This window comes from Geobacillus sp. GHH01 (assembly GCF_000336445.1).
GTDB lineage: Bacteria > Bacillota > Bacilli > Bacillales > Anoxybacillaceae > Geobacillus > Geobacillus zalihae.
In genome coordinates this window covers 1,887,738-2,003,080 of sequence record NC_020210.1, presented here as the reverse complement: position 1 = coordinate 2,003,080, position 115,343 = coordinate 1,887,738, and the positions used below count along the sequence as shown (strand labels likewise).

Sequence of the window (115,343 nt, the reverse complement as noted above, 5' to 3'; positions counted from 1 at the left end):
AGGCGATAATGTCCGCGTCAAACGGTACGTAGCCAAATATACGATCAACCCGGCTATCACTCATGGCATCGCGGAGTATGTCGGGTCAGTCGAAGTCGGAAAATTCGCAGATTTGGTCGTTTGGCATCCCGCTTTTTTCGGGGTCAAGCCTGAGCTCGTCATCAAAGGCGGGATGATCGCCTACAGCGTGATGGGCGACCCGAACGCTAGCATTCCGACGCCGCAGCCCGCTCTGTACCGCCCGATGTTCGCCAACTATGGCGCCGCCGTCGCGAAAACGTCCATTACGTTTTTGTCCAAAGCGGCGTTCGAACGCGGCGTCCCTGACAAACTGCGATTGCACAAAATCGTCAAACCGGTTGGAAACATTCGTTCGTTAACGAAACACGATATGGTGTTCAACAACGCCATGCCTCAAATCGATGTCGATCCGCAAACGTATGAAGTGAAGGTCGATGGGCGGCTCATCACGTGCGAACCGGCTGAAGTTGTGGCCATGGCGCAACGATATTTTCTGTTTTGAGGTGATGATGATGATTGTAGAAACGGTTATCGGCAACATTCGAGCTCTTTCTTCTCTCCCCCCGCACATCGAACGGGTGTACATGCCAAGCGATGATTTAGTAAAACGAATTCAGCGGGTGGTGACCGACCATGGGAGGGAGATTGGCATTCGCTTGAAAGAAGCGAAAGAATTGGTAGACGGAGATGTGTTATGGATGGATGAGCATAATGCCATTGTCGTATCCGTTCTTCCCGATGATTTGCTTGTCATCCAGCCTGTTTCCATGAAACAAATGGGGGAGATTGCTCATCAGCTCGGCAACCGCCACTTGCCCGCCCAATTCGAGGAAGGGGAAATGCTCGTCCAATACGACTATTTAGTCGAAGAGCTGCTCCAGCAACTCGGCATCCCGTACAAGAGGGAAAAACGGAAAGTAAAACAAGCGTTCCGCCATATCGGGCATCGCCATGACTGACCAACAGCTGCTGTGGCTGCTGCAGCTCTCCGATTCCAATTTTCCATCAGGAGCGTTTTCCCATTCCTTTGGGTTTGAAACTTATATGTACCATGAACAAATTCGTGATGCCAAAACGTTTGGCGACGCGCTCGTCGTGTATATCCAAACCCAGCTGACGTATACGGAGGGATTGGCGTGCCGGATCGCCTATGAGCAGTTGGAAGTCGACCGTATGGAAGGACTGCGGCGGCTGAACGACACGCTGTTTGCTCTCTGCTTGGCGAAGGAAACGCGAGAAGGAACGAGAATGATTGGGGGGCGCTTATGGAAACTGTGCCGCGACATTTACGGAGTCGATGAATTGGATGAGATCGTGCAAACGACGCGGTCCATTCATCCGGCCATTGTGTTTGCGGCGGTTGGCCGCAAAATCGGAGCAGCCAAACAAACGACGGTGCTGACGTATTTGTTTGCTTCCGTACAAACGATGGTGCAAAACGCGGTTCGCGGCATTCCCCTCGGCCAGACGGACGGGCAAAAGCTGCTCGTCATGGCGCAGCCATATTTGATTCATGCCGCGAGCATCATCGAGACACTCGACGAAGAGGAGCTCGGGGCGGCAGCCGTCGGCTTGGAAATCGCGCAAATGCAGCATGAACGTCTTCCTGTTCGATTGTTTATGTCGTAAATCTTGTTTGACGTGGAACGAAAGAAGGACAGAGAAGGGAGAATCCAGAATGGAACCGGTACGAATCGGCATCGGCGGCCCGGTCGGCGCCGGCAAAACGATGCTTGTCGAGAAGCTGACGCGGGCGATGCATCGCCGCTTTAGCATCGCGGTCATTACGAACGATATTTATACAAAAGAAGACGCTCAGTTTTTAATCAAACATAGCGTCTTGCCGGAAGATCGGATTATCGGCGTCGAAACGGGCGGGTGCCCGCATACGGCCATTCGCGAAGACGCATCAATGAATTTTGCGGCCATTGATGAACTGAAACGGCGCCATCCAGATGTGGAACTCATTTTGATCGAGAGCGGCGGCGATAACTTGGCGGCGACCTTCAGCCCGGAGTTGGTCGATTTCTCCATTTATGTCATCGACGTCGCCCAAGGGGAGAAAATTCCGCGCAAAGGCGGACAGGGGATGATTAAGTCGGATTTGCTCGTGATCAACAAAATCGATCTTGCCCCTTACGTCGGCGCCAGTCTGGAAGTGATGGAACGGGACGCCAAAGCAGCGCGAGGGGCGAAGCCGGTCATTTTTACGAATTTAAAAGAAGAGATTGGTCTTTTTGACGTTGTGGATTGGATCGAAAAACAGGTGCTGCTGGCAGGGCTGGAAGAATGAGCTGGACGGGGCGTTTGCGATGTACAGCGGTCGTGAAAAACGGCCGCACCGTCATTTTGGACAACTATAGTGAAGGGGCGCTGAAACTGATGCGTCCTGTTTACCTCGACCCGGCTCATCCGACGTTATATCTTGTCCACGTGGGCGGCGGGTATGTCGATGGGGATTCATATGATATGGAAATCTTCCTCGAGCCCAGCGCCCGGTTGATGGTGACGACCCAGTCGGCGGCGAAAATCTACAAAACTCCTTCAACGCCTGTAAGGCAGTATACACGATTGTCACTTGGGGAGCAAAGCGTACTTGAATATTTCCCCGACCCGACGATCGCCTATGAGCATGCGCGCTTTTATCAAGAAACGACGGTGTACATCACGCCAAGCTCCACGTTTGTTTATGGCGAAATCATCACGCCTGGATGGTCGGAAAGCGGCGAGCTGTTCCGCTATGATTGGATTCGCTCGAAACTGAAGGTGTATCAAGACGAGGCGCTCGTTCTGTTTGATCATCTGTACTTGGACTCGCGGCAGCACTTAACGAGCATGCTGCAGCTCGGCGGCTATACGCATGTCGGATCATTCGTGGCTCTTTCTCCGTTCATCACAAAGGAAGTGTTAGAACAGTTCAACCAATTCATGGAAGAGATGCCGAAAGAGGTTCGCTGCGGTTTTTCAGCGGCAGCCGTTCCAGGCTTTTCTGTACGTATATTGGCGTATGAAACATCGGCCATCGAAGCGATATTCCAACGCGTCCAACAGTTTATTCGCCAACAATGCGGTGAGAAAGCGCCAGTCTGTTGGAGGAAATATTGACAAGGGAAAGGAAGAAGACAATGGGAACGATATGGCCTGTGCTCTTGTTTGGATTGCTGCTTGGAATGAAACATGCGACGGAACCGGATCATGTCATTGCCGTTTCGACCATTGCCAGCCGGACGAAAAAACTGTCCCTTTCATCGCTGGCCGGCATGTTTTGGGGAATTGGCCATACGTTGACGCTGCTCGTTGTTGGGATGGCGATGATCGCCTTTGAGCGGCAAATTCCTGAACAGATTGCTTCTTATCTCGAAATGGGCGTCGGCATCATGATCGTTATTCTAGGAATTGCTAGTTTCCGTTCGACAATGAGGCTGGATCATCATCACCAGGGCGATATTCATCATTTACATGTGAAATCGACATTGATTGGCATCGTCCACGGTTTAGCCGGCAGCGCCGGAATGGTGTTGTTGACGATGACGACGGTCAAAGGAACTTGGATGGCGCTTGCTTTTATTTTGATTTTTGGCCTAGGAACGGTCATCGGCATGATGCTGTTCACGACGTTTCTCGGGATTCCGTTTGTTTGGATGAAAGCGAAACAGCAAGTCATGAATCAATGGATCGTGAAAACCGTCTCCCTCATCAGCATCGCCTATGGGGTCTATTACATGTATCATATCGCCGCCGAAATTTGACGCTCCTCGCGGCTGGCGTCATAGGTGGAGGGTTGTTCAAAACAAAGAAGCACCGGTCTTGGGAGAAGGCCGGTGCTTCTTTTTCGATGCGGCGTCATCATCACCTCGTGTCACACCAGTGGTTTGACCAGCAACAACTCATCTCGAATAGGAATGCCGTCAGGACTTGTTTTCGGAATGTTTGGCTTGATTTGTCGCGCCTTGTCGACAGCGTTGGGAAAGACGTTCACAATTTGATAGCCGCGCTTTTGATAGAAACGAAGGGCATGCAAGTTGTCGTTGGTAGTGATCAGTTGAACAGCCGTGCACCTTTGTTGTCTCGCCCATGCCTCTGCCTCATGCAAAAGGGCGCTGCCGATGCCGCGGTTTTCCATTATGCTGTCTAGCGAGATGATCTCGCATTCGCTGCCACGGATGATGAATGTAATCAGTCCGATGATCCGCTGACCGTTCTCAACAGCCGCAAATCCATCCAGCTCGCTGCAGGTATAGATGCCGGTTGAAACAACCATTTGCGGACTTCCCCAATGGTCGTTGAAAAATTGGTTGACGATGGCACGGTCCAACTGTTTGGTTGGAACGATGTTCAAGGCGCTCCTCCTCCTTTGTGCAGATGATGATGTTTGATCACCCCAATGCATAAGACGTTCACTTCCGTGCGTGATTTTGACACTCCGCACGCCTAAAGGCGTGGGATTCTTGGGTCGTTCGCGTCCTCATCCATTTCTGGTTCGGACAACGCCCAAATTCAGGGGTGTGTCATCACCCCGTCCCATCGGGTTAGGATGTACCCCAATGGGCGGCGCACCTGTGACCAGTGCGCTAGGTTAGACGGGGCTCGCTTTCATCCCACCCCTCAAGGAGTGGGCTTTTTCGCTCGCTGATCTGTAACAGGGGATGTCCACATCCGTCCTCCTCTTGTGTCAAAGGGCCGAGTCTTTTTGCATCATGGCTCGTTGAAACGATTGAAAAACAGCGAAGGAAATGAATGTTAGCACAATCCCTGACATATATGGCAAACTGGACTTTAAGGTGAACAACCAGCCGGCGATCGCCGGACCGCCGATGCGGCCGAGCGAATCGAACGATGATAAGACGCCTGTTGCGCTTCCTTGGCCGTCCGCCGTATATTTCGTCAACAACGCGGAGACGCACGGGCGGATGATGCCGTTTCCAATGCCGAAAATCGTTAAATAGAGCGCGGCTGTCCAAAAGCTGTGAACGAATAAAATGAGAAAAAAGCCAACTGCTGACAGGAACAGCCCGAAACGAATGACAGCGCCTTCCCCGAATGAGCGGATCAGTTTTCCAAGCAGCCCTCCTTGAACGACGGCTCCTGCAAGCCCCATGATCATAAAGATGTAGCCAAGTTCCGTCGACGAAAGTCCCGCTCGTTCAGCGGCAAAGTAGGCGAACGTCGCCTCAAGTCCGGCGAGGGAAAACGTTGTGATCAGCTGCAGTAGGTATAGGCGCGCTACAGGCCCTTGGAGGGCGGCCGCAAGCGATGGCCGCTTTGTTCGTATATTCATTCGTTTTTCTCTCGGAAGCGACTCATGCAAGAAAACGAAAACGAATAGAGCGGTCAAGAGCGCCAAGCAGCCTGCCATCCAAAACGGAGCGGTTAAGCTCGTTTTCGAGAACACGCCGCCGATCCCCGGTCCGAAAATGAATCCAAGCCCAACGGCCGCTCCGATCATCCCCATTCCTTTGCCCCGGTCTTCTTCCGTTGTCACATCTGCGACGTACGCCATAGCGGCCGGCATCGTGGCCGCCGATAGACATCCGCCGATGATGCGAGCGGCAAACAACATCCAAAGTTTTGTCGCGACGGCGAGCAAGAAAAACGAAAGGGCCAAACCGAAAATGCCGACAAGCAGCATCGGCTTTCGTCCATAGCGGTCCGATAAATTCCCCCACATCGGCGCAAATAAAAATTGCATGAGCGAATACACGGCCATCAACCAGCCGAGCTGCGTTGGCGTCGCGCCGATTTTTTCTGCGTAAAACGGAAGGACGGGAATGATGATGCCAAACCCGGCCATGACCAAAAACATCACGAGAAACAAAAGCGATAAATCGCGACGATTGCTCATGATCATCATCTCCACGATATGGTTTGCCTCTTTCATCATAATGGAAAGACAGGCGTTTTTCAAAGCAGATCGCACCTTGCTTGGCCGTTCCGACGAGGCTGGGATCACTCCCGAATGTCATCCACAACCCATTTTCCTTCCTCCCCATTGACAATGGAAGCGGTTTTCGCGAGACTGGAGGTAAACGGTTCGACAAACAATGAAGCGGACTTTGGACCGGCATCCGCCCAGGGTGCGAAACGACAAACACGCATGGGAGAGAATGGTGCATGATGACCAAAAACGAAATCCAAAAGTGGGTAAAGGAATTCCCGCTGCTTGAAATGATCATGGCGGCCGAAGAGGTGTTTTGGCGCAATCCAAAATATCACGCGTTTGCGCAAGCTATTCAAACGATTCCTTTACGCGAGCGCGATGTTAAGGAGGCGGAAGAACGATTGCGCCGCTTTGCCCCCTACATCGCGAAAGTTTTTCCCGAGACGCGGCCGGCCTATGGCATCATCGAATCCCCTTTAGTCCGGATTCCGAACATGCAACGGCGTTTGGAAAAGATGTTTCAGACCAACATCGAGGGGGAGCTGTTGCTAAAATGCGACAGCCATCTCCCGATTTCCGGGTCGATCAAGGCGCGTGGGGGCATTTACGAAGTGTTGAAACACGCGGAAGATCTTGCGCTCGCAAACGGTATGATCGCCATAGGAGAGGACTATGCGGTCATGGCCAGCGAAGAATTCCGGCAGTTCTTTTCCCGCTATTCGCTTGTCGTCGGTTCGACAGGAAATTTAGGCTTGAGCATCGGCATCATCGGGGCGCAGCTTGGGTTCCGCGTCACCGTTCATATGTCAGCCGATGCGAAACAATGGAAAAAAGACTTATTGCGAAGCAAAGGGGTCACCGTCATCGAACATCTCACTGATTACAACAAAGTGGTGGAAGAGGCGCGAAGACAGTCCGCCGAGGATCCAACGTCGTATTTTATCGATGATGAGAACTCGATCCATCTGTTTTTAGGCTATGCGGTGGCGGCGTTTCGGCTGAAAAAGCAATTAGAGGACATGAACATCACGGTTGATGAAACCCATCCGCTCTTTGTGTATCTTCCTTGCGGCGTCGGCGGCGGTCCGGGCGGGGTGACGTTTGGGCTGAAGCTCGTGTACGGCGATCATGTGCATTGCTTTTTCGCTGAGCCGACGCATTCGCCTTGCATGCTGCTTGGGTTGATGACAGGAGAGCACGACCGCGTGTCGGTGCAAGATTTTGGCCTCGACAATAAGACCGAAGCGGACGGGCTAGCGGTGGGGCGGCCGTCGCGGCTGGTGGGAAACATGCTTGAGAACGTCATCAGCGGCGTCTATACGGTGGACGATTCGACGCTTTACCGCTTGCTCGCGGCGATGGTGGAAACGGAGGAAATCTATTTAGAGCCGTCCGCCTTGGCGGGGGTGGCGGGGCCTGTTCGGCTGTTTCGTGATTTGGCGGGGCAAACGTACGTAGAGGCAAACGGTTTGAAAGAAAAGATGAAAAACGCCGTCCATATTGGCTGGGCGACGGGTGGAAGCATGGTGCCAAAGGATGTGATGGAGGCCTATTATCGGGAAGGCGTGCGCATCGAAACGATGACAGGGAACGGTTTTTCTGAAGGACGATAAGATCATTCCATGGAGTTTTGAAACGAATGCATGAAATGTTGGAGGGGTTCGATGAAAACCGAAAAAGAAAAGATGGTAGCGGGACACTTGTACAATCCCGCTGATCCGGAGCTCGTCAAGGAGCGGGAGCGGGCGCGGCGGCTCGTTCGTTTGTATAACGAAACGTTGGAAACGGAATATGAAAAGCGAACCGCTCTGCTCAAAGAACTGTTCGGTTCAACGGGAGAACGGCTGTTTATCGAGCCGAACTTCCGCTGCGACTACGGCTACAACATTCACGTCGGTGAAGACTTTTTTATGAACTTTGATGGCGTGATTTTGGATGTATGCGAAGTGCGAATCGGCGACCATTGTTTTATTGGTCCTGGTGTGCACATTTATACGGCGACTCACCCGCTCGATCCGCACGAACGAAATTCCGGGTTGGAGTACGGAAAGCCGGTTGTGATCGGCCATAACGTCTGGATCGGCGGGCGGGCCGTCATCAACCCGGGCGTCACGATCGGCGACAACGCTGTCATCGCCTCAGGGGCGGTTGTGACAAAAGATGTCCCCGCCAACGCGGTCGTTGGCGGAAACCCGGTGAAAGTGATCAAATGGCTCAAATAGCCCAAGGCCGCGCCCCGCGCAAAGCATGTGCGGGGCGTTTGGTTGCATCATCCTTCTTTGTTACGCCCACTGCACCGCCACCGCCCGAACAGGCGAACCGTCGCAGCCAGGCAAGGAAAGAGGGAGGGCAATAATATACGGGTCATCAAAATCGATTCGCTCGAAGTTCACGAAATTTTCTCCGATCACCCCGTTGGCGCCAAGAATAAGTTCGTGGGCGCGGAACGACGAGCCGTCCGGCGGGTCGATGTTGAGCGCGTCAATGAAAAACGTGCGAACCCCTCGCCCAAGCATCGCTTCAATCACATCCGGCGCGACGTACGGATGGCGGAAATACCGCTTTGTTCCGGCGTATTGCGACCAGCCGGTATGAAACAACACAATGGTTCCCGGTGACAGCTTCGGGATATACGGAGCGGCATCGGCCATCGTCACCGCTTCGCCTTCCGCTTTCCCCGTGGCATCGATCACGATGCCGCGGCCAAGAAAATACGTGAGCGGCACGTCATCGAGCCGCCAACCGTGTTCGCAAAAGTGAAACGGCGCATCCACATGCGTGCCGCTATGCGACCCAAGCACAAGGCGGCTGACGTGATAGCCGTCTTGGGCGAACGTCGCCGCCGGTTCGATTTTCGGCTTCGGATCCCCCGGGTACACCGGAGTTTGGGCCGTGATCGGCATGGTGAGGTCGATGAGTTTTTGGATGATCATGTTCTCGTCATTCCCTCCAAATCCATTGTCGGTAAAGGTCGATTCGTCGTTCGTCCATCATGGTGTAAAAGTGTTTCTTTAACGCTTGGCGTTGGTTTTGATCGATCATAGCGTGTACGAGCTCTTCCCGTCCATTCATGTTGGCTGCGGCTATTTTCCTTCCATCCGGCCCATAAATAGAGGATAAACCAAAGAAATGGAAAGAAGAAGACGATCCAATTTGATTGCATGCCGCCACATAAACCGTGTTATCGATCGCTCGTGCCATGGCGAATTTTTGAAACGGTGCATGAAAGGGAGATTCCCAAGCGCATGGAACGAGAAGAAGCTCGGCTCCATGAACCGCTAAGTATCTTGCTAGTTCCGGAAAAGCCAAGTCCCAGCAAATCATTAGACCAATGCGGCCGAGTTCTGTATCCACCAGCACCGGCTCGGCTCCTTTAGAAAACCAGGCTTTTTCAAAAGGAGTCAAATGGATTTTCCGGTAATTTCCGATACATTGTCCATTAGGATCGATCAACATAAGAGAGTTGTATAGATTTCCTGTATGGTCTTTTTCAACGTACCCGTAGGCAATATACAATTGAAATGTTTGGGCAAGTTGGCTCATGTGTTGGAACGTAGAGCCGTCCCATGTCTGGGCCGCCTCTTTTAGCATTTCTGACAGTACGTAACCAGTGGTGCAAAGTTCCGGGAACAGAAGAAGGCGAACATTAGGGAACTTTTGTTTGCACTCATGGATGATCGTTTCCATTTTGGCCAAGTTGGCGCCAATGTCGCCGTCGGCCGGCGTCATCTGCGCCAATGCGATGTCAAATGGTCTGTTCATATCATCCCTCCAAGCGAGTGGGAGATTCAAGCTCGACCGTATTCGTGCTCGCAGATATTTGTTTTGTCCATTTCATCAACCCCCAATAAACAGCTCCCGATAAAAGAAACGTCAGCATGGTGGAGCCGACGGCAAGCGGATGAATGTACGTAAAATAATAGGCGAAGACAGCTCCAACGATATAGGTGATGTAGGCGGCGATGTTGACTCCTTTTTGATAACGATATTGACCTTTTGTGTCGTACAAAATATCTTCTGCGTCGTATACCCCTTTTTTGATCAAAAAGTAATCAACGAGCACAATCGCAAACACAGGAATGAACAACGTGGCAATCAGCATAATGAAGTTAAAGAAATGGGACATCAGCACTTCTTTCAGCAAGGCGCCAAGCGTGCAAATCACTCCCATGATCAACGTCGGTTTCCAAAAGCCTGCGCGCGGGAAGACATTCATGAACGACATCGTGGCGCTGTATAATGCCATGACATTGGTCGAGAGTACAGAAAAGAACACAACGATGGATGCGATCAATCCAAACCCGTAAGCCGCAAGGAGAATCGTTGGATCATACGTCCGTTCCATGTTCGAGGCGATGCTGAAGCCGCTGACGACAGCGCCGAGCCCCATTGCAACAATGGAAGCGACCAGATAGCCAAAATACGTTCCCCAAAAACCGCTTGTTTCGGAGCGGCAGTTGCGGTTGAAATCGCAAACCGTCGACATCCAAGAAAAAGCGGTGGCGATGACGATGTCAAAGGCGATAATCGTGGTGATGGATGGATGTTCGCTCAATTTCATTTCGACTAGTGTCGAAATGTCATAAGTCGTAAAAATTTTATAAAAAACAAGGAAAGATAAAATCAACATGGCAATCGATATATATTTTTCGATTCGTTCCACCCCTCGGTGGCCAAAAATCGTAATGATCACAACAAGAAGTTCCGTCAAGATGACAAATAGGTTGATATTGCTGTATCCAGTGGCGTAATGGACGGCATAATTCAGACTAAGGCCAGCCATATAGGCTTGAATCCAGCTCCAGCCGATTAAAATGATCGTGTTGACAAGGGCGGGAAGGATGGCGCCTTTTTGTCCAAAGGCCGCTCTTGTGATCACCATTGTAGGGAGACCGGTGCGGATGCCGATGTTTCCAGTAAGGGCGAGCGGAATGGCGCCGATCGCCGAACCGACAATAATCGCCAGCATGGCGTTGGAGAAGGAAATGTCAGGAACAAACATCATCCCCGTCATGACCGTCGTAATCACCACATTCGCCGCAATCCAAAGAGTAAACGTGCTAAAAAAATTCATGCTCCGTTCGTTCATCGGGGTCGGCCGAATATCATCATGACCAAATCGTTCTGTCCACTTCATAAGGATTCTCCCTTCTTGATTTTCTATTTTAAATATTCAGAATAATAAACTTGCACCGATTTCGTCCTTAGGACGAAATCAGGAGTGCGATGAATACCATCCGAGTGGTTTGCCATGTTGGCTGATGTTCACATGCTTTGTTTCCGTAAAAGCAGCGAATCCTTGCGGTCCAAGCTCTCGGCCGATTCCGCTTTGTTTCAATCCTCCCCAAGGGGCATCGACATAGGGAGTGTGATAGCTGTTAATCCAAATCGTTCCTGCTCTCAATTTCCCGGCGATTTGTTCCGCCCGTTCGAGATCGCGGCTGAATAGGCCGGCTGCCAGACCGTATATGGTGTCATTCGCCAACTTGATCGCCTCTTCATCATGTTCAAACGGTTGTACGGTTATGACCGGTCCAAAGATTTCTTCTTGGACGATGCGCATATCTTGACGGACATGGGCGAAAACGGCAGGAGTGAGATAATACCCCAGTTCTTTAATTCGTTTTCCTCCCTGCAGCAGTACTCCTCCTTCCTGCAAGCCGATCTGGATATACGTTTCCACTTTTTCTAAATGTGAGGAGCTGATTAACGGCCCCATCTCCGTATGTTCCGCGAAAGGATCGCCAATGCGGAGGGAAGCTAGTCTTTGGGTCAGCTGATCAAGAAACGAATCATAAACGCGTCGTTGAACAAGAATTCGCGAAGCAGCCACACACACTTCTCCTTGATTGAAGAAGGAGGCAAACAACGCCCACTCGATGGTGCTGGCAAGATCCGCATCGTCAAAAATGAGCAGCGGGGATTTTCCGCCAAGTTCCAAAGATACTCGCTTCAAACGGCGAGCGCCTTGTTCGTAAATCCATCGTCCGGTTTTCGTTCCGCCGGTAAACGATATTTTTTCCACATCAGGGTGTGTCACCAATGTTTCTCCAACCGGCGAACCGCCTCCAGGAACAAGATTAAACACGCCTGGCGGGAGACCGATGGAATCGATCAGCTTTGTCAGTTCGATGAACGATAACGGAGTCAGTTCTGATGGTTTAAATACCACTGTATTTCCCGCCGCAAGCGCTGGAGCCAGTTTCCATATTCCTAACAAGAGAGGAAAATTCCAAGGAACAATCAACGCGCATACCCCGATTGGCTCCTCAATGATTTTGCTTGTCGTGCCATCGGTTCTTTTTATTTCCTCGATGGCCCGTTGTTCAACAAAATCGGCGTAGTAACGAAGGCATTGGATTGAATCGCTGACATCGAGGCGCGACTCGCGAATCGGTTTTCCTGTATTCAACGTCTCGATCGAAGCGAATGTTTCTGCGTTTTGTTCCAACAGGTCCGCTAATTGGCGAAGCGCAGCGATCCGTTTTGCTGGATTGAATGGCCAATCGGTATATTGAAAAGCATGACGAGCTGCTTGGATCGCTTCTACGGCTTGTTGTTGGGATGCTTCATTGATTTCTATAATGATTTCCTCATTCGCGGGATTGATGACCGGTCTTTTTTTTCCTTCTCCTTTACTCCATTTTCCGTTGACGTATATCATGGAAGATTGCTCCTTTTCGGCAAGATGGTTTTATGGCGTTGTCGCCGTGGATAGACGGTTAGCCTGCGCCCGCCTTTTCTTTAGCGCCACAAGCGTGATCATTTCATATATAATGGCAGACGCCAATACGGCTGTCATTTCCCCGCTGTCATAAGCAGGCAATACCTCGACGAGATCAAACCCGACAATATTTAACCCGTCAAGCCCTCTTACGTATTCTAATGCCTCATAGCTTGTCGGTCCGCCTACTTCCGGCGTGCCTGTTCCAGGAGCGAATGCCGGATCAACAAAGTCAATGTCATAAGAAACGAAAACCGGTCTGTTTCCGACACGTTGATGGATGCGGCGCATGACTTCCGAAAAGCCGATTTGCCGGACTTCTTTCATCGGAATGACTTCAAAGCCAAGCCGTCGTGCGTCCTCGAGATCATCCGCGCTGTAAAGCGGTCCGCGCATTCCGACTTGAATGGAATGATTGACATCGAGCAGCCCTTCCTCGACCGCGCGGCGGAACGGCGTGCCATGCATATATTTTTCTCCATAGTAATGGTCCCATGTGTCGCTGTGTGAGTCAAAATGAACGAGGGCGACGGGACCAAAGCGTTCGCAAAAAGCCCGCAAGTGCCCCAATGTAATGGAATGGTCGCCGCCCATCAGAATCGGAACGATGTTTTTCTTTAACAATGGCCGCAGCTCTTCGACGATGCGATCATATGTGCGGAGCGCATTGCCCGGGATGACATCAACGTCCCCGTAATCGACGCCAGAACAATAGGCAAAAATATCGATATCCATGTCGGGGTTGTAAGGGCGCAACAGGACGGAAAAATTGCGAATGTGTTGCGGACCATACCGTTGTCCCGTCCGATTCGAGGCTGCCGTATCAAACGGGACGCCGAGCACGACAAAATCAACGTTATCTGTCGTTTTGATTGGTTCTAACCGCATAAAGGTTCGAACGCCGCAAAAGCGGGGCGATTGGGAAGAATCTTTCGGTTTATACATGTCAAGACCTCCTTGGGCAGTGAAAAATAGTTTGTGATATTTAGAAGCAAAAAGTATGCCAAAAAGGGGAAGTAGACAAGAAATACGCAAGCAGGGCTGTTTTGACTGCCATCCTTGCTTGCGTATGTTCAAAAATGAGTGAACACTTGATTCAAAAATGAATCTTAATTCGTTTTTGAATCAATACCATACTTTTTCAGCTTTCGTACGACCGTTGGCTGGCTGATGCCAAGATAATCAGCCATCTCGTATGTTGTTTTGCACTGTTTGACGGCGCGCAGGAGCCATTGCCGTTCCACTTGTTCCATGGCTTCTTTTAATGTCGACGGTTCGTTCCGTTTTTCCAACGATTGATGGATCACCTCTTGATGTTTCTGGATCGAAAAAGGGAGATATTCCGGATAAATGGCCCTCGTTTCAGAAGTAATGACTAACCGTTCGATCATATTTTCCAGCTCACGCACGTTGCCCGGCCAGTCGTACTGAACGAGATGGTCGACGATGGACGGATGGAAATATTTATCCATCTGGTATTTTTCGTTGAATTTTTTCAAAAAGTATTGCGCCAGCATGAAAATATCTTCTTTTCTCTCGCGCAAAGAAGGAACATAAATCGGAATCACATGCAAACGATAAAATAAATCTTGGCGGAACTTCCCTTGCTTCACCATCTGTTCTAGGTTCTGATTCGTCGAGGCGATCAGACGAAAATCGACCGTTCGTTCTTTAATGCCTCCAACGCGTATGACTTTTTTCTCTTGAAGCACTTTCAGCAGTTTCGCTTGCATCGAAAGGGGAAGCTCACCAATTTCATCAAGGAAGAGAGTCCCTTTGTCGGCCAATTCGATCAGCCCCGGTTTTCCTGTTTTTTGCGCACCGGTAAAGGACCCTTTTTCATAGCCGAACATTTCCGATTCAAACAACGATTCAGGAATGGCGCTGCAATTGACCTCAATAAACGGTTCGTTTCGCCTTGGGCTATGGAGATGAAGGGAACGGGCGAATACGTTTTTTCCGACTCCAGACTCGCCGAGGAAAAGAACCGTCGCATCCGATTGGGCCACGCGGTGCACGAGCTTCCAAATTCGTTCCATCGCCTTGCTTTGGATGACGATATGGTCCGGTTTCAACTCCTCGATTTCCATTTGATAATGTTCCATCTGCTTTCTCAGTTTTTCATAGTCTTCTTTTAAACGCTCCAGTTCTGTTAAATCGTGGGAGAAACTGATCACCCGGACAAGGCGGTTTTGTTGGTCAAATACCGGCACTCCTGTCGCCATGACAACCCGGCCGGTGGCGGTTTGCTGCATCAATTGAACCTCTTTTTTCTCCCGCAATACTCTGGCTGTAACGGAAGGGCAAAAGACGTTTTCTTTTTCTAATTGATAGACCGATTTTCCGACTAAATAAGAGGCGTCCTTTCCGTATATGGACAAGCAATTCGGGCTGGCGCGAAGAACGATCCCGTTTTCGTCTGCGATGACAATATTGTCGTTCGATGATCTCAATATCGCATCCAACTCGAATTCCAACACATCGGCTGTACGTTGCATACTTTCCCTCCTAGCAGTCTGTCAGCGCTTCTATTACTAACTTTATCTAAAGAAGAGAAAAAATCCTCTTTCTTTGTCATATGATTTTCCGTGAAGTTTTTGGCATGTTGTTTGCATGTATGAAAAAGTGAATCATGACATAAGGAACGGAGGAAAAAAGATGAAGGCAAAAACAAAAAAATATATCCAAGTCAAAACAGCGATTCCGGGACCAAAAGCAAAGGAGCTATTAAGAAAAAAAGAAGAGAATGTTCCGCGGGGGCCGTTTCACACCGTACCGACATTTGGGGTAAAAGGAGAGGGGGCTCTCTTAACCGATGTGGATGGAAATACGTTTATCGACTTGGCTGGGGCGATTGGAAGCCTCAATGTCGGCCATTGCCCCCCGAAAGTGGTGGAAGCGATCCAAAAACAAGCGGAGCAGTATATTCATCCATGTTTTCACGTTATGATGTATGAACCGTATGTCGAATTGGCAGAGACATTGAACCGCATCACGCCAGGGAATCATTCGAAAAAGACCTTCTTCTTGAACAGCGGGGCAGAAGCGGTCGAAAATGCCGTCAAAATTGCCCGAAAGTATACTGGGAGAAGAGCCATTCTCTCCTTTGAAAGAGGATTTCACGGACGGACGCTGCTGGCGATGTCGCTCACGAGCAAAGTCAAACCCTATAAATTCGGATTCGGCCCCTTTGCGCCCGATACGTACAAACTGCCTTATCCATATTATTACCGAAAGCCAGCGGGCATGACCAACGAGGAATTGGACGCCGAGCTTTTGCGGCGGCTTGAGGATTTTTTCCTCTCCGACGTTCCGGCAGAAGAGGTAGCCGCAATCATTATGGAGCCTGTACAAGGGGAGGGCGGGTTTATTGTTCCGTCGAAAACATTTGTTCAAGGGGTCAAACGAATTTGTGAAAAATACGGGATTTTGTTTATCGCCGATGAGATCCAGACGGGATTTGGACGAACGGGGAAGATGTTTGCCATTGAACATTTTGATGTGATCCCTGATTTAATCACCATGTCCAAGTCGATCGGGGCAGGAGTGCCGATTAGTGCGGTGACGGGAAGAGCGGAAGTCATGGATGCACCCAACCCGGGAGAAATCGGCGGGACGTACGGAGGCAGCCCGCTCGGCTGCGTGGCCGCTTTGGAAGTGATTCGCATGTTGCAACAAGAACAGTTGGTTGAACGGGCCAATGTCATTGGACAAATCGCCATTGATCGGTTCAGACGGCTGCAGGAGAAATACGAGACGGTCGGGGATGTTCGGGGGCTCGGCGCCATGGTGGCCGTTGAATTTGTCACTGACGCTAAGACGAAAACACCGAATAAGGAGTTGACGGCCGCCATTTTGCGAGAATGCCATCAACGGGGGGTCATCGTCATGGGTGCGGGCCTATACAGCAATGTCATTCGTCTGTTAACGCCGCTTGTCATCACAGATGAACAGCTGGAGGAAGCATTGGATGTCATCGAAGAGGTTATTGCCGAATTGGCATGATTAGTGTCCTGACCAAACTACTCATGAAAACTTCGCTATGCAGTCGAATTTTGGACCGTGCCACCTTTTTGTGGCGCGGTTTTTTATTGAGATTGACCACTTTTACCACGAGAGAATGTTTTTGAAGGGAGAACAATCCGTATTGATGCAAAAATGAATTTTTAATTCAAAAAAGAATTAGAACAGTTGGGGGGTCGCAGGAAATGAGATGATAGAAACCAGTGCGGATAGCTGACAAAAAATATCGAATAGTCAAAATGGTGGCACAAAACTTGCGAACTACTTTCAATGAACAAATGGTTTGGTCAAAGGGGGATGTACATGACACAGAGCAACTGGATGCCTCTCTTTCACAAAATGCCCGACCTGCTCGCGCCAACGATGGCGAAAGACCATCCGAATCTGCCGGTTGTCAAGGAAGAGGGGTGCTACTATTACGGATTAGATGGAAGGAAATATCTTGATTTTACTTCTGGTATCGCCGTGGCGAATACGGGGCATCGTCATCCAAAGGTCGTGCAGGCCATCAAAGAGGCCGCAGACCGCCTAATGCACGGGCCGAGCGGTGTGATCATGTATGAGTCCATTTTGCGCTTGGCCGAAGAGCTGACGAAAATTTTGCCAGAAGGACTTGACTGCTTCTTTTTTGCCAACAGTGGAACAGAAGCGATCGAAGGTGCGATCAAATTAGCGAAACATGTGACACGGCGGCCATACGTCATTTCATTTACCGGATGTTTTCATGGCCGTTCGTTAGGGGCGCTCAGCGTCAGCACATCGAAAAGCAAATATCGGAAATACTTGCAGCCAAATGGGTTGACGTATCAACTTCCATATGCCAATCCAAAGGATTGTCCAGTTGGGGAGGATCCAGATGTGTATTTTGCCAATAGGCTTGAAAACGACGTGGCTTCTTTGTTTGCCCATCAAGTGACTCCGGAAGAAGTGGCATGCATGATTGTCGAGCCGGTGTTGGGAGAAGGAGGATATATTGTGCCTCCCAAAGGGTGGCTTCACAAGATGAGGGAAATTTGTGATCGCTATGAAATTTTACTTATTTTCGATGAAGTACAGACAGGTTTTGGTCGTACTGGCGAGTGGTTTGCTGCTCAAACATTCGGTGTCACTCCAGACATTATGGCCATTGCCAAGGGCATCGCTTCCGGTCTTCCATTAAGTGCAACAGTGGCTTCGAAAGAATTAATGAAACAGTGGCCGCTCGGCAGCCATGGGACAACCTTTGGAGGCAACCCCATCGCATGCGAGGCGGCGCTGGCGACTTTAGAAGTATTTAGGGAAGAAAAATTGTTAGAAAATTGCAGGGAAGTTGGGGAATACGCGCGAAAAAAACTGGAAGTTTTAAAAAGGAAGCATCCCGTCATTGGAGACGTGCGTTCGATCGGTCTGATGATCGGCATTGAGATCGTCCAGCCGCATACTGGCGAACCGAATGGGGAGGGAGTGATGAATATTTTGAATCGTTGCCTGCAAAAAGGCGTTCTTTTCTATCTATGCGGCAATCAAGGAGAAGTGATTCGCATGATCCCACCGCTGATCGTGACAAAAGAACAGATTGACGAAGGATTAAGCATGCTCGACGAGGCGTTGACCGAATATGAAGCGGAAATCGGTGTGCATTCGTTCGCTTCTGGAAAATGAAAAAAGAGGGGGCACATGTCGATTGCAATTTGGAAATTGGGTGTATTCAGGAACCGATGTCGTGTCTCGTTGAAGGAATGTCTGCCTTTATGAAAGGACCTCGAAGGAGATCGATTTCTGAATTATAAGAGGATGGGGGAATGGTTATGAACGCACTGGATAGTGGGGTTCTCTTATGTTATTTTCTCGTATTGATCGTCGCAGGGATTTTGGGGGCGAAGCGGGCGAAAACCGCCGAAGATTTTGCGTTGGCAGGCCGAAATCTCGGACTATTTGTCTATCTTGGATGTCTGTCTGCTGTGATTTTGGGCGGCGCTTCAACGATTGGGACGGCGAAGTTAGGGTATCAATTTGGGATTTCGGGTATGTGGTTTGTTTTTATGATTGGCTTGGGCATTGCTGTGCTCGGTCTGTTTTTTACAAACCAAATTTACGGCGCCCATGTGACCACGATCAGCGAACTGCTTGGCCGCCGTTACAATCAGGAAACGCGTTTGATCAGCGCGTTGGTTGCCGCGATTTATACGCTGATGGTTTCGGTGACACAAGTCATTGGGATGGGCACCATCATTCATGCTGTTTTAGGTTGGAGCATGACCGTTTCGATGTTAGTCGGCGGGGGGATCGTGCTGTTTTACACGATTCTCGGGGGCATGTGGAGCGTTACGATGACGGACATCATTCAGTTTATCGTCATGACAGTCGGCATTTTCTTCGTAATGCTGCCAATGAGTTTGTCCCATGTCGGCGGATGGACATCGCTTTTGGAGCGATTGCCAGCGTCGCATTTTGATCTGACGTCCATGGGATGGGCAAATATTTTCCAATACTTCTTGCTCTATACGTTAGGAATGGTGGTATCACAAGACATTTGGCAACGGGTGTTTACGGCCAGAACACCGAACATTGCTCGAGGCGGCGCAATATATGCTGGTCTCTACAGCGTTGCTTATGCCGTAGCGTTAAGCGTCATTGGTATGTGCGGGGTGATTGTTTTTCCGAATATGAACGATCCGCAAAACGTATTTGCCAACATGTCATTAGAGATTTTGCCACACGGCTTGTTAGGGCTCATTTTGGCCAGCGTATGTTCTGCTCTCATGTCAACGGCCTCCGGAACATTGCTTGCCTCGTCTACTCTGTTATCGCATGATATTTTGAAGCAATATTGGCTTAAAAATATGAGCGATCGACAGTTTGTCCTTTTGTCCAGAATGATGACGCTAGCGGTTGGGATTGTCGCCATTGTCTTTGCTATTTGGATTCAGGATGTGCTTGTCGCATTGGATGTAGCCTATGCCATTTTGTCAGGCGCCATTTTCGTGCCAGTGGTTCTCGGTTTCTTTTGGAAGCGAGCAACAGCGAAAGCCGGCTTCTATTCGATTGTGATCAGCTCATTGGTCGTTCTCATTGGTTTGGTCGTGGAGGGATTGAGTTCCACCAACCCGATCATGTATGGAATTGGGGTGAGTATCGTTTCGATTGTGGTTTTTTCTTACCTCTTTCCATCCTCCAATCTGAAAGAAGGGAATAAAATGATAGAGGAGCAACAACATGTCCTATAAACGGATCAGAAAAGAGGATTCTAGCAAATTTGCGGCGAAATAAAAAAATGGATTGACACAGGCAATGTTTGGGTTGCGAATACTAGTTTAGGGAAAGGATGGGAACATGGCGGAAAGAAAACAGCTATACATCAACGGTGAATGGCGGGAAGCCAAGTCGTACACTGAGCTGAAATCGCCATACTCACGCGAGACGATTGCCGAAATCCCTGTGGCCACCGAACAAGAAGTCGACGAAGCGATCGCGGCGGCGTACGCCGCGCGGCAAACGATGGCGGCCATGCCAGCGCATGAACGAGCCGCCATTTTAGAGCGGGTCGTCGAGCAGCTGAAAGAGCGGCAGGAAGAAGCGGCGAGGTTGATCGCCTTGGAAGCAGCCAAACCGATCACCACGGCGAAAGGGGAAGTCGCCCGCACGATCCAAACGTACAAATTCGCCGCCGAAGAAGCCAAACGCATTCATGGGGAAACACTGCCGCTCGACGCGGCGCCGGGCGGGGAAAATCGCATCGCCTTGACGGTCCGCGAGCCGATCGGCGTCATCGGGGCGATTACGCCGTTTAACTTCCCGATGAACTTGGTCGCCCATAAACTTGGCCCGGCCATCGCCTCGGGCAACACAGTTGTGTTAAAACCAGCCAGCCAAACGCCGCTGTCCGCCTATTTTATCGCCGAATTGTTCGAAAAAGCCGGTTTGCCGAAAGGGGCGCTCAACGTCGTCACCGGAAGCGGCCGCACGGTCGGCGACAAAATCGTCACCGACCCGCGCATCAGCATGATCACCTTCACCGGCAGCCCGGAAGTCGGCATCGCGATCCGCAATAAAGCAGGCTTAAAGCGGGTGACGCTCGAGCTCGGCTCCAACTCGGCCGTGATCGTCGACGAGCAGGTCGATATTGACCGCATCATCCCGCGCTGCGTATTTGGCGCGTTCACGTTCCAAGGACAAGTATGTATTTCGCTCCAGCGCGTCTATGTCCATGAAAAGCGCTATGACGAGTTCGTCGAAAAATTTGTCGCCGCCGCGAAACAGTTGAAAACAGGCGACCCGTTGGATCCAACCACCGATGTATCCGCCTTGATTACGCCAAACGATGTCGACCGGGCGCTCTCTTGGATCGAAGAGGCAAAACAAGGCGGCGCCAACGTCGTCCTCGGCGGCGAGCGCGACGGCAATATCTTGCTTCCGACGGTCATTGTGGACGCCGAACCGACGATGAAAGTGTCTTGCCAAGAAGTGTTCGCCCCGATCGTCTTGATCAACCGCGTCCGTTCGATCGATGAAGCCATTGAACTTGTCAATGACTCGCGCTACGGCTTGCAGGCGGGCATCTACACCGACAACGTCCATACCGCGTGGAAAGCGGCGAAACAACTGCACGTTGGCGGCGTGTTGATTAACGACATCCCAACGTTCCGCGTTGACCATATGCCGTACGGCGGCGTGAAAGAAAGCGGGTTTGGCCGCGAAGGGATTCGCTATGCGATCGAGGAAATGACGGAGTTGAAATTGATTATTTTTAACCAGAATTAAGCGGGATGAGAAGAGGTTGGAGTAAAGTTTATTCCTAAAATTCTAGAAGAATGGTTGCGCAGCCTTGGAGAGAGTGGCACTCCAAGGCTGTATGTTTAAGCGTGCTTTTCCAAAATATATCCCCAACGGTTCGAGGCGAGAACAGACAGGTGGTATTTATGCTCGAGCTGTTTGCTGAACCATGCTTTTTTCACGAGAAGCAGGCTTCGGCTTGTATGCAAGAACGTTTTCAGCCCTCCGTGCCGAGGTTTGAGGTCATTCGCAAGCTCTGCTGTCAAGACCGCATTTTGCGGCCAGCGACCCTTCTCGTGCAACGGATGGTACATAAACAGTTCGTATCCATGAACAGGCATTTGGGCGGTCTGCTGAAGCAATGCCAGTTCGAAATTTGGCTTGGGATGATGGATATAATGTTGAATATTCGTTTCGTAAAACGATGTGACGAACAACAGTCCAGTCAGCAACACTCCCCGCGCTCCCCACGTTCCTTTTCTCCATAATTGACTTGCGCAAATGCCAATCAATATGCAAAGCGGCGGATAGACAGGGAGGATGTACCATCTGATTTTCGTCTTAGCTATGGTAAACATGAGAAGCGGGACGCAAATCCAAAGCAAAATCCCGATCACATCTTCTTTCAATCGATGGTCTGTTCCTTCAAACGCTAAAAGACGAACGCCTTGCATGTAACTGATGACCATGATTCCGACCAAGAGCGCCAGCCACCAAAAGAAAAAATGAACAAGAATGATGCCGTAGTAGGTTTCATCGCCGATATGACCTTCAATGGGCCGAGTGGAGCGCAACAACAAGTCATATCCGATCATTTGTTTAAAAAAACTGAATCCATCATAGTGATAGCGGGCAAAAGCCCAAGCGAGCACAGGAACAACGAAGGTGAGCGCTGCCCTCCACCATGCGCGCCAGCGTCCTGACTCCCACTGCCTAGTGATGAGAAAATATAAGACCATGATCAACAGAATGTTCCCCGCATGCCAACTTTTCGTTAAAAAAGCAAGTGAACAGGCAAGGCCCGCTGCATACAACCATCGCGTCTGCCGTCTGGCGGCCAGCAAAGAAAGGATGGATAACGTAAAGAAGAATACAAAGAGCGAATCCGCATCTCCTGTGCGAGCGCAATGGTTGAGAAGATATTGGGTGCTAGTAGACAAGGCAAGCAATGAGACGATCGCGGCCATGCTTCCAAACCGTTTTTTCACAAATAGCGCAATGGCAACGGCCGTGAGCGTAGCGCAAATGCCAGACATCAGCCGCAAACCAAGCGCGTTCATCCCAACGAGTTTATAGCCAATCATGATCGCCCAGTAGCTAACAGGAGGCTTTAAATTCCAGTAATCAGGATGCCCAAGGTATGTGTTGACGATCAAGTTTCCATGCCTCAGCATTTCGTATGCATTGACGCCATGACGCGCTTCGTCCCAGCTTGAAATCGGGAATGTTCCTAGATGATAAAAGACGTTGTAGACCATCATCGAGAAGATCAACGCCGCCGCTAGATAAAACGAGATGTTTCGTACACTTGGATTTCTCATGCGATCCACTCCTTTATCGGCACGCTGTGCTTCGAAAAAAAGCAACACCGACATAGAAGCTATTACAAGTAGATGAAGATGTCAAGCATGGATGTGTTGGAGAACATGATATTTTTGCCGCCAACAAGGAAAAAACCATCTTCATGGCGAATGAAAAGAAATGAATCATCATTCAGAGGAGGAGAGCCATGGAAACGGTTGTGCTGACATTTGACCAAAACAAAGCGATATTGGAACTGAACCGCCCGCAGGCGTTAAATGCTATGGATGTGCAAATGCTAACGGAACTCGTCGACGCGCTGCGGAAAATCAAGGAAAGTGATGCTTCCGTTGTCGTCATCCGCGGCAAAGGGAGAGGATTTTCTGCGGGCGGCGACATTAAGACAATGCTGGCGGTTGATGACCCGAGCCAATTTCAAACCGTGATGAAAACGATTCAGGAGATGATCATGCTCTTGTATACGATGCCGAAAATCACCGTTTCGCTCATCCATGGCCCAGCGGCCGGCCTTGGGTTCAGCTTTGCCTTGGCGAGCGATTGCCTCATCGCCACGAAAGAAGCACGCTTGGCGATGAATTTCATCGGCATCGGTCTCGTCCCTGACGGCGGCGGGCATTTCTTCCTGGCCCAGCGGGTCGGCACGGCGAAAGCCAAACAGATCATTTGGGAAGGAAAACCGATGAGCGCGGACGAAGCGCAGCAGCTCGGGCTGATTGACTTCATCGTCGAAGATGAACAACAGGCGGAACAAGCAATCGCTTCCTTGCAAGAAAAACCGCTTCAAGCCATGATCGCCACGAAAATGTTGTACGTCGAACAAACAAAAGAAGAGTTGCTTCGCGTGCTCGAACTCGAAACCGACGCCCAACAGCGCATGCGGCAAACCGAAGACCACCGCGAAGGCGTCCGCGCCTTTTTAGAAAAGCGGAAGCCGGTGTTTCGGGGGAGGTAGGGAAGAGAACGGCTTCTGCCAGGGGGTAGAAGCCGTTTTAAGCAAGGTTGATGGTTACTTAAGAGTCAGTTACGTTGAAATACGATTTCCCCGTTGATCATGGTCAGTTCCACGCTTTCGCGCAAGTCAAAGGGGTCGCCGCTCCAAATGACGATATCGGCGTCTTTTCCAACTTCGATCGAGCCTACACGGTCTTCGATGCCTAAATGTTTTGCCGCGTTTAATGTAATGGCTTGAAGAGCTAAAGACTCCTCCAACCCATGCTTCACAGCGAGAATGGCGCTCGTCATCAAATGTTCAATGCCGACAACCGGGTGGTCGGTCGTAATCGAGAAAGAGACGCCGGCGTCCCGCAAAGCAAGGAGCGTATGCCATCCTTTATCCGCGAGCTCCACTTTTGATCGGGATGACATGGTTGGGCCGACAGAGACACGGACCCCATTCTCGGCAATATAATTGGCGATATGATGCCCCTCGGTGCAATGTTCGATCGTATAGCGGAAACCAAACTCCTTCGCTAAGCGAATCACTGTCATGATGTCATCGGCGCGATGTGCATGAGCGCGCAGTGGAATTTCTCTTTTCAATACTTTCGCTAAATTTTCCAGTTTCAAATCCCGCTCGACTTCTTTGCCGCTTTCGATTTTTTGCAAGTACGTTTGCGCTTGAATGAACTGCTCGCGGAATAAAGCGGCAATCCCCATTCTTGTTGTCGGTAGTTTTCCTTTTTCCCCATACACCCGTTTCGGGTTTTCTCCAAAAGCGGCTTTCATTCCTGAAGGATGTCGGACCACCATTTCATCAACGGTTTGCCCAGCGGTTTTGATGACTGCCATTTCTCCGCCAATTACGTTGGCGCTTCCGGGCATGACTTGCACCGTTGTTACTCCTGCTTTTCTCGCATCCTCAAATCCTTTATCTTTTGGGTTAATTCCATCGATTGCCCGAACGTGTGGGGTCGTTGGGTTGCTCGTTTCATTGAAATCGTGTCCCTCTTTACCAATCCCTTCCTCGTGTATACCAAGGTGAGTATGAACGTCAATCAACCCAGGTGTAATGAATTTGCCTGAGGCATCGATCATGTTCACTTGATCGGAGGAGACATCCGGCAGCTCGGTTGCCACAGTTTTGATTTTTCCGTTCTTAATGACAATGTGCGCCGATTCCATTCTTTGTCCGTTTCCTACTAGTACTGTTCCTCCGGAAATGACAGTCACCATATGGATTTCCTCCCCCTCTGGAAATATTTCTTCTTAAAATATTTTGGAAAATACAAACGGGCTATTGAATATTTTGTTAATTGTGATTATAATAAAAAATCAAATAGTCCTAATTAAGATATTAAAACAAGTTTTTTGTGCTGTAAATAACCAATTTTATTTCTTATTTGTATCTATTTTCGTTATTAAAATTCCATAACGGTATAGAAAAGGGGAAATTATGAAGTACGAAATCGATGATCTGGATCGACAAATCATTAAACTGTTATCTCGGGATGGTAGGATGTCTTTTACAGAAATTTCCAATAATTTGAATGTTACGGAAAAAACAGTGCGGATGAGGTACAAAAATTTAATCGATCATGGGATTCTCGAAGTGGTGGGAGTCGTGAATCCAATAGCTCTTGGGATTCGCGCAGGGGCGATCATTCGTTTAAAAACGGAAGCGAACAAGTTAATGGATGTGATTGAACAGCTGAAGAAAATAAAAGAAGTTCGCTATATTACGTTAACTTCTGGAAGCTACCAACTTTTAATCCAAATTGCAGTGCCCAGTCAAGATGAAATCACTGAAGTAGTAAAAATGCTAAATGGTGTACACGGGATTCTTGAAATGGATACGATCGTACAGCTCGAAGTATATAAAAACACGTTTGATTATATTTAAAATCGTTAGCTGTTTATAAATTGAAAAAGAAGGGGTGTTGTTGCTATGAAAATTTTTATTTCAGCCGATATGGAAGGGATCTCTGGTGTGGCAACCAACCAACAATTAAAAACGAACAGTGAATACCAGCGGTTCCGTAAGCTCATGACTCAGGACGTCAATGCAGCGATTGAGGGTGCTTTTTTAGGAGGAGCGACGGAAGTAGTGGTTGCTGATGGCCATGGCAATATGTCCAACATCCTGATCGAGGAATTGGATCCGCGGGCGCGCCTTGTCTCTGGGAACAATCGCGTGATGTGTCAGCTCGAGGGGCTTGATGATAGCTTTGACGGGATTATGTTTGTTGGCCATCATGGACGCGAAGGTGGATCGGAAAGGACCGTAATCAGTCATAGTTTGGCCGGCATCTGTGTGAATGAGATCAAGATTAATGGCCGTGTTGTTGGGGAAACAGAGATGAATGCGTTTGTTGCAGGTTATTACAACGTACCGGCCATTTTTATCTCGGGTGATGATGCTTATGTGAAAGAAGTGCTTGAAACGTTGCCTCACGTTGAAGCGGCTGTAGTCAAGCGCGGGATTGACCGCTTTGCGGCGGAGTTGCTTCACCCGACAAAAGCGCATGAGTTAATTAGAGAAAAAGCGAAACAGGCCGTACAGAAAGCGAAACAATGCCCTCCGTTGAAACTAGAAGGGCCGGTTACCTTTGAAATTGAATTTAAAGGACCAAACCAAGCGATGATGACAACGACATTACCGACAGTGACATTAATCGGCCCGAAAACGATCACGTTTACATGCAATGATATCGTCACTGCCTATAAACATATGTGGGGATGTGTCATTATCGCCATGACGGCGACGAACGGCGTGCTAGGGCATGTGAATGCTTAGAACAAGGGAGGGGAATGACCGTGTACGTCATGAAACGTCTGGTGACAATGGTTGTCACCGTTTGGCTCATCGCCACATTAACTTTTATCATCATGAAATCGATTCCCGGTGATCCATTTGCTTCCGACGCTAATGTGTTGCCTGAAGAAGTATTGCAAAACATTCGGGCGAAATACAACTTGGACAAGCCACTGCCAGTCCAGTATGCATTGTATATGAAAAATTTAATAACGTTTGATTTAGGACCATCGATTCAGTCTGAAACAAGGGACGTAAATACCCTTATCGCAGACGGATTCCCTGTTTCCGCGCTTCTTGGATTGCAAGCGTTGGTGATTGCCGTTGTGTTTGGATTGTTGCTTGGCATTATCGCTGCGCTAAACCATAATAAGCTGCTTGATCATATAGCGATGTTTATTGCCATTGTAGGCATTTCTGTACCAAGTTTTATTTTAGCGCCATTGTTAATCAAATATTTTGCTGTTGAGTGGGGAGTTTTGCCTGTAGCGTCTTGGGGAACATGGGCCCATTCCATCTTGCCGTCGATCGCGTTGGCTGCCACCCCGATGGCAGTGATCGCCCGTTTTATGCGTTCTAGCATGTTGGAAGTGATGCAACAAAACTATATCAAAATGGCAGAGGCAAAAGGGCTATCCCCGATCGCTATTGTCATCAAGCATGGCATACGAAATGCTATTTTACCAGTCATCACATTTATCGGCCCGTTATTTGCTGTTTTAATTACAGGAACATTCGTTATTGAGAAAATTTTCGCTATACCAGGGTTGGGAAAATATTTTGTCGACAGCATCTTTAACCGCGACTATCCAGTTATTTTAGGCACGACGGTTTTCTTCAGCACGATTCTTGTCATTACGTTATTTCTTGTCGATCTATCATATCGCCTAATTGATCCAAGAATTAAGCTGACGAGCGAGGGGGAATGAGCGTGATTTCAGTGAAAGAAGAGGCCGACTTATTTCGTCCCATCGACCGTAGCAAGCTTCAGTCAGATGCCATTCAAAGACCGAGTCTCAGTTTTTGGAAGGAAGCCGGTTTGAAAATCATCAAAAATAAAATGGCGATGTTCGGGGCGTTGCTCTTATTATGCATCGTTATTATGGCCATTATTGGACCTCACTTAGTTCCATATAGTTACGATGATCAAAGTTTAACGAACGGAAATCAACCGCCTTCCAGCAAACATTGGTTTGGAACAGATGATTTAGGGCGAGATATGTGGTCGCGCACATGGTATGGCGCTCGCATATCGTTGACGGTTGGTTTTGTGGCCGCTCTCATCGATTTGGTTATCGGGGTGTTGATTGGTGGCGTCTCAGGATATATGGCAGGAAGAGGAAAACTAGGAGATCGAATCGACAACATTTTAATGAGAATTGTCGAGGTATTGTATGGCATTCCTTACCTATTAGTTGTGATCTTGCTCATGGTTGTGATGGAGCCGGGGTTATGGACGATCATTGTCGCGCTCTCGATCACTGGATGGGTAGGGATGGCCCGAATTATTCGCGGCCAAATTCTTCAGTTAAAGCAACAAGAATACGTTATGGCGGCCCAGAAACTGGGAACGTCTCATGCAAAAATTATTTTCCGACACTTGCTGCCCAACACGTTAGGAATCATTATTGTAAATTTAACGTTTACGATTCCTCAGGCCATTTTTGCTGAATCATTTTTAAGTTTTTTAGGATTAGGCGTACAAGCCCCATTTGCCAGCTGGGGGACGATGGCGAATGATGCTTTGGGGGTCATCTTAAGCGGCCAATGGTGGAGACTGTTTTTTCCGGGTCTCATGATCTCGTTAACCATGTTCGCTTTTAACGTATTTGGAGATGGCTTGCAAGATGCATTAGATCCGAGAAGAAAGTAGGGGGTGATCATTTCAATGGGCCATCTATTGGAAGTAGAACATTTAAAAGTGATATTCCCGATCTACGGTGGGGAAGTGCAAGCCGTTCGAGATGTTTCGTTTTACATTGATCAAGGAGAAGTGGTTGCTATTGTCGGGGAGAGCGGGAGCGGCAAGACCGTGACCGTGCAAACTATTATGGGGTTAATTCCAAGAAAAAATATTAAAGAAGGAAAAATTCTCTTCAACGGAAGAGATCTCACTCATTTATCCAAAAAAGACATGCGAAAATTAAAAGGTTCAGAAATTGGGATGGTTTTCCAAGATCCAATGACTTCATTAAACCCAACGATGAAGATCGGCAAACAGATTGCAGAAGGGATGCGGAAGCATCAAAAACTATCAAAGATCGAGGCGAAACAAAAGGCAGTCGATCTGTTGAGGCTAGTAGGGATTCCGAACGCGGAAGAAAGATATCACCAATATCCCCATGAGTTCAGCGGCGGAATGAGGCAGAGAGTAGTGATTGCGATCGCTTTAGCCTGCAATCCCAAACTACTTATTGCTGATGAACCGACGACGGCATTGGACGTAACGATCCAAGCGCAAATTCTCCATTTAATGAAAGAGCTGCAGCAAAAGATGGGCACGTCGATCATTTTAATTACCCATGATTTAGGAGTAGTGGCCGAAATGGCGCAACGGGTGATCGTTATGTATGGCGGGACGGTCGTGGAAACGGGGGATGTTTTCGATATATTTGAAAACCCCAAACATCCGTATACATGGGGGCTGTTGCAATCGATTCCGAATTTGCACGAAAAGGAAAAAAGACGTTTAGTGCCGATCGAAGGGGCACCTCCCGACCTTTTTTCACCGCCAAAAGGCTGTCCGTTTGCTCCGCGTTGCCAATATGCAATGGAAATTTGTGTTAAAAAAAGCCCTCAGGAGTTCGTTATTTCCGAAGGACATACAGCGAGATGCTGGCTGAATGATCCGAGAGCTCCAAAGGTGGAACCACTGGTTGCAACGGGGAGGGAGCAGTGAATGTCCGAAGAGATTTTGCAGGTGGAGAACGTAAAAAAATATTTTCGGATTGGCCCGAATCAAACGGTAAAATCGGTCGATGACATTTCGTTTTCGATTCGCAAAGGGGAAACATTTGGATTAGTGGGAGAAAGTGGAAGTGGAAAATCGACGTTAGGGAAGATGATTGTAGGCCTCCATGCTCCGACTTCTGGCACGATTCGTTTTGACGGCCATGAGTTGGCGGGTGATTTGGACCGATCGACAAGGAAAAGGTTGAACCGGGAAATGCAGATGATTTTCCAAGATCCTCATGCGTCGTTGAATCCGCGGATGAGGGTTGGCGATATTATTGCGGAAGGTATTGATGCCCATCAGTTAGCGAAAGGAAAAGAACGGCAGGAGATGGTGTACGCTCTTCTTGAAAAAGTAGGATTACATCCGGAACATGCACAGCGGTTCCCCCATGAGTTTAGCGGGGGGCAGAGGCAAAGAATTGGCATTGCCCGTGCGTTGGCGGTTAAACCGAAATTTATTGTTGCCGATGAGCCAATCTCGGCTTTGGACGTGTCGATTCAAGCGCAAGTCGTGAACTTGCTGGATGATTTAAAGCAAGAGGGAAATTTAACCTATTTGTTTATTGCCCATGATTTAGGGATGGTCAAACATATTAGCGATCGGATAGGGGTGATGTACCTTGGCAAGATGATGGAAATTGCAACGAGTTCCGAGCTGTTTGAAGAACCGTTGCATCCTTACACGCAGGCGCTTTTGTCAGCTATACCGATCCCTAGCCCAAGATTGGCGAGAAAAAGGGAAAGAATTGTTCTATCCGGGGATCCGCCGAGTCCCGTCAACCCGCCAAGTGGCTGCAGATTTCGGACGCGATGCCCATATGCCATGGATATTTGCAAGGAAGAGGAGCCAGCTTGGAAGGAAGTCAGAAAAAACCATTGGACAGCTTGTCATTTATATCATCAGTAAAAATATTCAAGGGAGGATCAATCAAGGATGAAAAGAAGTCTTCTAACTGTATTGGTGTTGTTGCTATTCGTTTCAACGGCGCTTGTCGCTTGCAGCAATGAAACGCCGTCAAATGAAGGAAGTGAGGCGGCCAAGAATATTAAGCAGGAAATTACGTTGAATGCAAAGACTGAGCCGCCTAGCTTAGACCCTGCAATCGCATCGGATACGACGTCGGGATGGGTGATCGACCACCTATTTGAAGGATTGTATACGAAAAATCAAAAAGGAGAGCCTGTATTAGGAGCCGCAAGTGATGTAAAAATATCAGAAGATGGAAAAACGTATACGTTTACGATTCGTGAGGATGCAAAATGGTCTGACGGTGATCCAGTCACGGCCTATGACTTTGAATACGCTTGGAAACGTGTGCTTGATCCGAAGACAGGGAGCCCGTTCGCTTTTTATATGTATTACATCAAGGGGGCCGAAGAATATAACAAAGGAAAGGGAAGCGCGGATCAGGTAGGGATTAAGGCGTTGGATGACAAAACATTCCAAGTGGAATTAAAAGCACCGTTGGGATATTTTGATAAATTGCTGACCATGTGGACATTTTATCCAGTGAAAAAATCTCTCGTTGAATCGAACCCGAAATGGGCAGCGGACGCAAAAGGATATGTAAGCAACGGGGCTTATCGTTTGACAGAATGGAAGCATAATAGTGAAGTTGTCATCGAAAAGAATGAACATTATTGGAACAAAGATCAAATTAATATGCAAAAGGTAACATGGAAGATGGTCAATGATGCGACGACATACTATCAAATGTATAAAACAGGGGAGCTTGACTTAATTGACACCTTGCCGACTGACGTCATTGACCAAGAAAAAAATAATAAGGAGTTTAAAATCACTCCATACTTTGGTACGTATATGTTTATGCTGAATGTAGACAAACCACCGTTTACGAACGCAAAAATTCGCCGCGCTTTTGCCATGGCCATTGATCGGGAGGCAATTGTCAAAAATATTACCAAATCTGGTGAAAAACCGGCTTATGCCTTCGTACCATACGGTGTCAATACTCCGAAAGGCGATTTCCGAGAAGTGGGCGGTTCTTATTTTGAAGAGAACGTCAAAGAAGCGAAACAGTTATTGGAAGAAGGTATGAAGGAAGAAGGATGGACAAAGCTTCCAGAAGTCACGCTAATGTATAATACCGCCGAGAACCATAAAAAAATTGCTGAAGCTGTTCAAGAAATGTTGAAAACGAACCTTGGCGTGAAAGTGAAACTGGCCAACCAAGAATGGAAAACATACTTGGAAACGACACAGCAATCCAATTTCCAAATGGCCCGCATGGGTTGGATCGGTGTGTTTGTTGATCCGACAGTGATTTTGGATTACTACTTAGGCGACAGCCCGAACAACCGCACGAACTGGGTAAACAAGCGATTTGATGATTTGATGGCGAAAGCGAAAGTGGAACAAGATGACCAAAAACGATATGAACTCCTCCATGAAGCGGAAAAAGTACTAATGACGGATCTGCCGTTTATCCCTGTTTATTTCTATTCGCAAAATTATTTAACATCGCCGAATTTTAAAGATATTGTCTATCCCGTCAACCGTTATCCGGACGTGCGCTGGGCGAAAAAAGTAGCAGAGTAGGATAAAGAAGGGGAAGAATTATCCTGATTATGGATAATTCTTCCCTTTTACTCCATGAGGAGGGGGATCATGACGCCGTACTTTATGGCTAGTTTTTGTACGGTCATTGTTTTGTTATGCGTGAAACAGTTTTATGATGAGACGAGCATGCTTGTTTTCGTTAACGATTGCTTTTTGTTGGGCCTTGTTTTATTGGTGGCAGGAGCGGCTTTGTTTATCTATCAGACCGGCTTTTTCCGTCCGTTTTTCGAAGGTTTCCAGCGATTGTATCGATGGATCGTGCCGAAACCAAAGATGTTGATTCGCGAAGAAGAGAAGTTGACAAACGATATTTGGCTGAACGATTGGAAAAGTCGAATAACAACTCGCATCAAAACGGTTTTGCTTGGCACAGGCACGGGTTGTCTATTCATATCTTTGACTTATTTGTTTTTCTACTATTTAAACAGCAACGTTTAGCGTTGGGAGGAAAATTCAATGAAAAAGCTTTTATTGACGGGCTTTGAACCTTTTTTGGAATTTCCCATTAATCCAACGGAACGAATTGTAAGGGAATTGGACGGAAAGGGAATAGGAAAATATTGGGTTTATGGCCGTGTTCTTCCGGTCGACTTTTCACAGTCATCCTTGTGTTGCTTAGAGTACTTAGAACAAATCCAACCCGATGTCGTCATGTCTCTCGGCCTCGCCGCCGAGCGTACAAAAATCACCCCAGAACGAGTGGCGATCAATTGTCAAGACGGAGGGCCGGATAATCGCGGCATGCGGGTGCAAGATGATCTGATTGTCGAAGATGGGCCTGCGGCCTATTTCTCGACCTTGCCGATCCGCCGACTTGTCAACGTCTTGAATGAGCGGGGTTATCCTGCGCAAATCTCTAATACAGCGGGAACGTATTTGTGCAACCATGTCATGTATTCTGTCTTGCATAAAGTAAGTACTGAAAATTTATCCGTGCAGGCTGGCTTTGTCCACCTTCCCGCCTCGCACGAGCTTGCTGTTCAGCGGCCGACTTTCCCGAGTTGGTCGTACAAGGATTTGCGGGATGCGGTGATGTTGATGATTGAAGAGTTAGAGTAGTTCGTTGTTTGTCTCCGTCCCTTTTTCATTAGGGGAGTTCTCTCTAATCCCCGATGAAGAAGGGATTTTTTGTGCAAAAAAGCCCCTAATTATTTTAGCTAATTCCTTTGATACATTTTAGAAGAAAGTAAGAGAATAGGGTTGTCCTGCTGTCTAATCCAGTGAATTTTGTGGATGAAATGTTGTTGAAATTGGAGAAATAGATACGGACAAATAAAAACTGCTATAATAAAATTAATTTGTATCTCATTATTTTATCATTGAGGTGGACTATGAAGGAGAAAACGCTGCCGAAATATCTGCAATTAAAACAAGAAATTTTATCTTGGATCATTTCCGGACAAATGAAGCCGGATGAGAAAATTCCGACCGAGCATGAGATCGCCAACCAGTTTCAACTAAGCCGACATACCGTTCGGCAAGCGCTCGGGGAACTCGAGAAGGAAGGATGGCTGTACAAAATCCAAGGGAGCGGCACATTTGTGTCCCGACCGAAGCCGAAAGAACAGGTGGATACGAAAACGATCGGAATCGTAACGACCTATATTTCCGATTATATTTTTCCCCATATCGTCCGAGGAGCGGAGGAGACGCTACGGGAAAAAGGATACCGTCTTTTGCTTGCCAGCACGAATAACGACAAACAGAGAGAGAAAGAACAGCTTGAGGAGATGATCCGGGAGCCGTTGAGCGGGCTGATCATCGAGCCGACCAAAAGTGCGCAAGGGAATCCGAACCTTGGCTATTACTTGTCGCTCAACAACCTTCACATCCCGTACGTTATGATTAACGCCCGTTATTTGGAAGTGAGCTGTCCATGCGTGAAAATGGACGATGAGCAGGGAGGATTTTTATTGACCGATCATCTCATTCGTTTAGGGCATCGCCGAATTGCTGGTTTCTTTAAAACTGACGATTTGCAAGGGGTGGATCGTTTGCGCGGCTTTATTCGCGCCCATCAGCAACACGAGGTGCCTGTGGCCACGGAGTATCTTCTTTCCTACGCAACAGAGGAGAAATGGACAAAGCCGCTTGAGGTGGCGCGGGAGTTTTTGCAGCGGCCGAAAGAGGAGCGCCCGACAGCCTTTGTGTGCTACAACGATGAGCTGGCGATTTTGCTTCTTGAAGTCATTCGCCAACAAGGGCTGTCAGTCCCCGATGATCTTTCGATTGTAGGGTTTGATGACTCGACGTTTGCGACAGCGACAGAAGTAAAACTGACAACGATCCGCCACCCGAAAACAGAGATGGGCGTCCAAGCGGCTGAAATGCTTGTTCAAATGATTGAGCAACCAGCTGTTGAAAAAGTCAACGATATTGTGTATAAGCCGGAGTTGATTGTCCGGAACTCTACAAGAGAAATTTAAAAATATGTTTGAATTTATTCAAAAACTATAGAAAAATTGTACGTACAATAATATAATGGAGGTGAGGAGTTTTTTTATAGAGGGAGTGGAGGCTGATGCTTGAGAAATTGAAACAAGCCGTATTAGAGGCCAATCTGCAGCTCCCACAATACCGCCTCGTGACATTTACGTGGGGAAATGTGAGCGGGATTGATCGGGAGCGCGGATTGGTTGTCATTAAGCCAAGCGGAGTGGCGTATGACAAGTTGACCATTGATGACATGGTGGTCGTGGATTTGAACGGAAATGTGGTGGAAGGGGGCTTAAAACCGTCGTCGGACACCCCCACCCATCTTTGGTTGTATAAAAAATTTCCGGAAATCGGAGGAATTGTTCATACCCATTCGACTTGGGCGACTGTTTGGGCGCAGGCCGGAAAAGGAATTCCGGCATTAGGGACGACACACGCAGACTATTTCTATGGAGAAATTCCGTGCACCCGGCCGATGACCAATGAAGAAATTCAAGGAGCCTATGAACTAGAAACTGGAAAGGTCATTACGGAAACGTTCCGCTTTCTCGACCCGTTGCAAATGCCAGGTGTTTTGGTGCACGGCCATGGCCCGTTTGCTTGGGGGAAAGATCCAGCGAACGCGGTTCATAATGCCGTTGTCTTGGAAGAAGTGGCGAAAATGGCGGCAAGAACATTCATGCTCAATCCAGATGCACAGCCGATCAGCCAAACGCTGCTTGATCGCCATTATTTGCGCAAGCATGGTGCAAACGCTTACTATGGGCAGTAAAGGGAGGGAGACCGAGATGGGGAAAAAGTACGTCATTGGCATTGACTATGGCACCGAATCGGGACGAGCTGTTCTCGTTGATCTAGAAGGAAACGAAATTGCGGACCATGTCACTCCGTATCCTCACGGAGTCATTGATGAAGTCCTGCCGGAATCGAACGTACAACTCGAGCCAGACTGGGCGCTGCAACACCCTGGTGATTATATCGAAGTGTTGGCGACTGCAGTCCCGGCCGTTTTGCAAAAGTCTGGAGTGAGTCCGTCTGATGTCATCGGGGTGGGGATCGATTTCACGGCTTGCACGATGCTGCCGGTTGATGCTTCTGGCGAGCCGCTTTGTCTAAAGCCAGAATTCAAGAGCCGTCCGCACAGTTGGGTGAAATTGTGGAAGCACCATGCCGCTCAGGATGAGGCGAACTTGCTCAATGAAATTGCGGCCAAACGAGGCGAAGCATTTTTGCCGAGATACGGCGGAAAAATTTCATCCGAATGGATGATTGCGAAAATTTGGCAGATTCTAAACGAAGATCCGGAGATTTACGAACAGACCGACCTTTTTCTTGAGGCGACTGATTGGGTCATTTTCAAAATGACCGGCAATATCGTCCGGAATAGCTGCACGGCGGGCTATAAGTCGATTTGGCATAAACAAGACGGCTATCCAAGCAAGGAGTTTTTCCGGGCGCTCGATCCGCGGCTGGAACACTTGACAGACACGAAACTGCGCGGTCCGATCGTTCCGCTCGGCACGAGAGCAGGCGTGCTGACGAATGAAATGGCGGCCATGATGGGTCTTCTTCCGGGAACAGCCGTCGCCGTCGGAAATGTCGATGCCCATGCGGCCGTACCCGGTGTCGGGGTTGTCGAACCAGGGAAGCTGGTGATGGCGATGGGAACCTCGATTTGCCATATGCTGCTGGGCACAGAAGAAAAATACGTCGAAGGCATGTGCGGCGTTGTGGAAGACGGCATCATTCCAGGATATTTCGGTTACGAAGCCGGCCAGTCGGCGGTGGGGGACATTTTTGCTTGGTATGTGGAGCAAGGCGTTCCGGCTTATGTGAAAGAAGCGGCAGAAAAAGAAGGAGTCAGCGTCCATGAATGGCTTGAGAAGCGTGCCGCTGCCTATCGGCCGGGGGAAACCGGGCTGTTGGCGTTGGACTGGTGGAACGGCAACCGCTCCGTATTGGTCGATACTGATTTAACCGGGCTCATCATTGGCTATACGTTGCTAACGAAACCAGAAGAGATTTACCGTGCGCTGCTTGAGGCAACGGCCTTTGGCACACGCAAAATTATCGATGCTTTCGTTGAAAACGGTGTCAACGTTGACGAATTGTACGCGTGTGGCGGGCTGCCACAAAAAAACAAGCTGCTCATGCAAATTTACGCCGATGTGACGAACCGTGAGATTAAGATCGCGGCATCCAAACATACCCCGGCGGTGGGAGCGGCAATGTTTGCGGCGGTGGCGGCCGGCAAAGAGAACGGCGGTTATGAATCAATCGTTGAGGCGGCGCGAAACATGGGAAAAGTGCGTGAAGAGACGTTCAAACCGATTCCGGAGAATGTGGCAATGTACGAGCAGTTGTATCAAGAATATACGAAATTGCATGACTACTTCGGCCGTGGGGAAAACGATGTCATGAAACGGCTTAAACATTGGAAAGAAACCGCACGGGCAGCAAAAGAATCGGTGACTTTATCGTAAATGGGGAGGGGCAATCATGCTATCATTACGTCCTTATGAATTTTGGTTTGTAACAGGAAGCCAGCATTTATACGGGGAAGAGGCGTTACAACAAGTTGAAGAACACTCAAGAACGATCGTCAACGAATTCAATCGCGATTCGGTGTTCCCGTTCCCGCTCGTTTTTAAATCGGTTGTCACAACGCCAGAAGAAATTCGGACCGTTTGCCTTGAGGCGAATGCGAGCGAGCAATGCGCCGGAGTCATTACCTGGATGCATACGTTCTCGCCAGCGAAGATGTGGATTGGCGGCCTTTTGGAGTTGCGAAAACCGTTATTGCATCTTCACACCCAGTTTAACCGTGATATTCCGTGGGACAGCATCGATATGGACTTTATGAACTTGAACCAATCGGCTCACGGTGATCGGGAATACGGATTTATCGGCGCGAGAATGGGAGTGGCCCGGAAAGTGGTCGTTGGTCATTGGGAAGACCCGGAAGTCCGCGAGCGGCTGGCGAAATGGATGCGGACGGCCGTCGCCTTTGCGGAAAGCCGCAACCTAAAAGTGGCTCGTTTTGGCGACAACATGCGTGAAGTGGCTGTGACGGAAGGGGACAAAGTCGGAGCGCAAATTCAATTCGGCTGGTCGGTCAACGGCTATGGCATCGGGGATTTGGTGCAATACATCCGCGATGTTTCCGAACAAAAAGTGAACGAGTTGCTCGATGAATACGAGGAGCTGTATGACATTGTACCCGCCGGCCGTCAAGATGGACCGGTTCGCGAGTCCATCCGCGAACAGGCTCGGATTGAGCTTGGCTTAAAAGCCTTTTTGCAAGATGGCAACTTCACCGCCTTTACGACGACGTTCGAGGATTTGCATGGCATGAAGCAACTCCCAGGACTCGCCGTTCAGCGGCTCATGGCGGAAGGATACGGCTTCGGCGGCGAGGGCGATTGGAAAACGGCCGCCCTCGTCCGGTTGATGAAAGTGATGGCCGATGGTAAAGGAACATCGTTCATGGAAGACTACACGTACCACTTTGAGCCGGGCAACGAACTGATTCTCGGCGCTCATATGCTCGAAGTATGTCCGACGATCGCGGCAACGCGGCCGCGCATCGAAGTTCATCCGCTTTCGATTGGCGGAAAAGAAGATCCAGCCCGCCTGGTGTTTGATGGCGGCGAGGGCGCAGCGGTCAATGCATCGTTGATTGATTTAGGACACCGCTTCCGTCTCATTGTCAATGAAGTCGATGCGGTGAAACCGGAACACGACATGCCGAAATTGCCGGTCGCCCGTATTTTATGGAAACCACGCCCATCGTTGCGCGATTCGGCTGAAGCATGGATTTTAGCCGGCGGCGCGCATCATACGTGCTTCTCATTTGCGGTTACAACAGAACAATTGCAAGACTTTGCAGAAATGACCGGCATTGAATGCGTCGTGATCAATGAACAGACGTCTGTCTCATCGTTCAAAAATGAATTGAGATGGAATGAAGTGTTTTGGCGGGGGAGATAAGAATTTAGAAAATCGAATGATTTGGCATCCTAGGGCACGGGCTGAGAGCTCGTGTCCCTTCTTGAACCTACACATAACTATATGTTCGTACAATTGTTAAAAATAAATGAATTAAAATTCAAAAAAATATTGACATGTACGAACAAAAAGCGATAATATAAAAACTAGAATACGCTTTCAAGAATAGTTTAATTTCCAAAGCAATCATTATGGGGGTGGTTTTGTACGTACATATAAATTGTTAGTTAGAATTTTTTGTTGTTACTACTGATCTCTGTAATAACTCATGGAAAGGGAGGTTTATTCGTGAGAAAAAAACAGTCAATCATAATGATAATATTACTCACAACATTTTTAATAGTATTAGGAGGATGCAGTTCTAATAATAAAACTGCCCAGGGGGAAGGTGAATCAAAAACTGTAACTCTAAAGTTCATGGGATGGGAGGCTAGCCCATTAGAGACTGAAGCTGTTAAGAAAGGACTCCAAAAGTTTATGGAGGAAAACCCTAACATAAGAGTTCAGTACACACCAATTCCTCAATCTCAATATAGCTCAAAATTATTAACCATGTTGGCAGGCAACGCTGCTCCTGATGTATTTTTTCTAGGCTCTGAGGATTACCGGACCTTTCAGAAAAAAGGAGTTCTTCTAGACCTAACCCCTTACTTTAAAGAAGAGTATTCTATTGATGACTTTATACCTTCAGCGGCAAGTATTATGCAGATTGACGGGAAGATTTTTGGTGTAAGTAGCTGTACAGTATCACCCGTCCTTTTTTACAATAAGAAGTTATTCGACGAAGCAGGAATTCCTTATCCTTCTAGCGATCCCCAAAAGGCTTGGACATGGAAGCAATTTGTAGAGGTTGCTAAAAAACTTACTAAAAAGAACGGAGATAAGGTTGAACAGTTTGGAGTGTTTGGACTCGAAAATAACTACATGACGGTGGCTGAATATTTCTCCAATGGTGGGAGTCCATACAATAACAGTTTTACGAAATCAACCTTTAATACCCCGGAGGTAAAACAAGTTTTACAATCTGTTTTAGATTTAAGAGTTAAGTATGGAGTAGCTCCAGAAACGAGTGTATTAGAAAAAATAGGAATGAGACCAACACAAATGTTACAAACAGGTAAAATTGGTATGCTTATTGATGGTTCTTGGTCATTACAGGAACTGGCGTCCATGAAGTTTCCTGTCGGGGTGGCTCCATTACCAAAATTTAAGGAGGCAGTTACTCACGGTCAAGCTCACGTACATGCTGTTTCAGCTAAAACTAAGTATCCTAAAGAAGCCTGGAAGTTGGTTAGTTTTCTTTCCTCTGAAGAGTATCAAATCCAGCTAGTCAAGGAAGGTCTATGGATGCCTAATCGCAAAGCCCTGTATACAAATGAAGGGATCAAAAAATGGTATAATAAGGAAGTGCATCCAGAAGGCTTTGAAAAGATGGTGACATATTTTGAGAATGCTAAGCCTTATCCTAATGCCTTCCTCTCTAATAACAAGATTACCTCCATTATTACTGAGGAATTAGACAAATTCTATTACAACGGTGAGTCGCTAGACAAGGTGGTTGAGAGGATCGATAATCGTTCAAACGAAGAGCTTAGAAAACAAAGAGATTGAATACGAGCGATAGGGCCCTAGTTTTCTCCTAGGGCCTTTCTAAGAAGAGGGGGGTCAAAATGGATACGCAAAATGATATTCAATTATCTATAAAATTAAGGGCATGGAGTAAAAAAAGTATAATTCTGGGGTTATTTCGCAAAGATATTACATGGGCAATTGTTTTATTGTTTCCTAATTTACTTGGTTTTCTATTATTTACATTTTGGCCTATCATAGCTTCCTTTCTACTCAGCTTTACTGAATGGGATTTACTACAGCCGATCAAGTTTGTGGGCTTACAGAACTATATTAACCTATTTCACGATGAAACTTTTAAAAAAGTTTTTTGGAATACACTTTATTTCACCATTGTATCTGTGCCAGTAGGCATTGTTCTATCTTTATTATTAGCAGTAGCTCTCAATCAAGGACTTAGAGGGATAAAATTTTATAGAACTGCTTATTTTCTCCCTGTTATTTCGTCTATGGTGGCCGTAGCCGTAATATGGCAGTGGATCTATAATCCAGAATATGGTGTTTTAAATTATTTTTTGGGTCTATTCGGTATAGAAGGACCAAGTTGGTTAACAAGTACAAAGTGGGCAATGCCTGCAGTTATCATGACTAGTGTATGGAAAAATTTGGGGTTCAATATGTTAGTTTTTTTGGCTGGATTACAGTCTATTCCGGAGAGTTATTATGAAGCTGCGGATATCGATGGAGCAACTTGGTTTAAGAAGTTTTGGAATATAACAGTCCCCCTCCTTTCTCCAACTACTTTCTTTGTATCAGTGATGTCTGTTATAGGGTCTTTTCAGGTGTTCGATTCAGTATTCCTTATGACCCAGGGAGGGCCTGCAAGGTCAACATCCGTTATGGTTCACTATATTTATGAAAATGCATTTCAATTCTTCAAAATGGGTTATGCTAGTGCAATGTCGTATGTTTTATTCTTTATGATCTCAATTGTTACGCTAGTGCAGTTTTGGCATCAGAAGAAGAAATCTGAAATTTATTAAAAAGGTGCGAGAGTTATGAGAAAAAGTATAACTCAAAGGGTATTGGCACATGTGTGTCTTAGTTTAGGGGCAATTTTTATGATCTTCCCGTTTTTGTGGATGTTGAGTACTTCATTTAAGGATATGAGTGAGGTATTTATATTTCCCCCTAAACCATTTGGGAAAGAAATACATTGGGAAAACTATCTTAGAATTTTTGATCGCTTTCCTTTTGATCTATTTTTTCTAAACAGTCTTAAGATAACAGTTATTGTAGTTATCGGTCAACTGATTACGAGTTCAATGGCTGGGTATGTATTTGCACGTCTTAAGTTTCGTTATCGCGATATAATATTTGGGTTATATCTTGCAACTATGATGGTTCCAAGTCAAGTTACTATGATTCCCACGTTCATCTTGATGCGCTACTATGGATTGGTCGATACTCATGCCTCATTGATTTTACCGGGGCTTGTTTCGGCTTTTGGAACTTTTCTAATGCGCCAATTTTTCCTTACTATTCCATCAGCCTTGGAAGATGCTGCTAAGATAGACGGTTGCACACCATTTGGGATATATTGGAGGATATTCTTGCCGCTATCTAAACCTGCTCTTGCTACTTTAGGAGTCTTTGTCTTTATGGGAACATGGAATGATTTTCTTGGGCCTCTTGTTTTTATTAATTCTTTGGAGAAAATGACATTACCGTTAGGCTTGGCATCTATGCAAGGGATGTATTCTACTGACTGGCCTGTATTAATGGCTGGGACTGTGCTTAGTTTATTACCCGTTATAGTGATTTTTCTATTGGCCCAAGACTTCTTTATTCGCGGTATAACGTTATCAGGATTGAAAGACTAATTTGATTTTAATAATAAAAAATGGAGGATGAGGGGCATGAAACAAAAGGTGAATAATAACATTAACATTAAAATTACTGAAGGGTTTTGGAGTAGATATGTAGATGTTGTTAGAAAAGAAGTTGTACCGTATCAGTGGGAGGCATTGAATGATCTTATCCCTAGTGCTGAACCAAGCCATGCGATTGAGAACTTTCGCATTGCCGCAGGGGAATCGGATGGAGAGTTTTACGGGATGGTTTTTCAAGACAGCGATGTAGGGAAATGGCTCGAAGCGGTCGCGTATTTACTCGAGGAAAAGCGTGACCCGGAATTGGAAGCACTCGCCGATGACGTGATTGAGCTGCTCAGCCGCGCCCAGCAGCCGGACGGTTATCTCAACACGTATTATACGGTTAAGGAGCCTGGAAAGCGATGGACAAACTTGCGGGACAATCATGAACTGTATTGTGCCGGTCATTTGATTGAAGCAGCGGTCGCTTATTTCCGGGCCACAGGCAAACGGCGCTTTTTGGATATCATGTGCAAGTATGCCGATTATATCGGCACGGTATTCGGCCGGGGAGAGGGTCAAATTCCGGGATATGACGGACATCAGGAGATTGAGTTGGCGCTGTTGAAACTGTATGAAGTGACGGGAAATGAGAGCTATCTTAAACTGAGTCAATATTTTATTGACCAGCGCGGACAGCAGCCTCACTACTTTGATTGGGAGAAAAAAGCAAGAGGAGAAACCAAACCGTTTTGGTTTCATGATGATTACCGCTACCACCAAGCTCACATTCCAGTCAGGGAACAAAAACAAGCCGTTGGGCATGCGGTGCGGGCGCTCTATATGTATACCGCCATGGCGGGACTGGCGGCGAAAACGGGAGACGAATCGTTGAAGCAAGCATGCCAAACGTTGTGGGAAAACGTAACGAAACGGCAAATGTATATCACGGGCGGCGTCGGCTCGAGCGCGTTTGGTGAATCGTTCACATTTGATTTTGACTTGCCGAATGACACGGCCTATGCGGAGACGTGCGCATCGATCGCCTTAGTATTTTGGGCGCGCCGCATGCTCGAGTTGGAGACGGATGGGAAATACGCGGATGTAATGGAACGGGCATTATACAATGGAACCATTAGCGGCATGGATTTGGACGGCAAGAAGTTTTTTTACGTCAATCCACTCGAAGTGTGGCCGAAGGCATGCGAACGCCATGACAAGCGCCATGTGAAACCGGTGCGGCAAAAATGGTTCAGTTGTGCGTGCTGCCCGCCGAACTTGGCCCGTCTCATCGCGTCGATTGGCCATTATATTTATTCGCAAACATCAGACGCCTTGTTCGTCCACCTTTATGTCGGCAGCGACATTCGGACGGAACTCGGTGGACGGTCGGTCGAAATCGTGCAAGAGACGAACTATCCTTGGGATGGAACGGTTCGATTGACGGTTTTGCCGGAATCCGCTGGGGAATTTACGATTGGCTTGCGCATTCCAGGATGGTGTCGGGGAGCAACATTAACGATCAATGGAGAAAAAGTAGACATGGTTCCACTGATCCAAAAAGGGTATGCTTATATCAAACGGATATGGAAAAAAGGGGATCAAGTGGAGCTTGTTTTCCCGATGCCAGTTGAACGGATCAAGGCTCATCCTCAAGTGCGCGCCAATGCCGGGAAAGTCGCGTTGCAGCGCGGGCCGATTGTGTATTGCCTGGAAGAAGTTGATAATGGGCCAAATTTAGCGAATCTGTTCCTCCCGCGCGATGCCCATCTGGAAGCGCACTTTGAGCCGGACTTGCTAGAAGGGGTTGTAGTGATCACCGGAACCGCCGAGCGAATGGATGAATCAGCATGGAATGATGAGTTGTATCGGCCGATTGACCCCCAAACCTATCAAGTTCCGTTCCGTGCGATTCCTTATTATGCCTGGTGCAACCGAGGAGAAGGGGAGATGACGGTGTGGGTGAATGAGAAGTAAATTCCGTTGATGAAAGAGGGCTGGCTCAAAACGTGAGTGTGTTTTGACTCAGCCCTTGATCCGCTACAAATGATAGGCGTCCTAGTACATGGACGTGGGCTGTTTTTTGAGAGAAATCCAACTTTTGGGGGAGTTGACCAAAATGGCGGCAATAACATTCATGCCCAGTCCGGATGCAAAGATGATCGGTCGGTCGTTGCTTGATAGTCGCTATTTACGTAAGCGTGGGGCCAATGTTTATTGTTAGGTAATAAAGGGGACAGAGAATGTAGATGGGGAAAAGCCACGAGTGTTGATTATCTAAAACTTAGACATGGTCCTTCCATACATTTGAGCATACTCAAATAAAGCAATGGTGCCCTTGGATATTTCCAATCGAGCGGAATTTGCTTGAAGGAAAATGGAAAATGGAAGAAGTGGAGGAAAGATGGTGCTTCGTTCGTTTGCTTGTTTGACCATAAAGCCGTCTCAACAACAGATATGTGATGAAAATGTCAAACAATTGATTATATACTACGTTTTCGGTTGTACCAAATAATGTTGGGACATTGAGATATTGCTTCATACAACGAAAAAAACACCTCAACGATCCAACTCCCTTGATCCGTATCGGTAATGATTTCGGCAGATAAGTTCAAAATGTTCATCACAACACGAATGTCATGACCACTTGCATCTTGAAAGATCACGTACCCGATGACGCTTGACAGAACGGCATTGTTTCGTTCCTAGCTAACAAGTGAAATCATCTTGAATCGGTAATGATATGCATGGAAGGTGTTTCAGGCTTTTCTTTAACGGATCTCTACATTGTCCTTCACACGAATGAAAAACAGTTGGCGCCGCCCGATAAATTCGCCGATGCATTCTGAAATACGTCCGGCCTTCTACTAGTACCTGTTGGGGGTTCGTCAGTTGTTCCCCCATAGGAACATCGTGGCATAACTCAATCGTTTCCACAACGTCCGTCGGAGATGATGATTCTGGTGAATAAGCCACGTACAGCTTTGTTCCGGTGCGTTCATCGTGATACAGGGTTTATGGAAGGAGTCTTTCCCCAGCCATCATTTCGGGCGAATCCGCCACACACAGCGGCTAGGGAAACAAAGTGAACGGCGGGTTTGGCAGATATACTTGGAAACAATCAGAGCGAATAAAAGTTCGTGATGCCTTAGGGGACTTCTTTGGTTTTTTGGGTACGGCCCATACTTGATGAAAATGAAACAGTTTTGTTTTAGCCAATCTACGGTGAGGATCAAGGCAGCTAAAAACATGAAAAAACGGTGCCGGGGCTGCGAAGGGAGTACGGTTGTTACACAGAAAATGATGGCTAAACTTGTTGAACAAATTGATCCTTCAGCTTTTCGTTCCTGATGATGTTTATGAGAAAAGGGTCAGTATATGCATAAATTGTCCTTCTCTTCAGTACGGCACGACATGTGCTCATAGCGGGTATCTTGTCCACTATCAGGCAAAGTGGAAACAAGGAGTGTTGCCCGTTTCCGGCAAAGCCGAAATGGGGAAGAGAAAAATAGATTGGGAGTATAATAAAAAACAGAAAGGAAGAATCGCAGATGACCGCAAAAAAAGCAACCATGATCATCGAAAAAGACTTCAAAATCGCTGAAATCGACAAACGCATTTATGGCTCATTTATCGAGCACCTCGGCCGCGCGGTGTATGGAGGGATTTATGAGCCAGGCCATCCGCAGGCCGATGAAAACGGCTTTCGGCAAGATGTCATTGAAATGGTCAAAGAGTTACAAGTGCCCATTATACGATATCCGGGCGGGAATTTTGTGTCCGGTTACAACTGGGAAGATGGCGTTGGACCTAAAGAAAAGCGGCCGCGGCGGTTGGATTTGGCATGGCGGTCGGTGGAAACGAATGAAATCGGGTTGAATGAATTTATGGACTGGGCCAAGATGGTCGGAGCCGAAGTAAATATGGCTGTCAACTTAGGGACACGCGGCATTGATGCAGCACGCAACTTAGTCGAATACTGCAACCACCCATCGGGCTCGTATTACAGCGATTTGCGTATTTCCCATGGCTATAAAGAGCCCCATAAAATTAAAACGTGGTGCTTAGGCAATGAGATGGACGGCCCGTGGCAAATCGGCCACAAGACGGCGGTGGAGTATGGGCGGATTGCGTGTGAAGCCGCAAAAGTGATGAAGTGGGTCGATCCGACGATTGAACTCGTTGCCTGCGGCAGTTCGAATCGGAATATGCCGACGTTTGCGGAATGGGAAGCGACGGTTCTTGATCATACGTATGAGCATGTCGATTATATTTCTCTCCATCAATACTACGGGAACCGAGACAATGATACGGCCAATTATTTGGCGCTATCGCTGGAAATGGATGATTTTATCCGTTCGGTTGTGGCGATTGCCGATTATGTGAAGGCGAAAAAACGAAGCAAGAAGACGATCCATCTTTCGTTTGATGAGTGGAATGTATGGTACCACTCAAATGAGGCGGATAAGCAAATTGAGCCGTGGACTGTTGCGCCGCCTCTGTTGGAAGATATTTATAACCTTGAAGATGCGCTTCTTGTCGGCTGCATGCTCATTACGCTCATGAAACATGCGGACCGGGTGAAAATCGCTTGTTTGGCCCAACTAGTCAACGTCATTGCACCGATTATGACGGAAAAGAACGGTCCGGCTTGGAAACAAACGATTTATTATCCGTTTATGCACGCCTCTGTGTATGGAAGAGGAGTGGCGTTGCATCCGGTGGTTTCCAGCCCGAAATACGACAGCAAAGACTTCACCGATGTGCCATACTTAGAATCGATTGCGGTTTACAATGAAGAAAAAGAAGAAGTGACGATTTTTGCCGTCAACCGTGATATGGACGATGCGTTGCTGCTCGAATGCGATGTTCGCAGTTTTGAAGACTATCGCGTCATTGAGCATATCGTTTTGGAGCATGAAAACGTGAAACAAACGAATTCGGCGCAGTCGTCCCCGGTTGTTCCGCATCGCAACGGCGACGCTCAGATGTCCGATGGAAAAGTATCGGCGACGTTGCCGAAGTTGTCGTGGAACGTCATCCGTTTAGGAAAATGATAAGGAAATGAAGGCTGGTCTGATGGCCAGCCTCTCCCTTTGAAAACGGGAAGGAGAGACGAAACATGGGGCGTAAAGTTCGCTTTGGTATTATGAGTACAGCGGCCATTGCCAAATACGTGATGATTCCCGCCATTCGTCGGGCGGATTACGCTGAAGTCGTGGCCATTGCGAGTGAGAGCGGGAAAGCTAAACAAGCGGCGAAGGAGCTCGGTATTCCGAAAGCGTATGACAGCTATGACCAGCTGCTTGATGACCCGGACGTCGACGCAGTGTACATCCCGCTTCCAAACAGCCTGCACGCTGAATGGACGATCAAAGCGGCGAAGAAGAAAAAGCACGTGCTTTGTGAAAAACCTGCCGCTTTATGCGCAGAAGATGTCCGGCGCATGATCGAGGTGTGCGAGGAAAATGGCGTTTTATTTATGGAAGCGTTCATGTACCAATTCCACCCGCAGCACGAGCGGGTGAAGCAACTTCTAGCTGCTGGCGAGATCGGCGATGTCAAGTACATGCGCACCCATTTCTCGTTTTACCTGGAAGACCGGGAGACGAATATTCGCATGAACGATGAGCTTGGCGGGGGAAGTCTGTTCGATGTCGGCTGTTATTGTGTGCACTCGACAAGACACATCCTTGGCGCCGAACCTATTGAACTATTTGTTCAGTCCCATTTTGATTCACACCATTCGGTCGATTTGACGACGAACGGTTGGATGAGGATGGAAAACGGTGTTCTTGCGCAGTTCACGTGCAGCTTCGATATGTTCTTCAAAAATGAGTACGAAATCATCGGCACGAAAGGAAACATTGTTGTTTCTCGGGCGTATCGACCGGATGTGGATGATGGAGAGGGACGGATTACGGTCGCAACGGCTGATGGGAACGTACGCGAGGAAACGGTGTCAGGCGATCAATACGCGCTGCAAATCGAGCACTTTTCACGCGCCGTTCTCGAAGGAACGCCGCTGTTGTATTCCCCGGAGCGCATGATCCAACAAGCACGGGCGCTTGATGCTTGCCGCACATCGATGAAAACGGGAGCGATTGTACGGTTATGAAGGAAGGAGAATCGAGATGAACATTACATACGAAAAGTGGTCCGAATGGAATGGAAACGACGTGTTCTTATTCACCTTGACAAACGACCGCGGCATGGGACTGTCGGCGACAAACTACGGCTGCATCGTGACGGACCTCCGCGTTCCCGACCGGAACGGCAACATCGAAAACGTCGTGCTCGGGTTTGGACGATTTGAACCGTATGTTGAGAACGCCCCTTATTTCGGCGCCGTGATCGGCCGGGTGGCGGGGCGCATTCGTGGAGCGAGCTTCGAACTTGATGGAATCACATATCAACTGGCGAAAAACGAACACAACAACCATCTGCACGGCGGTTCGAACGGATTCCACCGCGTGCTGTGGCAGGCCGAGCCCGTCCAGCGCGACGATGCAGTGGGCGTCGTCTTTTCGTACACGAGCCCGGACGGGGAGGAAGGGTACCCGGGAACGGTTCATGTTCAAGTGGAATATTGGCTCAACAATGACAACGAATGGACCGTCACGTACCGGGCTCGTTCGGACAAAACAACTTTGCTCAATTTGACGAACCATACGTATTTTAACCTAAGCGGCAACGGCAAGCGCGATATATTGGACCACACGCTGACAATCCAAAGCTCGCGTGTGCTGGAATTGAATGAGGAGCTGATTCCGACAGGCCGCGTCTTGGATGTCGCCGGCACGCCGTTTGACTTGCGGCAAGGAAAGGCGATCTGGGAGGCGGTCGAATCCGGGCATCCGCAAATTGAACTCGTTGGCGGGGGTTATGACCATCCGTTTTGGCTCGATCGGCATCATGACAAAGAGATTGTGCTTTCCGACCCGAAGAGCGGGCGAGTGTTGACGGTGGAGACGGACGAAGTCGGCGTGGTGGTGTATACATCGAACCAGTTGCCGGAAGGGTTGGATCTAGGCGGCGTGCCGTCGCGGAAATATTTAGGCATCTGCCTGGAAACACAAGGACTGCCGGATGCGGTTCATCATCCGCAGTTTCCGTCGATCGTATTGCCGGCTGGCAAAGAGCGAGCATCAACGACGGTCTACCGGTTTGGTGTGCGGACGTCATAGACGGATAGGAGGCGGATGACTCTTGATGGAGGAAATCGAAGGGGTGTTGATCGATCTTGACGGGACGATATGGAGAGGAAATGAACTAATTCCCCATGCGAATGAGGCGGTTGCCTACCTCCGTTCTCTTGGAAAACGAATCGTGTTCGTCAGTAACCGGGGCAATTGGTCGCGGCGCATGTGCCATGAACGGCTTGGACGGTTTGGAATTGCGGCCGGGGAGGAAGACATCATTTTATCCTCAACGGTAACAGCCCAATTTTTGCGGAAACATTATCCGCTTTGCCAAGTTTGGACGTTAGGCGACGAAGGATTGCGTGAAGAGCTGCAGCATCACCAGGTGCCGTTGGCACCGGCTCCGGAAGACGCGGATTTTCTCATCATCACGCTGCATGAAACGATGACGTATCGCGATTTGGATTTGGCATTTCGTGCTGTCCATCATGGGGCGCGAATCATTGCGACCAACATCGATAAAACATTTCCGAGTGAACATGGAAATGCCATTGATGTCGCCGGGATGGTCGGGGCGATTGAAGCGGCGGCGAGCCGAAAAGTGGAACTTGTGTTAGGGAAGCCTTCTTGCTTTATGGTCGAAACCGCTTTGCGCCAGCTGAAGGTGCCTCCTAACCGCTGTCTCGTCATTGGTGACAGCGTGGAATCGGATATTCGCATGGGGAGAATGTACGGTATGAAAACCGCTCTTGTGCTGACAGGAAATACGAAGCGCAACGAATTAGAGGCATGGAGGGAAAAAGAACGGCCGGATTATGTGATGGATTCCATTTATGATATCGTGGGGCTCGGAAAGGAGATCGTGCAGTGAATTCAATAGAAGAAATCGTGCCATTGGTGAAACAATGCGATTGTGGCCACCGTCATTATGACATCCCGATCGAACAGATGGCGGTGGGATGTGACGCGTTTGAGCAGCTCGTTGCTTATTTGCGTCATAAGCGGTATGAGAAGGTGGCCGTGGTGGCCGATGAGCGGACGTTTGCCGCAGCAGGGGAGTCATTGTGTGATGAACTGGAAAACAAATCGATCCGCTATACAATATGCCTCGTGCAACCCGATCAAAATGGGGATGTCATCGCCGATGAACGTTCGATTGTGCAAGTGCTTCTGGAAACGCCCGACGATGTCGATGTTCTCATTGCGGCAGGAGCAGGGACGATTCATGACATTACCCGTTTTAGCAGCTATAAAATGAAGATTCCGTTCATTTCTGTCCCCACTGCCCCATCGGTGGACGGATTTACGTCAATGGGAGCTCCGCTCATCATTCGTGGGGTGAAAAAAACCATTCAAGCACAGGCGCCGGTCGCTGTGTTTGCTCATACGGATGTGTTATCCCGGGCTCCAAAAGAGATGATCGCCGCTGGATTTGGCGATATGGTGGCGAAGTATACGTCATTGGTCGACTGGCAGTTTGCCCACTGGATGGCCGATGAGCCCTATTGTCCATTTGTTCACCAGCTTACCGAACAATCTCTCAAAGCATGTGTCGACCATATTGATGACATTGCCGATGGCGGTGAACAAGGGATTCGTGTATTAATGAATGCGTTGCTGCAGTCGGGCATTGCGATGTTGCTCATGGGGCAATCGTACTCGGCATCGGGAGCGGAACACCATCTGTCCCACTACTGGGAAATGGAATTTTTGCGTCGGAACAAACGGCAAGTGCTGCACGGGGCGAAGGTTGGCGTAGCGACTCCGATGATCATTGAACACTATCAACGCGTCTTTTTGCCGTTATGGAACAAACTAGAAGAACGGCCGAAATCAATAGACGAAACTGCAAGGAAACGACTCAAAGCCAATGCGGCTTCTATTCAGAAACTGCTTGAATCCTTGCCCTCTCCAGGGCGCGTTCGAACTATGTTAGAGAAAGTAGGAGGGGCCGCTCTCCCGGAACAACTCGGCATCGATCTTCCGTTGGTTGAACGGAGTCTGCGGGAGGCTCATCGATTGCGTCCGAACCGCTTTACGATTCTCTACTTTTTAAATGAATGGGTTTTAGGAACATGATAGGGGGAATCAAAGTGGAAAAAGCTACAATAAGGGCAAATGTCAAGGATCGGTTTTGGAAACGATATATCGATGTCGTCCGGAACGAAGTCGTTCCTTACCAGTGGGAAGCGCTTAATGACCGCATCCTAGGCGCTGAACCAAGCCATGCAATCGAAAATTTCCGCATCGCCGCTGGCGAATCAGATGGAGAATTTTATGGGATGGTCTTTCAAGACAGCGATGTAGCGAAATGGCTCGAAGCGGTGGCGTATTTACTCGAGGAAAAGCGCGACTCGGAATTGGAAGCACTCGCGGATGACGTGATTGAGCTGCTTGGCCGCGCCCAGCAGCCGGACGGCTATCTCAACACGTATTATACGGTCAAGGAACCCGGTAAACGTTGGACCAACCTGCGGGACAACCATGAATTGTATTGCGCCGGCCATTTGATCGAAGCGGCAGTTGCTTATTTCCAGGCTACAGGCAAACGGCGCTTTTTAGACATTATGTGCAAATATGCCGACTATATCGGTACGGTATTCGGCCGCGGGGAAGGCCAAATTCCTGGATACGACGGACATCAGGAAATTGAGTTGGCGCTGTTGAAATTGTATGAGGCGACTGGAAACGAGAACTATTTAAAACTGAGCCAATATTTTATTGATCAGCGCGGGCAGCAACCTCATTACTTTGATCAGGAAAAAGAAGCAAGAGGGGAAACGAAGCCATTTTGGTATGACGGCGGGTATCGTTACCATCAGGCGCACATTCCGGTCAGGGAACAAAAACAAGCTGTTGGGCATGCGGTGCGGGCGCTCTATATGTATACCGCCATGGCTGGACTGGCGGCGAAAACGGGAGACGAATCGTTGAAACAAGCATGCCAAACGTTATGGGAAAACGTGACGAAACGGCAAATGTATATCACGGGCGGCGTCGGCTCGAGCGCTTTTGGCGAATCGTTTACGTTTGATTTTGATTTGCCGAATGATACGGTCTATGCCGAGACGTGCGCGTCAATTGCGTTAGTGTTTTGGGCCCGCCGCATGCTGGAACTGGAGATGGATGGGAAGTACGCGGATGTGATGGAACGGGCGCTATACAACGGAACGATCAGCGGCATGGATTTGGACGGCAAGAGATTCTTTTATGTCAACCCGCTCGAAGTGTGGCCGAAGGCATGTGAACGCCATGACAAACGCCATGTGAAACCGGTGCGGCAAAAATGGTTCAGCTGTGCGTGCTGCCCGCCGAACTTGGCCCGTCTCATCGCCTCGATCGGCCATTACATTTATTCACAAACATCGGATGCGTTGTTCGTCCACCTTTATGTCGGCAGCAACATTCAAACGGAAATAGGCGGTCGGTCAGTCGAGATCGTGCAGGAGACGAATTATCCTTGGGATGGAACGGTTCGATTGACGATTTCGCCGGAATCAGCCCAGGAATTTACACTTGGATTGCGCATTCCTGGATGGTGCCGGGGAGCGGAGGTAACGATCAATGGGGAAAACGTAGACATTGCGCCGCTGACCAAAAAAGGGTACGCTTATATCCGTCGAGTGTGGCGGCAAGGGGATGAAATGGTCCTTCACTTCTCGATGCCGGTCGAGCGGATTAAGGCTCATCCCCAAGTGCGTGCCAACGCTGGCAAGGTTGCGTTGCAGCGCGGGCCGATTGTGTATTGTTTGGAAGAAGTCGATAACGGACCGAATTTGGCAAATTTGTTCCTCCCGCGCGATGCCCAGTTGGAAGCGCACTTTGAGCCGGACTTACTGGAAGGGGTCGTGGTAATCACAGGCACCGCCGAGCGGGTCGATGAGTCGGCATGGAATGATGAGTTGTATCGGCCGATTGAACCCCGAACCTATCAAGTTCCGTTCCGTGCGATTCCTTATTATGCCTGGTGCAACCGTGGGGAAGGGGAGATGACGGTGTGGGTGAATGAGAAATAGACCTATCGATGTTGCTGGTCACCACATAGAATGCTGTGGAAATCAAGACGAATATGAAGTTGAATGAGCTGGTCGGATGGTTGATGAACCGTGCACGACCAGCTTTTTTGTTTTGACAATCTTTGTTTGTGTTCTATACAAATTATTTGGAAGCCACTATACTAGTAATTAAAGAGATTGGCTCTTCACCACAAAGTGTACTTGACAAAGAAAGACGATTATGATAAAGAAAATCAAAACAGCATTTTTCCTTTTTATACCACACATCTCTTTGAGCAACATTGCTATCATGTTTGTCTTTAAAAGTCAAGTACATCTTTTGGTGATGAACCAAGAGATTTGTCTTTCACATACTCTTTTCCGTTAGGAAGGGACATCGCCATGCTTAGCTACCTAAAAAAATGGAACACGTTGCGAAATCAGATATTGGTCGTATTCCTATTTGTCATGGTGATTGTGCTGTCTCTCGTCAGCATGATCACGCTCAAGCAAGTGTCCCTGTTGATTCGGAACAACGCTGAAAACCAAATCAAGCAGACAGCTATTGAAGCGAGCGGTCGGATTGATTCATTGTTTGAACAGTTGAATACAGCGACAAAGTTTGTGATGACCAATCAAGAAGTTCAACGATTATTTGAACGAATCCATGCGGGAGAGAAAGTGACGTTTCCAGAATTGCAAAAGTTAAAAAGTGTGGTTAATAATATCCAAGCCAACTCTGAGGGCATTTACTCTGTCGAGCTCTATACAGAAGATTTAAAGCAAGTGTTTCCCCTAGACAGTTCTATGAAGATGTTTCAGCGCCTCAGCGTCAAGTGGATTTATGAAGCAGATCGGGCGAAAGGCAGACTTGTATGGATCGGAGAAGATCCGCGAAACCCGCAATTTTATTTAGCGATACGGCGCATTACGTTGATGGAGCGTCATTTTGCCAACGGGGGATACTTGCTTGTGCGAATTTACAAGCCGTATTTCGCGATTACTGAGGTGAACACGGGGCAATACGTATTGGTTTCCGATCCGGAAGGAAAGGTTATTTTTTCAAATAATTCCAGCTTAACTGATGTATCTTCATTAAATCAACGGTCAGCAACGGTAATAAATCAAACCGAATACATGGTAACAAAGCAGTCTTCCAACAAAGGGTTCACCGTTTTCATATTAACGCCTGTCAGTGCCCTGACCAAGGGAGTGAACAGCATTCGGTTTGGGATCATTTTCGCTGGCATTATCGGGATGCTTGTTTACTTTTTATGTTCGCTGCTTCTCTCGACCATTATTACGCGGCCGATCGTTCAATTAACCAAAACGATGAGACTGGCGAATGAGCGGTTATTAACAGTTGATCCGAAAATGGTTACGGTCAATGAGATCAGGGAGCTGAATAGCACCTATAACCAATTGGTGAGAGAAACGAATCATTTGATCAAAATGGTGTATCAAAAAGAGATTGTTCGCAGCCAAAGTGAATTGAAAGCGCTTCAAGCGCAAATCAACCCTCATTTCTTGTACAACACGTTGGAGTCGCTGCGGTGGTCGTTAGAAGAGAAAGGGGAAGAAGAGTTGGCAGATGTCGTTGTGTCCATGTCAGAGCTGTTTCGCTACACCATCAGCCGAAATGTGAACGATGATTGGGTTACATTGAAAGAGGAATTTCGCCATATCGAAAATTATATGGACATTATCAAATTTCGGTTTGGCGATCGCATCAAGTGGCATTTGTCGCTGCCTGAGGAATGGGAAAATGTCAAAATCCCAAAACTGTTGATTCAACCGTTAGTCGAAAACGCGGTCGTGCATGGTTCGGAAAACCGGACAGCCCCTTGTACCATTACCGTGGCTGTCAAACCGGTTTCGGATCGTCATCTTGAGATCATGGTGGAAGATGATGGAGTTGGAATGGATGAAGAAAGGCTCGAGGCGGTGAAACAGGCTATGCATACAGGAGAAGCGAAAGGAAAAGGAATGGCATTGTATAATGTGAAAAAACGTCTCCAACTTTATTACAAGAAAGAAACGAGCGATGGCATAACGATTGACAGCCATAAAAACAAAGGCACAAAAGTCACGATTCGAATTCCCGTTAACGGAGGTGAAAAATGATGCATGAGAAGACCATTTTAGTTGTGGATGATGAGCCGAGGGCGAGGGAAGGGATGAAGCGGTTGTTGGAAAAATGGGCCTCCGGCAAACACCGAATCATAACGGCTGCCAACGGCCAAGAAGCGCTTGACATTTTGCGGCAAGAGCGGGTGCACGTGTTATTGACAGATATTCGGATGCCGGAAATTACCGGGCTTGATGTGTTAGAGGAAATGAGAGAAAAAGACGATTCTCCGGCAGTGATCCTCATTTCTGCTTACCCTGATTTCGATTATGCGCAAAAAGCCATCAGCCTTGGTGTATTAAACTATTTGTTGAAGCCGGTGAAAAAAAGCGAATTATTCGAAGCGGTAGAAAAAGCGATCCACGTTTCCGAACAAAGGGAACGGGAACGGGTAATGAAACAATTGGTTGACGATAAACTCATCGATGCCCTTGACCGTCACCCCCAAACTCGTGAACCGATTCGCGAGGCCATCCAATTTATTGATCGGCATCTAAAAGATGATATATCACTAAAAGAAGTGGCGGAGCACGTCCATTTGAATCCAAGCTATTTTAGCACGCTGTTTAAAGAACAAATGAAACTCACATTCAGCGAATATCTCACAAGAAGAAGAATGCAGCGAGCTAAAGAACTGTTGATGACGACTGATATGGCTGTATCAGAGATTGCGGAAGAGTGCGGTTACAAAACAGCGAAATATTTTATTCATTTGTTTAAGGAAATGGAGGGAAAGACTCCGAGCAGCTATCGAAAAAGTCAAAAAGAAAAGTAATCTAAAAATACTGGTACTTTTCCTAATGGTTGTTGCCTTTTTCCCCCTTCATGATGATGGTAGACTGTATTTGCAAGCAAAGAATAGAAAAGGGGGTACAGTTTATGAAAAAGAAAGCGTTCACATGGTTGGTTTTGCTAATGTTGATGGCGGGGATTGTGCTGTCTGGTTGTTCTTCTTCGTCGAGCGATTCTGCGAGCGAGGGGAAATCCGGAGACGGGAAAATTCATTTGAAGTTTATGCACGACTGGCCAAAAGGCAGTTCAACCGCTTACTACAATCTTGTAGAGGAGATTATTAAAGACTATGAAGCGAAGCATCCGAATGTTCAGATTGATGTAGAGGTATTAAATCCGGATCAATATCGGGATAAATTAAAAGTGTTGGCCGCTTCGAATGAATTGCCTGACGTAGGGTTGACGTGGTCGAACGGTTTTGCCGAACCATACGCCACTGGAGGACAATTTGCGCCGCTAAATGATATTATCGAAAAAGAATTTAAAGACCAGTTTGTACCTGGAACGGTAGAAGCGTATACCTTTAACGGCAAATCGTATGCGCTTCCAATGGAGATGAACATCACGTATATTTTCTACAACAAAGAGATTTTCAAAAAATATGGTCTTCAGGAACCGAAAACCTTTGAAGATTTGAAAAACATTGGGAAAACGTTGATCAAGCATGGGGTGATTCCAGCCACAGTCGGTTCAAAAGACGGATGGCCGGCATCGATGTGGTTTATGTACCTCGCTGACCGGATTGGCGGCCCGACGATTTTGACCGATGTCATTCAAGGAAAAGTGAAAATGTCTGACCCAGCTATTGTCAAAGCGGCAAAAGAAGTTCAAAATCTTGTGGATATGGGGTTCTTTGTCAAAGGGAACACTGCCTTCTCGAATGATGATGCTAAAGGTTATTTCCTAAACGAAAAGGCAGCCATGTTCTTAACGGCCACATGGGAGTTGCCGAACTTTACAACCAGCCCGGATGTGCCGCAAGAGTTTAAAGAGAAGGTTGGTTACTTTAAATTCCCACTGTATGAAGGCGGCAAAGGAACGGACATCAACAGTTATGTTGGCGGTCCTGGGTTAGGTGCATTCGTTGCAGAAAACTCAAAACATAAAGAACAAGCGAAAGATTTTGCGGCTTATCTCGTAAAAGAGTGGGGAAAACGTTCTGTTGAAGGCGCGGGCATTCTTCCGGCTATGAAAGTTGATACAGAAGGACTGGACGTACCACAAATGTATCTTGATGTCCTGAATGATATTAACAATGCAACAAACATTACGACTTGGTTTGACACCCAAGCAAGCCCGAATGTTTCTGAGCTGCACCATGACTTAATGACGGCCCTGTTTGGCAAACAAATCACGCCAGAAGAATTTGCGAAACAACATGATGACGCGTTGGCGGAGGAAGCCAACAAATAAGAATTTTGGGGGCATCTGGAACAACACATGCCCCCTTATTTGTAAAGAAGGAGTTATCAGCGATGAAAAACGTTATGTCCAATAAAACAGCCATCATTCTTTATGTCCTGCCGTCGCTTCTCCTTGTCTTGTTTTTAATTTATATCCCGATTGCGCTGACGGGATATTATGGATTGATGGATTGGAGCGGGGTAGGCCAGATGAAGTTCATCGGCTTGGAGAATTATAAAAAGCTTATTCATGACAAGCTGTTTTGGGAGAGCACCTGGCACTCCGTCTTGTTGGCGTTGTTTTCCGTTCTCAGTTTGATCGGCTATTTAATCGTTTCTTTAATATTAGCGAGCAAAATTAAGGGAGGGAATTTGTTTAGAAAAATTTACATTATTCCCATGCTTATGTCGTCTGTCGCCATCGCTCAACTTTGGATTAAGATTTTTGATCCGATGAATGGGCTGATTAACAGTTTATTGTCTATGTTTGGGATAAAAGAGACTCCACTTTGGTTGGCGGATCCGGATATGGCGCTATATTCGGTTTTCATCCCGATCGTTTGGCAGTATGCGGGGTTTTACATCATTATTATGTATGCGGCTTTGATCAATGTACCCCAAGAATTGATTGAAGCTGCAAGAATCGATGGTGCCAATGCCTTTCAAATTGCCTACAAAATTAAGGTGCCCCTTATTTCTGGGGTGTTAAAAGTATTGGTGATTCTAGCCGTTGTCGGGTCTTTGAAATATTTTGATTTGATTTACGTCATGACCGGAGGCGGCCCGGGGCATGCCACGGAAGTGATTGCTTCTTATATGTATAAAGAAGCGTTTGGGAAATTCAACTTCGGGTATGGAAGTGCGATTGGTTTTGGGTTGCTCATCCTTAGCATGGGAGCGACCTGGATGATTCAAAAAATGTTGAGAGTCAATCAAGAATAAAAGGAGAATTGACCATGAAAGAAAAGAAAATCTTAGATTCCAAGCCTCGTTCTCCTTTACGACAAATCGCAATGGGAATTCTTTACTTTATCTTGGTTGTCGTAGCGCTTCTTCAATTATATCCGTTAGTATGGTTATTCTTATTGTCGTTGAAGACGAATCAGGAAGTATTTGGAATGTCTCCGTTCGCTTTGCCGAAATCTCCGCGATGGGAAAATTATATAAATGCTTGGTTTGATGGAGGGATCAACCAATACTTTTTCAATAGTGTCTGGTATACGATCGTCGCTGTTGTATTGACTTTGATTTTAGCCAGTTTTGTCACGTTCGCCTTGACAAGAATGGAGTGGAAATTCAAAGGTGTTGTATTGGCTTTGTTTATGATCGCTTACATGATCCCGCTTCATTCGACGCTCATTCCGTTGTTTAATATTTATAATAAAATGAACTTAATTGATAACCCCGTTTCGATCATCCTTTCGTATACGACCTTTAACTTGCCGATTACGATTATGATTTTGCTAGGATTTTATCAGTCGTTGCCGCGCGAAATCGAAGAAGCGGCGGTAATGGACGGGTGCTCTGTTCATCGCATTTTTTTCCGCATCACATTGCCGATGACAGCGCCTGTTCTTGCGACTACAGCTATTATCAACATGATTTACAATTGGAATGAGTTTGTGTTTGTCAACACGTTCATTAGTTCGGAAAAATGGAAAACGATCACAGTCGGAGTCAATAATTTTGTCGGCCAATATCTCACCGACTGGGGGGCGATCGGCGCGACTTTGGTGATCAGCATTTTGCCGATTTTGATTGTGTACTTATTCTTGAGCGATCGAATTATTGAAGGATTGGTTGCCGGTTCGGTAAAAGGATGATGTCATATGTGATTGTGGTTAAGTTTGTTTGTGTTATATACAAACTAAACAAAATATAGTATGATGAAAATGATCAAATCGTTGCTTTTTCCATCGTTGGAGAGGGGGAGAGAGGTTGCGGATTAGGAAAGAAACATGGTCTTGTTTCAACGAAAAAGATGTTCTTTTATTTACGTTGACAAATGAACACGGCATGGAACTGTCCACGACAAACTACGGTTGCATCGTGACGGACCTCCGCGTTCCCGACCGGAACGGCAACATCGAAAACGTCGTGCTCGGGTTTGGACGATTTGAACCGTATGTTGAGAACGCCCCTTATTTCGGCGCCGTGATCGGCCGGGTGGCGGGGCGCATTCGTGGAGCGAGCTTCGAACTTGATGGAATCACATATCAACTGGCGAAAAACGAACACAACAACCATCTGCACGGCGGTTCGAACGGATTCCACCGCGTGCTGTGGCAGGCCGAGCCCGTCCAGCGCGACGATGCAGTGGGCGTCGTCTTTTCGTACACGAGCCCGGACGGGGAGGAAGGGTACCCGGGAACGGTTCATGTTCAAGTGGAATATTGGCTCAACAATGACAACGAATGGACCGTCACGTACCGGGCTCGTTCGGACAAAACAACTTTGCTCAATTTGACGAACCATACGTATTTTAACCTAAGCGGCAACGGCAAGCGCGATATATTGGATCACACGCTGACGATCCAAAGCTCGCGTGTGCTGGAATTGAATGAGGAGCTGATTCCGACAGGCCGCGTCTTGGATGTCGCCGGTACGCCGTTTGACTTGCGGCAAGGAAAGACGATCCGGGAGGCGGTCGAATCCGGGCATCCGCAAATTGAACTCGTTGGCGGGGGCTATGACCATCCGTTTTGGCTCGATCGGCATCATGACAAAGAGATTGTGCTTTCCGATCCGGAGAGTGGGCGGGTGCTGACGGTGGAGACGGATGAGGTCGGCGTGGTGGTGTATACATCGAACCAGCTGCCGGAAGGGTTGGATCTAGGCGGCGTGTCGTCGCGGAAATATTTAGGCATCTGCCTGGAAACGCAAGGACTGCCGGATGCGGTTCATCATCCGCAGTTTCCGTCGATCGTATTGCCAGCTGGCCAAGAGCGAGCATCAACGACGGTCTATCGGTTTGGCATCATTTGAATCAATGGAGGAAAGATAGAGGAATGATTGAACATGTAGAGACGCCGCACAGATTGGTCGCCCTGACGTTTGATGATGGACCGAATCCGGTTTATACATTGAACGTGTTGGAGATATTGGAGAAGGCATCTGGAAAAGCGACCTTTTTTATGATCGGAAGCCAGATGGAGAAGCATCCGGAAGTTGTAGAGGCGGTCAAGGCGCAAGGGCATGAAATTGGCAATCATACGTATTCTCACGCTAACCTGACTTCTCTAACGGAAGATGAGGCTTTGAGAGAAATGGAGTGGACGGATGCCATCATTACCGAGATGACTGGAGCGAAGCCCACGATTTTCCGTCCTCCTTATCTTGACTACAATGCAACTGTTGTTTCGATGTGCAACCATTTCGGCTACCAAATGATCGGTGCGCTCAATACGGATGCCCGAGACTGGGAACAACCAGGAGTTGATTATATTGTTCGGAAGAGTCGCCCCCATATAAAAAACGGGAGCATCTTGCTCTTTCATGACGGATTCGGAGATCGTTCACAAACGATCGAGGCTGTCAATATACTCGTATCCGAATTGTATTCGCAAGGTTACAAATTGGTCACGGTCAGCGAATTGTTGGAGCTGCAAGCTGGAAGCAGATGAAAAAGTAGCAGTTCTCTGATGCTCTGATGATTGATCGCATGCATAGTAAGAAAAGGGGAGAGTGAGCTATTCATGCCAACCAATGTATTTTTCAACGCCCATCACTCGCCGGTTGGGGCGTTTGCCAGCTTTACGCTAGGATTCCCAGGAAAAAGCGGAGGACTAGATTTGGAACTTGCCCGACCGCCACGGCAAAATGTCTTTATTGGCGTTGAGTCGCCGCATGAGCCGGGGCTGTATCATATCCTTCCATTCGCGGAAACAGCAGGCGAGGATGAAAGCAAACGATATGACATTGAAAATCCTGATCCGAATCCGCAAAAACCAAACATCCTGATTCCATTTGCGAAAGAGTGGATCGAACGCGAATTTCGCGTTGCCACGGATACATGGAAAGCCGGGGACTTGACGTTGACGATTTATTCACCGGTGAAGGCCGTACCAGACCCGGAAACGGCATCCGAGGAAGAGCTTAAGCTGGCGTTGGTCCCAGCTGTCATTGTCGAGATGACGATCGATAACACGAACGGAACAAGAACACGACGGGCGTTTTTCGGATTCGAAGGCACCGACCCGTATACTTCCATGCGGCGGATCGATGATACATGCCCGCAGCTGCGCGGGGTCGGTCAAGGGCGGATTTTGGGCATTGTATCCAAGGACGAGGGTGTTCGCTCAGCGCTGCATTTTAGCATGGAGGATATCTTAACGGCGACTCTCGAAGAAAACTGGACGTTTGGGCTCGGGAAAGTCGGTGCGTTAATCGTCGATGTGCCGGCGGGAGAAAAGAAAACGTATCAATTTGCTGTTTGCTTCTATCGTGGAGGTTGTGTGACGGCGGGAATGGATGCCTCTTATTTTTACACCCGTTTCTTCCGTAATATCGAAGAAGTCGGTCTTTATGCGTTAGAGCAGGCCGAGGTGTTAAAGCAGCAGGCGTTCCGTTCGAATGAACTCATTGAAAAAGAATGGCTCTCCGATGATCAAAAGTTTATGATGGCGCACGCGATCCGCAGCTACTATGGCAATACACAGCTGCTTGAGCATGAAGGAAAGCCGATTTGGGTCGTCAATGAAGGCGAGTACCGGATGATGAATACGTTTGATCTCACCGTCGACCAGCTCTTTTTTGAATTGAAAATGAATCCGTGGACGGTGAAAAATGTGCTTGACTTCTATGTCGAGCGCTACAGCTATGAGGATCGTGTCCGTTTCCCAGGAGATGAGACGGAATATCCCGGCGGCATCAGCTTCACTCATGATATGGGAGTCGCTAACACGTTCTCGCGTCCGCATTACTCGTCATATGAGCTATACGGGATCAGCGGTTGCTTTTCACATATGACGCACGAACAGCTCGTCAACTGGGTGCTTTGCGCGGCGGTATACATCGAACAAACGAAAGACTGGGCATGGCGCGACCGGCGGCTTACGATCTTGGAACAATGTCTCGAAAGCATGGTGCGCCGCGATCATCCGGATCCAGAAAAGCGGAACGGCGTGATGGGGCTTGACAGCACCCGCACCATGGGTGGAGCGGAAATCACAACGTATGATAGTTTGGATGTTTCCCTCGGCCAGGCGCGCAACAATTTATATTTGGCAGGAAAATGTTGGGCTGCCTATGTGGCGCTCGAAAAGTTGTTCCGCGATGTCGGTAAAGAGGAGCTGGCTGTGCTGGCGGGGAAGCAGGCGGAAAAATGCGCCGCGACGATTGTCAGTCACGTGACGGAGGACGGGTATATCCCAGCCGTGATGGGAGAAGGAAATGACTCGAAAATCATTCCGGCTATTGAGGGGCTTGTGTTTCCTTACTTTACGAACTGCCATGAGGCGTTAAAAGAAGACGGACGTTTTGGAGACTATATTCGTGCGCTGCGACAACATTTGCAATATGTGTTGCGGGAAGGAATTTGCCTATTCCCGGATGGGGGATGGAAAATTTCCTCGACAAGCAACAACTCGTGGTTGAGCAAAATTTACTTATGCCAGTTTATTGCCCGTCACATTTTAGGGTGGGAATGGGATGAACAAGGAAAACGAGCTGATGCGGCTCATGTTGCGTGGCTCACGCATCCGACGCTCTCCATTTGGAGTTGGAGCGACCAAATTATCGCTGGCGAAATCAGCGGCAGCAAATATTATCCGCGCGGCGTGACGAGCATTTTATGGTTGGAGGAGGGGGAATGAAGATGAACAGCTCCCTCCCCTCCCTCCGCGATGTATTCGCGAATGATTTCCGCATCGGGGCGGCGGTCAATCCTGTGACGATTGAGATGCAAAAACAGTTGTTGATCGATCATGTCAACAGTATTACGGCAGAGAACCATATGAAGTTTGAGCATCTTCAGCCGGAAGAAGGGAAATTTACCTTTCAGGAAGCGGATCGGATTGTTGATTTTGCTTGTTCGCACCGAATGGCGGTTCGAGGGCACACACTTGTATGGCACAACCAGACTCCGGATTGGGTGTTTCAAGATGGTCAAGGCCATTTCGTCAGTCGGGATGTGTTGCTTGAGCGGATGAAATGTCACATTTCAACTGTTGTACGGCGATACAAGGGAAAAATATATTGTTGGGATGTCGTCAACGAAGTGGTAGCCGACGAAGGAGACGAGTTGTTGAGGCCGTCGAAGTGGCGACAAATCATCGGGGACGATTTTATGGAACAAGCATTTCTCTACGCTTATGAAGCTGACCCAGATGCACTGCTTTTTTACAATGACTATAATGAATGTTTTCCGGAAAAGAGAGAAAAAATTTTTGCACTTGTCAAATCGCTGCGTGATAAAGGCATTCCGATTCATGGCATCGGGATGCAAGCGCATTGGAGCTTGACTCGCCCGTCGCTTGATGAAATTCGTGCGGCCATTGAACGATATGCGTCCCTTGGCGTTGTTCTTCATATTACGGAACTCGATGTATCCATGTTTGAATTTCACGATCGTCGAACCGATTTGGCAGCTCCGACGTCAGAAATGATCGAACAGCAAGCAGAGCGGTATGGGCAAATTTTCGCTTTGTTTAAGGAGTATCGCGATGTTATTCAAAGTGTCACATTTTGGGGAATTGCTGATGACCATACATGGCTCGATAACTTTCCAGTGCAGGGGAGAAAAAACTGGCCGCTTTTGTTCGATGAACAGCATAAACCGAAACCAGCTTTTTGGCGGGCAGTGAGTGTCTGATGATATTGCTTCACGTCGCGGCGAAGAGGGGAACAGCAAATAAGGGTTCCTCTCTTTGTGAATAATTAAAAGATTTCAGAAAATCATTGAATGTAAGTGGACTTTCCATTATAATAGGAAGCAGAACTAGTATACTAGTCATACTAGTAGTAGAAAAGCAAACGGCAAATCATGAAGCTGATTGACATTTTGACTATATGAACAGGGATGTCAATCGAGAATTCATTCTTCTGTTTGTCTGGAATCATGAGGGCGGCATTACAGCCATTTTGTAGGATGCGTCGTTTCAAACTAGTATACTAGAATGTTTGTAGAGCGGTGAGGAGTTGGGGTGCAATGATCTGAAATCGCTTTCCCAATAAAACCTTGAAAGGGGGGATTGAGACGGGGAATCGTTATGTTTTCTTTATCAAAAAGAATGTGATCGCAGCCAAGGGGGATTTTGAGACAATGGGATTGGAGGGAGAAATATGCTAAAAAAAGCGTTTGCGGCTTTAACCGCAACTGCACTGGCGGTTGGAATGCTTGCGGGATGTACGGACAGTCAATCTTCTTCGTCCAGTGGGTCTGGAGATTCAAAAGAGAAAAATGGCGTTGTAACCATTACAACTGTCCGCACATTAAAGGATGATACGAAATTTCGAGAGGGAGAGGATTTGAACAACAATCCTATCACACGATGGTCGGAAAAAGAATTAGGGATTAAATGGAAAACATTATGGACAGCTCCAAACGATGAACAGTATCACAATAAAATTCGCTTAGCTTTATCATCCGGACAGAAACTGCCTGACGTATTTAAAGTGTCAGACGGGCAGTTGATCAATGATTTAATTCGTTCCGGAAAAGTGATGCCGGTCGACGAAGCGATTGAGAAATATGCGTCACCGAGATTGAAAAAGATTTATGAGCAATTTCCGGAAGCGTTTTATCCGGCGACTGTCGATGGAAAGCGCTACGGAATTCCGCGGTTCTCTGGAGGCAATGGTTCTGACTCCTTGCTTTGGATTCGCAAAGATTGGCTTGATAAGTTAGGTCTTCAGCCGCCTAAAACAATCGAAGATCTCGAGAAAATCATGGACGCGTTTGTCAACAAAGACCCTGACGGCAATGGGAAAAAGGATACGATTGGCTTGACGCTGGCCAGCAAAAACGGATTGGCGACTTGGTTGGCCGACGGAAGCTTTATTTTCGGTGCTTATGGCAACTATGAACCTGGTTCATGGTCAAAAGGCGAAGATGGGAAACTTGTCTATGGATCGGTACAGCCTTCTATGAAAAAAGCGTTGGCTAAGCTGAATGAATGGTATCAAAAAGGATACTTGGACAAAGAAGTTGGCATTTTGGACGAACAGACGGCGATCAAAAGCTTTGTCGCTGGAAAATCGGGAATCATTTCTGCTCCTCCTTGGGCTGCTGGATGGCCAATCGCAGATGCGTTGAAAAATAATCCAGGAGCCGTTGTGGAACCATACCCACTGCCGAGTGGTCCGGATGGCAAAATCGGCCGGCGTGGCGAGGGATTGGTTACAGGCATGTTTTTGTTCAGCAAAGACTTTAAACATATGGATAAATTCTTCCAATACCTAGATGAAGCATACGCCTATGTGTATAATGACTCGAAATATTTTAAATACGGGTTGGCGGAAGGTTATGACTATGTGATGAAGAACGGCAAGCCCGTTTATGATGACAAGGAAATTCCAGGAGGAAGATTGGATCCAGGGGCTTATTTCATTACGGAAGCCATTCCTACCGTTCCGTACATGCTGTATGATCTAGTCGAGGAGTTGTATACAACGAAGCGTCAGCCGAAAAACGCCTATGAGTATACACGAATTGTATCTTTAGGTGAGTCGTTTATGAAAGCGGCTACAATCGTCAACCAACAAAATCAATACCGCATTGAAAACGAGTTTACAGGCCCGCCCACTAAAACGATGCAAAAACGCGGAGAGTTTTTGACAAAAATGGAACGTGAAACGTTTGCCAACATCATTTACGGACGGGCGCCACTGAGTGCATTTGATGATTTTGTGAAAAAATGGGAAGAATCTGGGGGCAAAGAAATTACAAAAGAAGTGAATGAATGGTATCAATCGGTAAAAGGAGAAAAGTAACGTTTCAACGATGGTGGGGTGCGGACGGGGGCGAGCAGTGAAAGAGAATTTACATCGATGTCCGCACCTGCTTTTTTGCAAGAGATGACGCCGGAAGGAGGAAACGGGTATGCAGTCGGCCGTCGATGTCAAAGGACAAACAACAGCGGTGGAAGCAAAGAGAGTTCAGAAAAGAAGAGGAACGTGGCAGTTGCATGTTATGTTGCTTCCTGCCCTCATCATTGTGTTGATTTTTCAATATGTTCCGATGCTAGGACTGGTCATGGCTTTTCAAGATTATGAGCCTTGGCTTGGCTTTTTGCGTTCTCCTTGGGTTGGTCTCGAGCATTTTAAAACGATGTTTGAATATGAAGACGCTCGTCAAGTCATATGGAATACATTGGTCATTTCAACATTAAAAATCATCTTTAACCTCGGTGTGCCTTTGGCGTTTGCGTTGCTTCTCAACGAAGTATACGTGATGAAGTTTAAGCGGACGGTTCAAACGATCGTGTATTTGCCGCACTTTTTGTCATGGGTGATTCTGGGCGGGATCTTGATTGACATGCTTTCTCCTGAAGGGGGGATTGTTAACCGTTTTTTATCAATATTCGGTGTTAAGCCTATTTTCTTCCTCGGAGATAACGATTGGTTTCGTACCGTTGTTGTCGTTACAGATGTGTGGAAAGAATGCGGATTTAACACGATTGTATTTTTAGCTGCCCTTACTTCCATTAACCCATCGTTGTATGAAGCGGCTATCGTGGATGGAGCCAACAGGTGGCAACAAACTATTTACATTACGTTGCCTTCCATGTTGCCGATCATCATTGTGGTTGGAACGTTGTCGCTCGGAAACATTTTAAATGCCGGATTTGATCAAATTTTAAACTTGTACAATCCGCTTGTTTACAAAACGGGTGATATCATCGATACGTATGTTTACCGTGTCGGCCTTTTGAACGGGGATTTTAGTTATGCGACAGCCGTTGGATTGTTTAAATCCGTCATCAGTTTTATTCTCGTGGTCACAGGGTATCGTCTCGCTTATAAGTATGCCAACTATAAAATCTTCTAAGGGAGGGGAGGTCTATGCATCATCACTACCAAAAAAGCTTGTCTTATAAACTATTCACTGTGTTTAACTATACTCTTTTAACGATCATTGCCGTTCTTTGCCTTTTGCCTCTCATCCATATTTTAGCCGTCTCATTCAGCGGCAGTGCAGCGGCGACCGCTAATCTGGTCGGACTGTGGCCCGTTGACTTTACGTTGGACGCTTATGAGAAAACGATTGGGAATGAAAATTTTTTGCGTTCCCTTTGGAATTCGTTTTTGCGTGTTGTATTGGGAACAGTCATTTCCATGGGAGTCATGTTATGCGCTGCCTATCCGCTGTCCAAAAGCGATGACGCCTTTCGTGGCCGGAAACTCTATATGTGGATTTTTGTGTTTACGATGTTGTTCCATGGCGGTCTCGTTCCGACTTATATGGTGGTGACGAAGCTCGGGTTGACAGATACGATTTGGGCGTTGATTTTACCGCCAGCTGTCAGCGCCTTTAACTTAATTTTGCTGGTGAACTTTTTCCGCACTTCGGTGCCGAAATCGCTTGAAGAGGCCGCTTTAATGGATGGCGCAAATCATTTTACGATTTTTTGGAAAATTTATTTGCCGATTTCGGTGCCTGCCATTGCGACGATTTCGCTCTTTACGATGGTTTTTCATTGGAACTCATGGTTTGATGGGTTGATTTATATGTCCGATGTGAAACATTACCCGTTATCTACGTTCTTACAAACGATTATTGTTCAACAGGATTTTACGAAAATGAGCGTCGATGCAGAAACATTGAAAAACTTATCTGAACGAACAGTGAAGGCGGCACAAATCTTCATCGCAGCTTTGCCGATGCTGATTGTTTATCCGTTTGTGCAAAAGTTTTTTGTGAAAGGGATTGTGTTGGGGGCGGAAAAAGAGTAACAGGAGGAGAATTCGACATGACGGCGGGATACGAACCTTGTTGGCTGCGGTATGAGCGGAAGGATCAATATAGTCGATTGCGGTTTGAGGAGATTGTGGCGAAAAGAACATCGCCCATTTTTCAAGCAGCCGTGGAAGAACTCCAAAAAGGGCTTCGTTCGATGATGGAGATTGAGCCGCAAGTGGTGCAGGAAGTAAATGAAACAGCTAATTCGATTTGGCTTGGGACGCTTGAAGATGAAGAGTTCGAGCGACCATTAGAGGGAACGCTTGTTCATCCTGAAGGGTATGTGATTCGATCGGATGTCGACGATGGCCCGTTCCGTATCTACATTATTGGGAAAACAGATGCTGGTGTGTTGTATGGTGTCTTTCATTTCCTCCGATTATTGCAAATGGGTGAGAACATCGCCCAACTGTCCATCATCGAGCAGCCAAAAAACCGGTTGCGCATGATCAATCATTGGGACAATATGGATGGCAGCATTGAGCGTGGATATGCTGGTCGGTCGATTTTCTTTGTCGATGACCAGTTTGTGAAACAAAACCAACGGATAAAAGATTATGCACGATTGCTGGCTTCTGTGGGTATTAACGCCATCTCCATCAACAATGTCAATGTACACAAAACCGAAACGAAACTCATCACCGATCACTTTTTGCCTGACGTGGCGGAAGTAGCGGATATCTTCCGAACCTACGGAATCAAAACATTTTTAAGTATCAACTACGCAAGCCCGATTGAGATTGGCGGGCTTCCAACAGCAGATCCACTTGACCCCGAGGTGCGACGGTGGTGGAACGAAACGGTTAAACGCATTTATCAATATATTCCTGATTTTGGCGGCTTCGTAGTCAAGGCGGATTCCGAGTTCCGTCCTGGCCCCTTTACATACGGCCGCGATCACGCGGAAGGAGCAAACATGTTGGCGGAAGCGTTAGCGCCGTTTGGGGGGCTCGTCATTTGGAGATGTTTTGTTTATAACTGCCAGCAGGATTGGCGCGATCGGACGACCGATCGGGCAAAAGCCGCATATGATCACTTTAAGCCATTGGATGGACAGTTTCGCGAGAATGTCATCTTGCAAATTAAAAACGGCCCAATGGATTTTCAAGTAAGGGAGCCGGTTTCTCCGTTATTTGGCGCTATGCCGAAAACCAATCAAATGATGGAGGTTCAAATCACTCAGGAATATACGGGACAGCAAAAACATTTATGCTTCTTGATTCCACAGTGGAAAGAGGTGCTTGATTTTGATACGTATGCCAAGGGAAAAGGGTCGGAAGTAAAAAAGGTAATTGATGGATCGCTATTTGACTATCGATACAGCGGGATCGCAGGGGTATCTAATATTGGCAGTGACCCAAACTGGACTGGGCATACGTTGGCCCAAGCAAACTTGTATGGATTTGGGCGGCTCGCTTGGAATCCGGATTTGTCTGCCGAAGAAATTGCTAACGAATGGGTTGTGCAAACGTTTGGGGACGATTCACAAGTCGTCGAGACGATCAGTTGGATGCTTCTATCTTCGTGGAGAATTTATGAAAACTACACCTCTCCGCTTGGCGTCGGCTGGATGGTGAACCCAGGGCACCATTATGGTCCTAATGTGGATGGCTATGAATATTCGCATTGGGGGACGTACCATTATGCCGACCGCGACGGGATCGGTGTTGACCGGACGGTTGCTACGGGAACAGGATATACGGCGCAGTACTTTCCGGAAAATGCAGCGATGTATGAGTCGCTCGACACTTGTCCGGATGAGCTGCTCTTGTTTTTCCATCACGTTCCGTACACTCATCGGCTGCATTCAGGGGAAACGGTCATTCAACATATTTACAATACTCATTTTGAAGGGGTTGAGCAGGCGAAACAGCTGCGGAAACGATGGGAACAACTGAAAGGGAAAATCGACGAAAAACGGTATCATGATGTATTGGAACGATTGACGATCCAAGTGGAACATGCTAAAGAATGGCGAGATGTCATCAATACGTACTTTTACCGGAAGTCAGGAATAGACGACCAATACGGGCGGAAAATTTATCGGTGAATAGGGGAGAGGAGCATGAAGGTTGTAAACGTGCCAAGCAACGGGAGGGAGAAGTTTAAAAAGAATTGGAAGTTTTGCGTTGGCACCGGGCGGCTCGGCCTTGCTTTGCAAAAGGAGTATTTGGATCACTTGAAACTCGTGCAAGAGAAAATAGGGTTTCGATACATCCGCGGTCATGGCTTGCTTTCCGATGATGTCGGAATTTATCGGGAAGTCGAAATCGATGGGGAAATGAAGCCGTTTTATAACTTTACGTACATCGACCGGATTGTTGATTCGTATTTAGCGTTGAATATCCGGCCGTTTATTGAATTTGGATTTATGCCAAAAGCGCTTGCTTCGGGAGACCAAACAGTTTTTTATTGGAAAGGCAACGTTACACCCCCGAAAGATTATAACAAGTGGCGTGATCTCATCGTAGCGGTCGTTTCCCATTTCATTGAGCGATACGGGATTGAGGAAGTGCGGACATGGCTGTTTGAAGTATGGAATGAACCTAATTTAGTGAACTTCTGGAAAGATGCCAACAAACAGGAGTATTTTAAGCTGTACGAGGTGACAGCCCGAGCGGTAAAAAGCGTTGATCCTCATTTGCAAGTTGGGGGACCGGCCATTTGCGGAGGAAGCGATGAATGGATTACGGATTTTCTCCACTTTTGCGCCGAACGGAGGGTGCCTGTTGATTTTGTCAGCCGCCATGCCTATACATCGAAGGCGCCGCATAAGAAAACGTTTGAATATTACTATCAAGAGCTTGAGCCGCCAGAAGATATGTTGGAGCAATTCAAAACGGTGCGCGCCTTGATTCGCCAGTCTCCGTTTCCGCATTTGCCATTGCATATTACCGAATATAATACATCGTACAGCCCCATCAACCCGATTCATGATACAGCGCTCAACGCAGCGTACATTGCGCGTATTTTAAGTGAGGGGGGAGATTACGTCGACTCGTTTTCATATTGGACGTTCAGCGATGTGTTTGAAGAAATGGACGTTCCGAAGGCGTTGTTTCACGGTGGGTTCGGTCTAGTTGCGCTTCACTCGATTCCCAAACCGACATTTCATGCGTTTACATTCTTTAATGCTCTAGGCGACGAACTGTTGTATCGTGACGGAGAGATGATTGTGACAAGGCGGAAAGATGGATCGATTGCCGCAGTGCTTTGGAATTTAGTGATGGAAAAAGGAGAAGGATTTACAAAAGAAGTGCAGCTGGTGATTCCAGTTTCATTTTCCGCTGTTTTTATCAAGCGGCAAATCGTCAATGAGCAGTACGGGAACGCGTGGAGAGTTTGGAAACAGATGGGGCGTCCCCGCTTTCCAAGCCGTCAAGCGGTGGAAACGTTGCGTCAAGTGGCGCAGCCTCATGTGATGACGGAGCAGAGACGGGCAACGGACGGTGTGATTCATTTATCTATTGTCCTATCAAAAAACGAAGTGACATTAATCGAGATTGAGCAAGTTCGAGATGAGACAAGCACATATGTCGGCTTAGATGATGGTGAAATAACATCGTATTCTTCATGAAAGATTACCAAAATGGTTTTGGAGGGACGAGATGGACGTAGTCACCATTGGCGAATCGATGGCCGTATTTACACCAACAAGTGTCGGCTTGATGAGACAGGCGACCACCTTTACTATGCGGATTGGCGGAGCGGAATCCAATGTCGCTGTCGGCCTTGCTCGATTAGGCCATCGTGTAGGATGGATCAGCAAGGTCGGAAGCGATGAGTTTGGAAAGGCGATTTTGTCTTTCCTGAAAGGTGAGGGAGTGGATGTCAGCCGGGTAAAAATGGATGGGGAAGCGCCGACCGGCATTTACTTTAAGGAACAAAGACGTCTAAACGATACGCGGGTATATTACTATCGCAAAGGATCAGCGGCGAGCAGGCTGACGCCTGCCGACTTGGATGAGAAATATATCGCGGAGGCAAAGTATTTGCATATTACGGGAATCACTCCGGCGTTAAGCGAGAATTGTCGTGAGATGATCTTTGCCGCCATGGCGATGGCTCGCCGTCATGGGGTGAAAATCGTTTTTGATCCGAATTTGCGGTTGAAACTATGGAATGAAGCGGATCGGGCCAAGGAAGTGATGCTTCGCATGGCAGCTGAATCAGATGTGGTTCTCCCTGGAGAAGCTGAGGCATCGTTTTTATTCGGAAAACATTCGGTTGAGGAATGGGGAAGCCGGCTGCTTGACATGGGCGCCTCGCTTGTTGTCATTAAACTAGGCGCAAATGGTGCCCATTATTTTACGAATGCGCATCATGAGTATGTTCCAGGGTTTCCTGTTGAAAGGGTAATCGACCCTGTCGGTGCTGGGGATGGGTTTGCAGCTGGGCTGCTATCCGGACTGCTTGAAGGACTTCGTTTAACAGAAGCGGTGCAGCGAGCGAATGCAGTTGGCGCGCTTGTGACAATGGTCGAGGGGGATGCTGATGGCATGCCGGAACGCGATGACGTCGAGCGCTTGATAAATCAGCGACGGGAAGATGTTACGCGATAAAGGAGATGAACCTACATGAAGGTAGTCCAAATGATTCGAGAGATTGGCATCATTCCAGTCGTCCGCGGTGCGACGGTTGATACTGTTCTTCCGCTGTCATTGGCTTTGCGGCAGGGAGGCATTCCAATCATGGAAATTACGATGGAAACAGCTGGGGCTTTGGCCGCGTTGGAAAAGGCTGCAAGGGAACTGAAAGATATGTTGATCGGTGCGGGAACGGTGCTGGACGCTGAAACAGCACAGAGGGCGATTTCAGCTGGGGCGCGGTTTATCGTTTCTCCCTTCCTTTCTATTGATGTGATTCAGGCGGCAAAACAAAATCGCGTTGTCAGTATCGCAGGAGGATTGACGCCGACCGAAATTGTGAATGCTTTTCAGCACGGGGCTGATATGGTGAAAGTATTTCCTGCTCATGTGTTTGGGCCAAACTATATTCGAAGCATAAAGGAGCCGCTCCCCCACATCCCCCTCATCGCAACTGGAGGAATCAATCTGAAAACGGCTGGAGAGTATATAAAAGCGGGAGTGGATGCCATCGGTGTCGGGAACTCGTTAGTGAAGGTTGAAGGGGCATTGGAAAACGATCAGTGGAAGATTATTGCCGAACGGGCAGCTCAATGGGTCTCGATTGTGCACAAGGTGAGGGGAGAGAATGCGGGTGAATGAATCGCTGAGAAATTTGACAGGAAATATGTTCTTTCCTACATTGGAAGAAAACACATGATCATGGATGTACTTTATCACTGCCATACTAGTATATAAGAAAAAGGGGAATCGCAAGGTGATCTTTACTGCCCAACAAAGTCAACAAATTAAAAGTTCTGTCAGAGGTTCGGCGCGCGACCAGTTGTACGAGATGCTAAAGGAAAAGATTTTGCGCCTTGAGTTGGAACCAGGAACAAAAATTTCCGAAAAGGAAATCGCGGAGCAATTGCATATTAGCCGCACCCCGGTGCGGGAAGCATTTCTCAAACTGGCGCAAGAAGAATTGCTTGATATTATTCCGCAAAGCGGAACCATTGTTTCGCGCATCAACTTGGAACATGTGGAGGAAGGGCGCTTTATCCGCGAGGTTGTCGAGAAAGAAGTGGCCGTTTTAGCTTGTACGAAATTGCGTCAAGATCATCTATTTGAAATGGAGAAGAATATTGCGATGCAAGAGTTGTGTGCCGAAAAAGGAAATTTTCTTGAGTTGTTTGAGCTTGATGAAAAGTTCCATCAGCTCATTTACGATGGCTGCCGAATGTCGCGCTCGTGGAAAATGGTGCAAAGTTTAAACAGTCATTTCAATCGTTTGCGTGTACTGAGACTATCATCCGATCTTGATTGGGACATTATTATTTCCCATCACAAGCAAATTTATCGGTTAATTGCGAATAAAGAAGCAGAGAAAGTGCGTCAGGTGATGGAAGAGCATTTGCGGCTTGTCGAAATTGAAAAAGACGTACTAAAAAGGCAGTATCCTCATTATTTTGTATAAGTTGTTGGAAGTTTCGCTTTGCGGGAGGGAGACAGTGTGCAGCCGTTCATTCATGAAAATTTTTTGTTGCAAAACAAGCATGCCGAAGTGTTATACCATGACTATGCGAAATCGTTGCCGATTATTGATTATCACTGCCATTTGAGCGCAAAAGAGATTGCGGAAGACAGGCGGTTTCATGATATGACGGAGCTTTGGCTCGAGGGGGATCATTACAAATGGCGGGCGATGCGGGCGCTGGGAGTCGAAGAAAAATATATTACAGGAAACGCTTCCCCTGAGGAAAAGTTTCAAGCATGGGCGAAAACGGTGCCGTATTGCATCGGGAATCCACTCTATCATTGGACGCATTTAGAGTTAAAACGCTATTTTCAAGTGGATGCCCTTCTGAATGAGCGGACGTGGCGTGAAATTTGGAATCATTGCAATGATTTATTGAGACAGGAAGGATTCTCAGCCCGCTCTTTCATGGTCAAATCTAATGTGGAGTGGATTGGGACAACGGACGATCCGCTCGATGATTTAGCTGATCATCAAGCAATTGCCCAAGATCCATCATTTCTAGTAAAGATTGTTCCGTCTTTTCGTCCTGATGCAGTCATTGAAATCAACCGCCCTTCGTTTTTAGACTATGTGGGAAAGCTAGGGGAAGCAGCTGGCCTGCCGATTCATGATTACGATCAGCTGCTGCAAGCCATTGAAAGCCGAGTGCGTTATTTTCACGAGAAAGGATGCCGGATGGCTGATCACGGCTTAGAATCGATGCCGTATTCAGAATGCGGTTGGAAGGAAGCAAACGATATTTTTCAAAAACGAAAAAATGGATTTGTCCTCAGCCGTGAGGAGGAGGAAAAATATAAAACTTTCACTTTATGCTTCTTAGCCCGATTGTACCACTCACTTGGTTGGGTGATGCAGCTGCACATCGGTTCGATTCGAAATACAAATGAAAAGATGTTCCGGCGTCTTGGTCCGAATACAGGATATGATTCGATTCATGACTTTTTCCTTGCCCAGCCGTTAAATGCCTTTCTTAATGAGCTAGAGCGTCGCGATCAACTGCCAAAAACGATTGTGTACACATTAAACCCCGCTTATAACTATATTGTCGCCTCAACGGTCGGCAATTTTCAATCAGAAGGGGTAAAAGGGAAAGTTCAATTTGGCGCAGCTTGGTGGTTCAATGATCATCAAGATGGCATCATCAGACACTTGACGGATCTTGCCAATGTCGGTGTGTTCAGCACGTTTGTCGGAATGTTGACCGATTCAAGGAGTTTTGTGTCTTATGTACGCCACGAGTATTTTCGCAGAATTGTATGCAATTTGATCGGTTCATGGATTGAAAAAGGAGAGGTGCCGCAAGACTATGATTTTTTAGGGAAAATCGTTCAAGATGTATGTTACTTCAACGCGAAACAATACTTTCAAGTCGGCGTGAGTGGGGGATGAGATCAGAATGAAAATGACGTTTCGCTGGTTCGGAAAGGAACATGATACTGTTTCATTAGATCATATTCGGCAAATTCCAGGAGTTGAAGGAATCGTTGGAGCTCTATATCATATTCCAGTCGGTGAAGTATGGCCGCTTGATGATATATTGGAACTCAAACGGCAGGTAAATGAAAAAGGATTTCATCTTGAAGTCATTGAGAGCGTCAACGTCCACGAAGATATTAAACTCGGTTTGCCCTCCCGAGATCGATATATTGAAAACTATAAACAGACGATTCGCAACTTGGCGAAAGCAGGAGTGAAAGTGATTTGTTACAACTTTATGCCGATTTTTGACTGGACCCGTTCTGATTTAGCCAAAAGGCGGCCTGACGGATCGACGGTGCTCGCCTATGAGAAACAAAAGATTGAACAAATCGATCCGGAGGAAATGATCCGCCGCATTGAAAGCGGAGCGAACGGGTTTTTGCTTCCGGGATGGGAACCGGAACGTTTGAAAACAATCAAGCCTCTTTTTTCGCTATATAAAGGGGTAACCGAAGAGGATCTATTTGATCATTTGCGTTACTTTTTGGAACAAATCGTTCCAGTAGCGGAAGAGTGTGGCGTTCGGATGGCTCTCCATCCTGATGATCCGCCCTGGTCGGTGTTCGGATTGCCGCGGATTGCGACCAATAAGGAGAATTTGGATCGAATCGTTCATATGGTCAACAGCCCTGCGAACGGGTTGACATTATGCTCCGGGTCGCTTGGAGCCAATCCGGCCAACGATGTTCCGGACATTTTCCGCCATTTTTTGCGAATGGGACGAGTGCCATTTGCTCATGTACGGAATGTCGAAATTCACGCGAACGGCGATTTTGAGGAAACGTCTCATCGCAGTTGCGACGGTTCGTTGAATATATGCGAGATCATGAAAGCGTTGCATGAAGCTAATTTTCAAGGGTACATTCGACCAGATCACGGCCGAATGATTTGGGGGGAACAAGCTCGTCCTGGTTACGGGTTGTACGATCGGGCGCTTGGCATTATGTACTTGCTTGGCATTTGGGATAGTTTGGAGAATAAAAAAAAGAAGCAGGAAGGTGAGAAGACATGCTCCCGATCCATCCAAGTTTAAAAGGCAAGGTAGCGGTTGTAACGGGCGGGGGTGGGGTATTATGCAGCTGCATGGCGAAAGAACTGGCCCGCCAAGGAATGAAAGTGGCGATTTTAAACCGAACGCTCGAGAAAGCTGAAAGAATCAAGAATGAAATTGAAGAGCGAGGAGGTGAGGCGCTGGCCATTTCGTGCGATGTTCTGGATGTCGAACGCGTCAAACAGGCGGCAGAAATGGTAGCGGACGTTTACGGGCCGTGCGATGTCCTGATTAATGGGGCAGGCGGAAACCATCCGCAAGGCATTACGACAAAGGAAATACTCGAGTTGCAGGATCTAGAGAATCAAGACATTACAACGTTTTTCGACTTGACGACAGAAGGGTTTTCCTATGTTTTTGATTTAAATATTCTTGGGACGATCATCCCGACGCAGCATTTTCTTAAACAGATGATAGGAAGAGGGGGAACCATCATCAATATTTCCTCGATGAGCGCTCCGCGGCCGATGACGAAAGTGCCGGCGTACAGTGCGGCTAAAGCGGGAATTGAAAACTTCACGAAATGGCTGGCTGTGCATGTCGCTGAGATCGGGGTTCGCGTCAATGCGATTGCCCCGGGATTCTTTTTGACGAAACAAAATGAACATCTTTTGAAACATCCTGACGGATCGTATACAGAGCGGACGAAAAAAATTTTGATGCATACACCGATGCGGCGGCTCGGCAAGCCGGAAGACTTGCTGGGGACGCTGCTTTGGCTTGTGGATGATCAAATGAGCGGATTTGTCACTGGAACGACTGTTCCTGTTGACGGCGGCTTTTTGGCTTATGCCGGAGTTTGAAGGGAGGGTAAACAAAGCCTCCCCTCTTTTTTTAACTTATGATATACTGGTAAAAAACAAGAAAAGGTGGATGAATTATGCGCACCGGCTTGCTGGATGGAAAGTTGTATCGGGCTTGTGAATGGATTACAAGACTTGCATATATCAATCTATTATGGTTTGTCTTTACCGTCCTTGGACTTGTCATTCTCGGCATTGCGCCGGCGACGGTGGCGCTGTTTACGATCGTAAGGAAGTGGCTTCTCTTTCACGATCACGATGTTCCAGTGCTGAAAACATTCGTTCGTACGTATAAAGGTGAATTTTGGCGGGCGAACCGGATTGGGCTTTTGTTGATGGCGGCAGCGTATATTTTCTATATCGATCTTTTATACCTCGCCCACGTGCCAATAGAATGGAGATTTCCGTTTTCTGTTGCTTTGCTGATCATTTTCATTTTTTATACAGTGACGCTTTTATATGTATTTCCGATCTATGTGCATTACGAATTGCGCTTTTGGCAATATATCAAATATGCCTTTCTCATTGGAATGGCCAATCCATTCATGACGCTCGTGATGCTGATGAGTGTTGGGGTCTTGTTCGTCTTATTGATGTATATTCCGGGGCTGATCCCGTTTTTCAGCATCAGTTTGCTCGCCTTGGTGGTGATGAGCGGCGCATTGCGTGTATTTCGCAAAACAGAAGAAAGGCTGCAGGTCAGGAAACAAGGGGGATGGTAGGAACGCCTGCCCTTAAGGGGATGTAGGAAAAGATTCATCAAGGCTTAAAAGAAGCTGAAGCGGACTAAGGCGTTGTCAGCACAAGCGATTAAAAAGGCTGGTTTAAAAGGATGCTTGTCTTCTCGATGAAACACCGGATATATATAGATGCAACGAAAAAGTTTAACATATCCTTGATGGAAAAGTCGCTTGTCCATTTTTCGACTGTCGAAGGCAAGCCACAGGCTTGCCTCCGTCACGCCAAGGCGTGACGGAAGACCGAACAACCACCCGCTTCACAGACCCATAACCCATACATGGGTCTGAAAGCGGCGTTGTTCGGTCGCCCGACAGTCGATCAAATGCTCGGTAAAAGCTACAAATGTTAAAGCTTCAAATTGCATCTATATAGAAGTGAATTCGTTCAATACGGCATATATTAGAAAGAGGATGCCTCGTTGTTGTTGAGACATCCTCTTCTTTGCTGGAGACACCTATGTGCTTTTGGCTGTCTATTTGTGGTCGATAATAGCCCAATATGCGGGTTTGACTTTGTAATCCGGTCCAAAAACGAACGGCGCATCTTTTCCTTTCCCTTTTTCCACTTTTGCGTACGGAGCGTTCGGGTCAACCACAACATTCCCGTTGGCGTCATAGTACACATCCGCACGGCTGTCGAGCCACGTATGATTGTCGGCGATGCCCCAGAAGGTGACGTTGCTAATTTTATCGCTCAACTTTTCATACAGTTTGAACAAACGATCATAGCGCGCTGCCTGATCCAAAAACTTTTGTTTTGGAATGGCGTCATACGTCGGGTAAGCGCGCGGCGGCCAACCGTACATGCTCACATCAAGCTCAGTGATTTGGTTGTCTAAACCGAGAGCGGCGAACATGTTAATCGTTTTCTCGATTTCTGCTTCAGAAGGCCAGCCGATTTGGATGTGGGATTGATGGCCGATGCCGTCGATCGGAACACCCTCTTCTTTCAGTTGTTTGACTAAATTGTAAAGAGCGGTTCGCTTCGGTTCGACTTCTGTATTGTAATCATTCATGTAAAGCTTAATGTTGTCTCCGCCATATTTTCTAGCTGCTTGGAATGCCACTTTAATATAATCGATGCCGGCGATTTGATACCATGGAGAGTTGCGCAGTTTTCCGTCGTCCCCCACAACCTCATTTACAACGTCCCAGTACTTAATGTCATCTTTGTACCGCTCGACGATCGTTTTAATATGAGTTTCAAGTCGTTTTAACAGCAGTTGTTTATTTTGTTCACGTTTCACTGGATCTGTTTCATTAACCATTGGCTTACCTTCCTTGTCAAGAAAGAACCATTGAGGTACTTGGCTGTGCCAAACGAGTGTATGGAAACGAATATCCATATGATGTTTTTTAGCAAATCGGACGATTTGATCCGCCTCAGCAAAATTGAACTTTCCTTCTTCGGGTTGGATGTTGATCGGTTTCATGACATTCTCAGCGACAATGCTGTTGAAGTGGCGCTTTAGCATTTGTACGTCTTTTTCATTTTGCAGCTGATAAGGTTCAACAGCCGCCCCAATAGTGAATGAATCTTTGTAGCGCTGATCCAATTGCGGGGCGTGCAATGCGCTGATTCGCGGCTTTTTAGCGTACGATGGCTCCGTTTTTGCCAATGCATTCGTCATCCCTAAAGGAAGCAGCAGCATAAACGAGAATCCAACGATCATCGCTTTCCGTGATTGTTTCCACACGATTGGGTCTCCTCCTTACTATTGGCTCTTCACCACAACATGTACTTGACAAGCAATACGGTTTCCTGCACAAGGATATGCAAAAATCACTGATTTGCTGATTTCCCCACACAAGCGTAAATAGGGTATGTTCACAAAAAATCAAGTACAACTTTTGGTGAAGAGCCTTACTATTACTATAGTGATTATTCATCGCAAAACGACATGAACAATAGAAAGCGCTTACCACTTCCTTTCTTTGTAGTGGTCAACTTTGCGAGACAGATGCCGGATTGCGCGAGAAGACCGATGGTTGTTGAGAGGTTGACCTGATTTTATTTTAACAACACCAACTTGGTTTATCAATTAAATATACTAAGTTTTTTTATTATTGGCAAAACAGAAGCGGCCATTTTCATGTCCGGGTAAATCCGCTCTGTTGATCCGCCGCTTCATGCCAAGGAGAAGGAGCGGGATCTACTAGGACGGTTTTTCAGAAAGGAGTCAAGACGGAGGAGGGCTTATTCAGCTACCAACCTTTGAAGGAAGAGGAACATGAACCATGACGTCGATGGGTGTGGAAGGATGAATTCTGGCAAGATAAGGATTGATGTCCTGCCTAGAGCGGGAGGACTCTTGAAAATTTAAAAGATTCTTTATAAAATTAGTTTAAAGGATAAACATACTTAGTGGACTGAAGCGATTGAAGGAATTCAAATTTCAGAAAGGAATAAAGCGATGACTGTTACGGTTCAAACGGTGATGGAACGATTGACAGCCGGTGCAGAGCGCCTTTCCTCTACAGTAGATACGCTTAAATATGGGGATCCGGGCACGGAGGTGAGGGGGATCGCCGTCAGTTTCATGCCTACGTATCGCGTCATTGAGCAAGCTGTCCGAATGGGGGCCAATCTTCTCATTACTCATGAAGGGTTGTTTTATAGTCACGTTGACCATGATGAAACGGTAAAAAACGACCCGGTGTATCAAGAAAAAGTTCGCCTAATCCGTGAATCAGGCATTGCAATTTATCGTTTTCATGACTATTGGCATCGCTACCAGCCTGACGGGATTGTGGATGGTTTAGTCCGTGCTTTGGGGTGGGAGTCGTATGTTTCTAAATACGAACCGACTGCTGCGATTTTGACAATCCCTAGGATGGCGGCTACGGAGATGGTCAGCAAAATAAAGGAAAGACTAGGCATTTCAATTATAAGGGTTGCGGGGGATGTCTCGGCCTTTTGTACGCGTGTGGCGCTGCTGGCCGGATATCGTGGCCACGGATCTTTGGCGATTCCGTTGTTTGAAAAAGAGAAGCTTGATGCCATCATTTATGGGGAAGGACCTGAATGGGAAACGCCGGAATACGTTCGAGACGCCGTACAGCAAGGGAGGCAAAACGTATTGGTAGTGTTAGGGCATGCAGAAAGTGAGGAGCCCGGTATGAGATACTTGGCTGAGAAGCTAAGAGTTATGTTTCCGGCCATTCCTGTGTATTTTATCTCAGAAAAACCACTTTTTCATTTCTTGTAATCATTGGAAGGGGAAAGAAAAATGATACTTTGCAAAGGGCAAAAGCTGTTGTTTATTGGCGACTCGATAACGGACTGCGATCGCGCCAAGCCAGAGGGAGAAGGATTATTCGGCGCGTTAGGTACAGGATATGTATCTTATATTGACGGTCTTTTGCAAGCTGTTTATCCGGAACTTGGGATTCGGGTTGTCAATAAAGGAATCAGCGGCAATACGGTGCGGGATTTGAAAGCAAGATGGAAAGAAGATGTCATCGACCAAAAGCCAGACTGGGTATCAATCATGATAGGGATTAACGATGTTTGGCGGCAGTACGATTTGCCATTCATTAAAGAAAAGCATGTGTACGTGGATGAGTACGAAGAAACGCTCCGCAGCCTTGTGATGGAGACAAAGCCGCACGTTACAGGAATCATCCTTATGACCCCGTTTTATATCGAAGGGAATGAGCACGATCCGATGCGTCGGACTATGGACGAGTACGGTCTCGTTGTCAAACAAATTGCCGAAGAAACAAACAGTATATTCGTTGATACCCAGGCTGCGTTTCATGAGGTATTGAAGACTCTTTATCCGGCGGCATTGGCTTGGGATCGCGTTCATCCGTCTGTGGCCGGACATATGATTCTAGCGAGAGCGTTTTTGAAGGCGATTGGCTTTGATTGGGGGAAATGAAATAACACCCAGCTGCTTGAAGGAACAGACATGTTTCTAAAAAAGCAAGGACTATCGTTTGGAAGGAAAAAGGGGGGATCGGGATGCATAAAGTCATGTTGGTCGATGATGAAATGTTTGTGCGGGAAGGCATGAAAACGTTGATTGATTGGGAAGGATGCGGATATCGAATTTGTGGGGAGGCGCATAATGGGGAGCAGGCGCTCCGTGAGGCAGCGAAGTTGTGTCCCGACCTTATCGTGACGGATATTCGGATGCCAGGAATTGACGGGCTTGAATTGATTCAGAGGGTATCCCAAAGTGGACAAACAGGAACGAAGTTTATTGTGGTGAGCGGATACAATGACTTTTTCTACGCGCAGCAATCGATTAAATATGGGGTTTGCGACTTTTTATTAAAACCGATTGATAAAAGAGAGTTTGAACAGTCGTTATCAAGAATAGCGGAAGTATTGAATCAGGAGAAGGAAACGAGAAAGAAGCAGCAAGCTGAGTTTTTGTTTTATGAATGGGTGACAGGAAAGAAGGGGACAAGTCTCAGGGAAATGGGAGATTGGGGAGTCTCTTCATCTATACTTTCGGGTTATGCGATCATCGAGATCAACGGCAAGGCCGATATGGTTCATCTAGCTGCCGCTGCCGCCTACAAAACTAAAATTAAGGAGATTTATCATCGCGTTGTCAAACAGCCGATCCATTTCCCGATCTATGAGCACGGAAGGCAGCGATATGGGCTGTTGTTTATTGGGGATGACAAGGAGGAGATATGTCATAATCTATACCGATTCGCTGAGCAACTCGTGAACGTTTCACTTGATGTGACGATTTTTGTTAGCGCTTTGGCGTCGCCTGCTGATCGCCTTCAAGAACAGATTCGGGAAGCAGGTGAAGCGTTGCGTTATAAATACGCTAACGACGAGAGAATCATTTTTTATGAACAGGTAAAAGAAATCACGCTTTCTTATCCTAGCGTTGATGATGGACAAATCCAAACATTGGTGGAGTATATAGAAGAAGCGCGGTTGGAGCAACTGATGACCGCCATAAAAGATCTGTTCGTCCAGTTTCGTGTTCGCCGCTTGTCCGCTGAGGCTGTGCAGACGTTTATTCTTTATTTCGTACAGAAAGCGCTTCAGCTCGTCAAACGAGCAGGAGCGTGTGAGGAACAACTGACGACTTTGCCCCGAGTGCTAGAATGTCAAGACTATCCTTTCCGTTTGGAAGAATTGAGGAAAAGGGTGATGGATTTTGCGGTGGAATGTTGCTGGGTAGTGGAAGAACAAAGGAAGCCGCTTTCACTATGTGAAATTCATAAAATAAAGAGATATATTGAGGAGCATTATACGGAAAATATCAGCCTAAAAAGCATTGCTAAACAATTTTATATGAACCCCGTTTATTTAGGCCAACTGTTCAAAAAAACATATGGTTTCTATTTTAAAGAGTTTTTGTTGCAGCTGCGCATTGGGCAGGCAAAGAAGCTTCTGCGGACGACGAATTTGCGCATCTATGAAGTGGCGGAGAAAGTAGGATTTGGGAGCGTGGATTACTTTGTTACACAATTCGAAAAAATGGAAGGGCTTACACCTTCGGAATACCGAAAGAAGTCAACACGTTCCATATTATAGAAAATGGCTTGAGTCATTCCATCATATGAGGCTAAAAAATAAACTGACTTTTCTTTATTTGTTTGCTGTATTGATTCCCACTACCGTCACGAATGGATTGTTTTATTATGTGGTGACGAATCAAGTAAGAACACAGAAACTGCACGATGCCTCATTAGTAATAGAACAATTGGCAAAAGATTTTGAGCAAGGAATCGATCAAGTTGTTGGCATTTCCTCTCTGTTATATACGGACAGCCGAATTAACGAAATGCTCGATCGCCAGTATACTTCGGATGCGGAATACGTCCAACATTATCATGATGTATTTCCCGAATTTAACAAGTATCGTTATATGCATCCTTTTATTCATTCCATCGTTTTTTTTACCGACAATTCGACTGTTATCTTTTCCGGTTCCGTTCAGCCCATTACTCCTCAGCTCCAACAAGCTGATTGGTACAGGGACATACGTTCATTTCCTGTCCTAGTCCGCACGGGACGTTCGCTTAGTATTGTCCGAAAGTTGGATTATTTCTCCTTTTATAATAAGACAAACAGGATGGTTCGAATTGAATTAGAACCGATGGCTATCGATCATCTGCTTCGCACTAGGGCGTTTCCTGGAGAGATTTATGTTGTTGATCGTCAAGGAAACATTCAATATTCGACTCGTGTGCAAAACAACGTTCATAATAAGGGAAAGCCGCCTGCCCGGACCGAGAAGGGACGCATAGTTATATCCCACCGTTATAAAACAGCTCATTATCTCCATGGCTGGAGCATTGTTGGCGTCGTTTCCGAGGAAAAACTGGTGAACAACACTCGTTATTTCATGGTTTTTATCTTTTCGATCGCTTTTGTGAATTTCGTTGTTCCTACCATCATTCTTTTTCTTGTCTCTAAACCATTGCACGCAAGAATCGTCAATATTTTGGGTTACATGAAAAAGGTGGAGAGGGGGAAATTTGAAACGATCCATTCGGAACTTTATGATGATGAAATCGGGCAATTGGCTAAGGCGTTTAACCGTATGTCATTAACGATCAAGCGGCTCATTCAAGATGTTTATATGGCTAACATCCAAAAGAAAGAAATGGAACTGCAAAAAAAGCAGGCTCAATTAAATGCTTTGCAAAGTCAAATGAATCCTCACTTCCTTTTCAATGTGCTCGAAACGATTCGAATGAGAAGCCTCATGAAACATGAAGATGAAACTGCTGAAATGATCGAACATATGGCAAGAATTTTGCGGAAATCCATTTCATGGGGGAGTGACTGGGTCAAAGTGCGGGAGGAAATGGATATTGTTTCCCGTCTGCTTTCCATCCAGCGCTATCGATTTGGGGATAAGCTTCAGTATAGGATCGACATCGATGAGTCTGTCCTAGAACATACGATTCCGAATATGATCATCCTCCCGTTTGTTGAAAATGCATGTAAACATGGGGTGGAGTCCAAAGCAGGAAAAGGAAACATTGATATACAAGTGCGTGCAGAAGGACCGCGGTTGACGTTTACGATTCGCGATAACGGGCCGGGCATGAATGAGCAGCAATTGCTGCAACTCTGGCGTTCTCTCAATGAAGAGGAGGGGATTACTGAGCACGTAGGTGTTCGAAACGTCTACTATCGCCTTAAAATGTATTACGGTGAGCATTTTACGTTCCAAATGTACAATAACCGTGGATTCGTTGTGTTTCTCTCTCTCCCGATCCATGATGTGAAGTAGGTGTCTCGAAAACAAAACGAGACACCTTTTTGTTCATCGGAACTTGTTGATTGCTGCCGCCATCGTTCCATATCTTAACTTTTTTAAATATCGCCTTAAGTTTGTTAGGTTAAGAAAAAAGAAAAGCGATGTTACAATGGAAGCGATTACAAGAAAGGGGGGCGAGATAATGGGCAATGGGCAACTGATGATTAAAGGGGGGAGAGGAGTGAAAACAGCGCGAAAGAAAACGTGGGGAATCGTCTTTCTTTGCCTGATGATGATCGTAGCATTAGTGGGCTGTAAAGAAAGCGCAGGTGTGGACAATAAGGGAAATCCATCAGCAGCTGATGATAAGAAGCCATTTACTTTCACGTATTTTAACGCTGGAACATCAAAGAAGAACATTGAAGCCAACCAAACTACAATCGGGAAAATATTTGAAGAGCAAACTGGGGTTAACGTCAAAATGGAATTTTTGGTGGGGGATATTAACACGAAAATTGGTACTATGATTGCCAGCGGGCAATATCCTGACGTATTGGTTCCCGATATTGCAATCGACAAGGTTCTCGATGCTAAGGCATTTATTCCTTTGAACGATCTGATTGATAAGTACGCTCCTAACTTAAAGAAATTATATGGTCCTTATTTGGAACAATTAAAGGCCGAAGACGGCAAGATTTATTTCCTACCGTTTGGAGTTAATCACGGATATATTCCGAATCCTGACATTGATCAAGGGGCGTTTTGGATTCAACGCCGGGTGCTTAAAGAATTTGGCTATCCGAAGATTAAAACATTGGACGAATACTTTGACTTGATTGCCAAGTATAAGGAGAAGCATCCGGAAACAGATGGGAAACCAACGATTGGCTTTACTGCTTTAACTTATGACTGGCGGTTTTTCGTCATTTCTAACCCTCCTGCTCATTTGGCTGGATATCCGAATGACGGCGAAGTTATTGTCGACATGAAAACGCATGAGGCTAAGGTATATGGAAATGGGGAATATACGAAACGGTGGCTGAAAAAGCTCAATGAGATCAATGCGGCTGGGTTGTTCGATAAGGAAGCGTTTGTTTCAAATTATGATGAATATTTGGCAAAAATCGCCTCTGGCCGTGTGTTAGGATTTTTTGATTACGGATGGCAAGTCAACCAGGCACTGAACTCATTGCTGCAGGCAGGAAATGATGACTTGCGTTACATGCCGTTGCCAATCGTTTTTGACAAAAATATCAAGGATCAATATATTGATCCGCCGTCTTTCGCATCGAATCGCGGTATCGGGATTACAGTCAGCGCCAAAGATCCTGTTCGCATCATCAAATATTTCGATAATATGGCGAAAGAAGAAAATCAGAAGCTGATGACATGGGGAATCAAAGGGGAAACGTATGAAGTGGATGAGAAAGGGCGTTTCTATCGAACACCAGAACAAATCAAGAAGACGTCCGATGAACAGTTCCGTGAACAGTTTGGTTTCTCGTATTTTGAGTGGTATTGGCCGCGCGGCAACGGGTTGTTCTCGGATGGAAATGCGTGGGAGCCGCGCCGGCAGCCGGAAGTTGCCCAAGCTAGCTATACAGAAGGGGATAAGAAAATCTTAGCGGCCTATGGGGCAAAAGTATTTTCTGATTTGTTTGCCAAACCGGATGAGCGGCCTTGGTATCCGGCGTGGAGTGCGCCCATCAAACAAGGTTCTCCGGCTCAAATTTATCAGCAAAAGAAACAAGATTTACAGAGAAAGTATTTCCCGAAATTGGTGCTTGATCCGCCAAGCAAGTTCGAGAAAAACTGGAAGGAATATGTGAAGGAATACAATAAATTGGATATTAAAGCATTTGAAGATGAAATCACAAAATATGTAAAAATGAAAGTTGAACAGAGCCAGAAATGAGAGAAAAGCGGATCAGTCTGGGCCGGTCGGCTGTGAATAGATAGTTGGCCGTGCCCTTCTTTTCCGAAAAGGAGGAAGGAAAAGTGGAGATTGAAAAGCATATAAAAACTATCACACCGGCCCCCGCTGCAGTGGAATCCCACTTATCTAAACGGAAAAACATTTGGAAAAAAATAGTGCAGCAAAAAACATTGATTTTGATGAGCTTTCCGTTTTTGATTTGGTTATTTATTTTTAAATATTTGCCGCTGTGGGGGTGGACCATCGCATTCCAAGATTATCGCCCCGGCTTGCCGTTTAGTGAACAAGAATGGGTTGGATGGAAGCACTTTCGTTTTCTTTTTCAGGATGAGGGCTTTTTTCGAGTGTTGCGGAATACGTTAGCGATGAGCGTCATTAATCTCGTTCTCGGATTTGTGACGGCTATTACGTTAGCGATTTTGCTAAATGAGTTGCGCAATGGAAAATTTAAACGAATTGTTCAAACGATTAGCTATATGCCGCACTTTTTATCGTGGGTCGTTGCGGCGAGCATCATTTCCTACGCTTTGTCATTGGAGAATGGCATTGTCAACATTGTTTTGCAAAAACTGCATATTATTGATGAACCGATTTTATGGCTGGGGGTTGGAGAGTATTTCTGGGGAATCATTGGCGCCTCAGAAGTGTGGAAAAACCTAGGGTGGAACACCATTATTTATTTAGCAGCCATCGCCATGATTGATCCGGAACAGTATGAGGCGGCGGAAATTGACGGAGCTTCCCGCTTGCAACGCATTTTTTATATTACACTTCCTTCTTTAAAGCCTACGATTGTCATTTTGTTGATTATGAATTTAGGGAATATTTTGGAGACTGGGTTTGAGCCTCAATATTTGCTAGGAAATCCGATGAACCTCGATTATTCAGAAAATCTTGATATTTTTGTGCTGAAGTATGGTATCGCTATGGGGAATTTTGCTTTAGCTACCGCTGCTGGGATTTTTAAAACCGTTGTCAGTTTTATCTTCCTGTTTAGCGCAAATTATATTGCTAAACGTTTGGGACAGGCTAGATTATTTTGAGAAAACGATTTTATTAGGGGAAAGGGGATTGAGGTAGATAGTGAAAAGATGGAGGATGCGTTATGCGTCATGGGGAGATATGGTTTTTGATGTTTGCAACTATAGTTTAATGCTCGTTCTTTGTGTCGTTATGCTTTATCCGATGTTGAATACATTGGCCATTTCTCTAAACGATGCCAATGACGCGATTCGTGGGGGGATTTATCTTTGGCCTCGGGATTTTACACTTTATAACTACAAATATGTATTAAAGGAAAATACGCTACTTAATGCGTTGCTCATTTCGGTTTTAAGGACCGTTTTAGGCACCGCCATCTCTGTTTTCTGTACAGCGATGGTGGCTTATGTCATCAGCCGGCCGGAATTTGTTTTTCGTAAGTTTGTCACGATTGCTTTTATCTTGACCATGTATTTTAATGGGGGGTTAATTCCTACCTATTTGCTGATGAGGGATCTCCATCTGATCGGGACGTTTTGGGTATATATTATTCCAGGCATTATTGGGGTCTTTAATTTGATTGTGATCCGTTCATTTATTGAAGGCTTGCCGAACAGCCTGATCGAATCGGCACGGATTGACGGAGCAGGGGAATTTCGGATATTTCTTCAGATTGTATTGCCCCTTTCCTTGCCTGTGCTGGCCACAGTTTCCTTGTTTGTGGCCGTGTATCAATGGAACTCTTGGTTCGATGTTTTTCTCTATAATTCTTCCAACCCCAATTTAAGCACCTTGCAATATGAATTAATGAAGATTTTGCAAAACACGAATGCAACGATGTCTGGAAAAACAGCGGCTGATGCATTTGCGAATGCTCATGCAGATGCCAACACTGTCACTCCATCATCCATTCGGGCCACAATGACCATCATCGCCAGTGTTCCGATCATCCTTGTCTATCCATTTTTACAAAAATACTTTATTAAAGGATTGACACTGGGAGGAGTGAAGGGGGAATAAATCTAATTAGTCAATGTTTCGGCCAGAAGGGCGATGAAAAACAACAGATTTACTCAACTTGTTGGAAATCAAAAGGAATAAACGGATGGTGTGACAAGGTTTTTCCATTTCGGAAACCATGCTGGACAGACGTGTTTTCCTTTAAATCATCGGTCTCCTAGAAGGCTGCGGAACACAGCGCTAGTTCGCTGAACAGCGGGATTCGCCAAAACGTCGATTCTTCGTTTAGGCTGAAAATGATTGCTCCCAGCCAAGTGATTTTCACAAGCGGAAAGCGGTACCAGGTTCTCTCATTGAAAGCAGAAATGGCAGGAAAAGAGAGGGGAGAGAAAGTGTTGAAAATCAAAAACCCCATCTTAACCGGCTTCCATCCCGATCCATCCATTTGCCGGGCGGGAGACGACTATTACATTGCGGTTTCGACGTTTGAGTGGTTTCCGGGGGTGAGAATTTACCATTCGAAAGATTTAAAGAATTGGCGTTTGGTGGCGCGGCCATTGAATCGGTTAAGCCAATTGAATATGATCGGAAACCCGGATTCCGGGGGCGTTTGGGCGCCGCATTTGTCGTACAGCGACGGGAAGTTTTGGCTCATTTATACGGATGTGAAAGTTGTCGAAGGCCAGTGGAAGGATGGGCACAACTATCTTGTGACGTGCGACACGATCGATGGCGAGTGGTCGGATCCGATTTATTTAAATAGCTCTGGGTTTGACCCGTCTCTCTTTCACGATGAGGACGGAAGAAAATACTTGGTGAATATGTATTGGGATCACCGCGTCGGCCATCATCCGTTTTACGGGATTGTGCTTCAAGAATACAGTGTGGAACAGAAAAAATTGGTTGGTGAGCCGAAAATTATTTTCAAAGGAACGGACTTAAGAATTACAGAAGGGCCGCATTTGTATAAAATCAATGGTTATTATTATTTATTGACGGCGGAAGGGGGAACGCGGTACAACCATGCGGCGACGATTGCCCGGTCGCGCTCTCTCTATGGTCCGTATGAGGTGCATCCCGACAATCCGCTGATTACGTCTTGGCTTTACCCGCGCAATCCGCTGCAAAAGGCCGGCCATGCGTCGATTGTCCATACTCATACGGACGAATGGTTTCTTGTTCATTTAACTGGTCGGCCGTTGCCAAGAGAAGGGCAGCCGCTGCTGGAACACCGCGGCTATTGCCCGCTCGGACGTGAAACAGCGATTCAGCGGCTTGAATGGAAAGATGGATGGCCCTATGTGGTCGGAGGAAACGGGCCTTCGTTAGAAATCGACGGGCCGAACGTTGAGGAAGTTCCGTGGGAAAAAGATTACGATGAAAAAGATGATTTTGATGGTGATACATTAAATCACCATTTTCAAACATTACGAATTCCTTTAGGGGAAGACATCGCTACCTTAAAGGCTCGTCCGGGACATTTGCGGCTGTACGGAAGAGAGTCGCTTACTTCCCGGTTTACACAGGCGTTTGTCGCCAGACGATGGCAGCACTTTCATTTTGTTGCCGAGACGAAAGTGTCCTTTCGCCCCACAACCTTTCAGCAATCGGCTGGTCTAGTAAACTATTACAATACGCAAAACTGGACGACGCTTCAAATCACATGGCATGAGGAAAAAGGACGGATTCTTGAATTGATGACATGCGACCATCTCGTGGTTGATCAACCGTTGCGGGGACGGGAGATTGTCGTTCCTGATGACGTTGAGTATGTGTATTTACGGGTAACCGTGCAAGCGACAACGTACAAATACTCTTATTCTTTCGATGGAATGAATTGGATTGATCTTCCTGTCACGTTTGAATCATATAAACTGTCGGATGACTATATCAAAAGCCGGGCTGCGTTTACCGGGGCGTTTGTGGGCATGCATTGTCGGGACGGTTCGGGGCAAAACAACTATGCGGATTTTGACTATTTTTTGTACAAAGAATTATAGAATACTTTGTTTATATGATAGACAAACAAATATGAAAGCGTTATAATAAAACTGAAACAAATCATTCTCGCTTATTTAAGGAGGACTTGGACATGGCGTATTTCCCGAATATCGGCACCATTCCATATGAAGGACCAGAGTCGCGCAATCCGTTGGCGTTTAAGTTTTATAATCCGGAAGAAAAAGTCGGCGACAAAACAATGGAGGAGCATTTGCGTTTTTCGGTCGCGTATTGGCATACGTTCACGGGGGATGGATCGGATCCGTTTGGCGTCGGCAATATGATTCGCCCGTGGGACAAATACAGCGGCATGGATTTGGCCAAGGCGCGCGTGGAGGCGGCGTTTGAACTGTTTGAAAAGCTGAACGTTCCGTTTTTCTGCTTCCATGACGTCGACATCGCGCCGGAAGGGGAAACGCTCAGCGAGACGTACAAAAACTTGGATGAAATCGTAGATATGATTGAAGAGTACATGAAAACAAGCAAAACGAAACTGCTGTGGAATACGGCGAACTTGTTCAGCCATCCACGCTTCGTTCACGGGGCGGCAACGTCATGCAATGCCGATGTGTTCGCCTATGCGGCGGCGAAAGTGAAAAAAGGGTTGGAGATCGCCAAACGGCTCGGAGCGGAAAACTACGTGTTTTGGGGCGGCCGGGAAGGTTATGAGACGCTGCTGAACACGGACATGAAGCTGGAGCTTGACAATTTGGCTCGCTTCTTGCACATGGCGGTCGACTATGCGAAAGAAATCGGCTTTGACGGCCAGTTTTTGATCGAGCCGAAGCCGAAAGAGCCGACGAAGCACCAATACGATTTTGATGTCGCGACGGCGTTGGCGTTCTTGCAAACGTACGGGCTCAAGGATTACTTCAAATTCAACATCGAAGCGAACCATGCGACGTTGGCTGGCCATACGTTTGAACATGAGCTGCGCGTCGCCCGCATCCACGGCATGCTCGGTTCGGTCGATGCGAACCAAGGTGATACGCTGCTTGGCTGGGATACGGACGAATTCCCGACCGACTTGTATGCGACGACCTTGGCGATGTACGAAATTTTGCAAAACGGCGGCCTTGGGCGCGGCGGCTTGAACTTTGACGCGAAAGTGCGGAGAGGTTCGTTTGAACCGGAAGACTTGTTCTACGCCCATATCGCCGGGATGGACAGCTTTGCGATTGGTTTGAAAGTCGCTCATCGCTTGCTGGAAGACCGCGTGTTTGAACAGTTCATCGAAGAGCGGTACAAAAGCTATACGGAAGGCATTGGCCGCGAGATCGTCGAAGGAACGGCGGACTTCCACAAGCTGGAGCAATACGCGTTGCAGCTTGGCGACATTCGCAATACGTCCGGACGTCTTGAGCGCTTGAAAACGTTGCTGAATCAATATTTGCTCGAAGTCAGCGCGCCGAGTGGATCTCGTTCGTGAAAGAGGGATGAGCGTGGAATATGTCATTGGCGTCGATTTAGGAACAAGTGCGGTGAAAGTGTTGCTTGTCGACCGCAATGGGCAAGTCAGAGGGGAATGGACCGAGTCCTATCCTCTCTACCAGCCGCATTCCGGCTATAGCGAGCAGCGCCCCGACGATTGGGTGGAAAAAACGATCGTCGCACTGCGCCGCGTCTGGGAGACGGCGGGCGTTTCCCCCGAGTCGATCGCGGGGATTAGTTTTTCCGGACAGATGCATGGGCTGGTGTTGCTTGACGGCGACGGGAATGTCGTGCGCAACGCGATTTTGTGGAATGATACGCGAACGACGGAAGAGTGTCGGGAAATTGAAGAAAAGGTCGGCCGCGACCAGCTGCTTTCCATTGCCAAAAATGAGGCGCTGGAAGGGTTTACGCTGCCGAAACTGCTGTGGGTGAAAAACCATGAACCCCACCTTTACGAGCAGGCGCGGGTGTTTTTGTTGCCGAAAGATTATGTCCGCTTCCGCTTGACCGGGCACATGGCGATGGATGTATCGGATGCGGCGGGGACGCTGCTGTTGGATATCAAAACGAAAACGTGGAGCGAGGCGATCGCCCGTGCGGTCGGCGTCGATCTCACGCTTTGCCCGCCGCTTGTCGAGGCGACGGCGTTCGTCGGGACGCTGCGCCCGGAGGTGGCCGAGCAGACGGGGCTGCCGGTATCGGTGAAAGTGTTTGCCGGCGGGGCGGACAACGCCTGCGGCGCGGTTGGCGCGGGCATTTTGGCAGAAGGCCGCATGATGTCAAGCATCGGCACGTCCGGCGTTGTGCTTGCCTATGAACAAAGTGGGGAAAAAGACTTCGCTGGACGAGTGCATTACTTCAACCATGCCGAGCCAAATGCTTACTATATCATGGGCGTGACGCTGGCGGCGGGCTACAGCTTTGACTGGTGGAAGCGGACGTTTGCGGAAGACGTGCCGTTTGCCGAGATCGTCCAGCGCGCTGCCGAGTCGCCGATCGGTGCGAACGGGTTGTTGTTTACGCCGTATTTGGTCGGCGAGCGGACGCCTTATGCGGACGCCGATATTCGCGGGTCGTTTATCGGCATCGACTCGCGGCAGACGAAATGGGATTTCGCCCGCGCGGTCATGGAAGGGATTACGTTCTCGCTCAACGAGTCGGTGGAGATCATCAAAGCGAGCGGCAAAACGATCGACTCGGTCGTCTCGATCGGCGGCGGGGCGAAAAGCGCCGAGTGGCTGCAAATCCAAGCTGATATTTTCGGCCTGCCGGTTGAGAAGCTGAAAAACGAACAGGGGCCGGGGCTCGGCGCCGCGATGATCGCGGCCTGCGGCGTCGGCTGGTTCGATTCGCTCAAGCAATGCGCGGATGCGTTCAAACAAGTCGAATCCGTCGTCGAACCGCGGCCGGATGCGGTCGCCAAGTACAAAGAGCTGTTTTCCATTTATCGAGAGATGTATCCGCACACAAAAGAGCTGGCCAAACGGTTAAAAGCGTTTCGGCCGTGACGACAAACTCCCTAAACCAGTGGATGGTTTGGGGAGTTTTTTGTTTGATCAGGCCACGGGGCAGGATAACACGCCATGCTTGTTGAAAGAAGAACTGAAAAGGGGGAAGCGAAACATGGACATTCGAAAAGAATTTGAACATCTTCAATATTTCTTTGACTCGTATTACAATCAGACGTTTTATAATGCTGATTGGAAGAACAGCTGTTGCAATTTCTAGCGGATGAGCCGAAATGGGTGGTTCGTGCCTTGAAGTTGGAAGTAGAGAAACTCGAACGCATCCATCATCGCAGCGATACGGAGACATGGGCAAAAATCGAAGAACTTGTCCATGAAAACAGCATGCGCTATTTTTCGTTTGAGGACGGCAAAATGTTTATCGAAGTGGCCAGCCGTTTGTTAAAAGATGTTGAATAAAGCGACCAATGCACAAACAAGCAGCCCGTTTGTTGGACGCCGGGGAACAGCGATTGGACATGGTTCGTGTCCGTCTATTGATCGAACCGCGGATAACATCTGTTTTTTGATAGCGGATAACATCTGTTTTTTGATAATAGTATTTGAGGTGTGAAACGGACTATGCTGGCCGGGTAGCTGCTGGCATCGTCAGACGCAAAGATTCGTTTGCCAAGGGGCAGGAAATCCCTGCACAAAGCGCGAAAAAAATAGGAGAGGGGCAAAACGGTTTTAGCTGAAAGAAGGGAGATACACATGTTCTCTACACTTCCCATCCCGATCATTCAAGCGCCGATGGCAGGCGGAGTGTCGACGCCCGCGCTGGCCGCGGCGGTGTCGAACGCCGGAGGGCTTGGGTTTTTGGCTGGCGGGTACAAGACAGCGGAGGCCATGAGGAAGGAAATTCACGAGCTGCGGACGTTGACGGATCGGCCGTTTGGGGTAAATGTGTTTGTGCCGGGGGACAAAACAGTGGATGAGGAGGCGGTCGAACGGTACCGTGTAGCACTGGCGGCGGAGGCGGAGCGGTTTGGGGCGTCAGTCGGCGAGCCGAAATGGGAGGACGACGACTGGGCGGCGAAGCTTGATGTGCTTCTTCAGGAGCGAGTGCCGGTTGTGAGCTTTACATTTGGTTGCCCGGACAAAGAAGTGATCGCTGCCTTGCAAAAGGCGGGATCGTTTGTGATCGTGACGGTCACGGCGGTGGAGGAAGCTGAAATGGCAGCCGAAGCTGGGGCGAATGCGCTTTGTGTGCAAGGGGAGGAAGCGGGCGGGCATCGGGCGTCGTTTGGCAACGATCCGGAACAAGATGAGGCGCTTGAGTTGTTTCCGCTGCTGGCCCGAGTGCGGGCGGCGGTCCGGGTTCCGCTCGCGGCGGCGGGCGGGATCATGGATGGGCGCGGCATCGCGGCGGCGCTTAAAGCCGGGGCGAGCGCGGTGCAGCTCGGGACGGCGTTTTTGCGCTGCCCGGAAAGCGGGGCGCATCCGCTTCATAAGCAGGCGCTTGTCGATCCGCGGTTTGTGGAGACGGCCGTGACGAGGGCGTTTACCGGCCGGCCGGCGCGCGGGCTTGTGAACCGGTTTATGGCGGAGTATCGCGCCATGGCGCCGGCGGCGTATCCGCATGTGCACCATATGACGAAGCCGCTGCGCGCCGCATCCGCCAAGGCGGGCGATCCGGAAGGAATGTCGCTTTGGGCCGGGACGGGATATCGGTTGGCGCGGGAGCTTCCGGCGGCGGAGCTTGTCGAAGAGCTGAAGAGGGAGCTCGAGGAAGCTTGGCGAGCATAGGAGTTTGGTTATGCGGATGGAAAGAAAACGCGTTCATTCTTCCGAAAAAATGTTGAATAAGGGGGAGAGAAAACCATGACCGCATCCCGCATCGTCTTTCCACCGCTCAGCTATGTCGGCTGGGGGGCGCTTACGCAGTTAGTTCCGGAAGTGAAAAGGCTTGGGGGCACACACGTGTTGGTGATCACCGATCCAGCGCTTGAAAAAATTGGCCTCGTCGAGCAAGTGACGTCCCCGCTCCGGCAAGCAGGATGCAGCGTGCATGTGTATACGGATGTTGTGCCGGAGCCGCCGCTTGAAACGGGGGAAAAGGCGGTGGCGTTTGCCCGCGGCGGAGAGTTTGATCTCGTCATCGGGGTCGGCGGCGGCAGCGCGATGGATTTGGCGAAGCTGGCGGCGGTGCTGGCTGTCCACGAAGGATCGGTCGCCGAGTATTTAAACTTGACGGGGACGAGAACGCTTGAGAAAAAAGGATTGCCGAAAATATTGATTCCGACGACATCAGGCACCGGGTCGGAGGTGACGAACATCTCCGTCTTGTCGCTAGACACGACGAAAGATGTCGTGACGCATGACTACTTGCTGGCCGATGTGGCGATCGTCGACCCGCAGCTTACGGTTTCCGTCCCGCCGCGGGTGACGGCGGCGACTGGGATCGATGCGCTCACCCATGCGGTCGAGGCGTACGTGTCGGTCAACGCGAGCCTGACGTCGGACGGCTTGGCGCTTCAGGCGATGCGCCTCATTGCCCGCTCATTGCGCAAGGCGGTGGAACATGGAGCGGACCAACAGGCGCGCATCGATATGGCGAACGGCAGCTACCTGGCTGGCTTGGCGTTTTTCAACGCCGGGGTGGCGGGCGTGCATGCGCTCGCGTATCCGCTTGGCGGGCAGTTTCATATCGCCCATGGCGAATCGAACGCCGTGCTCTTGCCGTATGTGATGGGCTACATCCGCCAAAGCTGCACGAAACGAATGGCGGACATGTTAAACGCCCTTGGCGGCAACTCAAGCTTTTTATCAGAGGAGGAGGCGTCGCGCCGCTGCGTCGAGGAGCTCGAGCGCCTCGTCGCCGATGTCGGCATTCCGAAGACGCTCGGCGGTTTTGGCATTCCGGAAAGCGCATTAGAAAGTCTGACGAAGGACGCCGTCCAGCAAAAACGGCTGCTCGCCCGCAGTCCGATGCCGCTTTTGGAAGCCGACATCCGCGCGATTTACCAAGCGGCGTTTGCCGGGGCGATCGTGGAACCGAACAACCAGTGAGAACACAAAAACAGGGGCTGCTTCAGGCTCCTGTTTTTTCTTTGGCTGTTGGAAATAGGGTCTCGCTCCTCAGGTTGGATCCCCTTCCGCTCAAGGGGTGACGTTTTTCACGTTTTCTTGATGGTGAAGCAGGAATTTCCACATCGTGGAGCGAACTCATATACATAAGTCCCCTAAATTCGACAAAAGACGATTCCAGTTCTTGTGAAGGGAGAGCGTTTATGTTTACGACTGTCATTACGCCGCGTGTGTCGGAGACGGACGGCGTCGGCCATATTAACAATACGACCGTGCCCGTTTGGTTTGAAGCGGGGCGGCATGAAATTTTCAAGCTGTTTACGCCTGATTTGTCATTCAAACGTTGGCGGATGGTGATCATCCGTATGGAAGTCGATTATGTCAACCAAATGTATTATGGGCAAGATGTGACCGTGTATACCGGCATTGAACGCATCGGCAACACAAGCCTCACGATTTATGAAGAAATCCACCAAAACGGGGTGGTGTGCGCCAAAGGGCGGGCGGTGTATGTCAATTTCAATTTTGACACCCGGCGGCCCGAGCCGATTCCGGATGACATTCGGGCGAAATTGCGCGAACATGTATGGCAGCCAGGCGAGTAGACGAAAGGGGGTGAGTGCGTGAAGGAGCATCATCTTTGGGAGCAAGTGAAAACGAAGCTTGCGCAAAAGCTGCCCGGCCCGTCGTTTGACACGTGGTTTGCCTCGACGTCGGCGACGGTGGATGACGATTGGCTCATCATCGAATGCCTCAACGACATTCAATGTGAATGGCTGCAAACAAGATACGGCGAACTCATCAGTGAAACCGTCCGCGAAGTGTTCGGCCGCGAGATGCGCATCTTCGTCTCTGTCCACGGCGAGCGGCAGAAAATCGAAGAGCGGCTCGAACAGCGATTCGGCGCTCCGATGACCTTCCGTCAATACGTCACCCGCCTTGAGCGGCAGATGGAGGAGCTGGAGCGGCGCATTGACCACTACGCGCGCATCATCGATGAACTGCTGGAATCCCGTCCGATTCACTGATGATCCCCTTAACGAGCAAACCTCCAACAAGAAGCGGCCTCCGCTCCATCAAGCGGAAGGTCGCTTTTTTATGTTATAAAAAGTTACATATTTCCGACAAATACGTATATTAATCTGATTTTTTATATGTTTTTTTGTTAAAATCGCGTTATATAATCTCACATAAAAAATGCATGCTTCATGTTTGACGTGATATGATGGGCACAGCCAAGGCAAAGGGGAAATTGTGAGGGTGATGCGAACAAGAACGGTCGGATTATGGGAGCTGTTGGTGATGACGATTTGGCTTTGGCTGCATCGATGACGATAAACAAGGTAACGAAGATGGAGGGATGGCGACGTGAGACGAAAACTCGTGTTAATCGGCAACGGCATGGCAGGGGTTCGCTGCATCGAGGAGATTTTAAAACTTGACCGCGAGGCGTTTGAGATCACGATTTTTGGCAGCGAACCGCATCCGAATTATAACCGCATTTTGTTGTCGAAGGTGCTGCAAGGAGATACGCGCCTTGATGACATTACGTTGAACAGTTGGGAATGGTACGAACGAAACGGCATTCGGCTGTTTGCCGGCGAAACGGTGACGGAAGTCGACATCAAGCGGCGGCTTGTCCGGACCGACCGTGGGCGGGTAGTCGAATACGATGAATTGATTTTCGCGACAGGGTCGAATCCGTTTATCTTGCCGGTGCCGGGGGCGGATTTGCCCGGGGTGACGGCGTTTCGCGATATCCAAGATTGCGAGCGGATGATCGAATATGCGAAGACGTACAAAAAAGCGGCGGTCATTGGCGGCGGCTTGCTTGGCTTGGAGGCGGCGCGCGGCCTGCTTCACTTAGGAATGGATGTCGATGTCATCCATATTTTCGACTATTTGATGGAACGCCAGCTTGATCCGACCGCTTCCAAGCTGCTGCAGCGGGAGCTGGAGAAACAAGGGATGAACGTTTTGCTTCGCAAGGAGACGGCCGAATTGTTCGGTAACGGCCGTGTGGAGGGAGTGCGGTTTAAGGACGGTACGTCCATTGCCGCCGACTTGGTGGTGATGGCGGTCGGCATTCGTCCGAATGTTGATTTAGCGCGGAGAAGCGGCATTGAAGTGAATCGAGGAATCGTTGTCAATGACTACTTGGAAACGAGCGTGCCGCACATTTACGCGGTCGGTGAATGCGCGGAACATCGCGGTGTTGTGTATGGGCTCGTCGCTCCGCTTTATGAGCAGGGGAAAGTGCTGGCAGAGGCGATTTGCGGCCGAAAAGGAAAGCCGTATGAAGGATCGGTCGTTGCGACTCAGCTGAAAGTGTCCGGTGTCGACGTGTTCTCGGCTGGTGAATTTATGGATGGCGAAGGGACGGAGTCGATCAAACTGTATGACGAAGCACGCTCGGTGTACAAGAAAGTCGTCGTTCGCCAAGGGAAAATCGTTGGGGCGGTGCTGTTTGGCGATACGAGCGAAGGTCGAAAGCTGTTCGATATGATCCAGCGCGGCGATTCGGTTGAGGCGCTCTCGCTGTCGCTGTTTGCCCAAGCCGCTTTAGGCGGGAAGGGAAGCCTTGCGGCGGCGATGGCCGACACCGATGTGGTTTGCGGCTGCAACGGGGTGACAAAAGGCGCGATTTGTCAGGCGATTGCCGAACACGGGCTTAAGACGGTCGCCGAGGTGCGCGACTATACGAACGCGTCTCGCTCGTGCGGCGGATGCAAAGGGCTTGTCGCCGAGCTGCTTGAGCATATGCTTGGTGAAGAAGCGAACCGGTATGCGGTGAAAGAAACGATCTGCGGCTGCACGGACCTAAGCCGTGAGGAAGTGATTGCATCGATCAAAGAAAAACGGCTGATGACGGTCAAAGAAGTGATGAGTGTATTGGGATGGAAAAACGAGGAAGGCTGTTCCAAATGCCGTCCGGCGCTCAATTATTACCTGGGCATGTTGTATCCGGGCGAGTACGATGAAGAAGCGGAATCCTTGTTTGTCAATGAGCGGCTGCACGCCAACATCCAGGCCGACGGCACGTACTCCGTTGTGCCGCGCATATATGGCGGGGTGACGACAGCCGAACAGCTGCGGAACATCGCTGATGTCGCGGAAAAATACAACGTGCCGATGATTAAGATCACCGGCGGGCAGCGCATTGACTTGCTTGGGGTGAAAAAAGAAGATTTGCCGCGCATTTGGGCCGATCTCGGCATGCCGTCAGGCTACGCCTACGCCAAGGCGCTTCGGACGGTGAAAACGTGCGTCGGCAAGCAGTTTTGCCGCTTTGGCACGCAAGATTCGACCGGGCTTGGCATTCGGATGGAACAAACATTTGAGCGGCTGAAAACGCCGCATAAAGTGAAAATGGCCGTCTCCGCCTGCCCGCGCAACTGTGCGGAATCGGGCATTAAAGATGTCGGCGTCGTCGGCGTCGAGGGCGGATGGGAGATTTATGTCGGCGGCAACGGCGGCACCCATTTGCGTGCAGCTGACTTGCTTTGCACGGTCAAGACGGAAGACGAGGTGATCGAGATGACTGGTGCTTTTTTGCAATATTACCGCGAGTCCGCGCATTATTTGGAACGGACGTCCAAATGGGTGGAGCGCGTCGGGCTCGAGCATATCGGCGAAGTGTTGTTCGATGTGGAAACGCGCCGCGCGCTGCTTGAGCGGCTTCACAAAGCTCTTTCCGCGACAACAGATCCGTGGCGGGACATCGTCGAAAACGAGAGACTGCAGCAACTGTTGTTCCGCGATATCGGCGACAAAGAGCCGGTGCCGGTGGAATGAAGGGGGATGACGGCGGGCGGAAAAAGTTGATGTTCCGCCGCCTGGATTGATCATGGGTTAGGATCAATGCTGGAACGAAGAGAGGGAAATGATGGCCATCGTCCAGCCGGAAACGAGGTTTTCGTTTGCGAAACGACGATTTTACGTTGTTGTTCATGAAAGTTTGTAAAGGAATGGCCAAACAGGATCAGACATCGATGCAGGGGGAGGACGAAGAGAGGATGAAGGTGGAAGTGGGAACATTGGAACAGCTGCCGAAGCGGCTCGGAAAATGCGTGCGGGTCGGGAATCGTGAGCTGGCGTTGTTCCGGACGGGTGACGATCAAGTATTTGCCGTTGAAAACCGCTGTCCGCATAGAGGAGGTGATCTGTCGCAAGGCATTGTCAGCGGCGAGTATGTGTTTTGTCCGCTTCATGATTGGAAAATTTGCTTAAGAGACGGTCAGGCACAGGCGCCGGATGAAGGGTGTGTCAAAACGTACCGCGCGGCGGTGAAAGACGGCTTGGTATATGTCGAGCTGTAGGAAGCGGGGGAATGGCGATGACGAACGAATTGCTGCGCTACTTTCGCGCCAAGGAAAAAGAACGGGCGTCAGAAACGGCTGCCGCGACGCAATGTCCGTTTTGCAGCGTCCAGTGCACGCTTCAGCTGGTGGAGGAGCGGATTGTAGAGCGGCGCCGCTACAAGGCGGTCCCGACCGACAACCCGACGTCCAACGGCCGCCTTTGTTTAAAGGGGATGAACGCCCACCAGCACGCTTTGCATCCCGAGCGGCTGTTGGTTCCGCTTGCGAAAGTGGACGGCCGGTTTGTGCGGGTCCGTTGGGAGGAGGCGCTTTCGCTGATCGCGGAACGAATCATCTCCATTCAGAAGGAAGATGGAGTCGATGCGTTTGCTGTTTACGGCGGCGGATCCTTGACGAACGAGGAGGCGTATTTGCTCGGGAAATTTGCCCGCGTGGCGCTCAAGACGCGGCACATCGACTACAACGGCCGTTTTTGCATGTCGGCGGCCGCGGCCGCGATGAACGACGCGTTTGGTCTTGACCGCGGGTTGACGAATCCGCTCTCCGACATTCCACTCGCCCAGACGATCATTTTGGCTGGGACCAATGTCGCCGAATGCCAGCCGACGTTGATGCCGTATGTTTACGAAGCGAAGAAGAACGGCGCTTTTATCATCGTGGTGGATCCGCGGGAAACGAAAACGGCGGCGTTGGCGGATCTGCACCTGCCGCTCAAGCCCGGAACGGATGCGGCGCTGGCCGTCGGCATCGGGAAAGTGCTGCTTGACGAAGGATATATCGATGAAGCGTTTGTGCGCGAGCGGACGGTTGGGTTTGCCGAATGGAAACAGCACATAGAAGCAGTGGAGATGGATGAGATCGTCCGGCTGACTGACGTGCCGGAAGAGAAGATTCGCTTGGCGGCGCGAAAGTACGGGGAGGCGGCCGATGCGATCGTGCTCACGGCGCGCGGCTTGGAGCAGCAGACGGACGGCTATGCGGCGGTCAGACAGTGGATCAACGTCGTGCTGGCAACCGGAAACATCGGCCGTCCTGGCTCTGGGTTTGGCTCGATCACCGGACAAGGGAACGGGCAGGGCGGGCGCGAGCATGGACAAAAAGCCGATCAGCTGCCGGGCTACCGAAGCATTGAGCATCCGCAACACCGGCGGTATATCGCAAGCGTATGGGGCGTTGCGCCGGATGAGCTGCCGCGAAAGGGGGTGTCAGCGTATGAAATGATGCAAAAGATCGATGCGGGCGAGATCACCGGGCTGTTGGTCATGGGGTCGAACCCCGTCGTCTCGAGCCCGAATGCGGCGTTTGTGGCCAAAGCGATGCAAAAACTGAAGTTTCTTGTCGTTGCGGATATGTTTTTGTCCGAAACAGCCGAGCTGGCCGATCTCGTGCTGCCTGTTTCGTCGTATTTGGAAGACGAAGGCACGGTGACGAACGTCGAAGGGCGGGTGTGCTTTCGGCCGGCGGCTCGGAAGCGTCCTGGGGAGGTGAAACATGATTGGGAAATTTTATGCGCGATTGCGCACAAGCTTGGCAAGGGCCGCTTCTTCCCGTTCACGTCAGCCGAAGAGATTTTCAATGAACTGCGGTTGGCGAGCCGCGGCGGCAAAGCGGACTATTATGGTGTGACGTATGAGCGGCTTCGGCGCGAACGTGTCTACTGGCCTTGCCCCGATGCGCATCATCCTGGGACTCCTCGGTTGTTTACGGAACGGTTTGCTCATCCGGACGGCAAGGCGCGGTTTGCGGTTTTGCCGTTTCGGCCGGAGAAAGAGGAGACGGATGAATGGTATCCGCTTTATTTAACGACCGGACGGGTGCTTGCTCATTATTTGAGCGGAACGCAAACGCGGCGGAGCCCGGCGCTTTCGGCGCGGCAGCCGGAGGCGGTCGTGGAAATCCACCCGAGGACGGCCAAACGATACGGGATCGGCCCAGGGATGCTTGTGCGCATTGAAACGCGCCGCGGTGCGGCGGTCGTCCGCAGCCGATACAATGACCAAATTCGCGAGGATACGATTTTTGTCCCGTTCCACTGGAGCGGCCTTGGGCAAATCAACAACGTCACATCCGATGAGCTCGATCCGCATTGCCGCATGCCGGCGTTTAAGCGGTGCGCAGCTCGGGTGCGGCCAGTGGTCGATTTAGGGAGAAATTGACTTGTGTGGTTCATTTCGCCGGAAAAAGCGCTCTCTTTTCCGTCCGCGGCGGGGAATCATCCCCAGCGGGGCGCGCGGACCGAGACGCGCCATAAGAAAAAAACTTCCCGGCAATACGGCGGGAAGTAGGTGGAGAAATCGCTTTCATTTCCATTTTAACATAACGAACATTCTGTGCCAAGGGGGAGTTGGGGGAAGATGGCGAGAAAATCGTTTTGGCGCGTCGGGCATGCGCCGACGCTTTTATCGTCGTTTTTGTATTTTGATATCAGCTTTATGATTTGGAACTTGCTTGGCGCGCTTGGTGTATTTGTCGCTGAGTCGTTTGCGCTCACGCCGGCGGAAAAAGGGATGATGGTCGCCATTCCCGTGTTGGGCGGGGCGCTGCTTCGCATTCCGATGGGGATGCTCGCCGACCGCTGGGGCGGGAAGCGGGCCGGTCTGCTTGGCATGGCGGTGACGGCTATGCCGCTTGTGTGGGGCTGGCGGTTTGCAGATCAGATGACGGATGTGTATGCGCTCGGATTTTTATTAGGGGTGGGCGGAGCCAGCTTTGCCGTTGCGTTGCCGCTTGCGAGCCGCTGGTATCCGAAAGAATATCAAGGGCTGGCCATGGGGATCGCTGGGGCCGGAAACAGCGGGACGGTGCTGGCAACGCTGTTTGGCCCGCGGCTGGCGGAGGCGTATGGGTGGAACGCGGTGTTCGGATTGGCGCTCGTCCCGCTAGTTGTTGTCTTTTTTCTATTCGCTTGGCTGGCGCGTGAATGTCCAACAGCGGTGAAACCCGTTTCGTTGCGTGAATACGGAGCCGTTCTCCGTCGAAAAGAAGCATGGCTGTTTTGTTTCTTCTACAGCTTGTCATTCGGCGGATTTGTCGGGCTGACGGGTTACTTGGGCATTTTCTTCTTTGATGAATACGGCGTCAGCAAAGTCACGGCCGGCGATTTCGTCACCGCCGTCGTGTTTGCGGGCAGTTTCATCCGGCCGATTGGCGGCTATATCGCCGACCGGATCGGGGGAATGCGGCTTCTTTCCTTGTTGTTTGCCGCTGGGACTTTGTTGCTGGCTTGCATCGGTACATTGCCGTCTCTTTTCGTCCTGTTCGGATTGATGGTTGCTCTTTTCCTTTGTTTTGGCGCGGCGAACGGTGCGTTGTTCCAAGTTGTTCCGACGTGGTTTCCGAAAGAGGTTGGCTTGTTGACGGGCATCATTGGCGCCGCTGGCGGACTGGGAGGGTTTTTGCTGCCGAACGTGCTCGGGGTGATGAAGCAGTGGACCGGTTCTTCGGCGTATGGGTTTTGGATGCTGGTCTTCGTTTTCATGGCCGCGGTAATGGCTGCTCGCCGCCTTCAAGGAACTACGGTTGCGGTCGAATCGTTCTCTCAAAAAGCAGCAGAATGAATAGGGTAACCCAAAGAGACGCTGCAAACTTTCAAAGGAAATCGTTTGATTGAACGAAAAAACTGGTGGAACACAGTCCTTTCTTTAGGTTGACAAAGAGGGGGGGGTTCGCGGCGTTTCTTAAGTTTTTCCAGCCTTGGCGCTGATTTCGGAAGGATTTCTATTGAAGAATGAGGGTGAAAAAAGGTGCCCGTGAAGAAATTCAGGGCACTTTCGCATGATCGTTTTATAATCGATTTTGCAAAAATCGAAGCAGCTCATCCGCTTGATTGCCGATGAGGGCGATCAGCTGTTCAAACATCGCATCGCGCTCGAGGTCAAGTTCAATGATGCGCTTGGCCAGTTCGAGGGCTTGTTTGTCCATGGCGGCGTCCTCCTTCGATCGTCTGGGCGGGGTGGAATCGTTCATATTCGCGGCGCAGTTCGGCCATTGTCCACTCTTCGAGACGCTCGCGGTCGGCGGCTAAGCCGAACTGCATCAGTCGTTCGATGTAAAATTGCTTTTTCTTCCGCACGGCGCTTCTCATCCATGTCCCCATTCGATTCCCTCCCTGTTTTTACCTTTACCATATCATCTTTTTCTTCAGCATACAGCAAATGTGTTAAGCACATTTACAGGAAATTTAAAAAATATGTTAATTTTATTTACAAAAGTTAGCGGGCTAACATCATTTTTTGTATAATTACGTTAGAAAATATAACGAATTGAGGTGAGGAGTATGACAGCTCATCCGCAAGAAGATCACTACAAATACAAAAAAGTCATTTCGATCGGGGTTGTCAGTGAACTGACCGGGCTGTCGCAGCGGCAAATTCGTTATTACGAGGAACGGAAGCTGGTGTTCCCTGACCGTTCGAAAGGCATCCGCAAATATTCGTTCGCCGATGTGGAGCAGTTGATGAAAATCGCCAATCAGCGCGAGGAAGGGGTATCGACGTGGGAAATCCGTCAGGAAATGACGAAAGAGCTGCGCGAGCGGATGTTGAAAGGGCAAATGAATGCGCATTTTCGGATGCGTTCCTAGAAGGCAGGTGAAAAATGGCTGTCACGCGCAAATCAGCGGCATTTCGCCAAAAAAGAAAGATGGCCTCGCAAGGTTTCTCTAATTGAAAAACGTCTGGGATCAGCAACTTTTTGTACTAAATCACCAGCCCTCTAGGGGTTCGGACAGATTCGAATTTTGGATGCATCCCTGCTTGGAAGCAGAGCATGCGGAAAACCGCCTGGCCGTGTGCCAACAGGATGTAAACACAGCGGCGTTTGTCCAATCATAAGAGCATAGTTGCTTGGCGCGCACAGAGATTCGTGCGCGCTTTTTTTGTTGCAGGATCAAAAGGTTGGTTTAAAAATATTAATCTTTTTTATTAAATGACTAGACAAATAAATATAAATGTATATAATTTAAATTGAAAACGATATCATTTGTTTTACTCAATGCAAAGAGGAGGAATGAACCATGAAACGGATTTTATTGGCGTGCAGTTCTGGAATGTCGACAAGCTTGCTAGTGACTAAAATGCAGGAGTATGCCAAATCCGTCGGTGAGGAGGCAGAGATTTGGGCGGTCGGCCAAGATCAGGCGAAAAAAGAGATGGCCAAAGCTGATGTCGTCCTTATTGGTCCACAAATGAGCTTTTTGAAAGGGGAATTGCAAAAAGAAGCGCAAAAATATGGCATTCCAGTCGATGTCATTGACATGGTGGCTTATGGGATGGCGGATGGCAAAAAAGTGTATGAGCAGGCATTAAAATTGATGGGGGACAAATAAGATGGAAAAAATCGATGTCAATCAACTCACCAATGAACAAGTTGCTTTCCAGTTGATTTTGCATAGCGGCAATGCCCGCAGCAAAATCGTCCAAGCCATCCGTGAATACCGGACAGGACGAGTCGGAGATGCGGAACGGCTGATCCAAGAAGCAGAGCAAGACTTAAGCATAGCTCATGATGTTCATTTTCAACTTATTCAAAAAGAAGCTGGCGGCGAGCAACCCAATATTACATTGCTTCTCATGCATGCGGAAGACCATGTCATGTCAACGCTGGCGATGAAAGAGATTGTAAAAGAAATGCTCGCACTGTTGAAGGAACGAAACGTGTGAAGGGAGGATGGCGGCATGAACCAAGCATTATTCGAAAAACTAAGCAAAATTCTCGTTCCGATCGCGGGAAAGTTGAACAATAGCCGTTATTTACAAGTGTTGCGCGATGCCTTTATGTTGGCGTTTCCGTTGACGATTTTCGGTTCAATCGCGGTCGTCATCGCTAACTTGCCGTTTTTGGACAAGGTGATGAGTGAAAACAGCCTCAATACACTCAAGGAGATGCTCGGCGTTGCTCCAAATGCAACGATGGGCGTGATGACGATTTTCGTTGTATTCGGCATCGGCTACTATTTATCGAAAAGTTATGAAGTCGAAGGGGTTTTTGGCGGTGCGATCGCGTTAGCTTCTTTTCTCTTGTTGACGCCATTCGTTTTGCAGGTTGAGGGGAAAGAGGCTGTGCAAGGAGTCATCCCGCTCGACCGACTAGGGGCAAAAGGGATGTTTCTTGGCATGATTACGGCCTTTCTCGCTGGGGAGATTTACCGGAAAGTTGTGCAAAAAAATATTACTATCAAAATGCCGGCCGGGGTGCCGCCGGCGGTTGCGAAGTCGTTTGCGGCGTTGATTCCGGCGGTGGTCACCCTGACCTTTTTCCTCGTCGTCAACATTATTGTAACACAAATTTTTAAAACTAACATGCATGATGTGATTTACAATGCAGTGCAAGCTCCGCTTGTCGGGCTGGGAAGCGGCATTATTGCAACGATGATCGCGATTTTTGTCACGCAAATTTTGTGGTTTTTCGGGCTGCACGGGCAAATCATCATTAACTCGGTGATGGATCCGATTTGGAACACACTGTCGCTCGAAAACTTAAATGCGTATACAAAAACGGGGGAAGTTCCGCATGTCGTCAGCAAACAGTTTATTGAAATTTACACGGTCGGCATGGGCGGAACGGGAATGACGCTCGCTGTCATTTTCGCCATCTTGCTCTTTATGAAGAGCAAGCAAATGAAGCAGGTGGCGAAGCTCGGGCTTGGGCCGGGAATCTTTAACGTCAATGAACCGATTATTTTCGGCTTGCCGGTTGTGATGAATCCGCTCGTCATCGTCCCATGGATTTTGGCGCCGATGGTCGTTACGTTGGTGACGTATTTGGCGATGTCCTCAGGCCTTGTCCCGCCGCCTAACGGCGTAGCGGTGCCATGGACGGTGCCGATTTTCATCAACGGCATTATGGCGACGAACTCGCTGGCCGGCGGATTGCTGCAAGTGGTCAACTTCTTGATTGTGCTTGTCATTTGGTTTCCATTCTTAAAGTTCATTGACCGGATGAATTTGCAAAAAGAGCGGGAAGAGGGGCAAGACGCCGCGAAAAGTGCATCATAACGATACAGCAAATGAGGTGAATCGCGATGGAACAACAATCGAAGCAACCAATCACATATCGTTTCCCTGCCGGATTTTGGTGGGGGAGTGCGACATCCGCGACGCAAATCGAAGGAGCGGCAAACGAAGGGGGGAAAGGGAAGAACATTTGGGATCATTGGTATGAACAAGAGCCTCACCGCTTTTTTCAAGGCGTCGGCCCGGAGGTGGCATCTGATTTTTATCATCGCTACAAAGAGGACATTGCGTTAATGAAGGAGATCGGCCATAATTCATTCCGGTTTTCCATTTCATGGTCGCGCTTGATTCCGGATGGGGTTGGTGAGGTCAACTCGGAGGCGGTGCGGTTTTACAATGCGGTCATCGATGAATTGCTGGCGAATGGGATTGAACCGTTTGTGAATTTGTACCATTTTGATATGCCGCTGGTGATGCAAAACATTGGCGGATGGGAAAATCGCGAGGTTATCGATGCTTATGCCCGCTATGCCAGCCTTTGCTTTCAACTGTTTGGCGATCGGGTGAAAACATGGTTTACGCACAATGAACCCATTGTCCCTGTAGAAGGCGGGTATTTGTACGATTTCCACTATCCGAATGTAGTTGACTTCCGCCGCGCCGTGCAGGTGGCTTACCATACGATGATCGCCCATGCCAAAGCGGTTGCCGCCTTCCGCAGGGCGGCGATACAGGGTGGAAAGATCGGCATTATTTTGAATTTAACGCCGTCTTATCCGCGCAGCCAACATCCGGCTGATGTGAAAGCGGCGCATATCGCTGATTTGTTGTTTAACCGCAGTTTCTTGGATCCTGCGGTAAAAGGAGAATACCCGCAAGATTTAATCGAGCTGTTGGATGAATACGGCTTTTTGCCTGTGACGAAAGCTAACGATCGCGAACTTATCAAAGAAAATACGATCGATTTGCTTGGCATCAACTACTATCAACCGCGCCGCGTCAAGGCGAAAGAAAATATGCCAAATCCGGAAGCCCCGTTTTTGCCTGAACGGTTTTTCGACTACTATGCCATGCCGGGGCGGAAAATGAACCCGTATCGTGGTTGGGAAATTTATGAAAAAGGAATTTATGATATTTTAATCAATATTAAGGAAAACTATGGAAACATTGAGTGCTTTATTTCCGAAAACGGCATGGGCGTTGAAGGAGAAGAACGGTTTCGTGATGAAAGCGGCATGATTCATGACGACTACCGGATTGAATTTATTCGCGAGCATTTAAAATGGGTGCATCGCGCGATTGAAGAAGGGGTCAATGTGAAAGGATACCACCTTTGGACATTTATGGACAACTGGTCGTGGACGAATGCCTACAAAAATCGGTACGGATTGGTCGCTGTTGACCTGGACAATCATTTGAAACGGACGATTAAAAAGAGCGGCTACTGGTTGAAAACAGTGGCGGAAAACAATGGGTTTTAAGTGAAAGAAAAGGCGTCCCGGACAGCGGGGCGCTTTTTGTCGGTCGGGAAACCAGGACGGCGAAATCGGTGAAGGAGAAAGCCGCATTGAGTATTGTGCAAACAGATGATTGTTCGTACAATGAAAATAGGATAATGACAAGGGATGAAAACGATGCCGAAATATGAGCAAATTTCGAATGAGATCCGCAGACGAATTAAAGAGGGAGTGTATTCCCTAGACGCGCCGATTCCAGACGAAATCTCGCTCGCCGAGGAGTTTGGCTGCAGCCGGATGACGGTAAAGCGGGCGCTTGATGTGCTCGTATCCGAAGGGCTGTTGTATCGAAAGCGCGGTCATGGCACGTTTATTGTAAAATCCGCCATGCTTGACGGATTGGTGAATGTCGTCAGCAACGAAACACTTGGCTTGACGAGTTTATTGAAAGGGCGAAAGGTGACAAGCCAAATCATTACGTTCGAAGTATTGTTTCCATCCGATGAAGTAGCCGCCCATTTGTGCATTGACACGAACACACCGGTGTACCACTTGATTCGGCTGCGCAATGTTGATGGGGAGCCGTACGTCATTGAACGGACGTATATGCCCGTCCATTTGATCCCGGGGCTCAATGAAACGGTGCTTCATGGCTCGATTTATCGTTACATCACTCACGAGCTCGGCTTAACGATTGCAGGGTCGCACCGGAAAATCCGCGCAGATAAACCGAATGAGCTTGATCGCCAGTACTTGCAGTGCGCGCCCGACGATCCAGTGCTGGAATTGGAGCAGGTTGGTTTTTTGAACAACGGGGAGCCGTTTGAATACTCGTTTTCCCGCCATCGGTATGACAAATTCGTATTCGTCACGGTAAGCACCCGCCGCTAAATGACGCCTGCTTTCGCGATCCGGGGAAGGCAGGCGCATTTTGGTGCCGTTCAGGGGGGGCTCTTTCTGTCTTTCTTCATAAAAGGTTGGTGACAACCAATCTTTTTATTTAATTCGGGTGGTAGTTGATCAGAAAGAAGAGCAGATCTGACAATGTTTCTCCAATTGAAATAGGGTTGGAATGATCCGCCTTTTGCATGAAATCACCACCCTTCTAGAAAGCTGGTGATTTAGTGAAAAGTCGCAGAAAACGGAATCTCTTCTCAAATGGAGAAGTCCTGTAACATCAACGCTTCTCTTTCAGCCGAAAGCAACGGGTTCGGCGAAATCGGTCGTTTTTCACCAGTCCTCTAGAGGGCCGGTGATTTAGTACAAAATGCCGCTATTCCATCTTTTTCTCAATTAGAGAAGCCTTGCGAAATCAGCCTTCTTTTTTTGGTGAAATGCCGCTGATTTGCTCGTGGCAGCCGTTTTTCACCGGCCTTCTAGGGCACAAGGCGCTTTCTGACACATCTTTTGTTTGATCGAAACAGCTGTGGTGCTTGATTCATTCGGAACGGCGGCTAAAAACTGCTTGTACAGGGGAAGTGTTCGATTAGGGCGAGGAAACAGAGATGTGACTTCAGTACGCGCGTCTCCCGACTGGTCATGCAGCGATCTTTTCTCCTTTTTTCTCCATTTATAATGCCGCTCGATCGATTCCATAATGTAAATGGATAGAACGAGCAGGGGAAGGATGCCGCCAATGAGAAGCAAAGCGACGCAGTGGCTGTTGTCTGTATGGGGACTGATGGATCCACTCTATTATGCATGTTCCCGCCTTGAATATGCTGGTGGGAAAGAGAACGGCTGTCGTTCCATTTTTCGCGTCCGTTTGCTTCGATACAAGGGTGAAACCATTCACCTTTCGGACGGAACGACGATTGCGGCCAATGACTGGCTGTTGAAAATTCACCTTCATAATGTTCGTCTGCTTCGCGAACTGATGCAGTATCGAAGCGATATTCAAAAAGGACGTTATATTTTCGAACAAGTGAAGGCCAGTTTGCCGTATGTTGCCCATTATCTTTACCATCACGAACAGTCCGCCAGCATAAAAGGGATTATCGGCGTGACGATGTTAAACAAAGGTTGTGAGAGACTCGGATTTGATGTCATTAACATTGGCAATTCATTTTACCGTTGGTTTAAAATGGCATCCCATTGGCCGATGATGACAGTGGCCCAACACCGTCTCATGCCGCTTGTCCGTCCGCCGAAATATTTGGTGATGTCAAAGGGAAAATTGTTTTCGTTGTACGGCTGCCATCTCATCCACTAACTCCCTCTTTCTTCTCTCCTCCATTTCACTATAATGGGTATCGAGGGAGGAGAGAAGACGATGACATTCTTTTTTGTTTTTCTTGCAATCTTGTCATTGCTTGCTTTGGTCATTCGCAAAGCCCACCGCAATACGTATGAAGCGGTTTTGCATAAAGTCCAAGTCGGTCGTTCAGAGGATGGAGATGGAGCCCTTCGGATTTTGCAGCTATCGGATTTGCATCTTGAAAAACTGTCGATCACCCCGGACGATTTATACGAAAAGCTGAAAGAGGAAGCGATCGATTTGATCGCGTTGACGGGCGACTTTTTGGACCGTGAGGAAAGCATCGCCAAGCTCGGTCCGTATTTGGCCGCGCTGAATGCATTGAAACCGACGTACGGCATGTATGCGGTGTTTGGCAACCACGATTACGTGCTGCAAGGCGAACCGTTTGCGCGCTTGAAAGCGACGCTTGAGGCGCACGGCTGCGTCGTCTTGCAAAACGAGACGAAAACGATCACCGTCAACGGTCAAACCGTCAATATCATCGGCATCGATGACTTTTACACGGGGCGCAGCGACATCGAAAAGGCGTATGCGGGCGTGAAAGACGGCATCAACCTTGTGTTGACGCACGATCCGGACATCGTGCCGCATATGAAAGACTATCATTTTGACTACTTGTTGTCCGGCCATTTCCACGGCGGACAAATTCATTGGCCAAAGCCGTACCATTTGGCGAAAATGAGCAAAACGCTCACCGAGCGGAACATGATCAAAGGTTATCATGAATGGGAGGGAAAACCGTTTTATATCAACGAAGGGCTTGGGCAAACCGGGGTGAACATCCGGATCGGCTCGAAGCCGGAAGTGACGCTCCACTTGTTGGCGCTGCCGTCCCGAAGAGAAGCGGTGAAAGCTGTCTAATTGGCAGCTTTTTATTTTTTTAGGTAGGAAAGCGGTTTCGCTTGCGCGTGCCACCATGCGGCGCGCTTTTTGTGTAGACTCGTCTCCCCGTTGTTGGGGGAAAATCAATGACAGTTTGCATAGACAAGGGAAACCATCGCCATACTTTTTAAAGAAAGGAGTGAATGGCCAATGGAACCGTCGTGGAAAGCTCTCTTGCCATTTTTAGTTGTCATCCCGATTTCGATTTGGACGAAGCAAGTCATCCCCGGGCTGTTTGTCGGGCTGTTGGTTGGCAGTTATTTGATGACCCCGTCCTTGCTTGGCGGGTTGCGGACGATGCTTCATTACGTTGTTGACAACTTAATGCAGACGAACAACATTCGCATCATCATTTTCTTGTATGTGTTCGCCGGTCTTGTGAGCATGATCAAATACACCGGCGGAATCAAAGGATTTGTCCATCTCGTCAGCCAAAAAGTGAAATCGGCCAAAACCGCTATGCTGCTGACGTGGATTTCGACGATGGTGACGTTTAGCGACCCCGATTTTCGCATCGTCACCGTCGCGCCGATCATGAAGGCGCTGCGCAAACGGCTCGGGCTGTCGTCCCAGCAAATCGGCTTTGCCATTGAGGTGACATCCAACCCGGTTGTCGCGCTCATCCCAATTGCCACCGCGTTTGTCGGCTATATGGTGTCGGTCATCGATAAGGCGCTTGATACGGCCGGCATCGGCGCGGAGCCGTACATCGTGTACGTCCGAAGCATTCCGTTTAACTTTTTCTCGTATGCCATTATTGCCGTCGGGCTCTACTACAGTTTTTTTGTCTATTCGCGCCAAAAACAAGCAGCAGTAAGCGAAAAGCGGAAAGAGGCGCCGATTCGGAGCTGGAACGAGCGGTTGGCGCTCGAAATGGCGGAAGAACAGCGGCCGGCTGACCATGAACCCAATGAAGCGCAAGGGGAAGAAGGGGACGCGATGCAGACATGCCCGCGCGCCTACCAAAAAGAAACGCCGGTCAAGCCGTGGAATTTGATCGTTCCGCTTTCGATCGTGCTTGTCTTGACGTTGTTTTTAAGCTGGTGGGACGGCCGCCGGGGGGCAAGAACGTTTTGGCAGGCGTTTTTGCAAAGCGATGCGCTCGGCGCGATGTTGGAGGCGCTGTTGTTTACCGTCATCATTACAGTTGCTTTCTTCCTTTGGCAGCGATTTAAATTGAACGATTTGTTGACGCATTTTGTCAAAGGCGGCAATGAGCTGATTTCCGTCATTTTAATGCTGGCGCTCATTTGGGCGCTGTCGGCTGTGGCGGAGGATTTAGGGTTTTCGCAATACATTACGGGCCATGTCAAAGAATGGATTCCGCCGTTTTTCGTCGCCCCGATTTTGTTTTTGCTTGGCGCTGTCATTTCCTATTTCATCGGCTCGTCGTGGGGGACGTGGGGGATGTTGATGCCGCTTGGCGTAACGCTAGCGAGCCAGTCGGGAACGAACATTTTGCCGGTCATCGGCGCGGTGTTTGCGAGCGGGACGTTCGGGGCGTTTGCGTCGCCGCTTAGCGACAATACGGTGACGCTTTGCACCATTTTGGATTTGCCGGTGATGGAATACGCGCGAACGAAGCTGATTCCGTCGTTGATCGCCGCCGGCATCGCCGCCGTTTTGTTCGGCGCGACATCGTTTCTTTTGCATTAACGCCGTTATCGCCCTCTTTCGCCTTCCGTGATACACTAAAAGAAAAAAGAAAGGGGAACGCTGATGGGAGAGGCGGAACGGCGGCTTGAGGAGCTCGGCCAATGGCGGGAGGAAGATCCGAAAG

Annotated in this window: 99 protein-coding genes and 1 pseudogene (2 of these 100 cut by a window edge); 86 read left to right on the top strand and 14 right to left on the bottom strand. The window is 48.3% G+C overall.

From position 1 onward, the window contains the following. The 6 genes in view from ureC to GHH_RS09780 are tightly spaced (at most 49 nt apart) and all read left to right on the top strand, a layout consistent with a single transcriptional unit that may run on beyond the window. A protein-coding gene (gene ureC, locus GHH_RS09805) for an urease subunit alpha (protein ID WP_015375018.1) crosses the window boundary here: on the top strand, positions 1-523 show its final stretch. It extends 1,187 nt beyond the left edge of the window; the window shows 523 of its 1,710 coding nt (coding positions 1,188-1,710); its start codon lies off the left edge, out of view; the stop codon is at positions 521-523. Positions 524-533: 10 nt separating this feature from the next. After that, entirely contained in the window at positions 534-980 is a 447-nt protein-coding gene (gene ureE, locus GHH_RS09800; RefSeq protein WP_020960052.1) for an urease accessory protein UreE, read from the top strand. Continuing rightward, positions 973-1,650 carry an urease accessory protein UreF gene (locus GHH_RS09795; protein ID WP_015375016.1) on the top strand — a complete coding sequence of 226 codons (678 nt, stop codon included), beginning with the start codon at positions 973-975 and terminating at the stop codon, positions 1,648-1,650. Before ureE ends, GHH_RS09795 begins: the two co-directional genes overlap by 8 nt. A 49-nt stretch (positions 1,651-1,699) precedes the next feature. Then, positions 1,700-2,314, top strand: a complete 615-nt coding sequence (gene ureG / locus GHH_RS09790; protein WP_011231413.1) for an urease accessory protein UreG — start codon at positions 1,700-1,702, stop codon at positions 2,312-2,314. Then, the gene (locus GHH_RS09785) at positions 2,311-3,126 is read left to right on the top strand and encodes an urease accessory protein UreD (RefSeq protein ID WP_015375015.1); all 816 of its coding nucleotides are present in this window, start codon (positions 2,311-2,313) and stop codon (positions 3,124-3,126) included. The genes ureG and GHH_RS09785 overlap by 4 nt, the downstream gene beginning before the upstream one ends. A gap of 20 nt (positions 3,127-3,146) precedes the next feature. After that, positions 3,147-3,770 (top strand): urease accessory protein, encoded by a 624-nt coding sequence (locus GHH_RS09780; RefSeq protein WP_015375014.1) that lies wholly within the window; start codon positions 3,147-3,149, stop codon positions 3,768-3,770. A 110-nt stretch (positions 3,771-3,880) separates the two neighbouring features. Here GHH_RS09780 and GHH_RS09775 read toward each other — a convergent pair whose 3' ends face one another. Continuing rightward, complete coding sequence (locus GHH_RS09775; RefSeq protein ID WP_011231410.1) at positions 3,881-4,360, bottom strand: GNAT family N-acetyltransferase; 480 nt, start codon at positions 4,358-4,360, stop codon at positions 3,881-3,883. 333 nt (positions 4,361-4,693) lie between these two features. After that, positions 4,694-5,863 (bottom strand): tetracycline resistance MFS efflux pump, encoded by a 1,170-nt coding sequence (locus GHH_RS09770; RefSeq protein WP_033005128.1) that lies wholly within the window; start codon positions 5,861-5,863, stop codon positions 4,694-4,696. Positions 5,864-6,132: 269 nt separating this feature from the next. Between GHH_RS09770 and GHH_RS09765 the strand changes: the two genes are divergently transcribed. Both GHH_RS09765 and GHH_RS09760 read left to right on the top strand, forming a co-directional pair. Then, positions 6,133-7,512 carry a D-serine ammonia-lyase gene (locus GHH_RS09765; RefSeq protein WP_015375012.1) on the top strand — a complete coding sequence of 460 codons (1,380 nt, stop codon included), beginning with the start codon at positions 6,133-6,135 and terminating at the stop codon, positions 7,510-7,512. A 51-nt stretch (positions 7,513-7,563) separates the two neighbouring features. Continuing rightward, positions 7,564-8,121: a sugar O-acetyltransferase gene (locus tag GHH_RS09760; protein WP_015375011.1), complete on the top strand. Its 558-nt coding sequence runs from the start codon at positions 7,564-7,566 to the stop codon at positions 8,119-8,121. Positions 8,122-8,181: 60 nt separating this feature from the next. On the opposite strand, the gene GHH_RS09755 is transcribed toward GHH_RS09760, so the two are convergent. The 6 genes from GHH_RS09755 to GHH_RS09730 form a co-directional block, all read right to left on the bottom strand. After that, positions 8,182-8,832: a cyclase family protein gene (locus GHH_RS09755; protein WP_015375010.1), complete on the bottom strand. Its 651-nt coding sequence runs from the start codon at positions 8,830-8,832 to the stop codon at positions 8,182-8,184. 7 nt (positions 8,833-8,839) lie between these two features. Continuing rightward, positions 8,840-9,661 carry a carbon-nitrogen hydrolase family protein gene (locus GHH_RS09750; protein WP_015375009.1) on the bottom strand — a complete coding sequence of 274 codons (822 nt, stop codon included), beginning with the start codon at positions 9,659-9,661 and terminating at the stop codon, positions 8,840-8,842. 1 nt (position 9,662) lies between these two features. Then, complete coding sequence (locus tag GHH_RS09745) at positions 9,663-11,036, bottom strand: cytosine permease (protein WP_015375008.1); 1,374 nt, start codon at positions 11,034-11,036, stop codon at positions 9,663-9,665. A gap of 78 nt (positions 11,037-11,114) precedes the next feature. Then, entirely contained in the window at positions 11,115-12,563 is a 1,449-nt protein-coding gene (locus tag GHH_RS09740) for an aldehyde dehydrogenase family protein (RefSeq protein WP_015375007.1), read from the bottom strand. A gap of 30 nt (positions 12,564-12,593) precedes the next feature. Continuing rightward, on the bottom strand, positions 12,594-13,568 hold the full coding sequence (speB, locus tag GHH_RS09735) for an agmatinase (protein WP_013523934.1): 975 nt from the start codon (positions 13,566-13,568) through the stop codon (positions 12,594-12,596). Positions 13,569-13,732: 164 nt separating this feature from the next. Next, complete coding sequence (locus GHH_RS09730; protein ID WP_013523933.1) at positions 13,733-15,121, bottom strand: sigma-54-dependent Fis family transcriptional regulator; 1,389 nt, start codon at positions 15,119-15,121, stop codon at positions 13,733-13,735. A gap of 160 nt (positions 15,122-15,281) precedes the next feature. On the opposite strand from GHH_RS09730, the gene gabT reads away from it, so the two are divergent. The 4 genes from gabT (at position 15,282) to GHH_RS09710 (ending at position 21,386) form a co-directional block, all read left to right on the top strand. Beyond that, entirely contained in the window at positions 15,282-16,628 is a 1,347-nt protein-coding gene (gene gabT / locus GHH_RS09725; protein WP_015375006.1) for a 4-aminobutyrate--2-oxoglutarate transaminase, read from the top strand. Between the two features lie 321 nt (positions 16,629-16,949). Then, positions 16,950-18,287 carry an aspartate aminotransferase family protein gene (locus GHH_RS09720; RefSeq protein ID WP_015375005.1) on the top strand — a complete coding sequence of 446 codons (1,338 nt, stop codon included), beginning with the start codon at positions 16,950-16,952 and terminating at the stop codon, positions 18,285-18,287. Between the two features lie 146 nt (positions 18,288-18,433). Further along, positions 18,434-19,852, top strand: coding sequence for a sodium:solute symporter (locus tag GHH_RS09715; RefSeq protein WP_041470498.1), 1,419 nt, complete (start codon positions 18,434-18,436; stop codon positions 19,850-19,852). A 106-nt stretch (positions 19,853-19,958) separates the two neighbouring features. Further along, a complete protein-coding gene (locus GHH_RS09710; RefSeq protein ID WP_015375003.1) occupies positions 19,959-21,386 on the top strand; it encodes an aldehyde dehydrogenase family protein in 1,428 nt (475 codons plus the stop codon). 95 nt (positions 21,387-21,481) lie between these two features. Here GHH_RS09710 and GHH_RS09705 read toward each other — a convergent pair whose 3' ends face one another. Next, positions 21,482-22,939, bottom strand: coding sequence for a glycosyltransferase family 39 protein (locus tag GHH_RS09705; RefSeq protein WP_015375002.1), 1,458 nt, complete (start codon positions 22,937-22,939; stop codon positions 21,482-21,484). Between the two features lie 188 nt (positions 22,940-23,127). Here GHH_RS09705 and GHH_RS09700 point away from each other — a divergent pair, with 188 nt between their 5' ends. Further along, a complete protein-coding gene (locus GHH_RS09700) occupies positions 23,128-23,892 on the top strand; it encodes an enoyl-CoA hydratase (protein ID WP_015375001.1) in 765 nt (254 codons plus the stop codon). Between the two features lie 65 nt (positions 23,893-23,957). Here GHH_RS09700 and GHH_RS09695 read toward each other — a convergent pair whose 3' ends face one another. Beyond that, on the bottom strand, positions 23,958-25,112 hold the full coding sequence (locus GHH_RS09695; RefSeq protein ID WP_013523926.1) for an amidohydrolase: 1,155 nt from the start codon (positions 25,110-25,112) through the stop codon (positions 23,958-23,960). 220 nt (positions 25,113-25,332) lie between these two features. Between GHH_RS09695 and GHH_RS09690 the strand changes: the two genes are divergently transcribed. From GHH_RS09690 to GHH_RS09610, 17 genes are all read left to right on the top strand, one after another. Beyond that, on the top strand, positions 25,333-25,779 hold the full coding sequence (locus GHH_RS09690; RefSeq protein WP_013523925.1) for an Lrp/AsnC family transcriptional regulator: 447 nt from the start codon (positions 25,333-25,335) through the stop codon (positions 25,777-25,779). A gap of 45 nt (positions 25,780-25,824) precedes the next feature. Then, positions 25,825-26,673, top strand: a complete 849-nt coding sequence (locus GHH_RS09685; protein WP_013523924.1) for a M55 family metallopeptidase — start codon at positions 25,825-25,827, stop codon at positions 26,671-26,673. A 20-nt stretch (positions 26,674-26,693) separates the two neighbouring features. After that, positions 26,694-27,620 (top strand): ABC transporter permease, encoded by a 927-nt coding sequence (locus GHH_RS09680; protein WP_013523923.1) that lies wholly within the window; start codon positions 26,694-26,696, stop codon positions 27,618-27,620. Positions 27,621-27,622: 2 nt separating this feature from the next. Further along, positions 27,623-28,564, top strand: a complete 942-nt coding sequence (locus GHH_RS09675; RefSeq protein ID WP_015375000.1) for an ABC transporter permease — start codon at positions 27,623-27,625, stop codon at positions 28,562-28,564. A gap of 15 nt (positions 28,565-28,579) precedes the next feature. Beyond that, positions 28,580-29,590 carry an ABC transporter ATP-binding protein gene (locus tag GHH_RS09670; protein WP_013523921.1) on the top strand — a complete coding sequence of 337 codons (1,011 nt, stop codon included), beginning with the start codon at positions 28,580-28,582 and terminating at the stop codon, positions 29,588-29,590. After that, on the top strand, positions 29,591-30,553 hold the full coding sequence (locus GHH_RS09665) for an ABC transporter ATP-binding protein (RefSeq protein ID WP_013523920.1): 963 nt from the start codon (positions 29,591-29,593) through the stop codon (positions 30,551-30,553). Positions 30,554-30,580: 27 nt separating this feature from the next. Then, positions 30,581-32,206 carry a peptide ABC transporter substrate-binding protein gene (locus GHH_RS09660; RefSeq protein WP_013523919.1) on the top strand — a complete coding sequence of 542 codons (1,626 nt, stop codon included), beginning with the start codon at positions 30,581-30,583 and terminating at the stop codon, positions 32,204-32,206. Between the two features lie 69 nt (positions 32,207-32,275). Continuing rightward, complete coding sequence (locus GHH_RS09655; RefSeq protein WP_013523918.1) at positions 32,276-32,665, top strand: DUF3899 domain-containing protein; 390 nt, start codon at positions 32,276-32,278, stop codon at positions 32,663-32,665. An 18-nt stretch (positions 32,666-32,683) separates the two neighbouring features. After that, entirely contained in the window at positions 32,684-33,286 is a 603-nt protein-coding gene (locus GHH_RS09650; RefSeq protein WP_013523917.1) for a pyroglutamyl-peptidase I, read from the top strand. A gap of 272 nt (positions 33,287-33,558) precedes the next feature. Beyond that, a complete protein-coding gene (locus tag GHH_RS09645) occupies positions 33,559-34,653 on the top strand; it encodes a GntR family transcriptional regulator (RefSeq protein ID WP_015374999.1) in 1,095 nt (364 codons plus the stop codon). 95 nt (positions 34,654-34,748) lie between these two features. Continuing rightward, entirely contained in the window at positions 34,749-35,435 is a 687-nt protein-coding gene (gene araD / locus GHH_RS09640; RefSeq protein ID WP_015374998.1) for an L-ribulose-5-phosphate 4-epimerase, read from the top strand. A gap of 16 nt (positions 35,436-35,451) precedes the next feature. Beyond that, positions 35,452-37,146, top strand: a complete 1,695-nt coding sequence (locus GHH_RS09635) for a ribulokinase (protein ID WP_015374997.1) — start codon at positions 35,452-35,454, stop codon at positions 37,144-37,146. Positions 37,147-37,162: 16 nt separating this feature from the next. After that, positions 37,163-38,653 (top strand): L-arabinose isomerase, encoded by a 1,491-nt coding sequence (gene araA, locus GHH_RS09630; RefSeq protein ID WP_015374996.1) that lies wholly within the window; start codon positions 37,163-37,165, stop codon positions 38,651-38,653. Positions 38,654-38,959: 306 nt separating this feature from the next. Then, positions 38,960-40,282: a sugar ABC transporter substrate-binding protein gene (locus tag GHH_RS09625; protein WP_015374995.1), complete on the top strand. Its 1,323-nt coding sequence runs from the start codon at positions 38,960-38,962 to the stop codon at positions 40,280-40,282. A gap of 122 nt (positions 40,283-40,404) precedes the next feature. Continuing rightward, on the top strand, positions 40,405-41,283 hold the full coding sequence (locus GHH_RS09620; RefSeq protein WP_041470711.1) for a carbohydrate ABC transporter permease: 879 nt from the start codon (positions 40,405-40,407) through the stop codon (positions 41,281-41,283). Between the two features lie 78 nt (positions 41,284-41,361). After that, positions 41,362-42,123, top strand: coding sequence for a carbohydrate ABC transporter permease (locus tag GHH_RS09615; protein WP_236612562.1), 762 nt, complete (start codon positions 41,362-41,364; stop codon positions 42,121-42,123). A gap of 36 nt (positions 42,124-42,159) precedes the next feature. After that, on the top strand, positions 42,160-44,091 hold the full coding sequence (locus GHH_RS09610; RefSeq protein ID WP_015374992.1) for a glycoside hydrolase family 127 protein: 1,932 nt from the start codon (positions 42,160-42,162) through the stop codon (positions 44,089-44,091). 300 nt (positions 44,092-44,391) lie between these two features. On the opposite strand, the pseudogene GHH_RS19525 reads toward GHH_RS09610, so the two are convergent. Then, positions 44,392-45,248 (bottom strand): annotated as a pseudogene (locus GHH_RS19525) (transposase); the annotation flags it as partial. Between the two features lie 417 nt (positions 45,249-45,665). Between GHH_RS19525 and GHH_RS09605 the strand changes: the two are divergent. From GHH_RS09605 to GHH_RS09475, 27 genes are all read left to right on the top strand, one after another. Next, on the top strand, positions 45,666-47,171 hold the full coding sequence (locus tag GHH_RS09605; protein ID WP_015374991.1) for an alpha-N-arabinofuranosidase: 1,506 nt from the start codon (positions 45,666-45,668) through the stop codon (positions 47,169-47,171). A gap of 65 nt (positions 47,172-47,236) precedes the next feature. Next, on the top strand, positions 47,237-48,232 hold the full coding sequence (locus GHH_RS09600) for a Gfo/Idh/MocA family protein (RefSeq protein ID WP_015374990.1): 996 nt from the start codon (positions 47,237-47,239) through the stop codon (positions 48,230-48,232). 16 nt (positions 48,233-48,248) lie between these two features. Then, entirely contained in the window at positions 48,249-49,301 is a 1,053-nt protein-coding gene (locus tag GHH_RS09595) for an aldose epimerase family protein (protein WP_015374989.1), read from the top strand. Between the two features lie 25 nt (positions 49,302-49,326). Further along, positions 49,327-50,127: an HAD-IIA family hydrolase gene (locus GHH_RS09590; protein ID WP_015374988.1), complete on the top strand. Its 801-nt coding sequence runs from the start codon at positions 49,327-49,329 to the stop codon at positions 50,125-50,127. Continuing rightward, complete coding sequence (locus GHH_RS09585) at positions 50,124-51,335, top strand: sn-glycerol-1-phosphate dehydrogenase (protein WP_015374987.1); 1,212 nt, start codon at positions 50,124-50,126, stop codon at positions 51,333-51,335. The genes GHH_RS09590 and GHH_RS09585 overlap by 4 nt, the downstream gene beginning before the upstream one ends. After that, a complete protein-coding gene (locus GHH_RS09580; RefSeq protein WP_201764074.1) occupies positions 51,332-53,272 on the top strand; it encodes a glycoside hydrolase family 127 protein in 1,941 nt (646 codons plus the stop codon). Before GHH_RS09585 ends, GHH_RS09580 begins: the two co-directional genes overlap by 4 nt. Before the next feature lie 381 nt (positions 53,273-53,653). After that, positions 53,654-55,375: a sensor histidine kinase gene (locus tag GHH_RS09575; protein ID WP_015374985.1), complete on the top strand. Its 1,722-nt coding sequence runs from the start codon at positions 53,654-53,656 to the stop codon at positions 55,373-55,375. After that, the gene (locus GHH_RS09570) at positions 55,375-56,154 is read left to right on the top strand and encodes a response regulator (protein ID WP_041470710.1); all 780 of its coding nucleotides are present in this window, start codon (positions 55,375-55,377) and stop codon (positions 56,152-56,154) included. Before GHH_RS09575 ends, GHH_RS09570 begins: the two co-directional genes overlap by 1 nt. 104 nt (positions 56,155-56,258) lie before the next feature. Beyond that, positions 56,259-57,584, top strand: a complete 1,326-nt coding sequence (locus GHH_RS09565) for an extracellular solute-binding protein (protein WP_015374983.1) — start codon at positions 56,259-56,261, stop codon at positions 57,582-57,584. Between the two features lie 62 nt (positions 57,585-57,646). Further along, a complete protein-coding gene (locus GHH_RS09560) occupies positions 57,647-58,516 on the top strand; it encodes a carbohydrate ABC transporter permease (RefSeq protein WP_013145180.1) in 870 nt (289 codons plus the stop codon). A 14-nt stretch (positions 58,517-58,530) separates the two neighbouring features. After that, positions 58,531-59,397, top strand: coding sequence for a carbohydrate ABC transporter permease (locus tag GHH_RS09555; RefSeq protein WP_015374982.1), 867 nt, complete (start codon positions 58,531-58,533; stop codon positions 59,395-59,397). Between the two features lie 115 nt (positions 59,398-59,512). Further along, a complete protein-coding gene (locus tag GHH_RS09550; RefSeq protein ID WP_015374981.1) occupies positions 59,513-60,559 on the top strand; it encodes an aldose epimerase family protein in 1,047 nt (348 codons plus the stop codon). 23 nt (positions 60,560-60,582) lie between these two features. Beyond that, a complete protein-coding gene (locus tag GHH_RS09545) occupies positions 60,583-61,197 on the top strand; it encodes a polysaccharide deacetylase family protein (RefSeq protein WP_015374980.1) in 615 nt (204 codons plus the stop codon). Positions 61,198-61,269: 72 nt separating this feature from the next. Beyond that, positions 61,270-63,387 (top strand): glycoside hydrolase family 52 protein, encoded by a 2,118-nt coding sequence (locus GHH_RS09540; RefSeq protein WP_015374979.1) that lies wholly within the window; start codon positions 61,270-61,272, stop codon positions 63,385-63,387. A 2-nt stretch (positions 63,388-63,389) separates the two neighbouring features. Continuing rightward, positions 63,390-64,385 carry an endo-1,4-beta-xylanase gene (locus tag GHH_RS09535; RefSeq protein WP_015374978.1) on the top strand — a complete coding sequence of 332 codons (996 nt, stop codon included), beginning with the start codon at positions 63,390-63,392 and terminating at the stop codon, positions 64,383-64,385. A gap of 470 nt (positions 64,386-64,855) precedes the next feature. Next, a complete protein-coding gene (locus GHH_RS09530) occupies positions 64,856-66,505 on the top strand; it encodes an extracellular solute-binding protein (RefSeq protein WP_013145186.1) in 1,650 nt (549 codons plus the stop codon). A gap of 109 nt (positions 66,506-66,614) precedes the next feature. Further along, positions 66,615-67,562: a sugar ABC transporter permease gene (locus GHH_RS09525; RefSeq protein WP_013145187.1), complete on the top strand. Its 948-nt coding sequence runs from the start codon at positions 66,615-66,617 to the stop codon at positions 67,560-67,562. A gap of 14 nt (positions 67,563-67,576) precedes the next feature. Further along, on the top strand, positions 67,577-68,467 hold the full coding sequence (locus tag GHH_RS09520; RefSeq protein ID WP_015374977.1) for a carbohydrate ABC transporter permease: 891 nt from the start codon (positions 67,577-67,579) through the stop codon (positions 68,465-68,467). Between the two features lie 17 nt (positions 68,468-68,484). Next, positions 68,485-70,524 (top strand): alpha-glucuronidase family glycosyl hydrolase, encoded by a 2,040-nt coding sequence (locus GHH_RS09515; protein ID WP_015374976.1) that lies wholly within the window; start codon positions 68,485-68,487, stop codon positions 70,522-70,524. 15 nt (positions 70,525-70,539) lie between these two features. Next, positions 70,540-72,051 (top strand): beta-xylosidase, encoded by a 1,512-nt coding sequence (locus GHH_RS09510; RefSeq protein ID WP_015374975.1) that lies wholly within the window; start codon positions 70,540-70,542, stop codon positions 72,049-72,051. Positions 72,052-72,082: 31 nt separating this feature from the next. Beyond that, entirely contained in the window at positions 72,083-73,036 is a 954-nt protein-coding gene (locus tag GHH_RS09505; RefSeq protein WP_015374974.1) for a sugar kinase, read from the top strand. A gap of 15 nt (positions 73,037-73,051) precedes the next feature. After that, positions 73,052-73,702 (top strand): bifunctional 4-hydroxy-2-oxoglutarate aldolase/2-dehydro-3-deoxy-phosphogluconate aldolase, encoded by a 651-nt coding sequence (locus GHH_RS09500; RefSeq protein ID WP_015374973.1) that lies wholly within the window; start codon positions 73,052-73,054, stop codon positions 73,700-73,702. Positions 73,703-73,817: 115 nt separating this feature from the next. Beyond that, a complete protein-coding gene (locus GHH_RS09495) occupies positions 73,818-74,516 on the top strand; it encodes a GntR family transcriptional regulator (protein WP_013145193.1) in 699 nt (232 codons plus the stop codon). A gap of 36 nt (positions 74,517-74,552) precedes the next feature. Continuing rightward, positions 74,553-75,968, top strand: a complete 1,416-nt coding sequence (uxaC, locus tag GHH_RS09490) for a glucuronate isomerase (RefSeq protein ID WP_015374972.1) — start codon at positions 74,553-74,555, stop codon at positions 75,966-75,968. Between the two features lie 7 nt (positions 75,969-75,975). Continuing rightward, positions 75,976-77,091, top strand: coding sequence for a mannonate dehydratase (gene uxuA, locus GHH_RS09485; RefSeq protein ID WP_015374971.1), 1,116 nt, complete (start codon positions 75,976-75,978; stop codon positions 77,089-77,091). Continuing rightward, complete coding sequence (locus GHH_RS09480) at positions 77,067-77,912, top strand: SDR family oxidoreductase (protein ID WP_015374970.1); 846 nt, start codon at positions 77,067-77,069, stop codon at positions 77,910-77,912. The genes uxuA and GHH_RS09480 overlap by 25 nt, the downstream gene beginning before the upstream one ends. A 77-nt stretch (positions 77,913-77,989) precedes the next feature. Continuing rightward, a complete protein-coding gene (locus tag GHH_RS09475) occupies positions 77,990-78,634 on the top strand; it encodes a YesL family protein (RefSeq protein ID WP_015374969.1) in 645 nt (214 codons plus the stop codon). A gap of 491 nt (positions 78,635-79,125) precedes the next feature. Here GHH_RS09475 and GHH_RS09470 read toward each other — a convergent pair whose 3' ends face one another. Beyond that, complete coding sequence (locus GHH_RS09470) at positions 79,126-80,349, bottom strand: endo-1,4-beta-xylanase (RefSeq protein WP_013145198.1); 1,224 nt, start codon at positions 80,347-80,349, stop codon at positions 79,126-79,128. A 717-nt stretch (positions 80,350-81,066) separates the two neighbouring features. Between GHH_RS09470 and GHH_RS09465 the strand changes: the two genes are divergently transcribed. The 19 genes from GHH_RS09465 (at position 81,067) to GHH_RS09375 (ending at position 105,568) form a co-directional block, all read left to right on the top strand. Beyond that, the gene (locus tag GHH_RS09465; protein WP_015374968.1) at positions 81,067-81,861 is read left to right on the top strand and encodes a Nif3-like dinuclear metal center hexameric protein; all 795 of its coding nucleotides are present in this window, start codon (positions 81,067-81,069) and stop codon (positions 81,859-81,861) included. 21 nt (positions 81,862-81,882) lie between these two features. Then, positions 81,883-82,536, top strand: coding sequence for an SGNH/GDSL hydrolase family protein (locus GHH_RS09460; RefSeq protein WP_015374967.1), 654 nt, complete (start codon positions 81,883-81,885; stop codon positions 82,534-82,536). A gap of 83 nt (positions 82,537-82,619) precedes the next feature. Continuing rightward, entirely contained in the window at positions 82,620-84,164 is a 1,545-nt protein-coding gene (locus GHH_RS09455; RefSeq protein WP_015374966.1) for a response regulator transcription factor, read from the top strand. Beyond that, on the top strand, positions 84,070-85,875 hold the full coding sequence (locus GHH_RS09450) for a sensor histidine kinase (protein WP_236612561.1): 1,806 nt from the start codon (positions 84,070-84,072) through the stop codon (positions 85,873-85,875). Before GHH_RS09455 ends, GHH_RS09450 begins: the two co-directional genes overlap by 95 nt. Before the next feature lie 169 nt (positions 85,876-86,044). Then, positions 86,045-87,757: an ABC transporter substrate-binding protein gene (locus GHH_RS09445; protein WP_015374964.1), complete on the top strand. Its 1,713-nt coding sequence runs from the start codon at positions 86,045-86,047 to the stop codon at positions 87,755-87,757. An 83-nt stretch (positions 87,758-87,840) separates the two neighbouring features. Next, on the top strand, positions 87,841-88,821 hold the full coding sequence (locus GHH_RS09440) for a sugar ABC transporter permease (RefSeq protein ID WP_015374963.1): 981 nt from the start codon (positions 87,841-87,843) through the stop codon (positions 88,819-88,821). A gap of 55 nt (positions 88,822-88,876) precedes the next feature. Then, complete coding sequence (locus GHH_RS09435) at positions 88,877-89,779, top strand: carbohydrate ABC transporter permease (RefSeq protein WP_041470496.1); 903 nt, start codon at positions 88,877-88,879, stop codon at positions 89,777-89,779. 332 nt (positions 89,780-90,111) lie between these two features. Beyond that, positions 90,112-91,719, top strand: a complete 1,608-nt coding sequence (locus tag GHH_RS09430) for a glycoside hydrolase family 43 protein (RefSeq protein ID WP_041470495.1) — start codon at positions 90,112-90,114, stop codon at positions 91,717-91,719. A 92-nt stretch (positions 91,720-91,811) separates the two neighbouring features. Next, a complete protein-coding gene (xylA, locus tag GHH_RS09425; RefSeq protein WP_015374960.1) occupies positions 91,812-93,149 on the top strand; it encodes a xylose isomerase in 1,338 nt (445 codons plus the stop codon). A 13-nt stretch (positions 93,150-93,162) separates the two neighbouring features. Then, positions 93,163-94,662 (top strand): xylulokinase, encoded by a 1,500-nt coding sequence (gene xylB / locus GHH_RS09420; protein ID WP_015374959.1) that lies wholly within the window; start codon positions 93,163-93,165, stop codon positions 94,660-94,662. A gap of 249 nt (positions 94,663-94,911) precedes the next feature. Continuing rightward, positions 94,912-95,079 (top strand): hypothetical protein, encoded by a 168-nt coding sequence (locus GHH_RS19520; protein ID WP_223810916.1) that lies wholly within the window; start codon positions 94,912-94,914, stop codon positions 95,077-95,079. Between the two features lie 294 nt (positions 95,080-95,373). After that, entirely contained in the window at positions 95,374-96,408 is a 1,035-nt protein-coding gene (locus tag GHH_RS09410; RefSeq protein WP_015374957.1) for a nitronate monooxygenase, read from the top strand. A 75-nt stretch (positions 96,409-96,483) separates the two neighbouring features. Beyond that, positions 96,484-97,671: an iron-containing alcohol dehydrogenase gene (locus GHH_RS09405; protein ID WP_015374956.1), complete on the top strand. Its 1,188-nt coding sequence runs from the start codon at positions 96,484-96,486 to the stop codon at positions 97,669-97,671. 221 nt (positions 97,672-97,892) lie between these two features. Beyond that, a complete protein-coding gene (locus GHH_RS09400; RefSeq protein WP_015374955.1) occupies positions 97,893-98,294 on the top strand; it encodes a thioesterase family protein in 402 nt (133 codons plus the stop codon). Between the two features lie 18 nt (positions 98,295-98,312). After that, entirely contained in the window at positions 98,313-98,717 is a 405-nt protein-coding gene (locus GHH_RS09395) for a DnaA N-terminal domain-containing protein (protein WP_014195972.1), read from the top strand. 340 nt (positions 98,718-99,057) lie between these two features. Continuing rightward, complete coding sequence (gene nirB / locus GHH_RS09390) at positions 99,058-101,484, top strand: nitrite reductase large subunit NirB (RefSeq protein ID WP_015374954.1); 2,427 nt, start codon at positions 99,058-99,060, stop codon at positions 101,482-101,484. 221 nt (positions 101,485-101,705) lie between these two features. Continuing rightward, positions 101,706-102,008: a nitrite reductase small subunit NirD gene (gene nirD / locus GHH_RS09385; RefSeq protein WP_033006119.1), complete on the top strand. Its 303-nt coding sequence runs from the start codon at positions 101,706-101,708 to the stop codon at positions 102,006-102,008. An 11-nt stretch (positions 102,009-102,019) separates the two neighbouring features. Next, on the top strand, positions 102,020-104,167 hold the full coding sequence (locus tag GHH_RS09380) for a molybdopterin oxidoreductase family protein (protein WP_015374952.1): 2,148 nt from the start codon (positions 102,020-102,022) through the stop codon (positions 104,165-104,167). Positions 104,168-104,365: 198 nt separating this feature from the next. Beyond that, entirely contained in the window at positions 104,366-105,568 is a 1,203-nt protein-coding gene (locus tag GHH_RS09375) for a NarK/NasA family nitrate transporter (RefSeq protein WP_015374951.1), read from the top strand. Between the two features lie 226 nt (positions 105,569-105,794). On the opposite strand, the gene GHH_RS19175 is transcribed toward GHH_RS09375, so the two are convergent. Beyond that, a complete protein-coding gene (locus tag GHH_RS19175) occupies positions 105,795-105,932 on the bottom strand; it encodes a hypothetical protein (RefSeq protein ID WP_015374950.1) in 138 nt (45 codons plus the stop codon). After that, positions 105,892-106,107 carry a Fur-regulated basic protein FbpA gene (locus GHH_RS18265; RefSeq protein WP_015374949.1) on the bottom strand — a complete coding sequence of 72 codons (216 nt, stop codon included), beginning with the start codon at positions 106,105-106,107 and terminating at the stop codon, positions 105,892-105,894. Before GHH_RS18265 ends, GHH_RS19175 begins: the two co-directional genes overlap by 41 nt. Positions 106,108-106,287: 180 nt before the next feature. Here GHH_RS18265 and GHH_RS09370 point away from each other — a divergent pair, with 180 nt between their 5' ends. The 10 genes from GHH_RS09370 to GHH_RS09325 all read left to right on the top strand — a co-directional run. Beyond that, the gene (locus GHH_RS09370; protein WP_015374948.1) at positions 106,288-106,593 is read left to right on the top strand and encodes a MerR family transcriptional regulator; all 306 of its coding nucleotides are present in this window, start codon (positions 106,288-106,290) and stop codon (positions 106,591-106,593) included. Between the two features lie 432 nt (positions 106,594-107,025). Then, positions 107,026-107,337, top strand: coding sequence for a PTS sugar transporter subunit IIB (locus GHH_RS09365; protein ID WP_013145220.1), 312 nt, complete (start codon positions 107,026-107,028; stop codon positions 107,335-107,337). A 1-nt stretch (position 107,338) separates the two neighbouring features. Beyond that, on the top strand, positions 107,339-107,671 hold the full coding sequence (locus GHH_RS09360; RefSeq protein ID WP_015374947.1) for a PTS lactose/cellobiose transporter subunit IIA: 333 nt from the start codon (positions 107,339-107,341) through the stop codon (positions 107,669-107,671). 15 nt (positions 107,672-107,686) lie between these two features. Beyond that, a complete protein-coding gene (gene celB, locus GHH_RS09355; RefSeq protein WP_015374946.1) occupies positions 107,687-109,006 on the top strand; it encodes a PTS cellobiose transporter subunit IIC in 1,320 nt (439 codons plus the stop codon). A gap of 26 nt (positions 109,007-109,032) precedes the next feature. Further along, positions 109,033-110,445 (top strand): glycoside hydrolase family 1 protein, encoded by a 1,413-nt coding sequence (locus tag GHH_RS09350; RefSeq protein WP_015374945.1) that lies wholly within the window; start codon positions 109,033-109,035, stop codon positions 110,443-110,445. Between the two features lie 153 nt (positions 110,446-110,598). Then, positions 110,599-111,312, top strand: coding sequence for a GntR family transcriptional regulator (locus GHH_RS09345; RefSeq protein ID WP_033006105.1), 714 nt, complete (start codon positions 110,599-110,601; stop codon positions 111,310-111,312). 745 nt (positions 111,313-112,057) lie between these two features. Continuing rightward, entirely contained in the window at positions 112,058-112,633 is a 576-nt protein-coding gene (locus GHH_RS09340; protein ID WP_033006121.1) for a hypothetical protein, read from the top strand. 60 nt (positions 112,634-112,693) lie between these two features. Continuing rightward, positions 112,694-113,542, top strand: coding sequence for a metallophosphoesterase (locus GHH_RS09335; protein WP_015374942.1), 849 nt, complete (start codon positions 112,694-112,696; stop codon positions 113,540-113,542). 171 nt (positions 113,543-113,713) lie between these two features. Further along, positions 113,714-115,219, top strand: a complete 1,506-nt coding sequence (locus GHH_RS09330; RefSeq protein WP_015374941.1) for a Na+/H+ antiporter NhaC family protein — start codon at positions 113,714-113,716, stop codon at positions 115,217-115,219. A 63-nt stretch (positions 115,220-115,282) separates the two neighbouring features. Further along, on the top strand, positions 115,283-115,343 hold the 5' portion of the coding sequence (locus GHH_RS09325; protein ID WP_015374940.1) for an endonuclease I family protein. It continues 866 nt past the right edge of the window; only the first 61 of its 927 coding nucleotides appear in the window; it begins with the start codon at positions 115,283-115,285; its stop codon lies off the right edge, out of view.

Excerpts from the sequence above, each read along its gene's own strand:
- GHH_RS09745 (WP_015375008.1), bottom strand. The coding sequence starts at position 11,036 with ATGAAGTGGACAGAACGATTTGGTCATGATGATATTCGGCCGACCCCG.
- GHH_RS09710 (WP_015375003.1), top strand. The coding sequence starts at position 19,959 with ATGGCGGAAAGAAAACAGCTATACATCAACGGTGAATGGCGGGAAGCC.
- GHH_RS09590 (WP_015374988.1), top strand. The coding sequence starts at position 49,327 with ATGGAGGAAATCGAAGGGGTGTTGATCGATCTTGACGGGACGATATGG.
- GHH_RS09795 (WP_015375016.1), top strand. The coding sequence starts at position 973 with ATGACTGACCAACAGCTGCTGTGGCTGCTGCAGCTCTCCGATTCCAAT.
- GHH_RS09750 (WP_015375009.1), bottom strand. The coding sequence starts at position 9,661 with ATGAACAGACCATTTGACATCGCATTGGCGCAGATGACGCCGGCCGAC.
- GHH_RS18265 (WP_015374949.1), bottom strand. The coding sequence starts at position 106,107 with ATGGGGACATGGATGAGAAGCGCCGTGCGGAAGAAAAAGCAATTTTAC.
- GHH_RS09560 (WP_013145180.1), top strand. The coding sequence starts at position 57,647 with ATGAAAAACGTTATGTCCAATAAAACAGCCATCATTCTTTATGTCCTG.
- GHH_RS09595 (WP_015374989.1), top strand. The coding sequence starts at position 48,249 with ATGAACATTACATACGAAAAGTGGTCCGAATGGAATGGAAACGACGTG.
- GHH_RS09345 (WP_033006105.1), top strand. The coding sequence starts at position 110,599 with ATGCCGAAATATGAGCAAATTTCGAATGAGATCCGCAGACGAATTAAA.
- xylA (WP_015374960.1), top strand. The coding sequence starts at position 91,812 with ATGGCGTATTTCCCGAATATCGGCACCATTCCATATGAAGGACCAGAG.
- GHH_RS09605 (WP_015374991.1), top strand. The coding sequence starts at position 45,666 with ATGACCGCAAAAAAAGCAACCATGATCATCGAAAAAGACTTCAAAATC.
- GHH_RS09410 (WP_015374957.1), top strand. The coding sequence starts at position 95,374 with ATGTTCTCTACACTTCCCATCCCGATCATTCAAGCGCCGATGGCAGGC.
- GHH_RS09740 (WP_015375007.1), bottom strand. The coding sequence starts at position 12,563 with ATGATATACGTCAACGGAAAATGGAGTAAAGGAGAAGGAAAAAAAAGA.
- GHH_RS09335 (WP_015374942.1), top strand. The coding sequence starts at position 112,694 with ATGACATTCTTTTTTGTTTTTCTTGCAATCTTGTCATTGCTTGCTTTG.
- GHH_RS09760 (WP_015375011.1), top strand. The coding sequence starts at position 7,564 with ATGAAAACCGAAAAAGAAAAGATGGTAGCGGGACACTTGTACAATCCC.
- GHH_RS09525 (WP_013145187.1), top strand. The coding sequence starts at position 66,615 with ATGCAGTCGGCCGTCGATGTCAAAGGACAAACAACAGCGGTGGAAGCA.
- GHH_RS09435 (WP_041470496.1), top strand. The coding sequence starts at position 88,877 with ATGCGTTATGCGTCATGGGGAGATATGGTTTTTGATGTTTGCAACTAT.
- GHH_RS09645 (WP_015374999.1), top strand. The coding sequence starts at position 33,559 with ATGAAGGAGAAAACGCTGCCGAAATATCTGCAATTAAAACAAGAAATT.
- GHH_RS09575 (WP_015374985.1), top strand. The coding sequence starts at position 53,654 with ATGCTTAGCTACCTAAAAAAATGGAACACGTTGCGAAATCAGATATTG.
- GHH_RS09555 (WP_015374982.1), top strand. The coding sequence starts at position 58,531 with ATGAAAGAAAAGAAAATCTTAGATTCCAAGCCTCGTTCTCCTTTACGA.
- GHH_RS09460 (WP_015374967.1), top strand. The coding sequence starts at position 81,883 with ATGATACTTTGCAAAGGGCAAAAGCTGTTGTTTATTGGCGACTCGATA.
- GHH_RS09690 (WP_013523925.1), top strand. The coding sequence starts at position 25,333 with ATGAAGTACGAAATCGATGATCTGGATCGACAAATCATTAAACTGTTA.
- GHH_RS09685 (WP_013523924.1), top strand. The coding sequence starts at position 25,825 with ATGAAAATTTTTATTTCAGCCGATATGGAAGGGATCTCTGGTGTGGCA.
- ureE (WP_020960052.1), top strand. The coding sequence starts at position 534 with ATGATTGTAGAAACGGTTATCGGCAACATTCGAGCTCTTTCTTCTCTC.
- GHH_RS09610 (WP_015374992.1), top strand. The coding sequence starts at position 42,160 with ATGAAACAAAAGGTGAATAATAACATTAACATTAAAATTACTGAAGGG.
- GHH_RS09660 (WP_013523919.1), top strand. The coding sequence starts at position 30,581 with ATGAAAAGAAGTCTTCTAACTGTATTGGTGTTGTTGCTATTCGTTTCA.
- GHH_RS09370 (WP_015374948.1), top strand. The coding sequence starts at position 106,288 with ATGACAGCTCATCCGCAAGAAGATCACTACAAATACAAAAAAGTCATT.
- GHH_RS09445 (WP_015374964.1), top strand. The coding sequence starts at position 86,045 with ATGGGCAATGGGCAACTGATGATTAAAGGGGGGAGAGGAGTGAAAACA.
- GHH_RS09635 (WP_015374997.1), top strand. The coding sequence starts at position 35,452 with ATGGGGAAAAAGTACGTCATTGGCATTGACTATGGCACCGAATCGGGA.
- GHH_RS09765 (WP_015375012.1), top strand. The coding sequence starts at position 6,133 with ATGATGACCAAAAACGAAATCCAAAAGTGGGTAAAGGAATTCCCGCTG.
- GHH_RS09730 (WP_013523933.1), bottom strand. The coding sequence starts at position 15,121 with ATGCAACGTACAGCCGATGTGTTGGAATTCGAGTTGGATGCGATATTG.
- GHH_RS09650 (WP_013523917.1), top strand. The coding sequence starts at position 32,684 with ATGAAAAAGCTTTTATTGACGGGCTTTGAACCTTTTTTGGAATTTCCC.
- GHH_RS09570 (WP_041470710.1), top strand. The coding sequence starts at position 55,375 with ATGCATGAGAAGACCATTTTAGTTGTGGATGATGAGCCGAGGGCGAGG.
- GHH_RS09500 (WP_015374973.1), top strand. The coding sequence starts at position 73,052 with ATGAAGGTAGTCCAAATGATTCGAGAGATTGGCATCATTCCAGTCGTC.
- GHH_RS09365 (WP_013145220.1), top strand. The coding sequence starts at position 107,026 with ATGAAACGGATTTTATTGGCGTGCAGTTCTGGAATGTCGACAAGCTTG.
- GHH_RS09545 (WP_015374980.1), top strand. The coding sequence starts at position 60,583 with ATGATTGAACATGTAGAGACGCCGCACAGATTGGTCGCCCTGACGTTT.
- GHH_RS19175 (WP_015374950.1), bottom strand. The coding sequence starts at position 105,932 with ATGGACAAACAAGCCCTCGAACTGGCCAAGCGCATCATTGAACTTGAC.
- GHH_RS09480 (WP_015374970.1), top strand. The coding sequence starts at position 77,067 with ATGCTCCCGATCCATCCAAGTTTAAAAGGCAAGGTAGCGGTTGTAACG.
- GHH_RS09380 (WP_015374952.1), top strand. The coding sequence starts at position 102,020 with ATGGCGATGACGAACGAATTGCTGCGCTACTTTCGCGCCAAGGAAAAA.
- GHH_RS09755 (WP_015375010.1), bottom strand. The coding sequence starts at position 8,832 with ATGATCATCCAAAAACTCATCGACCTCACCATGCCGATCACGGCCCAA.
- GHH_RS09520 (WP_015374977.1), top strand. The coding sequence starts at position 67,577 with ATGCATCATCACTACCAAAAAAGCTTGTCTTATAAACTATTCACTGTG.
- GHH_RS09540 (WP_015374979.1), top strand. The coding sequence starts at position 61,270 with ATGCCAACCAATGTATTTTTCAACGCCCATCACTCGCCGGTTGGGGCG.
- GHH_RS09700 (WP_015375001.1), top strand. The coding sequence starts at position 23,128 with ATGGAAACGGTTGTGCTGACATTTGACCAAAACAAAGCGATATTGGAA.
- GHH_RS09360 (WP_015374947.1), top strand. The coding sequence starts at position 107,339 with ATGGAAAAAATCGATGTCAATCAACTCACCAATGAACAAGTTGCTTTC.
- uxuA (WP_015374971.1), top strand. The coding sequence starts at position 75,976 with ATGAAAATGACGTTTCGCTGGTTCGGAAAGGAACATGATACTGTTTCA.
- GHH_RS09510 (WP_015374975.1), top strand. The coding sequence starts at position 70,540 with ATGAAGGTTGTAAACGTGCCAAGCAACGGGAGGGAGAAGTTTAAAAAG.
- GHH_RS09375 (WP_015374951.1), top strand. The coding sequence starts at position 104,366 with ATGGCGAGAAAATCGTTTTGGCGCGTCGGGCATGCGCCGACGCTTTTA.
- GHH_RS09670 (WP_013523921.1), top strand. The coding sequence starts at position 28,580 with ATGGGCCATCTATTGGAAGTAGAACATTTAAAAGTGATATTCCCGATC.
- GHH_RS09330 (WP_015374941.1), top strand. The coding sequence starts at position 113,714 with ATGGAACCGTCGTGGAAAGCTCTCTTGCCATTTTTAGTTGTCATCCCG.
- GHH_RS09530 (WP_013145186.1), top strand. The coding sequence starts at position 64,856 with ATGCTAAAAAAAGCGTTTGCGGCTTTAACCGCAACTGCACTGGCGGTT.
- GHH_RS09465 (WP_015374968.1), top strand. The coding sequence starts at position 81,067 with ATGACTGTTACGGTTCAAACGGTGATGGAACGATTGACAGCCGGTGCA.
- GHH_RS09655 (WP_013523918.1), top strand. The coding sequence starts at position 32,276 with ATGACGCCGTACTTTATGGCTAGTTTTTGTACGGTCATTGTTTTGTTA.
- araA (WP_015374996.1), top strand. The coding sequence starts at position 37,163 with ATGCTATCATTACGTCCTTATGAATTTTGGTTTGTAACAGGAAGCCAG.
- ureG (WP_011231413.1), top strand. The coding sequence starts at position 1,700 with ATGGAACCGGTACGAATCGGCATCGGCGGCCCGGTCGGCGCCGGCAAA.
- GHH_RS09695 (WP_013523926.1), bottom strand. The coding sequence starts at position 25,112 with ATGGTGACTGTCATTTCCGGAGGAACAGTACTAGTAGGAAACGGACAA.
- GHH_RS09405 (WP_015374956.1), top strand. The coding sequence starts at position 96,484 with ATGACCGCATCCCGCATCGTCTTTCCACCGCTCAGCTATGTCGGCTGG.
- GHH_RS09565 (WP_015374983.1), top strand. The coding sequence starts at position 56,259 with ATGAAAAAGAAAGCGTTCACATGGTTGGTTTTGCTAATGTTGATGGCG.
- GHH_RS09505 (WP_015374974.1), top strand. The coding sequence starts at position 72,083 with ATGGACGTAGTCACCATTGGCGAATCGATGGCCGTATTTACACCAACA.
- GHH_RS09720 (WP_015375005.1), top strand. The coding sequence starts at position 16,950 with ATGACACAGAGCAACTGGATGCCTCTCTTTCACAAAATGCCCGACCTG.
- GHH_RS09665 (WP_013523920.1), top strand. The coding sequence starts at position 29,591 with ATGTCCGAAGAGATTTTGCAGGTGGAGAACGTAAAAAAATATTTTCGG.
- GHH_RS09455 (WP_015374966.1), top strand. The coding sequence starts at position 82,620 with ATGCATAAAGTCATGTTGGTCGATGATGAAATGTTTGTGCGGGAAGGC.
- speB (WP_013523934.1), bottom strand. The coding sequence starts at position 13,568 with ATGTATAAACCGAAAGATTCTTCCCAATCGCCCCGCTTTTGCGGCGTT.
- araD (WP_015374998.1), top strand. The coding sequence starts at position 34,749 with ATGCTTGAGAAATTGAAACAAGCCGTATTAGAGGCCAATCTGCAGCTC.
- GHH_RS09600 (WP_015374990.1), top strand. The coding sequence starts at position 47,237 with ATGGGGCGTAAAGTTCGCTTTGGTATTATGAGTACAGCGGCCATTGCC.
- GHH_RS09535 (WP_015374978.1), top strand. The coding sequence starts at position 63,390 with ATGAACAGCTCCCTCCCCTCCCTCCGCGATGTATTCGCGAATGATTTC.
- GHH_RS09475 (WP_015374969.1), top strand. The coding sequence starts at position 77,990 with ATGCGCACCGGCTTGCTGGATGGAAAGTTGTATCGGGCTTGTGAATGG.
- GHH_RS09340 (WP_033006121.1), top strand. The coding sequence starts at position 112,058 with ATGAGAAGCAAAGCGACGCAGTGGCTGTTGTCTGTATGGGGACTGATG.
- GHH_RS09780 (WP_015375014.1), top strand. The coding sequence starts at position 3,147 with ATGGGAACGATATGGCCTGTGCTCTTGTTTGGATTGCTGCTTGGAATG.
- GHH_RS09400 (WP_015374955.1), top strand. The coding sequence starts at position 97,893 with ATGTTTACGACTGTCATTACGCCGCGTGTGTCGGAGACGGACGGCGTC.
- GHH_RS09350 (WP_015374945.1), top strand. The coding sequence starts at position 109,033 with ATGGAACAACAATCGAAGCAACCAATCACATATCGTTTCCCTGCCGGA.
- GHH_RS09580 (WP_201764074.1), top strand. The coding sequence starts at position 51,332 with ATGATAGGGGGAATCAAAGTGGAAAAAGCTACAATAAGGGCAAATGTC.
- nirD (WP_033006119.1), top strand. The coding sequence starts at position 101,706 with ATGAAGGTGGAAGTGGGAACATTGGAACAGCTGCCGAAGCGGCTCGGA.
- gabT (WP_015375006.1), top strand. The coding sequence starts at position 15,282 with ATGAAGGCAAAAACAAAAAAATATATCCAAGTCAAAACAGCGATTCCG.
- celB (WP_015374946.1), top strand. The coding sequence starts at position 107,687 with ATGAACCAAGCATTATTCGAAAAACTAAGCAAAATTCTCGTTCCGATC.
- GHH_RS09515 (WP_015374976.1), top strand. The coding sequence starts at position 68,485 with ATGACGGCGGGATACGAACCTTGTTGGCTGCGGTATGAGCGGAAGGAT.
- GHH_RS09715 (WP_041470498.1), top strand. The coding sequence starts at position 18,434 with ATGAACGCACTGGATAGTGGGGTTCTCTTATGTTATTTTCTCGTATTG.
- GHH_RS09785 (WP_015375015.1), top strand. The coding sequence starts at position 2,311 with ATGAGCTGGACGGGGCGTTTGCGATGTACAGCGGTCGTGAAAAACGGC.
- GHH_RS09770 (WP_033005128.1), bottom strand. The coding sequence starts at position 5,863 with ATGAGCAATCGTCGCGATTTATCGCTTTTGTTTCTCGTGATGTTTTTG.
- GHH_RS09705 (WP_015375002.1), bottom strand. The coding sequence starts at position 22,939 with ATGAGAAATCCAAGTGTACGAAACATCTCGTTTTATCTAGCGGCGGCG.
- GHH_RS09615 (WP_236612562.1), top strand. The coding sequence starts at position 41,362 with ATGATCTTCCCGTTTTTGTGGATGTTGAGTACTTCATTTAAGGATATG.